Annotated in this window: 100 protein-coding genes and 1 pseudogene (1 of these 101 only partly in view); 53 read left to right on the top strand and 48 right to left on the bottom strand. The window is 44.1% G+C overall.

Translation table 11 applies throughout. From position 1 onward, the window contains the following. Positions 1–6: 6 nt before the first annotated feature. From ACXAGV_RS11530 to gap, 3 genes are all read right to left on the bottom strand, one after another. Positions 7–669: a hypothetical protein gene (locus ACXAGV_RS11530; RefSeq protein WP_474873379.1), complete on the bottom strand. Its 663-nt coding sequence runs from the start codon at positions 667–669 to the stop codon at positions 7–9. Positions 670–1,205: 536 nt separating this feature from the next. Further along, positions 1,206–2,057 (bottom strand): D-hexose-6-phosphate mutarotase, encoded by an 852-nt coding sequence (locus tag ACXAGV_RS11525; RefSeq protein ID WP_474873378.1) that lies wholly within the window; start codon positions 2,055–2,057, stop codon positions 1,206–1,208. A gap of 174 nt (positions 2,058–2,231) precedes the next feature. After that, the gene (gap, locus tag ACXAGV_RS11520) at positions 2,232–3,227 is read right to left on the bottom strand and encodes a type I glyceraldehyde-3-phosphate dehydrogenase (RefSeq protein WP_474873377.1); all 996 of its coding nucleotides are present in this window, start codon (positions 3,225–3,227) and stop codon (positions 2,232–2,234) included. Between the two features lie 237 nt (positions 3,228–3,464). Between gap and malQ the strand changes: the two genes are divergently transcribed. The 5 genes from malQ (at position 3,465) to msrB (ending at position 12,461) form a co-directional block, all read left to right on the top strand. Beyond that, positions 3,465–5,666 (top strand): 4-alpha-glucanotransferase, encoded by a 2,202-nt coding sequence (malQ, locus tag ACXAGV_RS11515; protein ID WP_474873376.1) that lies wholly within the window; start codon positions 3,465–3,467, stop codon positions 5,664–5,666. Positions 5,667–5,820: 154 nt separating this feature from the next. After that, on the top strand, positions 5,821–8,004 hold the full coding sequence (gene glgB / locus ACXAGV_RS11510; protein ID WP_474873375.1) for a 1,4-alpha-glucan branching protein GlgB: 2,184 nt from the start codon (positions 5,821–5,823) through the stop codon (positions 8,002–8,004). A gap of 47 nt (positions 8,005–8,051) precedes the next feature. Next, positions 8,052–10,139 (top strand): glycogen debranching protein GlgX, encoded by a 2,088-nt coding sequence (gene glgX / locus ACXAGV_RS11505; RefSeq protein WP_474873374.1) that lies wholly within the window; start codon positions 8,052–8,054, stop codon positions 10,137–10,139. A gap of 240 nt (positions 10,140–10,379) precedes the next feature. Then, positions 10,380–11,933, top strand: coding sequence for an NADP-dependent phosphogluconate dehydrogenase (gndA, locus tag ACXAGV_RS11500; protein WP_014976813.1), 1,554 nt, complete (start codon positions 10,380–10,382; stop codon positions 11,931–11,933). Positions 11,934–12,032: 99 nt separating this feature from the next. Further along, a complete protein-coding gene (msrB, locus tag ACXAGV_RS11495) occupies positions 12,033–12,461 on the top strand; it encodes a peptide-methionine (R)-S-oxide reductase MsrB (protein ID WP_039216559.1) in 429 nt (142 codons plus the stop codon). 438 nt (positions 12,462–12,899) lie between these two features. On the opposite strand, the gene ACXAGV_RS11490 is transcribed toward msrB, so the two are convergent. Beyond that, the gene (locus ACXAGV_RS11490; protein ID WP_474873373.1) at positions 12,900–13,784 is read right to left on the bottom strand and encodes a DUF2989 domain-containing protein; all 885 of its coding nucleotides are present in this window, start codon (positions 13,782–13,784) and stop codon (positions 12,900–12,902) included. Positions 13,785–13,977: 193 nt separating this feature from the next. On the opposite strand from ACXAGV_RS11490, the gene ACXAGV_RS11485 reads away from it, so the two are divergent. The 7 genes from ACXAGV_RS11485 to ACXAGV_RS11455 all read left to right on the top strand — a co-directional run bounded on the left by ACXAGV_RS11485 (position 13,978) and on the right by ACXAGV_RS11455 (position 22,548). Then, a complete protein-coding gene (locus ACXAGV_RS11485) occupies positions 13,978–15,423 on the top strand; it encodes a glyceraldehyde-3-phosphate dehydrogenase (RefSeq protein ID WP_474873372.1) in 1,446 nt (481 codons plus the stop codon). Positions 15,424–15,591: 168 nt separating this feature from the next. Beyond that, entirely contained in the window at positions 15,592–16,731 is a 1,140-nt protein-coding gene (locus ACXAGV_RS11480; protein WP_474856969.1) for a M14 family metallopeptidase, read from the top strand. 107 nt (positions 16,732–16,838) lie between these two features. Next, entirely contained in the window at positions 16,839–18,497 is a 1,659-nt protein-coding gene (locus ACXAGV_RS11475) for an alanine/glycine:cation symporter family protein (protein WP_474873371.1), read from the top strand. Positions 18,498–18,763: 266 nt separating this feature from the next. After that, positions 18,764–19,090, top strand: coding sequence for a zinc ribbon domain-containing protein (locus tag ACXAGV_RS11470; protein ID WP_014949837.1), 327 nt, complete (start codon positions 18,764–18,766; stop codon positions 19,088–19,090). Continuing rightward, on the top strand, positions 19,091–19,384 hold the full coding sequence (locus tag ACXAGV_RS11465) for a YeaC family protein (RefSeq protein WP_474856967.1): 294 nt from the start codon (positions 19,091–19,093) through the stop codon (positions 19,382–19,384). It begins immediately after the preceding gene. Then, positions 19,374–22,316, top strand: coding sequence for a DUF349 domain-containing protein (locus tag ACXAGV_RS11460; protein ID WP_474873370.1), 2,943 nt, complete (start codon positions 19,374–19,376; stop codon positions 22,314–22,316). Before ACXAGV_RS11465 ends, ACXAGV_RS11460 begins: the two co-directional genes overlap by 11 nt. Positions 22,317–22,329: 13 nt before the next feature. Further along, the gene (locus ACXAGV_RS11455; protein ID WP_014949834.1) at positions 22,330–22,548 is read left to right on the top strand and encodes a hypothetical protein; all 219 of its coding nucleotides are present in this window, start codon (positions 22,330–22,332) and stop codon (positions 22,546–22,548) included. An 83-nt stretch (positions 22,549–22,631) separates the two neighbouring features. On the opposite strand, the gene ACXAGV_RS11450 is transcribed toward ACXAGV_RS11455, so the two are convergent. From ACXAGV_RS11450 to ACXAGV_RS11440, 3 genes are all read right to left on the bottom strand, one after another. Continuing rightward, a complete protein-coding gene (locus tag ACXAGV_RS11450) occupies positions 22,632–22,826 on the bottom strand; it encodes a hypothetical protein (RefSeq protein WP_159489361.1) in 195 nt (64 codons plus the stop codon). A 38-nt stretch (positions 22,827–22,864) separates the two neighbouring features. Then, positions 22,865–23,041, bottom strand: a complete 177-nt coding sequence (locus tag ACXAGV_RS11445; RefSeq protein ID WP_014949832.1) for a DUF1328 domain-containing protein — start codon at positions 23,039–23,041, stop codon at positions 22,865–22,867. 469 nt (positions 23,042–23,510) lie between these two features. After that, positions 23,511–24,155 (bottom strand): phosphoribosyl-AMP cyclohydrolase, encoded by a 645-nt coding sequence (locus ACXAGV_RS11440; protein ID WP_136782840.1) that lies wholly within the window; start codon positions 24,153–24,155, stop codon positions 23,511–23,513. Positions 24,156–24,452: 297 nt separating this feature from the next. Between ACXAGV_RS11440 and ACXAGV_RS11435 the strand changes: the two genes are divergently transcribed. Next, positions 24,453–25,409 carry a GlxA family transcriptional regulator gene (locus ACXAGV_RS11435; RefSeq protein ID WP_474873369.1) on the top strand — a complete coding sequence of 319 codons (957 nt, stop codon included), beginning with the start codon at positions 24,453–24,455 and terminating at the stop codon, positions 25,407–25,409. A 35-nt stretch (positions 25,410–25,444) separates the two neighbouring features. On the opposite strand, the gene ACXAGV_RS11430 is transcribed toward ACXAGV_RS11435, so the two are convergent. The 9 genes from ACXAGV_RS11430 to ACXAGV_RS11390 all read right to left on the bottom strand — a co-directional run bounded on the left by ACXAGV_RS11430 (position 25,445) and on the right by ACXAGV_RS11390 (position 33,036). Beyond that, on the bottom strand, positions 25,445–26,023 hold the full coding sequence (locus tag ACXAGV_RS11430; RefSeq protein ID WP_474873368.1) for a CC0125/CC1285 family lipoprotein: 579 nt from the start codon (positions 26,021–26,023) through the stop codon (positions 25,445–25,447). Positions 26,024–26,047: 24 nt separating this feature from the next. Further along, positions 26,048–26,305, bottom strand: a complete 258-nt coding sequence (locus tag ACXAGV_RS11425; RefSeq protein ID WP_474873367.1) for a hypothetical protein — start codon at positions 26,303–26,305, stop codon at positions 26,048–26,050. 56 nt (positions 26,306–26,361) lie between these two features. Continuing rightward, positions 26,362–26,886, bottom strand: coding sequence for a hypothetical protein (locus tag ACXAGV_RS11420; protein WP_474873366.1), 525 nt, complete (start codon positions 26,884–26,886; stop codon positions 26,362–26,364). Between the two features lie 4 nt (positions 26,887–26,890). After that, the gene (locus tag ACXAGV_RS11415) at positions 26,891–27,220 is read right to left on the bottom strand and encodes a DUF883 domain-containing protein (RefSeq protein ID WP_474873365.1); all 330 of its coding nucleotides are present in this window, start codon (positions 27,218–27,220) and stop codon (positions 26,891–26,893) included. Positions 27,221–27,406: 186 nt separating this feature from the next. Further along, the gene (locus ACXAGV_RS11410) at positions 27,407–29,494 is read right to left on the bottom strand and encodes a response regulator (RefSeq protein ID WP_474873364.1); all 2,088 of its coding nucleotides are present in this window, start codon (positions 29,492–29,494) and stop codon (positions 27,407–27,409) included. A gap of 12 nt (positions 29,495–29,506) precedes the next feature. Continuing rightward, positions 29,507–29,959: a response regulator gene (locus ACXAGV_RS11405; protein ID WP_474873363.1), complete on the bottom strand. Its 453-nt coding sequence runs from the start codon at positions 29,957–29,959 to the stop codon at positions 29,507–29,509. Then, positions 29,956–31,461: a sensor histidine kinase gene (locus ACXAGV_RS11400; RefSeq protein ID WP_474873362.1), complete on the bottom strand. Its 1,506-nt coding sequence runs from the start codon at positions 31,459–31,461 to the stop codon at positions 29,956–29,958. The genes ACXAGV_RS11405 and ACXAGV_RS11400 overlap by 4 nt, the downstream gene beginning before the upstream one ends. A gap of 4 nt (positions 31,462–31,465) precedes the next feature. Continuing rightward, positions 31,466–31,690 carry a hypothetical protein gene (locus ACXAGV_RS11395; RefSeq protein WP_474873361.1) on the bottom strand — a complete coding sequence of 75 codons (225 nt, stop codon included), beginning with the start codon at positions 31,688–31,690 and terminating at the stop codon, positions 31,466–31,468. Between the two features lie 14 nt (positions 31,691–31,704). Then, positions 31,705–33,036, bottom strand: coding sequence for a sigma-54-dependent transcriptional regulator (locus tag ACXAGV_RS11390; RefSeq protein ID WP_474873360.1), 1,332 nt, complete (start codon positions 33,034–33,036; stop codon positions 31,705–31,707). Between the two features lie 466 nt (positions 33,037–33,502). On the opposite strand from ACXAGV_RS11390, the gene ACXAGV_RS11385 reads away from it, so the two are divergent. Continuing rightward, a complete protein-coding gene (locus ACXAGV_RS11385; protein ID WP_474873359.1) occupies positions 33,503–34,108 on the top strand; it encodes an exopolysaccharide biosynthesis protein in 606 nt (201 codons plus the stop codon). A gap of 11 nt (positions 34,109–34,119) precedes the next feature. Here the strand turns inward: ACXAGV_RS11385 and ACXAGV_RS11380 are convergent, their stop codons facing one another. Beyond that, positions 34,120–35,040, bottom strand: a complete 921-nt coding sequence (locus ACXAGV_RS11380) for a LysR family transcriptional regulator (RefSeq protein WP_474873358.1) — start codon at positions 35,038–35,040, stop codon at positions 34,120–34,122. A gap of 55 nt (positions 35,041–35,095) precedes the next feature. Next, on the bottom strand, positions 35,096–35,446 hold the full coding sequence (locus ACXAGV_RS11375) for a rhodanese-like domain-containing protein (protein ID WP_474873357.1): 351 nt from the start codon (positions 35,444–35,446) through the stop codon (positions 35,096–35,098). Between the two features lie 194 nt (positions 35,447–35,640). Here ACXAGV_RS11375 and ACXAGV_RS11370 point away from each other — a divergent pair, with 194 nt between their 5' ends. After that, positions 35,641–35,949, top strand: a complete 309-nt coding sequence (locus tag ACXAGV_RS11370) for an ArsR/SmtB family transcription factor (protein WP_474873356.1) — start codon at positions 35,641–35,643, stop codon at positions 35,947–35,949. 90 nt (positions 35,950–36,039) lie between these two features. Here the strand turns inward: ACXAGV_RS11370 and ACXAGV_RS11365 are convergent, their stop codons facing one another. Together ACXAGV_RS11365 and ACXAGV_RS11360 are read right to left on the bottom strand one after the other, a co-directional pair. Then, a complete protein-coding gene (locus ACXAGV_RS11365) occupies positions 36,040–36,780 on the bottom strand; it encodes a PRC-barrel domain-containing protein (RefSeq protein WP_474873355.1) in 741 nt (246 codons plus the stop codon). 192 nt (positions 36,781–36,972) lie between these two features. Beyond that, positions 36,973–37,329 carry a MaoP family protein gene (locus ACXAGV_RS11360; RefSeq protein WP_474873354.1) on the bottom strand — a complete coding sequence of 119 codons (357 nt, stop codon included), beginning with the start codon at positions 37,327–37,329 and terminating at the stop codon, positions 36,973–36,975. 400 nt (positions 37,330–37,729) lie between these two features. On the opposite strand from ACXAGV_RS11360, the gene ACXAGV_RS11355 reads away from it, so the two are divergent. The 7 genes from ACXAGV_RS11355 (at position 37,730) to ACXAGV_RS11325 (ending at position 47,419) form a co-directional block, all read left to right on the top strand. Next, complete coding sequence (locus ACXAGV_RS11355; RefSeq protein ID WP_168463489.1) at positions 37,730–37,897, top strand: hypothetical protein; 168 nt, start codon at positions 37,730–37,732, stop codon at positions 37,895–37,897. Between the two features lie 126 nt (positions 37,898–38,023). Further along, entirely contained in the window at positions 38,024–38,854 is an 831-nt protein-coding gene (locus ACXAGV_RS11350) for a LysR family transcriptional regulator (RefSeq protein WP_474873353.1), read from the top strand. A 63-nt stretch (positions 38,855–38,917) separates the two neighbouring features. Then, positions 38,918–39,268, top strand: coding sequence for a DUF2750 domain-containing protein (locus ACXAGV_RS11345; protein ID WP_474873352.1), 351 nt, complete (start codon positions 38,918–38,920; stop codon positions 39,266–39,268). A gap of 132 nt (positions 39,269–39,400) precedes the next feature. Next, entirely contained in the window at positions 39,401–39,634 is a 234-nt protein-coding gene (locus ACXAGV_RS11340) for a DUF2789 family protein (protein WP_474873351.1), read from the top strand. Between the two features lie 65 nt (positions 39,635–39,699). After that, positions 39,700–41,088 carry a ribonuclease J gene (locus tag ACXAGV_RS11335; RefSeq protein ID WP_474873350.1) on the top strand — a complete coding sequence of 463 codons (1,389 nt, stop codon included), beginning with the start codon at positions 39,700–39,702 and terminating at the stop codon, positions 41,086–41,088. Positions 41,089–41,355: 267 nt separating this feature from the next. Beyond that, positions 41,356–45,525 (top strand): EAL domain-containing protein, encoded by a 4,170-nt coding sequence (locus ACXAGV_RS11330; protein ID WP_474873568.1) that lies wholly within the window; start codon positions 41,356–41,358, stop codon positions 45,523–45,525. 214 nt (positions 45,526–45,739) lie between these two features. Further along, positions 45,740–47,419: an AMP-binding protein gene (locus ACXAGV_RS11325; protein ID WP_474873349.1), complete on the top strand. Its 1,680-nt coding sequence runs from the start codon at positions 45,740–45,742 to the stop codon at positions 47,417–47,419. 174 nt (positions 47,420–47,593) lie between these two features. On the opposite strand, the gene ACXAGV_RS11320 is transcribed toward ACXAGV_RS11325, so the two are convergent. Next, the gene (locus ACXAGV_RS11320) at positions 47,594–48,247 is read right to left on the bottom strand and encodes a dUTP diphosphatase (RefSeq protein WP_474873348.1); all 654 of its coding nucleotides are present in this window, start codon (positions 48,245–48,247) and stop codon (positions 47,594–47,596) included. A gap of 635 nt (positions 48,248–48,882) precedes the next feature. Here ACXAGV_RS11320 and recC point away from each other — a divergent pair. Genes recC through recD form a run of 3 tightly spaced genes read left to right on the top strand, consistent with a single transcriptional unit; the run spans position 48,883 to position 58,688 of the window. Then, entirely contained in the window at positions 48,883–52,515 is a 3,633-nt protein-coding gene (gene recC, locus ACXAGV_RS11315; RefSeq protein WP_474873347.1) for an exodeoxyribonuclease V subunit gamma, read from the top strand. Next, a complete protein-coding gene (gene recB, locus ACXAGV_RS11310; RefSeq protein WP_474873346.1) occupies positions 52,512–56,429 on the top strand; it encodes an exodeoxyribonuclease V subunit beta in 3,918 nt (1,305 codons plus the stop codon). Before recC ends, recB begins: the two co-directional genes overlap by 4 nt. Positions 56,430–56,462: 33 nt before the next feature. Beyond that, complete coding sequence (gene recD, locus ACXAGV_RS11305; RefSeq protein WP_474873345.1) at positions 56,463–58,688, top strand: exodeoxyribonuclease V subunit alpha; 2,226 nt, start codon at positions 56,463–56,465, stop codon at positions 58,686–58,688. A 55-nt stretch (positions 58,689–58,743) separates the two neighbouring features. On the opposite strand, the gene ACXAGV_RS11300 is transcribed toward recD, so the two are convergent. Next, entirely contained in the window at positions 58,744–59,151 is a 408-nt protein-coding gene (locus tag ACXAGV_RS11300; RefSeq protein WP_474873344.1) for a hypothetical protein, read from the bottom strand. A 281-nt stretch (positions 59,152–59,432) separates the two neighbouring features. On the opposite strand from ACXAGV_RS11300, the gene ACXAGV_RS11295 reads away from it, so the two are divergent. Together ACXAGV_RS11295 and ACXAGV_RS11290 are read left to right on the top strand one after the other, a co-directional pair. After that, positions 59,433–59,813, top strand: coding sequence for a VOC family protein (locus ACXAGV_RS11295; protein ID WP_474873343.1), 381 nt, complete (start codon positions 59,433–59,435; stop codon positions 59,811–59,813). A gap of 83 nt (positions 59,814–59,896) precedes the next feature. Then, positions 59,897–60,232, top strand: a complete 336-nt coding sequence (locus ACXAGV_RS11290; protein ID WP_474873342.1) for a hypothetical protein — start codon at positions 59,897–59,899, stop codon at positions 60,230–60,232. Between the two features lie 44 nt (positions 60,233–60,276). Here ACXAGV_RS11290 and ACXAGV_RS11285 read toward each other — a convergent pair whose 3' ends face one another. The 3 genes from ACXAGV_RS11285 to ACXAGV_RS11275 all read right to left on the bottom strand — a co-directional run bounded on the left by ACXAGV_RS11285 (position 60,277) and on the right by ACXAGV_RS11275 (position 62,139). After that, the gene (locus tag ACXAGV_RS11285; RefSeq protein WP_474873341.1) at positions 60,277–60,897 is read right to left on the bottom strand and encodes a DNA-3-methyladenine glycosylase; all 621 of its coding nucleotides are present in this window, start codon (positions 60,895–60,897) and stop codon (positions 60,277–60,279) included. Between the two features lie 25 nt (positions 60,898–60,922). Continuing rightward, positions 60,923–61,147 (bottom strand): hypervirulence associated TUDOR domain-containing protein, encoded by a 225-nt coding sequence (locus tag ACXAGV_RS11280; RefSeq protein WP_474873340.1) that lies wholly within the window; start codon positions 61,145–61,147, stop codon positions 60,923–60,925. A 107-nt stretch (positions 61,148–61,254) separates the two neighbouring features. Next, positions 61,255–62,139 carry an EamA family transporter gene (locus ACXAGV_RS11275; protein WP_474873339.1) on the bottom strand — a complete coding sequence of 295 codons (885 nt, stop codon included), beginning with the start codon at positions 62,137–62,139 and terminating at the stop codon, positions 61,255–61,257. Positions 62,140–62,320: 181 nt separating this feature from the next. Between ACXAGV_RS11275 and ACXAGV_RS11270 the strand changes: the two genes are divergently transcribed. Then, positions 62,321–62,770, top strand: coding sequence for a GyrI-like domain-containing protein (locus ACXAGV_RS11270; RefSeq protein ID WP_474873338.1), 450 nt, complete (start codon positions 62,321–62,323; stop codon positions 62,768–62,770). 199 nt (positions 62,771–62,969) lie between these two features. Then, entirely contained in the window at positions 62,970–63,812 is an 843-nt protein-coding gene (locus ACXAGV_RS11265) for a hypothetical protein (protein ID WP_474873337.1), read from the top strand. Between the two features lie 102 nt (positions 63,813–63,914). Here the strand turns inward: ACXAGV_RS11265 and ACXAGV_RS11260 are convergent, their stop codons facing one another. The 4 genes from ACXAGV_RS11260 to ACXAGV_RS11245 all read right to left on the bottom strand — a co-directional run bounded on the left by ACXAGV_RS11260 (position 63,915) and on the right by ACXAGV_RS11245 (position 71,581). Beyond that, a complete protein-coding gene (locus tag ACXAGV_RS11260; RefSeq protein WP_474873336.1) occupies positions 63,915–66,755 on the bottom strand; it encodes a TonB-dependent receptor plug domain-containing protein in 2,841 nt (946 codons plus the stop codon). Positions 66,756–67,336: 581 nt separating this feature from the next. Next, positions 67,337–69,097 (bottom strand): GGDEF domain-containing protein, encoded by a 1,761-nt coding sequence (locus tag ACXAGV_RS11255; protein ID WP_474873335.1) that lies wholly within the window; start codon positions 69,095–69,097, stop codon positions 67,337–67,339. Positions 69,098–69,428: 331 nt separating this feature from the next. Then, positions 69,429–70,469, bottom strand: a complete 1,041-nt coding sequence (locus tag ACXAGV_RS11250) for a methionine synthase (RefSeq protein ID WP_474873334.1) — start codon at positions 70,467–70,469, stop codon at positions 69,429–69,431. Between the two features lie 125 nt (positions 70,470–70,594). Continuing rightward, positions 70,595–71,581, bottom strand: coding sequence for a DUF1852 domain-containing protein (locus tag ACXAGV_RS11245; RefSeq protein ID WP_474873333.1), 987 nt, complete (start codon positions 71,579–71,581; stop codon positions 70,595–70,597). Positions 71,582–71,834: 253 nt separating this feature from the next. Between ACXAGV_RS11245 and ACXAGV_RS11240 the strand changes: the two genes are divergently transcribed. Both ACXAGV_RS11240 and ACXAGV_RS11235 read left to right on the top strand, forming a co-directional pair. After that, complete coding sequence (locus ACXAGV_RS11240) at positions 71,835–72,260, top strand: helix-turn-helix transcriptional regulator (protein WP_474873332.1); 426 nt, start codon at positions 71,835–71,837, stop codon at positions 72,258–72,260. 166 nt (positions 72,261–72,426) lie between these two features. Then, positions 72,427–73,302: a sterol desaturase family protein gene (locus ACXAGV_RS11235; RefSeq protein ID WP_474873331.1), complete on the top strand. Its 876-nt coding sequence runs from the start codon at positions 72,427–72,429 to the stop codon at positions 73,300–73,302. A 120-nt stretch (positions 73,303–73,422) separates the two neighbouring features. Here the strand turns inward: ACXAGV_RS11235 and ACXAGV_RS11230 are convergent, their stop codons facing one another. Beyond that, positions 73,423–73,686 carry a Rho termination factor N-terminal domain-containing protein gene (locus ACXAGV_RS11230; protein WP_474873330.1) on the bottom strand — a complete coding sequence of 88 codons (264 nt, stop codon included), beginning with the start codon at positions 73,684–73,686 and terminating at the stop codon, positions 73,423–73,425. A gap of 386 nt (positions 73,687–74,072) precedes the next feature. On the opposite strand from ACXAGV_RS11230, the gene ACXAGV_RS11225 reads away from it, so the two are divergent. Beyond that, complete coding sequence (locus ACXAGV_RS11225; protein ID WP_474873329.1) at positions 74,073–75,254, top strand: pyridoxal phosphate-dependent aminotransferase; 1,182 nt, start codon at positions 74,073–74,075, stop codon at positions 75,252–75,254. Between the two features lie 146 nt (positions 75,255–75,400). Here ACXAGV_RS11225 and ACXAGV_RS11220 read toward each other — a convergent pair whose 3' ends face one another. Further along, positions 75,401–76,576 (bottom strand): saccharopine dehydrogenase family protein, encoded by a 1,176-nt coding sequence (locus ACXAGV_RS11220; RefSeq protein ID WP_474873328.1) that lies wholly within the window; start codon positions 76,574–76,576, stop codon positions 75,401–75,403. A gap of 138 nt (positions 76,577–76,714) precedes the next feature. Beyond that, positions 76,715–77,929, bottom strand: a complete 1,215-nt coding sequence (locus ACXAGV_RS11215; protein ID WP_474873327.1) for an aminotransferase class I/II-fold pyridoxal phosphate-dependent enzyme — start codon at positions 77,927–77,929, stop codon at positions 76,715–76,717. 157 nt (positions 77,930–78,086) lie between these two features. Here ACXAGV_RS11215 and ACXAGV_RS11210 point away from each other — a divergent pair, with 157 nt between their 5' ends. Together ACXAGV_RS11210 and ACXAGV_RS11205 are read left to right on the top strand one after the other, a co-directional pair. Then, positions 78,087–78,314, top strand: a complete 228-nt coding sequence (locus ACXAGV_RS11210) for a type II toxin-antitoxin system CcdA family antitoxin (protein WP_474873326.1) — start codon at positions 78,087–78,089, stop codon at positions 78,312–78,314. Positions 78,315–78,361: 47 nt separating this feature from the next. Next, complete coding sequence (locus ACXAGV_RS11205) at positions 78,362–78,607, top strand: hypothetical protein (RefSeq protein WP_474806312.1); 246 nt, start codon at positions 78,362–78,364, stop codon at positions 78,605–78,607. 71 nt (positions 78,608–78,678) lie between these two features. On the opposite strand, the gene ACXAGV_RS11200 is transcribed toward ACXAGV_RS11205, so the two are convergent. Further along, the gene (locus ACXAGV_RS11200; RefSeq protein ID WP_474873325.1) at positions 78,679–78,921 is read right to left on the bottom strand and encodes an HP1242/YdcH family protein; all 243 of its coding nucleotides are present in this window, start codon (positions 78,919–78,921) and stop codon (positions 78,679–78,681) included. Positions 78,922–79,143: 222 nt separating this feature from the next. Between ACXAGV_RS11200 and ACXAGV_RS11195 the strand changes: the two genes are divergently transcribed. Together ACXAGV_RS11195 and zapE are read left to right on the top strand one after the other, a co-directional pair. Beyond that, positions 79,144–81,591, top strand: a complete 2,448-nt coding sequence (locus tag ACXAGV_RS11195) for a zinc-dependent metalloprotease (RefSeq protein WP_474873324.1) — start codon at positions 79,144–79,146, stop codon at positions 81,589–81,591. Positions 81,592–82,367: 776 nt separating this feature from the next. Then, on the top strand, positions 82,368–83,846 hold the full coding sequence (zapE, locus tag ACXAGV_RS11190) for a cell division protein ZapE (RefSeq protein ID WP_474873323.1): 1,479 nt from the start codon (positions 82,368–82,370) through the stop codon (positions 83,844–83,846). 116 nt (positions 83,847–83,962) lie between these two features. On the opposite strand, the gene ACXAGV_RS11185 is transcribed toward zapE, so the two are convergent. The 4 genes and pseudogenes from ACXAGV_RS11185 to ACXAGV_RS11170 all read right to left on the bottom strand — a co-directional run bounded on the left by ACXAGV_RS11185 (position 83,963) and on the right by ACXAGV_RS11170 (position 87,913). Further along, a complete protein-coding gene (locus ACXAGV_RS11185; protein ID WP_474873567.1) occupies positions 83,963–84,355 on the bottom strand; it encodes a CZB domain-containing protein in 393 nt (130 codons plus the stop codon). 42 nt (positions 84,356–84,397) lie between these two features. Then, positions 84,398–84,733: pseudogene (locus ACXAGV_RS11180) on the bottom strand (methyl-accepting chemotaxis protein); the annotation flags it as partial. Positions 84,734–85,512: 779 nt separating this feature from the next. Further along, the gene (locus tag ACXAGV_RS11175; RefSeq protein ID WP_474873322.1) at positions 85,513–86,631 is read right to left on the bottom strand and encodes a peptidase M14; all 1,119 of its coding nucleotides are present in this window, start codon (positions 86,629–86,631) and stop codon (positions 85,513–85,515) included. 511 nt (positions 86,632–87,142) lie between these two features. Beyond that, on the bottom strand, positions 87,143–87,913 hold the full coding sequence (locus ACXAGV_RS11170; RefSeq protein WP_474873321.1) for a HesA/MoeB/ThiF family protein: 771 nt from the start codon (positions 87,911–87,913) through the stop codon (positions 87,143–87,145). A 124-nt stretch (positions 87,914–88,037) separates the two neighbouring features. Here ACXAGV_RS11170 and moaB point away from each other — a divergent pair, with 124 nt between their 5' ends. Genes moaB through ACXAGV_RS11135 form a run of 7 tightly spaced genes read left to right on the top strand, consistent with a single transcriptional unit; the run spans position 88,038 to position 93,042 of the window. Beyond that, on the top strand, positions 88,038–88,544 hold the full coding sequence (moaB, locus tag ACXAGV_RS11165; protein WP_108721587.1) for a molybdenum cofactor biosynthesis protein B: 507 nt from the start codon (positions 88,038–88,040) through the stop codon (positions 88,542–88,544). After that, positions 88,541–89,020 (top strand): cyclic pyranopterin monophosphate synthase MoaC, encoded by a 480-nt coding sequence (gene moaC / locus ACXAGV_RS11160; protein WP_474873320.1) that lies wholly within the window; start codon positions 88,541–88,543, stop codon positions 89,018–89,020. Before moaB ends, moaC begins: the two co-directional genes overlap by 4 nt. Before the next feature lie 49 nt (positions 89,021–89,069). Continuing rightward, positions 89,070–89,423, top strand: a complete 354-nt coding sequence (locus ACXAGV_RS11155; protein WP_474873319.1) for a MoaD/ThiS family protein — start codon at positions 89,070–89,072, stop codon at positions 89,421–89,423. Positions 89,424–89,425: 2 nt separating this feature from the next. Further along, positions 89,426–89,899 carry a molybdenum cofactor biosynthesis protein MoaE gene (locus tag ACXAGV_RS11150; protein WP_474873318.1) on the top strand — a complete coding sequence of 158 codons (474 nt, stop codon included), beginning with the start codon at positions 89,426–89,428 and terminating at the stop codon, positions 89,897–89,899. Further along, positions 89,881–91,101 (top strand): molybdate ABC transporter substrate-binding protein, encoded by a 1,221-nt coding sequence (modA, locus tag ACXAGV_RS11145; RefSeq protein ID WP_474873317.1) that lies wholly within the window; start codon positions 89,881–89,883, stop codon positions 91,099–91,101. Before ACXAGV_RS11150 ends, modA begins: the two co-directional genes overlap by 19 nt. A 2-nt stretch (positions 91,102–91,103) precedes the next feature. Continuing rightward, positions 91,104–91,799, top strand: coding sequence for a molybdate ABC transporter permease subunit (modB, locus tag ACXAGV_RS11140; protein ID WP_474873316.1), 696 nt, complete (start codon positions 91,104–91,106; stop codon positions 91,797–91,799). A 1-nt stretch (position 91,800) separates the two neighbouring features. Next, positions 91,801–93,042: an ATP-binding cassette domain-containing protein gene (locus tag ACXAGV_RS11135; protein ID WP_474873315.1), complete on the top strand. Its 1,242-nt coding sequence runs from the start codon at positions 91,801–91,803 to the stop codon at positions 93,040–93,042. A gap of 2 nt (positions 93,043–93,044) precedes the next feature. On the opposite strand, the gene hemN is transcribed toward ACXAGV_RS11135, so the two are convergent. After that, entirely contained in the window at positions 93,045–94,418 is a 1,374-nt protein-coding gene (gene hemN, locus ACXAGV_RS11130; RefSeq protein WP_474873314.1) for an oxygen-independent coproporphyrinogen III oxidase, read from the bottom strand. An 83-nt stretch (positions 94,419–94,501) separates the two neighbouring features. On the opposite strand from hemN, the gene ACXAGV_RS11125 reads away from it, so the two are divergent. The 3 genes from ACXAGV_RS11125 (at position 94,502) to ACXAGV_RS11115 (ending at position 97,097) form a co-directional block, all read left to right on the top strand. After that, the gene (locus tag ACXAGV_RS11125; RefSeq protein ID WP_474873313.1) at positions 94,502–95,317 is read left to right on the top strand and encodes an SGNH/GDSL hydrolase family protein; all 816 of its coding nucleotides are present in this window, start codon (positions 94,502–94,504) and stop codon (positions 95,315–95,317) included. An 82-nt stretch (positions 95,318–95,399) separates the two neighbouring features. After that, on the top strand, positions 95,400–96,077 hold the full coding sequence (locus tag ACXAGV_RS11120; protein WP_474873312.1) for a DsbA family oxidoreductase: 678 nt from the start codon (positions 95,400–95,402) through the stop codon (positions 96,075–96,077). Between the two features lie 27 nt (positions 96,078–96,104). Further along, positions 96,105–97,097 carry an XdhC family protein gene (locus ACXAGV_RS11115; RefSeq protein WP_474873311.1) on the top strand — a complete coding sequence of 331 codons (993 nt, stop codon included), beginning with the start codon at positions 96,105–96,107 and terminating at the stop codon, positions 97,095–97,097. On the opposite strand, the gene ACXAGV_RS11110 is transcribed toward ACXAGV_RS11115, so the two are convergent. Further along, positions 97,094–99,724: a TonB-dependent receptor gene (locus ACXAGV_RS11110; protein ID WP_474873310.1), complete on the bottom strand. Its 2,631-nt coding sequence runs from the start codon at positions 99,722–99,724 to the stop codon at positions 97,094–97,096. The genes ACXAGV_RS11115 and ACXAGV_RS11110 overlap by 4 nt on opposite strands. Positions 99,725–100,062: 338 nt before the next feature. On the opposite strand from ACXAGV_RS11110, the gene ACXAGV_RS11105 reads away from it, so the two are divergent. The 4 genes from ACXAGV_RS11105 (at position 100,063) to ACXAGV_RS11090 (ending at position 104,153) form a co-directional block, all read left to right on the top strand. Then, positions 100,063–100,749: a histidine phosphatase family protein gene (locus ACXAGV_RS11105; protein WP_474873309.1), complete on the top strand. Its 687-nt coding sequence runs from the start codon at positions 100,063–100,065 to the stop codon at positions 100,747–100,749. 11 nt (positions 100,750–100,760) lie between these two features. Beyond that, the gene (locus ACXAGV_RS11100) at positions 100,761–101,996 is read left to right on the top strand and encodes an acyl-CoA dehydrogenase family protein (protein ID WP_474873308.1); all 1,236 of its coding nucleotides are present in this window, start codon (positions 100,761–100,763) and stop codon (positions 101,994–101,996) included. Between the two features lie 49 nt (positions 101,997–102,045). After that, positions 102,046–103,104: a phosphotransferase family protein gene (locus ACXAGV_RS11095; protein WP_474873307.1), complete on the top strand. Its 1,059-nt coding sequence runs from the start codon at positions 102,046–102,048 to the stop codon at positions 103,102–103,104. 74 nt (positions 103,105–103,178) lie between these two features. Next, positions 103,179–104,153, top strand: a complete 975-nt coding sequence (locus ACXAGV_RS11090) for an NADPH:quinone oxidoreductase family protein (protein WP_474873306.1) — start codon at positions 103,179–103,181, stop codon at positions 104,151–104,153. A 138-nt stretch (positions 104,154–104,291) separates the two neighbouring features. Here the strand turns inward: ACXAGV_RS11090 and ACXAGV_RS11085 are convergent, their stop codons facing one another. The 3 genes from ACXAGV_RS11085 to ACXAGV_RS11075 form a co-directional block, all read right to left on the bottom strand. Further along, positions 104,292–105,056, bottom strand: coding sequence for a DUF6174 domain-containing protein (locus ACXAGV_RS11085; protein ID WP_474873305.1), 765 nt, complete (start codon positions 105,054–105,056; stop codon positions 104,292–104,294). 316 nt (positions 105,057–105,372) lie between these two features. Next, on the bottom strand, positions 105,373–105,990 hold the full coding sequence (locus tag ACXAGV_RS11080; RefSeq protein ID WP_474873304.1) for a YchJ family protein: 618 nt from the start codon (positions 105,988–105,990) through the stop codon (positions 105,373–105,375). 253 nt (positions 105,991–106,243) lie between these two features. Beyond that, positions 106,244–106,654, bottom strand: a complete 411-nt coding sequence (locus ACXAGV_RS11075; protein ID WP_014979522.1) for a hypothetical protein — start codon at positions 106,652–106,654, stop codon at positions 106,244–106,246. 328 nt (positions 106,655–106,982) lie between these two features. Here ACXAGV_RS11075 and ACXAGV_RS11070 point away from each other — a divergent pair, with 328 nt between their 5' ends. Continuing rightward, the gene (locus tag ACXAGV_RS11070) at positions 106,983–107,381 is read left to right on the top strand and encodes a YqaA family protein (protein WP_039225474.1); all 399 of its coding nucleotides are present in this window, start codon (positions 106,983–106,985) and stop codon (positions 107,379–107,381) included. Positions 107,382–107,403: 22 nt separating this feature from the next. On the opposite strand, the gene ACXAGV_RS11065 is transcribed toward ACXAGV_RS11070, so the two are convergent. The 5 genes from ACXAGV_RS11065 to ACXAGV_RS11045 all read right to left on the bottom strand — a co-directional run bounded on the left by ACXAGV_RS11065 (position 107,404) and on the right by ACXAGV_RS11045 (position 112,563). Next, entirely contained in the window at positions 107,404–108,063 is a 660-nt protein-coding gene (locus ACXAGV_RS11065; RefSeq protein ID WP_474873303.1) for a protein-methionine-sulfoxide reductase heme-binding subunit MsrQ, read from the bottom strand. A 97-nt stretch (positions 108,064–108,160) separates the two neighbouring features. Further along, positions 108,161–109,168, bottom strand: coding sequence for a protein-methionine-sulfoxide reductase catalytic subunit MsrP (gene msrP / locus ACXAGV_RS11060; RefSeq protein ID WP_474873302.1), 1,008 nt, complete (start codon positions 109,166–109,168; stop codon positions 108,161–108,163). Between the two features lie 153 nt (positions 109,169–109,321). Next, complete coding sequence (locus ACXAGV_RS11055) at positions 109,322–110,665, bottom strand: anti-phage deoxyguanosine triphosphatase (RefSeq protein ID WP_474873301.1); 1,344 nt, start codon at positions 110,663–110,665, stop codon at positions 109,322–109,324. Between the two features lie 76 nt (positions 110,666–110,741). After that, positions 110,742–111,341, bottom strand: a complete 600-nt coding sequence (gene yfbR, locus ACXAGV_RS11050; RefSeq protein ID WP_474873300.1) for a 5'-deoxynucleotidase — start codon at positions 111,339–111,341, stop codon at positions 110,742–110,744. A 1-nt stretch (position 111,342) separates the two neighbouring features. Beyond that, a complete protein-coding gene (locus tag ACXAGV_RS11045; RefSeq protein ID WP_474873299.1) occupies positions 111,343–112,563 on the bottom strand; it encodes a pyridoxal phosphate-dependent aminotransferase in 1,221 nt (406 codons plus the stop codon). Positions 112,564–112,835: 272 nt separating this feature from the next. Here ACXAGV_RS11045 and ACXAGV_RS11040 point away from each other — a divergent pair, with 272 nt between their 5' ends. Both ACXAGV_RS11040 and ACXAGV_RS11035 read left to right on the top strand, forming a co-directional pair. After that, positions 112,836–113,630 (top strand): DUF2189 domain-containing protein, encoded by a 795-nt coding sequence (locus ACXAGV_RS11040; RefSeq protein WP_014979516.1) that lies wholly within the window; start codon positions 112,836–112,838, stop codon positions 113,628–113,630. A 416-nt stretch (positions 113,631–114,046) separates the two neighbouring features. After that, positions 114,047–114,376, top strand: coding sequence for a hypothetical protein (locus ACXAGV_RS11035; protein WP_474873298.1), 330 nt, complete (start codon positions 114,047–114,049; stop codon positions 114,374–114,376). A gap of 124 nt (positions 114,377–114,500) precedes the next feature. Here ACXAGV_RS11035 and ACXAGV_RS11030 read toward each other — a convergent pair whose 3' ends face one another. Next, on the bottom strand, positions 114,501–115,343 hold the end of the coding sequence (locus tag ACXAGV_RS11030) for an efflux RND transporter permease subunit (RefSeq protein ID WP_474873297.1). Its footprint extends 2,337 nt past the window's final position; the window shows 843 of its 3,180 coding nt (coding positions 2,338–3,180); its start codon lies beyond the right edge, outside the window; it ends in the stop codon at positions 114,501–114,503.

Raw genomic sequence — 115,343 nt, 5'->3', positions numbered from 1 at the left:
GATGGTTTAGTTTCTGAGTATGTCTAGACAGCTTCTTTCACCGATGTGACATACGCGCCCTGTGGTCGATGCATTTTTAAGCACGTGGCTACCAGTTAAGTTGGACAAAAACATTGCTAGCAAGTCTTCATCCATCAAAGCAGTCATTTCTAAGTGTGATAGGCTGTCAAACTTGTGGTGTACAACATTATTGTTGCTAAGGTTTTCCCAGCCACCATTTAGTGTGATTTTGTCGTCAATAGATGAGTAAATAAAGGTGGTTATCTCACTTTCTTTTACTCTTTGTATAACGTCTATATCATCGGACGCGATGCCAGCATTTTTGTATATAATATTTACTGCTTTCTTAACATCTTCGGTAGATATAAAAGCTGAGTAAAACCTGTCTTTATACAAACTTTCCCATAGTGCTAATGTTGAATGATTAAAATCAGTCATTGGTGCGATTAAGTGTAGTTTTGCAGAGTCGATTTGTGAGGCAACGTATTGTGCGGCGATGCTACCCATCGAAACGCCTACAATATCAACGTTAAGTGGCTCAAGTTTTCTAATTTCATGTAAAACTGGATCTATAGCGTTCAGACCGAAAGTAAACTTTTCAGCACTGTTTGCACTTTCAATTACCGTGACCATTGCCCCTGTTACTAGATGCAGCCATTGTTGGTGCATGGCTACTAGTGCTTTGGGTGTCCCAAACCCTGGAAAAACATATATTAGGTGTCGCTTTTTTTTTACTATCGGGGGGGACTTGCTGCAAAATGCCACGTCTTTGGTTTGTCATTAACTGCAAGCGTGAATTTAAGGTTGCTTATTTCAATGCTGGGCGTTCGCTGGATGTTAACGCAGTTACCGTTAGGCGAACACAATCGAGAAACTTTGAAAATAACAGATGCGTTTCCATCGACGTCCGGCTGGTGTTGCTTGGCAATTTGTGAGGCTATGAAATGCGCGCAGCCAGTTAGGCTAAAGATGGGTAGTATCAATAAAACTGTGAGAATTAATTTTTTACGCATTCTTTAGAGAACATCCACTGTAATCACGCTGTGTGCGCTTAGGCCTTTGATTACTTGAAGTTGTCATAAAGAAGTCCTCTTTATGTCAACGTATTTCAGGACGGGACAGGTTAGTGATTAAAGGGGCAATTACTGGCCCCTTTTTCTTCACGTTATCTAAACGCCCTAGCTCATGAAGCTTACACAATAATACTACGTTGCAACAATCGTTTGCTTTAGCATGTGTTGCTCACCAGGAGCTAACGTTTTGCCTTGCGTTAGCGATGTTTCTACGCACAACATGTGTTTGTAACCAAACGGGTCCATGTCTGAAATAGATGCTGCACCTTGCCAAGGGTTCCAAACAACTAGTGAGTCGTTTCCTTGTGATACAACCTGAGTATATACGCTGCCGTCCACTTCAATTTCGGCCGTTTCAATTGACGCAAGGTGGATGCGGTCCGTTTCACCAGTAATGGTGTAGGGCGAGGGCGTATCTTTTAACGCCCAAGCGTCAAGTTTGTCTTTATATTGGCCTTCAATCCCATTTATTTGAGTATGTTGAATGTGATCGACATGAAAATACGTGTGTAGCGCGCAGTTGAAGTTAAATGAAGCGACGCCAGTGTTTTCAGTTATCAAAGACACGTCCATCGTTTTACCAACGGCGACAACCATGGTAACAGAGCAATCATTTTCAAACCCTTCAGCGCGAGTAAAGCTGGGAGACAGCGTAATGGTCGTTCCGCTGTCAGTATCTTCTGAACTAACCAATTTCCACACTTGGGTTCTTAAAAAGCCGTGAGAGGGCAGGGAACCTTTTTCCCTTCCGTGGTCATCACTAAACCATGGCCAACAAACAGGTATTCCACCGCGAATTGGACGCTCTCCATTTAGATAAGCATGTGGGCTTACCCATAGCCGCTCTTTGTTATCGCTTTTAGGAACAAAAGACAAAATATGGCCGCCAAATAAACTTATACGCGCTTTGGCGAAAGCGTTATCCACATCTAAAAAGGTGAGGCCATTAGTCTCGCTAACGGTAACTGAATTCACAGGTGACATAAGTCCTCCTTGGACTGAATACTAAACTTACTAATAGATGACGGGAAAATAGGTATCGCTGGAAACCGTCTTTATATATGAGACAACAAAAAAGGTGCAAACATAATGTTTGCACCTTTAGATTAACTCAACTTTGAAACAAATAGTTTAACTATTTGTCCTATATTTTGTTTATTACTTAGAAATGTGAGCCACAAGGTCTAGAACCTTGTTTGAGTAGCCCCATTCGTTGTCGTACCAAGATACTAGCTTAACGAATGTGTCTGTAAGCGCGATACCTGCAGTCGCGTCGAATACAGAAGTGCGAGCGTCGCCTAAGAAATCATTTGATACAACCGCATCTTCAGTGTAACCCATGATACCTTTAAGCTCGCCTTCTGAGGCTTCTTTCATTGCTGCGCAAATTTCATCGTAGCTAGCAGCCTTTGCTAGGTTTACCGTAAGATCAACAACTGAAACGTTAGGTGTAGGTACACGGAAAGCCATACCAGTCAACTTGCCGTTAAGCTCAGGGATTACTTTACCTACTGCTTTTGCGGCACCTGTTGACGATGGGATGATGTTTTGACCCGCGCCGCGGCCGCCACGCCAATCTTTCATTGAAGGACCATCTACCGTTTTTTGTGTCGCAGTAGTTGCGTGAACGGTCGTCATTAGGCCGTCAACGATACCAAATTTATCGTTAAGCACTTTGGCAAGTGGAGCAAGACAGTTAGTAGTACAAGACGCGTTTGAAACGATAGTTTCCCCAGCGTAGCTTTCTTGGTTAACACCCATTACGAACATTGGCGTGTCGTCTTTAGACGGTGCAGACATTACAACTTTCTTCGCACCTGCTTCAATGTGCTTCGCCGCAGTTTCTTTAGTTAGGAATAGACCTGTCGATTCAACAACAACGTCAACATCTACTTCATTCCATTTAAGCGCTGCTGGATCTCTTTCAGAAGTAATGCGGATAGTTTTGCCATTTACAACAAGACTGTTGTTATCTACTGTAACTTCACCGTCGAATAGACCGTGTGTAGAGTCGTATTTCAAAAGATAAGCAATGTAGTCTGTGTCTAGCAAGTCGTTAATAGCCACAACTTCAATGTCGTTGCGTTCTGCAGCTGCACGCATTACTAAGCGACCAATACGGCCAAAACCATTGATACCGATGCGAATTGTCATAACGTACCCCGATTGTTCAAATAAAATGAAAATAAATTACGTAAAGTATGGATCAAAATGACATAATTAGCAAAATAAAAAGCTAAAGTGTTGCAAAATTACGAATGAGTACTATTGCAATCGTATTCACATATCGCGAAGCCCTTGTTTCTAGAATAATGTTAAAAATTTGTTTGCAGACGCACCTTTAAACCTCTGGCGAGTGCGTTTTTCACCGAATAACAGGAATGACACACCATGACACAACAACTTCTGCAACAACTGGTTGAAATGCGGGGAATAGAAACCCAATACGTCGACGCATGGGGAAAACCAGCAACCATCGCAGAATCAAGTAAAGCAAAACTGCTCAACACACTTGGCTATGACACCAGCAGTGACGAAAAAATTCAGTCGCAAATTACCCAAGATATAAAGTCGGTATGGTTGTCGCCGTTAAACCCTGTTCAAGTAGTTCGCAATACCCAAGAAATTAACCTAGCAGTTCGTTTACCTATCGAATTAGTAAACGATGACCACATGTTAACGGTTACCTGTGAAAATGGTGACGTGCTCACTCACCAATTTACACCAGTCGATCAAGAAATGACGACAATGGCGCATATCGACGATGTCGAATTTCATGAGTACGTGTTAACCCTACCTTTGGATTTACCTCTTGGGTACCACGATGTTGCTTTAAGCGCTGACAGCGATGAGTTTGCGCGTTCACGCTTAATAGTGGCACCAGAAGCATGCTACACGCCAAACGAAATTAAAGAAGGCAAAAAAATATGGGGCTTAAGCGTTCAACTTTACTGCGTTCGGAGTGAAAAGAACTGGGGTATTGGTGATTTTTCTGATTTAGCACTGCTTATTGAAAAAGCCGCTGGCGTTGGTGCTGACTTTATCGGACTTAATCCTATTCATGCACTTTACCCTGCAAATCCTAACGCGTGCTCGCCTTATGGGCCAAGCTCACGTCGCTGGCTTAATTACCTGTATATCGATGTAACTGCCATTGACGGTTATAACGATGCATCAGTACAAGCGGTAGTGAGCAGTGATGAATTTAAAGCCACGCTTGAACATGCACGTAATGTAGAACATGTAGACTACGAGGCAGTAGCCCATGTGAAATTGGCCGCGCTTAAAGCAGTATTTGATGTTTATGATGCTCAATATCTTCGTAAAAACACCAAGCAAAACAAAGCGTTTAAAGCGTTTGTGGAAGCGGGCGGTGAAAGCTTAGATATGTTGGCAGTGTACGATGCCTTGCAATCGCACCTAAAAGCTGAAGGTAAAGACAGCTGGGGGTGGCCGGTATTCCCACAAGAATATAAAGACTATCACAACCCCGCAGTGGCAAAGTTTAAGCGCGCAAACGAACAAGACGTTAAATTCTACTTGTTCTTACAGTGGATTGCAGCGCAACAGCTTGAGGTTGCCAGCAACAAAGCGACAGGTGCAGGCATGACCATTGGTCTTTATCGCGACCTAGCGGTAGGTGTTAGCGAAGGCAGTGCAGAAATTTGGGGTAATAAAGACCTGTATTGCACGGGTGCAAGTGTTGGCGCGCCGCCGGATATTTTGGGCCCACTAGGACAAAACTGGGGCTTGCCGCCTATGGACCCTCATAAGCTTTATGAACAGGGTTATCAACCTATTATCGACCTGTTTGCGTCTAATATGGCGTCGTCAGGTTCACTGCGTATCGATCACGTCATGGCGTTGCTGCGTTTGTGGTGGGTTGTGAAAGGCGACCACGCAAAAGAAGGTGGTTATGTTTACTATCCAGTCGATGATTTGCTTGGTATCTTAGCGCTGGAAAGCCACCGTAACCAAAGCCTTGTTATTGGTGAAGACTTAGGAACCGTGCCAGAAGAAATCCGCAGTAAGCTTGCTGACAACGGCGTGTACTCATACCGCGTATTTTTCTTCGAACAAGCCGAAGACGGCGGTTTCTTCTCACCTGGCCATTACCCTGTTCAGTCTATGTCAACCTTGACCACCCACGATATGCCAACGCTGATTGGTTACTGGCACTGTTTAGATTTAGAGCTAGGCAAAGAAATAGGGCTTTATCCAACAGAAGAAATCCTTCAAACGCTTTATGCGGATCGTCATGAAAACAAACAGGCAATTCTTGATACGTTGCACGGGCACGGTTCAATTGGCGATCACGTGGGTCACGATGTTAACTATACAGGGATGAATCGTGAATTGAATAACGGTATGCAGGTGCACATGGCAGGTGGTTCAAGTGCTCTGTTAAGCCTGCAATTGGAAGATTGGCTAGAAATGGATAAGCCGGTCAATATTCCGGGCACATTTGACGAATACCCGAACTGGCGAAGAAAGCTAACCGAGAATATCGAGTCGATGTTCGATAGACATGATATAAATGAGTTAGCGTCTAAACTTACTCACGCCAGAAAGCAAGCAAGCCAAGGTGAATAGCGTTATCAAGAAATTGATACCAGACAGTTGCCTAGGCAACTTAAACGAGTAAGATAAAGTACCACGACGGTACTTGATAGAGCTTAAATGTGAACAACGCATTTAAGCTCACAATTCAACCCGCTGCTATGCGGGTTTTTACTAGGAGTAGCGAATGCAATTAGCGCAGCAGTTTGAACAGGTATTATGTTCTCAGCCGTTTTCCCATTTAGGTGTAGTTAAAAACCAGCAGAAGTCGGTACTTCGCGTTTGGCGTCCTAATGTCAGCGAGATAACGATTAAATGGGAGAATGCAGCGCTAAAAAATTTAACCGTTACTTCCAAAAACGGTCTTTTTGAAATGCCACTGCCTAACGAATATCATGGTGAGGTTTATCGCGTTATCGCCGGAGACTTGAATGACGATGAGGGCTATATCGACCCTTATCAATTCTCCGAGCAGGCGTATCATGCGGTGCACTACATTGATAGCAAACCTTCAAACTTGTACGAACAAGCGGGCGCGCAACTTTTAACACTCACTTCGTCACAAGGCGATGCGATAAAAGGTGTTAGGTTCTGCGTTTTCGCGCCGAATGCAAGTACGGTATCGCTCATTGGCGATTTCAATCAGTGGGATGGGCGTACGCATCCTATGGAGAAGACCTCTATGGGATACTGGGTACTGTTTGTGCCAGAACTCTTAGAGGGAGAGCGCTACAAGTTTCACATTAAAGATGCACACGGCCACGACCTACCGCATAAGGCTGACCCACTTGGCTTCAGTGCTGAGCAGTATCCTTCTCATGCTTCGAAAATCTACAACCACAACACCTACGAGTGGAATGATAGTGCATGGATGGAAAAGCGAAAGGGGAACAAATACAACAGCCCAATGAGCATTTATGAAGTGCACCTTGGTTCTTGGAAGCGCCCGGGTATTGAAACTGATGCGCGCTATCTTACTTATAAAGCGCTGGCCGATGACTTAATAAGCTACGTGAGCGATATGGGTTACACTCACGTTGAATTGCTGCCTATTTCCGAGTTTCCTTTTGACGGTTCATGGGGCTATCAGCCCGTGGGAATGTTCGCACCAACCAGCAGATTTGGAAACCCAGATGAATTTAAATACTTTGTTGATAAGGCTCACCAAGCAGGTATTGGCGTAATTATCGACTGGGTACCTGCACATTTTCCAGAAGACGGCCACGGCTTGGCACGTTTTGATGGTTCTTGTGTTTATGAATATGAAGATCCGAGAAAAGGTTGGCATCCGGATTGGAATTCTTGCATTTACGATTTCGGCAAAGACACAGTTCGTCAATTTTTAGTTGCAAACGCATTGTTTTGGCTAGACAAATTTCACGTTGACGGACTTAGGGTTGATGCAGTTGCATCCATGCTTTATCTCGACTATTCACGCAATGACGGAGAGTGGATCCCGAATGTGGATGGTGGAAACGAAAACTACGAAGCCATCAGCTTACTGAAATGGATGAATGAAGAAGTGTACAAGCACTTCCCAGACGCCATGACGATTGCCGAAGAATCAACGTCGTTTCCCAAGGTTTCTCGTCCAGTATTTGATGGTGGTTTGGGCTTTGGCTTTAAGTGGAACATGGGGTGGATGCACGACTCATTACACTACATCGCTAAAGACCCCGCCTATCGCAACTATCACCATGGCGATATTACCTTTAGCATGGTTTACGCGTTTGACGAAAACTTTGTGCTGCCTATCTCGCACGATGAAGTGGTACACGGCAAAGGCAGTATGCTGCACAAAATGCCTGGCGATGAATGGCAGCAAGCCGCTAACCTGCGTTGTTACGCGGGCTTTATGTACGGTCACCCCGGCAAGAAGCTTAACTTTATGGGGAACGAGCTTGCGCAGGCACGAGAATGGAACCATGACAGTAGTTTAGACTGGCACTTGCTCGATTACGAAAAACACAAAGGCATTCAAGCGCTTTATAAGGCGCTCAACCACCTCTATACGTCTACGCCAGCGCTTTACGAGCAAGACCACGAACCAGGAGGCTTCGCTTGGCTGGACCACAATAATGCAGACCAAAGCGTAGTTTCATTTGTTCGCATGTCAAAAGATGCGAAGCAAAAAGTATATGTGGTATCTAATTTTACGCCTGTGCCACGTCAGAACTTTAGAATAGGCGTAGATGATGCATGCACGCTAACGCTGGCACTAAACACTGATGATGGTGCATATTGGGGTAGTGACTACGACGTTGCTTCTACTGTAAATACGCAAACTATACCTTGGAACGAGCGTAGTCACTCTGCAGAAATCACGTTACCGCCGCTAGCCACGGTATTTTATGTTACCAATGTGGATTAATCCGACTAGGGCGGCACGCCCTAGTGAAGAGATAAATTGAGAACGAAGTGAACGAAATTCGAGACACCGCACTAATTGTAGAAAGTGGGATGGGGAAGGCATATCCACTTGGCGCAACAGTTTCACAAGAAGGTTGTAATTTTGCCGTGTATGCGCCTGAAGCGAAGGCCGTCGTGTTGTGTTTTTTCAATAGTGACACAGAAGAGGCGGTGAGTGAGCACCCTTTGCCTGAGAAAACCGGTGATGTCTGGCATGGCTACTTTAGCGGCGTTAGCGCCGGACAATACTATGGTTATCGCGTAGAACGCGGTGAGGGAGGGTTACATGCAGTACCCACCGACAAACTGCTAATCGACCCTTATGCTAAGAAAATCAGTCGCGCAATAAAATGGGACGCAAGACAATACAAACACGACTCTCAGTTTATGATCCCCAAGTGCATAGTAACTGATCAAAATGACTATGCGCCCAGTCATGTCAGCGCGCCTGTTATCCCGAAACACAAGCGAGTAGTTTACGAAGCACATATTAAAGGGCTCACAAAACTCCACCCCGATGTACCTAAAGAGCATCGTGGCAAATTTATCGGTGCTGCCCACCCCAGTGTTATAAAGCATCTTAAAGCACTAGGCATAACCACGGTGCAATTTATGCCGTTGTGCTCATTCATGCCTGAACCATTTATTACAGAGAAAGGCTTAACCAACTATTGGGGATATAACCCGGTTAATTTCTTTGCACCTGAACCACGCTACGGCGTGTCAGACGCGCTTGCTGAACTGAAGTCTATGGTAGATGCTTATCATACAGCCGGACTTGAGGTCATTGTTGATGTGGTATTTAACCATACAGCAGAGGCAGGCAATGGCGGTCCTATTCTTTCTTATAAGGGGTTTTGCCCTTACCAAGCGTACTTATTAGAGCAAACGAAAAACGGAGAATTGGTTTATTCCAACCACTCAGGCTGTGGTAACACGGTAAATACCGCGCAGCCATTTATGATGGGACTTATTTTAGATGCCATGCGCCACTGGGTATCCGTAATCGGCGTTGACGGGTTTCGTTTCGATTTAGCAGTATGCTTGGGAAGAGAGCCACAAGAATATAGTAAAAAATCTGGGCTGCTGAGAGCCATTAGTAGCGACCCTGTTTTAAAAGAGAGAGTATTGCTTGCCGAACCCTGGGATATTGGGCCTGGCGGCTACCAAGTGGGTAACTTTCCTTCTCCATGGTTAGAGGTGAATGATAAATACCGCGATACGGTGCGCGCCTTCTGGCGTGGAGACGATGGCGTTACCGCGGACTTTGCTACCCGTTTAATGGGCTCACGGGATATATTTCACAAAGGCCATCGACATATCAGTACGTCGGTAAATAACGTGACATATCACGATGGGTTCACGCTGCACGATATGGTGACCTACGCCGAACGTCACAATCTCGATAACTTAGAAGAAAATCGAGATGGCCATGGACACAACCTGTCTGCCAATTATGGTATTGAAGGGGAAACGAATGACGAGCAGATACTCGCTATGCGTGAGCGTCAAAAGCGCAACCTATTTGCAACTCTGATCTTCTCGCAAGGTACACCGCATATTCTTGGTGGCGATGAATTAAGTCGCACCCAAAACGGCAATAATAATGCCTATTGTCAGGATAACCCTATTAGCTGGATGAATTGGGAATTAAACAAGCGTAAGCAAGATTTTCTTAGCTTCTGCCAATATGTGATCCGCTTGCGTCAGTCCTCTTCATTGTTAAGTGAACTAAAGCTGCACGATGATACTTTTACGCTCTCGCGAAATGTAAAAGAAATAAATTGGTATAAGCCCGATGGCTCTGACAAAGCGTCGGAAGATTGGAATGCGCACCATAACAAAGCGTTTGGTGTAGAAATAAAAGGTTGCGTAACGGGCGACCAGAAGCCAGAGCACTGGTTCTTGTGTGTTAATGCAAGTGAAAGCGACGTGCGTTTCCACCTACCTTCTGTCATACCCAGGGGAGGGTGGACCATGCACCTGGATACGCGCTACAGTTCTCTTGAAGAACAGCCTTCAATTTGCATTCAGAAGGTATTTTTACAGGCCAGCAAATCGCTAACCTTGTTCAGTTTTTCTCAGTTCTCTGGATAGCGTAGTGGCTCACAACAAACAGACTCTTTACCTTTGTGTGAATTTCATACAGCATGATAGATGGCATACGATAGAAATGCTTTAAGTGTGTCAAAATCACGGTCAAACTAGCGTACTAAACCCATTAATGTTTACCGCTGGTGACAATTGCACCAGTGCGCACTAAATTGTTAGCTCAGACTGTTCTTTATTCTTTCAGGTGGTATCATTCGCAGCCATCTGAAATGTGAGGGTGTTCCTATGCAAAAGAAAGGTGGTAATTCGCACGAAGACAAGTCGTGTGATATTGGTTTTATCGGTTTAGGGGTGATGGGTAGTAACCTAACCATGAACCTAGTGGACCATGGCTATCGTGTAGCGTGTTTCGATTTAGACCAAAATAAAGTTGAGTCTATTCTAGCCAAAGACGCAAGCGAAAGAGCTGAAAATACTGAGCCTCGTGTTGAAGGCTGCAGTTCTTACACCGAGCTTTTAAGCAAGTTAAAAGCCCCGCATCTTATTATTATCTCTGTGCCTGCTGGCGATCCTGTTGACCACGTTTGCAATCATCTTATTGACGCCGGAATTCACGCTGACGATATCGTGGTTGATACTGGCAACAGTTTGTGGACAGACTCTGTAGCACGTGAAGAGCAGTACAAAGGTAAATTTATCTTCTTCTCTACCGCAGTGTCAGGTGGTGAAGTAGGCGCTCGTTTCGGGCCATCTCTTATGCCTTCAGGCAACCCTTATGCATGGACTCGCATTGAGCCTGTTCTTAAAGCTATTGCTGCAAAGGTTGACCCAGAAACAGGTAAACCATTAGAAAGCCATACGCCCGGTCAACCAGTGTTAGAAGGCGAACCATGTGCGACCTACATCGGTCCGGTTGGAGCCGGGCACTATGTAAAAATGGTGCACAACGGTATCGAATACGCCGACATGCAGCTTATCTGCGAAACTTACCATGTTATGCGCGAAGCGCTACATATGGCGCCTGCTGAAATAGCAGAGGTGTTTCGTCGCTGGAACGAAGGCAAGCTGAATAGCTACCTGATGGAAATTAGTGCTGAAGTTCTTGAACAAATGGATCCAGAAACACAGCAGCCGTTAGTTGACGTGATCTTAGACAGAGCAGGTCAAAAAGGTACAGGTCTTTGGACTGCAGTAAGCGCATTACAGGTAGGTAGTCCGGCACAGACCATCACTTCTGCGGTATTCGCGCGCAGTATTTCTAGTTTGAAAGACGAGCGTGTAGCTGCGAGCAAGGTTCTTGCAGGGCCTGATGCGCCATCATTCAGCGATGATGAGAAAATGTCGATCATCAACAAGCTAGAGCAAGCGCTTTATTGCTCTAAAATCTGTGCATACGCACAGGGCTTCCAGTTAATGGCAATGGCTGGCAAAGAACACGGCTGGACACTGGAGTTTGGTGAAATAGCTAAAATATGGCGTGCAGGCTGTATTATTCGCGCCGTATTTCTTCAGTCTATTTCTCAGGCCTACGAGAATAACGAAGACTTAGCCAACTTGCTTATGGACCCATTCTTTGCGGAACAAATTACACAGTACCAATCTGATTGGCGCGAGTCTATCGCCCAAGCGACACTGGCTGGCGTGCCTTGCCCTGCCATGATGTCGGCGCTAAGCTATTACGATTCATATCGCACAGCTGTGTTACCTGCTAATTTGCTGCAAGGCCAGCGCGATTATTTTGGCGCACATACTTATCAGCGTGTAGATAAGCCAGCAGGTAAAAAGTATCACATCGAGTGGAGTGATCCTGCACGTCCGCAAACCGCTATCAAAAAATAGTATGAACTAAATAGTGTTACACGCGCTCATAATTGAGCGTAAACTATCGAAAGGTGTATTTGTTTTCAAATACACCTTTTTTGTTTTAAGAGGTAAGTTATGTCGACAGATGAAAAAGCAAACGCATCAATAGCTAAAAAAGACTGGAAAACTGAGCTCACTGACGAGGAATATTATGTATGCCGCGAAGCGGGTACTGAGCGACCTTTCACTGGAGTATTGCTAGACGAACAGCGAGATGGATTGTATGTGTGTAAGTGCTGCGAAGCACCACTATTCCCTTCAGATACTAAATTTGATGCCGGTTGCGGGTGGCCTTCATTCTACAAGCAGCTTGATGACGGTAATGTAGATTACAGAGAAGACTTGAGTCACGGTATGCGTAGAGTTGAGATTTTTTGTAAGCAGTGTGGCTCGCACTTAGGCCACGTATTCCCAGATGGTCCTGCGCCAACGGGTCAACGGTACTGCGTAAATTCGCTATCTATGACCTTTAAAGGCGAAGACGATACACAAATTAAAGGTTAAAAAGCGACAGGTCGAAGCCTTTGTACCTAGGGCCTGCTGACCTTTGTTGTACATTTTTGCAGCGGTCTGTGTGCCATTTAGACAAGGCGAATGTTTGACGGTTTAGTGGTTCTAAATCGGGAACATTCAACGCAGTATAGATGGCACAAAGGCGCTGCCCGAAGGGGTCGTTATGGAAGCCTTTTACTCTTTGTCACAGTCCTTTAACTTAGCCCGCTAGGCTTGCAGGACTGTTTCGCGATTAAAAGGCTTCCATTTAGACCAAAATTCGTACATCAAAGGTCAACAGGCCCTAAGTGAGCGCTTGATTAAGGTAAACATCTGATTAAATTTTAACCTTGTGTGGAAAGTCGAGAGATCCAATAATAAAAAACCGCCCATAAACGGCGGTTTTTTTAATTATTTACCAATGAAATTGTGTAATTGAGTTTCAAAAAATCAGAGTTTATCCAGTTTCAATGAATCTGCGTTGAAGGTCGCGCTATTCAAATTACTGACTATTTCATCAACAATGTTATCTAGAATGCCTACTGGAAGGGCATAGCGTTGTCCAAGTTGAACACGCTGAGTGTCGTTAATTCTCTCATCGAAGGCTTCAGCCACACCATACCAAACATAGGCAAGGCGATAGTTGTCCATATCTATCCCCATTGAAGCAAGCGAGTAGAAAATACTGACATCAATGTCGTCGCTATCTGTATATAAACTTAGCGCGCGATATAAGGTTTCAATAGTACGCTTTTGGTCTGTTTTAATCTGAACAGAGGCCAGTGCGACCAGTAGCTTTGGATCGCTTACGCGGTTGCTGGCCGCAAAGCGCTCAAAGCGATGAAAAGCCTCTTTGTCGTTATATCGTGTCCAATGATAGTAAGAAAGGTAAGGATCAAGGGAGTCTTTCGTCTCGCGGCTTAGGCGTTTAATTTCACGCTGGGCAGTAATAACGCCTTTTAGCCGTGTCGCTTCCTTGCCTTTGCGTTTAATGTGTTCAATGTGCTGCACTTCTTCAACGCAGGTGAGATATTCTTCGAAGTTCAGAAGGAGCGGGTACTTGTAAGCGTCGTCTTTTGAATCTTGATTGTAGTAACGCAAGCGAATAATCTCAGCTCGCTCGCCGCGACAACGGGCATCCAAACTCAAATCTAAGCAAATCTCGCTGTGAGATTCACAAATTTCACTGATAGTAGGTTCAAAAAGATCGCCACAACCCGTCAGTGTTGTCGCTGCTGCCAGCCACACCGTCGTTACATAATTTTTTGTTGGAAACTTACTAAATAAACTCTCTGTTATACGAGTTTTCATAGAGGTTTTGAAACTTATCAACAATTTGGTCTTCCTTGCTTGTTTATTTAAGATACTGCTCGTCACCGTCAGGCGAAAACTCACCTAGTGTACCCTAAAAATAATAAAAAGCTGACGCGTAATTAGGATTAGTTGTACGTGTTTGTGCCACAAAAAAAATTGGCCGCGCATACAACAATGACAACACCGTTAAATTAATATCGATGAAGGCAGAAGCATGAATCAACAGTTTGAGCAGGAATTACAAAGCAGCTGGCAAGAGCGTCAGGAATACGCAGAAATGATGTTGCCCCTTATTGGTAAATTGTATCGCAATAAGGCAGTTGAAATTTCGGTTTATGGACGCTCGCTACTGAACGCCAGTGCTATTGATGTTATTAAAGCGCACCGCAAAGTGCGTCTGCACGAAGGTATTAAGCTACGCCTACGCGAAAGCTATCCAATCTTAGAAGCCTTGAGCAACATGAAGCTTGCCCCTGCACAAATTGATATTGGTAAATTGGCTTTTGATTTTCACTACGGTTCTGCGGTCGACAACAACGACCTTACGGCCTACCTTAACGAAAAACTAAACGACGTTGCCGACAAAGAGGACGATCAGAAACCTCAGGACGTTGTACTATATGGTTTTGGCCGTATAGGTCGTTTACTTGCTCGCTTGCTTATTGAACGCCAAGGTAAAAACAATAAGCTTCGCTTACGTGCCATTGTGGTTCGTGGCGGGCGCGATGGCGACCTAGAAAAACGCGCAAGCTTACTGCGCCGCGATTCAGTGCATGGGCCATTCAACGGCAGCATCACAGTTGACCACGAGCGTAACGCGCTAAAAGCGAACGGTTCATACATTCAAGTCATTTATGCCAACAGCCCAGATGAAGTGGATTACACTCAATATGGTATCGATAACGCTATCATCGTAGACAACACGGGTATTTGGCGTGACCGCGATGGCCTTGGCCTACACCTTAAAGCCAAGGGTGCAGCGAAAGCTATCCTTACTGCCCCGGGTAAAGGCGATATTAAGAACATCGTACACGGCGTAAATGACGAAGAAGTCACACCAGAAGATACAATTGTATCTGCTGCAAGCTGCACGACTAACGCGATAACGCCGGTACTTAAAGCACTAGACGAAGAATATGGCATTGAAAACGGTCACGTTGAAACCGTTCACTCTTACACCAACGATCAAAACCTTATCGATAACTACCACAAAGGTGATCGTCGAGGGCGTAGTGCGCCACTTAATATGGTTATTACTGAAACGGGCGCTGCGAAAGCAGTTTCCAAAGCGTACCCGAAACTGGCAGGTAAACTTACCGGTAATGCTATCCGCGTACCTACCCCTAATGTGTCGCTAGCGATATTGAATCTAAACCTTAAAACGTCGGTGGATCGCATTGCAGTTAATGAGTTCTTGCGCGATACCGCGTTGTTCTCAAAGCTTCAACATCAAATTGATTACACAGCTAGTAAAGAGATTGTATCTACAGACTTAGTCGGCTCTCGCGCTGCGTCTGTGGTTGACTCTCAGGCAACTATCGCCGCAGACAACCGCCTGACGCTATATGTGTGGTACGACAACGAGTTTGGTTATAGCTGTCAGGTATTGCGCGTAGTTCGTGATATGGCAGGGCTAAGTTTCCCTACGTTGCCGCTGTAAGCAACACGCGTTACAAGAAACTGTATAAAAAACCGACCTAAGTGGTCGGTTTTTTGATGGTGTAAACATTTTGTATACTTTCGATAGTACAAAACCCGCTGTGTGCGTGGAATTTGTGTTTACGTCTATGCTAAATTAGCGCTCAAATAATGAGGAAAACGACAGTCTATGCATATTTCCAGTCAATTCGACAGCGGTAACATTGAAGTTGTTAGCGCACAATCACCAGACGATATCCGTCTAACCATTCCCAACGACAACCAATCTGAATTTGCTCAGTGGTTCCATTTTCGTTTAGTGGGCGAAACTTTTGTAACTCACACAATGACTATTGGTAATCTGGCTAAGTCAGCGTATCCAGAAGGTTGGAAGGGATATAACGTTCTAGCGTCTTACGACCGCCAAACGTGGTTTAGAATTCCTAGCGAATTTGACGGTGACAACCTTACGTTCTCACTTACGCTAGAACAGCCAAGCGTATACTTCGCGTATTTCATTCCGTACAGCTACGAGCGTCACCTTGATCTTGTGCACGACGCGCAAATGTCATTACTGTGCGAGCATAAATTTTTAGGCCTTACTTTGGATGGCCGTGATATGTCTATGCTGGTTATCGGTGAAGAAACGCCAGAAAAGAAAAAAGTATGGATCACGGCACGTCAACACCCTGGCGAAACCATGGCTGAGTGGTGTGCGGAAGGTATTATTTACCGTCTGCTCGACGAGCAGGATGGTTTGGCGCGACAGTTGCTTGATAATGCTGTTTTCTACATTGTGCCAAACATGAATCCAGACGGCAGCGCACGCGGTCATCTGCGTACCAATGCTGTAGGCACCAATTTGAACCGCGAATGGGCAACACCTTCGCAAGAAAAAAGCCCTGAAGTACTTTACGTGCTCAACGCAATGAGCGAAATTGGTGTAGACATGTATCTTGATTTGCACGGTGATGAGGCATTGCCGTACAACTTTGTCGCAGGAAGTGAGGGTAACCCTAGCTACAATGACACTATCAAAATGCTTGAAAATACGTTTAAAGATGCGCTGTTGAACGCTACGCCAGAGTTTCAAGATGAATTTGGTTACGATAAAGATGAGCCAGGCAAGGCTAATTTAACCGTAGCGTCAAATGCGGTGGGCGAGAAATTCAAATGTATGGCATATACGGTGGAAATGCCATTTAAAGACAATGCAGATGTACCGGACGATATCTACGGTTGGTCGGTACAACGTAGCCGTCAATTAGGTGAAGATTTACTTATTGGTGTGAATGCAGTTGTTAAAAAGCTAAAAGCATCAGAGCAATAAAACAAGAATAAGGAAGCGAAAGTTTCCGCAAAAAGGCCTCGACAAAAGAGGCCTTTTAATTATTAAAATAAAACAACAATTAAACATAATAAAAAAGGGGAATAACGTTGGAAGGTTTATATGGTTTTCTAACTATGCTCGATGGGTTCTTAGGGGGCGCGTTCTGGTTTCCTTACGTACTGTTAGGCGTAGGTCTTTTCTTTACGGTTTATCTTAAGTTTCCGCAAATTCGTTTCTTCAAACACGCTTGGCAGGTTGTTACCGGTAAGTTTGATAAAGAAAGCGATCCAGGCGACACCACGCATTTTCGCGCACTAACTACCGCACTGTCTGGTACCGTAGGTACAGGTAACATCTCGGGCGTTGCTTTCGCTATTTTCCTTGGTGGCCCCGCGGCACTATTTTGGATGTGGGTAACCGCCTTTTTAGGTATGACAACAAAATTTGTTGAAGTTACTCTTTCCCACAAATATCGCGTAAAGACAGAAGACGGCACCATGGCCGGTGGCCCTATGTATTACATGGACCGTCGCCTAAACATGAAGTGGTTAGCGGTTGCATTTGCTGTTGCAACGGTAGTTAGTTCGTTTGGTACAGGTAACCTTCCTCAAAGTAATGGTATAGCGCAAAGTATCGAAGCAACGTTTGGCTTTGAGCCTTGGATGGTAGGTAGCGTACTGGGTATTCTTCTAGCCTTGGTAATTCTTGGTGGTATCCAACGCATTGCCGCGTTTACAGCGCGTGTCGTTCCCGTTATGGCGGTTATCTATCTTATTGGTGCCCTTGCCGTTATTTTCGCAAACCTAGAAAACATCGGACCTTCCTTTGCCGCAGTTATTGGTGATGCGTTTACCGGTTCAGCAGCCGCAGGTGGCTTCTTAGGGGCGTCGTTAGCTTATGCGTTTAACCGTGGTGTGAACCGAGGCCTATTTTCGAACGAAGCGGGTCAGGGCTCCGCGCCTATCGCTCACGCAGCAGCAAAAACCAAAGAGCCTGCGTCGGAAGGTATGGTGTCACTGCTTGAACCTTTCATCGACACTATTCTAATTTGTACCGTTACTGGTTTAGTTATTCTGTCGTCGGGCGTGTGGAAAGAAAAACACGAAAACGTCTTCGACCGCTCTGACATGTACTTTGTAGCAGGGCAATACGACGATTCCAACCAAGATGATGTAAACAAGCTATACGGATACCTTAACGATATTGAAGGCAGTGCTGTAGAGGCATACACAGGCTCTATTACCGTTGTTAATGGAACTGCGGTAAGCGATGGTTTTACTCTGCTTAATGCGCGCTCTGTAGCAGAAGACGTGAAATATGCAGTAGGCAGTGAAGACTTGTTCACCGGTACATTAAAGATTGTCGACGGAAAGCCAGTTAAAGAGAACCTTGAAGTAAGTGGTAAGTCGCTGGTTCACTCAGCTGCGCTCACCACCATTGCCTTTACTCGCGGTTTCTTTGGCGATGCGGGGCAGTATATTGTTTCCATTGGCTTAATGTTATTCGCTTTCTCAACCGCTATCGCTTGGTCATATTATGGCGACCGCGCAATGACATATCTATTTGGTCCCCGTTCGGTAATGCCGTATCGCGTTATTTATGTGGCAGGCTTCGTTTGGGCCGCATTCTCTGATACTACATTGGTTTGGGCGCTTTCTGCTGTAGCAATTGTAGTAATGACCTTGCCAAACCTGTTTGGGATCATGCTGCTTTGTAAAGAGATGAAAGAAACGGTTAACGACTACTGGTCTCGACATAAAAAATAAGGTGAGTATTACCTACAGCATTGCCCCTTCTTGAGTTTCACTGAAGGGAAATGCAACTTGGCTATCAGCTAAAAATGCGTAGCGGTGAACTTTGTATAAAAGTTAACACCCTGCGCATTTTTGTTTTATGGCGATGAGGTTAATCCACAGAATCGACTTCATTGTTGTGATGAACTTAAGTATGATACCCGTCCGCGTATAAATGCTCACTCGCTTAAAAGCGTACAGTGCATTTCGAATTCGCACTCAATAAACAGGAGCAACATATGGCATTAGTTGACTGTCCTTCATGCAATAAGAAAACGTCAGATAAAGCGAAGACGTGTCCTCACTGCGATTTTAAAATCGGTGATGCGACCTCAGAAGATATAGAGCGCAAGCAAAGCTTACAAAGATTTAAAAAGTTAGCCAGTATCCAGAACCAGTCTCTTCTTGCTATGCTGATCTTTGTTGCGAGTTTTGGCTTCATGTATTGGGGCGGAACACGCCCAGGTGATTTGCAACACAATTTAGCTATTTTGGGCGCTGTGGTTGGCTTTGTTTGGTACTTAGTAAACCGCGCGCGTATTGTTTACATAAAGCGTTTTTCCTAAATGAATATAGAAGCACTATTAGCCAGCATGACGCCGGAGATATACGAGCGTCTGCGTCAGGCGGTTGAGACAGGCAAGTGGCCTGATGGCACGCCTTTAAATGAAGAGCAAAAAGCAAGCAGCATACAGGCTGTTATGCTGTATCAAGCAAAAATAGAAAAGTCCTCTGAGCATATGACAGTAGGTGAAAGCGGCGAAATTGTTCATAAAAGTAAAGCCGACTTTAAACGCTCGTTACGCGATGAGCAGGATGATAATAATACAATAGCGCGGTTTAAACAGGATGATATTTAGTCGTATATTTGCGCCTTCACACCAAAGCCCAAAGCCTGAGAAACGGATGCAGGCAATAGAGAATCTTTCTCCCGAAAAGGCACAGGAAAAAACAATTCTTCACGAGCTGGCATTTAATGACGAAGATGCAAATGTCAGTTTAGCAGCACTCGAAAAGCTTAATAGCTTCGTGTTGTGGCTTAAGATGTCACAAATTGCCAAGCAGTCTCGCGTTAAAAAAGCCGCCGAAAAAAAGGTAAACGCCGCTTTGCTAGGCGAGGGGGATGTCACACTTTCCCGCCAAGAGATATTCTCTTTTTTAACTGAAACAGCCAATACCGATTTGGTAGTGCAGTTGGTACCGCAAATGTTGAAGAAAGAGCCTATGCTCTTACAAGATGATGCGCTAGCCAACACGCTAATCGAAAAAGTAGCGAAGCCATCTTTCACCCAGTTTGTCTTTTTAGAAGGCGCAAGTCCCCAACTGCAAACTCAACTAGTCAACGCACATTCAGACGTATCAGATTTGCAAAAGCTTGCTAAGAAAGTGTCAGATGATGCGCTTGTTACGCAAATTAATGCGCGAATCAATGCTATCAAAGAGGCTGCGAAGCGCCCAGTGGAGCTTAAAAAGCAGCTTACTTTGGGACTTTCAAAATATCAGGCTTTGCTCGACAAATCAGATGTAGAAACCATTGATGAAAAGCGCAATGACCTTGAGAGCGAATTGACAGGGCTGTTTGCTCAAATTGACTTACTCACTTCAGAAGAACGCGCTGATTATGAAGAAAAGCGCGCGCGTATTGGTGAGCAGCTTGACCGATATTTAAGCCGTATCCGCCCGGCATGGGAAGATAAGCAACAAGCGTCGCAACGTGCCAATACCAAAGCATTGTGCGAACAGCAGCTTACTTATGCCAAGGAGCAGGTAGCTTGGTTGTACAATAACAGGCTTTGTGAAGCTACGCTTGCTGATGTTGCAACGGTTAATGAAAGCGTACGCGGTGTTGAAGCAACGCTCGAACAGCTAGCGCGTCTTGATGATGAATCTGCAACTGATAAGCGAATTTCACAGATTAAGGGCTCTGTCGACGAACTAAACGAGCAGCTTGATCGCTTCTCTATGCAGCAGCAATACGGCCAAAAGCTACTGATAAAACTTCAGTCGCTCGAAGACATTGCCGCTAAGATCGTTTCGGCAAGCGATAGCGAGTCGGATAAAAATACTCGTGATGTGAGCGTTGATGAAGCTAGCACATCGACTGAGGATTTGAGTCAAGTAAATGGTGGCGACGCATTACAAAGTAGTAGTGTAGTAGCTCTTAAAGCGGAGTTTGACGAAGCACGTCAAGCGTATAAAGCGCTTACTCGCGAAATCGATGCTATTCCCAAGGCGTTGTCTAAACGTTTTAACGCCGCGACAAGCAGTGTAAATGCCAAAGAGCGTGCTCAAAAATCCAAAGAAAATGAGCAAATAAAATACGTTAGGAAACACATTAGTGTGATCGATAACTTAATTGCTCAGGGTAAGTTCCGCGTTGCTATTTCAAAATTTGCAAAGCTTCAAGAAAGTTATGCTGCGCTTCCTGGTTCAGCGAAAAAGTATGTAGAGAAGCGTTTTGAAAAGACCGCTGGTGATGTGTCGCGCTTAGAAGGATGGCAGGATTACCTTGCTGCGCCGCGCAAACCGGCTCTTTTAGAAGAAGCAAAAGCGTTAGCCAGTGCTGATGCAGAAAACATTAAGCAAAGAAGTGAGGCCATTAAGTATTTGCGTAAGCAATGGTTATCATTAACACCGTCATCATCAACGAGTGAAGGAAATAGTGATGACGTGTTGTTACAGCAGCAATTCGATGATGCACTTGAAAAGGCCTTCGAGCCTTGTAGAGCGCATTACGCGAACTTAGATGCACAGCGGGCTGCTGCGCGTGAACAGCGTATGTCGATCATCGCTACGGTTAAGGCAATGGACATTAACATGCCGGAAGCCGAGTTAGTGAAAGTTTTCGATAGAGTGTCTAAACAGTGGCACGCTGCAGGTCAGGTTGAACGTGAAATTTATGAACAGCTGAAGCAAGAATGGAAGGCGGTATCATCGCCCATTCGGGCTAAAGTGAATCAATGGCAAAGTGACAACCAAGCCCAAAAGCGTGCGTTAGTCACCCAAGCTTGTCAACTTGCTACGGAAGAAGATGTCGCTGTCGCTGCCGACAAAGCTCAGCAATTGCAAAGTCAGTGGAAGCAAATAGGCCATGCAGGTAAACGTGAAGAAAGTAAGCTGTGGGCAGAATTTAAAGCTGCCAATGACACTGTATTTGAACGTTTAAAAGCCGAGCGGAAAGTACAGAATAATGCGTTTAACGCGTTAGTAGATTCGCTACTCAAGCAAGTTGAAGCTGTTGACATCAACAGCGATGATGCCACGTTCAGTCAATCAATAAGCGACGTTCGCTCTCAGTTAAACGACTTGCCTAAAGCGCAACGTACGAAAGTAGATAAAAAGTTAGATTCACTTGAAAGCCAGCGCGCGGCGCAAGCTAAAAATGCACAATCTCAAGCCAGATTAGCGCGTGCTCAGGCTCTGATTTCTTTACTACAGCTAAGTGTAGGTGAGGGAAGTGGTGACGAGCAATCTCTAGCCGAAACGTTAGGGAAGCGTTGGTCAAGCGTATTGGGTCAGTCTACTGGAAATAAAACAACCCAGCACGATAGACAATGGTTAACGGTAGCATTAGAAGTCGCAACAGGTATGCCTAGCCCAGATGCAGATGCATCTATACGCTCTAGCGTACAGCTACAAATGATGACATCTAAGCTGGAACAAGGCGAAGCGGCAACCGCTCCCGACATTCTTGCAGACTGGTTATCATATGACTCGATAAGCGAAGCAGAAAACTACTTGCTGCAACGGGTTGTTTCAGTTATTGATGCTCACCCTGAAATTGTTGCTTAAATGGAAAGCCCAAATGGAAAACAGTGTTGAGTTTCAATTTGAAACAGAAATGTCTGCTTATCGCTTTTTGAATACCGTAAAGCATATTGACGCAGAAGGGTTAAGAGTGAAGTTCGGACGTACGGATCATCACGTGAGTGTAAAATACCGTTACGGCGTGGGTGAATTTGATTCGACGCTATCTACACTAGACGATCTTGCTCGTGAGTTAGGTGGTGAAGAAGTGTCTTAACTAACCAGTTAGGTAAAACCACGTCGACTGTAAATACAAAAAGGGCCAGACATTTGTCTGGCCCTTTTTTGATAAAAACGTGATTAACAGTCTTTATCTTCAGCGTCTACGCCTTCTTTCACATCTTCACAAGCGTCTTCAACGGCATTACCTGCATCGGTAACCATCTCGTCTAGCTCTTCGCCTGCGTCTTCTGCTTCACCGTCACCGCAAGCTGCTAGTGATAGTGCAAATGCTGATGCTACTAGTACCTTTGATAAATTTTTAAATGAAAACATATCCTTACTCCTTTTTCCTATTGAAATACTTCTAACTTTTAGGCTCTTGGTGCTCTACCACGTAACGCATTTGCGATAAGTGAGATTACGAGCAACGCGATAAACACAAAGAAAAGAAATTGTGCGATACCTGTTGCTGCACCTGCGATGCCTCCAAAACCAAAAACTGCTGCAATAATGGCGATGATAAAAAATGTGATTGCCCAACCTAACATAACTAAATCCTCGTATTGCTTCCGTTACTTTCACTGTAACTAATGCTATCTTTGTGCCTGTTTTTTAAGTTATTGAAATATATCGATATAATTTAACTTTTATTTGATTTTGAGGCCGTATCTGCAGGCAATTAACGTCACGATTACACGTACGAATGCATTTTTTACATGATTGAGTAAGGCCCTTGTCAGCTAAGGGCCTTGGGCTGGGATTATTCTTTGATTCTTACCAGCTTCCGAAAAACATGAGAGAAAAGTTGTGGTTTGTTTTGGTGTCTGAATTGGCGCCTGGCGACGCAATATGATTATGTAAGTATCCCATCTCAAAGCGCCACAATGCGTTTTGCGCACATAGTTTTTCTCGTTAAAAATAAAAAAGAGGCAAAGCGAAAGGGAAGGAGCGCTTTGCCTGCAAAGGGAGAGTGTTTCTCCCCTCACACTTTCTAATAGTGGAGGGGCAATGGCTTATTTAGTTACCGTTTGGGTTGTAAGGTAACGACGATTGGTGGGCAACAATACGCAGGTCGCCGTCACTATCTTTGACATAGGCAAACGTGTATTCCACTTTCGTTTCGCCACCTTTTGTATCGGTAAAGAAGTAGTTACCCATCGCCACCGCCATGCGACAGCTGTTGTTGATAATACCCACATTATCGAATTTCACATTTGTGTAAGGCTTTATGGCAAAGCCTTTGTCCTCTTCGTAAGCGTCATTACCGCCAACAAAGTATGAAAGCGCAGCATCGAAGCTTGAACGGAACTGGTCGTTAGCTGCAAGTGTTGGTTTGAACAGTACGCTGCTCAAATCGTAACCGTACATGGCTTGTATAAAGTCTGCGGCCTCACCAGAGTAATCCCCCTTATTACTAAATACTGCACCAATCCGTACGATGCCATCGCCCCACATCTTTTGTGCCGTCACCACTTCTCGCTCAGTAATACATTCATCTGAATACAGTAATGCGTTATCCAGTGCGTTAGCTTTTAACACTGGCGCATTTGCACTTCGAGAATGATCCATCTGCGGCTTTGCAACTGCACTGCAGCCTGTTACTACCATAATCGAAGCTGCTACAAGTGTTGTTTTTGTCATTAACGAGCTTAGCTTTTTCATCTCCTGACTCCTCAGTCATTTGCAAAATAAATACGTGTTACTACCTGATTAAATTGCTTGGAGCAGAGCCTGTGTCACGCTGTGAATAGCGGTCTACAAATCTGCTCTGCACTTCATGGGTTTAATGATAGCTGGCTTGAATGACGGAGACTTTTGTACAACATTAACAGAAGATTAACGGCTCATTAAAAATGAAGATGTCAAAAAATGTGTCAGTTTTGGGCGTATGAATGTCTTATCTGTCATGCTGGTAAGTGTGTATTATGATCGCATTACTTCATCAATATTACGTGACTTATGCGCAAACTTATTTGTTTACTTGCATACGAAGGAATGGAATTACTCGATTTTGCTGGTCCTCAGTCTGCTTTTTATGAGGCACTTCAGGGAATGGATGATAGCTATGAATTAAAGATAGTGGGCTTTGATCAGAGTATTGTTCAGTGTGAAGCGGGGCTCCAATTTATACCGTCTACCTCTATGGACGATGTTTGTGCGTGCCATACATTGATTATTCCGGGAGGAAAGGGGGCGCGAAGTCTGTCAATCACACCATCTCAGTTAGAAAGCTTAAATCGACTTATGTTGAACTCGGAACGTGTTGCAACTATCTGCACAGGTGCATACTTAATTGCTCGAACTGGCCTACCTGATAATACTACTATTGCAACCCATTGGGCGTTTACCAGCGATTTACAGTCACAGTACCCAGCGCTTAATGTAGAGCGCGAAAAGCTATTTGTTCAACATGGAAAATACTGGTCTTCGGCCGGTGTTACGTCTGGGATAGATTTAACGCTGCGTCTTATAGAAATTGATTACGGTGTTGGCCTCGCGCACCATGTTGCTAAGCATTTAGTGGTTTACTCAAAACGCTCAGGAAATCAAAAGCAGTTTTCCAACGTACTTGACATTCAAAAGTCAAAATCTGATCGGCTTGCTAAAATTATAAGCTGGATTGGAGAGCATATCGATGAAATTATAACCGTTAAACAGTTATCTGATTTGGTCTATTTGAGCGAAAGGCAATGTCATAGACTCTTTTTAAAAGAAACAAATATGACACCGGCACAGTTCGTGGAAAAGTATAAAATGCAGTTAGCTAGCGACCTGTTAGCCACGACGGAAAAAGAAATAAAGACTATTGCACTGGTTGTTGGTTTTAAAACGTATCACGGTTTTGCTCGTGCATTTGAGCGATGCTTTTCGGTAACGCCAACTGCGTACCGAAAAGCATTTCAGTTAAAAAACTGATACTACAGTGTATAGAGAAACAGAATGACGTTCAGCTAGTTGCCATTTTTCGGCTCTAGAGGCTGTGAAAGTACTTCTAATACAGTAAAGGCATTTTTACCCAAACTTGTTTCGTTGTTCGCCATTTTTACATCAATGGTAAAGTAGATATCGTTAATCTGAGTATTGATAACGTCGTTAGAGCTTGGGACAGCCATGGGTTGAGCCACTTCGTCACAGCCAGACATTGTACATTGCCTGTCTGTTTGAAATACTGCAGGCTTTTCTTTTCCTGTCATTATCTCTCTTGCTATCACCGGTTTTTTGTCTACATTGGTTTTCGCTATCGCTAGATAAGTGAAGCCTTGTTTCTGTGCAATTTCGGCCGCCCGGTATAGTGCATACTGTTGAACCTTATCTGCTGGCGTCTTATCCGTTGCCTTAAAGAGAACTTTATATTCATCTTCAGCGATTTTTTCACTTGAGTATCCGTAAGCCGCTTTCGAGTTAGCTGACTTGTATGGCGTAGGCGCAGCCACTGGTGTTGATGAACACCCTACTATTGCAAGGCTTAAAACCGTGCTCAAAGAGGCAAGAAGTATGCGGCTATTCTTAATGTTATTTTTAATGTTCATCTCACATATTCCTTAATACTGTGATCACTGAAACAATGAAAATAGTGCAGTTCTGCCTAACGTCATCAGCGCTTGATTACGCTTTGCGTTAGGTTTTGCGTCAACTGCACCTTTGTATGCGCCTACCGACGCAATGCCTAGAAGGGTTTCTGGTTTGCCCATCATTAACTTACATTGCCTTTTTGCCTGTGTAAGTGCAACGTCGGCATGATGTTTTTGTGAAAAATATGCATGTTCTTTTTGCGCAATGTCGCGCATGTTAGCTTTTAGAAAGATATTCATAACAAATAGCCTCGTTCAGTGCTCATTTCATTTGATGTATAGGTTGGAACTTTGTCTTATTCGAAGACCTTGCGCCAGGTTTGAATAAGCCTGCTAAAGTTCAGGTAATTAAAAGCGTTTTGAGCAAGCTTAAAGAAGCCAAACGCGGCAATGCTGTTTAATACCAACAAAATTAGTGGAACGGCTACATAATGTAGACCTATATTGTGAAGTATAGCGCCAATGGCAATGTTCAGAATTAGCCAGCAGACCGTACCAACAGCGAAAGCGGCTAAACATGCAAAAACGGTGACAAAGAAGCTTTTTTTAATGAGCGTTAACTCACTATTAGTGAGTTCGAGAAACGCTAAACCTTGCGCTTTCCGTTGAGTAAATGCTTCCTTAAACGCAGCGAAAACGTCTTTAAACGATGGGTCTGGGTAACTTTTAGGTGATGCGTGATCATCATTTAACGATGAATTGTCAGTGTTATCGTCTTTTGGGTGTGTGCGAAAAATCGCCTGCGCCGCGGGCGGCGTCAGGCGAAATGGATTTTCATTGCACACGGTAAACTGTGCTGTACGAAAATCTAGTGCTCTCATGCGATTACTTCTTACGTAACAGTGATGTCACCAGCATACCTGCGGCAAACGCGATACCTGCAGTCGCCATCGGGTTTTCAATAGCATATTGACGCACTTTCGATGCTTGCCATTTCTGTTGTGCTAAACGCTTTCTTGCAGACATATTTTCTGCTGACGATGACGCTGTACGTCGAATGTTTTCCTCTGCAACACCTGCACTGTCTGCTAACTTGTCTACTGACGCATGAAGAGAATCTTTCAGTTGATCCGTTACCGGGTGACTCGGCTCAGCCACACCATTAGAACGGTTTGTTTTAACGGTTTGTGTTTTTGCTGAAGCTTGTGTAGCCATAATACTCTCCTTAATATTTAGGGTTCACTTAGAAAGTGCAACGCGCATACCAAGTGTTAATTTCTATAATTATCAATGGGATGTGTTTATGTGGGGGGGAGAGCTGGTAAAAGGTTTGCAAGATAATCACAGTATCTTGTCAAACCCTTGTAATATTTTCTTAGTAAATTATGAGTGACGGTTGGTTTAACCAATAACAGACGCCAAGTCGTCTTTCGACACTGGTTTAAGTAACGCGCTGTCTATTCCAATCGCTTCCATTGTTTTTTTACTTGCTTCATGGCCGCTTACAATCGTGAGAATGGCATTTGGTAATTTTTCTTTAAGCTCTTCAGCCAAGTCATATCCATCGTAATCAGGTAACGTCAAATCCATTAATACATGATCAAACTGGCCGGTCTGAGCTGCTTCAAGGGCGTCAGCACCGCAGAATTCAGTAGTTACATCGTGCCCTAAATGGGTTAAAAACAGTTTTAATAGTTCTGCAGCGTCTTCATCGTCTTCAATTACCAGTATACGTTTATTATTGCACCTTTGTACGCTGTTTTTCTTAACATCACCTGTAGATGCTGGGTTTGAGTTAACTGACGCCTCACTAGCGCTGCAAGAAGACGCTTCTTTTTCTGGCGCGTAAGGTTTGTGCATTGGCATATCAGCTACCTGTGCTTCCACATTGGTAAAAGTGACGTGATCGCCAGGTGGAAGATATTGTGAGAGAAGTTGAGCTAGTGCAAAGCGGTCTATTGGTTTACCTATAACGTCATTAAAACCTTCTCGTATTAGCGACTCTCTTAATCCTTTACGACTGGCTGCGGTAACCGCAATAACGGGAATATCTTTACCGTGGCGCCGTATAGCATGTAGCGCCTCAATGCCATTCATCACAGGCATGTGAATATCCATGAGAACTAAATCAAAAGGTTGGTTGTGTTCATCCGCCTGTAGAACCGCCTCCAGCGCTTTCACTCCATTTTCAGCGTAGCTTATATCTGCTTTAGACTGGCTTACAATGTGACCGGTAAGTCGTCGAATTTCTCTCAAATCATCGACAATCAGCACCCTACCTGTGACATTCAAGTCAATACTGCTCGATTCGACAGGTTGAATCTGGCCAAGCGTTAAATCGACGTTAGGTTGGGAAGAAATGTCACCTGGATTAATATTAAATGTAAACGTGCTGCCTTTCCCCAGTCGAGATGTCACATTAATATCACCATCAAGCTTCGTGACCAGTTCTTTACAGATTGCCAAGCCTAGACCAGCGCCACCGTGGTTGGCGCGCATGATATCTTCAATTTGTTCAAAAGGTTGAAAAATATTAGCCAACTTGTCTGGGGGCATTCCAATGCCAGTATCATCTACCGAAAACTTAAGTATCGGGTATTGTTCGCCAGCTTCTGCACGTTGCTCCAGTGCTATGGAAAGCGTAATACTGCCTTTATCTGTGAATTTTACGGCATTCGAGATGAGGTTGAGTAACACCTGCCGAAGGCGTGTAGGATCCGTCTGGATAAACTCAGGTATTTTAGTCTCAGAGACCACGTTCAAGCTCAAGCCTTTGTCTTTTGCATTGAGCTGCATTAATGAATGAATATCGGTAAGAAAAGCTGATAAATTTACATCTTTAATATTTAACTCGAGCTTTTCTGCCATTATCCGTGACATATCGAGAAGGTCATTTAACAGGCTTAACAAGTGTTTCCCGTTAGAGTGTATGATTGATAACTCTTGCTGAAACGGGCTGTTTCTAGCATCGTCAATCAAAAGCTCCGTATAACCTAAGATAGAGGTGAGGGGAGTGCGTAACTCGTGACCTAAGTGCGCAAGAAATTTGTCTTTCGCCTTATTCTTTTGCTCTACTTTGTTACGTTCAATACGCTCATTCTCAATGTCGCGCCTCACCATGGCGTAGCGAATAGTGCGCATAAAGCGTGGCGATTCAATTTCTGATTTTTGCAAATAATCTGCGGCCCCAGCGCGCATGACCATCTCATCTACGGTAGCGTCTGATTGCCCGGTTAATATCACCACAGGTAGTCTAAATTGATTTGATTTTAGAACACTCAAAACATCAATGGCATTTTCAGCGCCCAGCAAATAGTCAAGTAAGCATAGATCAAAATCTTCAGTCTTGAGCGCTTCCACGGCATCAAGGCTGTTTGTCACCCAAGTTAGCTCGAACTTGGGTGACTCACACTGTTCTAGATAGTCAGAAGTTAAGAAGTAATCATCTTCGTCATCTTCTACCAATAGAATTTTTATAATCTCTGACATCTAGTACCTCTTTTACTCGTGTGGCAGCTCTACAAACTCAATCCAATAACGTCCTAAAGCACGCATTAGTTCAACTAAGCCTTCAAAATTAACCGGTTTAGTGATGTAAGAGGCGCAACCAAGATCATAACCGCGAAGCATGTCTTCTTCTTCCTTAGATGTTGTTAGGATAACAACGGGGATACTTCGAAGTTTGGGGTCATTTTTAAGTTCTTGAAGTGCCTCACGGCCATCTTTTCTTGGCATGTTTAAGTCAAGTAAGATAAGGCTAGGACGAGGGGCTGCAGCAGGGTCGGAGTACTTCCCCTCGTGACGGAGAAATTCCAACAGCTCTACGCCGTCTTCGACACAAAACAAATTGTTTAAAACGCGACTTTCTTGCAGCGCGTCAACGGTTAATAAACGATCATCCTCGTCATCGTCAGCCATCAAAATATTAATTGGTTGTGTTTGTTTACGCGTCATTGTGTTTCTCCATTATTGTTGTTAGAGCCAAACGGGTCGCTCTCTACAGGCATTATTATCGAGAACGTTGCTCCTTGCCCTGGTGAGCTAAGAGCAGTGATTTGCCCATTGTGTCTTTCTACTATCCTACGGCAAACAGCAAGCCCAATACCTGTGCCTTTGTACTCGCTTCTTCCGTGAAGGCGCTGAAAAGGGGCAAAGATTTTCTCAGCAAACGATTGCTCAAAACCAATACCGTTATCTTTAACCGTAATTTTTATCCAGTCGTATTCATCTGACATCAGTATGTCATGAGTGTCTGACTCGGATGCTTTTTCGGCGTTTATGTTGACAGCAGGAGTTACACCTTCACTTTGGAATTTAAGTGCGTTCGATATTAAGTTTAAAAACAATTGCTCGAGCTGTGACTTATCGCCTCGTATAACGGGCATATCGCTTACATTGATTTCTGCTGATGTTTCATCAATGGCGATTTCCAAATCTCCGAGTACGCTTTGCATGGTATTATTTAGGTCTACCTCATCAAACTCTTTACCGCGAGTAGAGACGCGTGAAAATGCGAGAAGGTCTGAAATAAGCATAGACATACGCTCTGCAGCGTTTAGCATACGCGCTAGATAATCTTTGCCTCTTTCGTCTATTACGTCATTGTAACCAGACTCTAAACGGTTTCCGAAAGCCCTTATCTTTCGAAGCGGCTCTTGTAGGTCGTGCGAGGCAACGAACGCAAAATCTTCCAACTCTCGGTTACTGCGTGCCAATTCGTCGGAATAAACACTTAACTCTTGTGTTCTCTCTTCAATTCGAGACTCTAAATCTTCATTCACAGATTCGAGATCTGCCTGATATTTCTCATGTTCTCGAGAATTAATTTTTAAAAGTAGAAAAACAGTTACGATAAGCAGCAACGTAGTAGCTGATGAGATAATCAAGGTGTTTACCGAATCTCTTCTTAAACTCATCAGGTTTGCTAAATGCGTGCCTTGCATATCTCTTTCAGAGCTGTCAATTTCACGAAACAGCGTTTCGAACCGCTTGTATAGCTCTATGCCTCTATCGCTTCTTACTGAGTTAATAGCCTCTCGCTCTCTTCCTTCTCTAACAAGTTCAACAACCTCTATAACTTCATTTACTTTCGCTTTTGTCAGCTCAAGCAACTCCTCGATTCTCGCAGACTGATTGCCAATGTCAGATGAAAAAGAGCTGACTTCTACTTCATCCATTAATTCGCCGATTACCCCGAGTGTTTCGGTATAATCCGTAAGATATTCTTCGTCGTCTGTGAGCATGTAGCCACGTTGACCAGACTCAACTCTCAATATAGCTACATGCAAGCGATTCACTGCATTGATAACGCGATTAGTAGTAAATAGACGCGCTTCCAATGCAGAAAGGTCGTTAAGCGTGCTTACCACATAAAAGGAATTTGCTGTCATGACAACGATGACCAGAACGACCAAAATTATCCAGCTGTATAACGAAGACAGAACTTTAGTAATCATTTACTCATTCCGAAACATTCTCACCCAACTCAGTTGTCATATCAGAAAGGGTGTGACTGCAGTCTTTTGCACTGCTTATTATTTTATCCAATGCCGCCAACGCCTTTTCGGGCGGGACGTCTCCATTTAGTGCCATTTTAACTAGCTCAGCCTGCATAGATATTCTATTCAAAGGTTTTCGAGCGTCGTGTACGAAAACACTTAGTTGAGAAAATTCTTCACCAGTCATGTCGAATACCTCTTTTATTCGTCTTTACTAAGGTCACCATAGGCATGAAGACGGTTGTACAATGTTTTGGTACTTATACCCAACATTTCAGCCGCCGTTGTCTTGTTGCCACTCACTTTTTCCAGGGTGGCGTAAATAAGCTCTTTTTCTACATCTTCAATGGTTCTTCCCGCTTGTAATGCAGGTGTTGTACTTTGCTTTTGCGCAAATGGAGATTCGATAGTTTTAGGGAGCTCAATTTCGCTTTTTTCTGGGTCACTCATAATAGCTGCGCGGTGAACAAAGTGCCTTAATTCACGAACATTGCCCGGCCAATCATAAGCTTGAAGCGTATCTAGCTGGCTTTCTTCCCACTTGAAATTCGCGCCGTTCTCTTTGTTAAATTCGGCAATGAAAGTTTTAGCTAGCAGAGGAATGTCTTCTTTTCTGTCGCGTAGAGGTGGTATTGTTATCGGAAATACAGCAAGCCTAAAGTAAATGTCTTCACGCAGGACTTTGCTTTGTGCAATCTCTTCCATAGTTCTATTTGTGGCTGAAACTACACGGCAGTTAACAGGGATTGTTTTCGTACCACCTACTCGAATAACGACTTTATTCTCTAGGACCCTCAATAGGTTTGGCTGCATATCAATGGGCATTTCTGTAATTTCATCTAAGAAAAGGCTGCCACCCTCTGCTTGCTCAAACACGCCTTCTTTACGACCTACCGCACCAGTAAATGCCCCTTTTTCATGGCCGAATAGTTCACTACCAATTAATTCTTTCGAAAACGCACCACAGTTAGTGGCGATATAAGGCCCTTCACTTTCTGAAGCGCGGTGAATTGCAGCTGCAACAACTTCTTTACCTACGCCACTTTCGCCTAAAAGCATAACGTTAGCGCTAGTTTTGCTGACCCGTGAAATGAGTTTGTACAACTCTTTCATCACGGGAGACTCGCCAATAAGCAAGTCGAAATGCTTTTCAATCTTTTCTTCAGCTGGCGCTTTTTGTTTTGGTTTTTTACTCAGTACCGCCTCGATTTCTTCACGCTGTATTGGCTTGACGAGATAATCGACTGTAGGTCCACATAAGCCTTTTATAACGCTTTTGACTGACGGATGGCCAGTAATTAGTGTTACGCGAGGTCTCTTAGGAAGTGCATCAAGTTCATTGAAAAGATGTGCGCCGCTTCCATCGGGCAACATGAAATCTAGCAATACGTGATCGAAGGTTTCTTTTTCGAGCCAGTCCCGAGCCTCTGCTAACGTAGCGGCAGTAAGAACGTCGTGGCCCAAAAATTCAATAATTGTACAGGCAACTTCAGTAAATTCGGCGTCGTCATCGACTAAGAGTACGGTTAGCACGTGGATGTCCCTCTTTCTCTGTCCATAAAGAATATGGAATAAAATCAATATTATAGTTTTATCATAAATAACAAGGAACAATAACAAAAACGCACGGCATCCGTGAATGTTTCCTTGCTTTAATCGTTAAATTTTAGGTAGCACGCATACGGGAAACGCATCATCGACGTAAATATGGTTAGGCGGTGACTTTTTTAGAGCGTCGACGTTGCCAATCGATGTGAAGATGATTAAGCGTATGGGTTAGTGCAAAGTGTTACTAATTTACATGGTACTGCAAAAAGTATTCCCACACGCTTTTTGCAAGAGCTGCGAAACACCTATGGCATATTTTTCGCACAACCTTTAACAAGTAAAGTTTCGCTAATAAGTGATGTGAACAACGAAGGATTTTAGCGCGTTTCCAGTGTAGAGCGCGCTTTGAAACTACCGAGACAAAACGAAAGTCAAGTCAAAGGAATTGAAAATGTGGGCAAAAACAGCTGGAAGATCAATGACTTTGTCCGAGCTGCTGACAAAGATGCAGCCAAGAGCAAGTCAGAATTTATTCTATTTTGCTGATTTTTGGGAAGTGATGGAAAAGCGCGGTTTCGGCCCTATGTTGGCGCTTCCATCATTTATCGCTTGTACGCCTATAGGCGCAATACCCGGTGTCCCTTCACTGACTGGTGTGACGATTTTACTCATCTCATTGCAAATTTTACTCGGTAGCAGACACCCTTGGCTGCCTCAAAAAGTGATGGATATTCACTGTGAAGCGGATCAATTAAGAAACATCGTTGAAAAGGTTAAACCTCACGCTGCAAAAATAGATCGCTTTCTCATTCCTCGTTGCTTTTTTATGAGGCAGCCCGTGTTTCGTTCTTTGATTGCATTGAACTGTGTAGGTTGTGGCCTTGTTATGATCCCCCTTGAACTCATCCCCTTTATGGGCTTTATACCTGCACTAGCAGTCCTCATAATGGCAGTTGGCATGGCCACCGACGACGGTGCGGTGGCTTTGATAGGCGTGACAATATCGGTATTTGGGTTCGTGCTAGGCTTTGAGCATCTACCGGGAGCGATTAGTTAAATCTACATTTATTAAGAGCCGGAATCTATCATGAAATCTGAGGTGGGTAGGTTCATGGTTTGGTATCTCAATTCCCCTATGAATGTGCGTGCTGCTGGTCCTAATGTGTCCCCATCTTCGAAAGAAAGATATAGTAGGGCTTTTCGTAATGCTGCATTGTTATCTAAAGGAAGGGGTACCAGCGTACCATTTTCCAGTTCTTCTTTTATAATTGCTATAGGTAACCAGGCAAAGCCTAACCCTTGAGCAATGATATCTAACGATGTTCTTACGTGGCTAACCGTCCACCGCTGTTCCGCTCCGAGCCAACCTACATCTGCCTTGCGCTCTGCTGAAGAGTCGCGAACCACAATTTGACGATGGGTTTTAAGGTCTTCTAGTGTTAGCGTTCTGTTTAGTTGGTGCAGAGGATGGTCGGCATGAGCAACAGCGGCAAACTCAATTTCGCATAAATCCTCACTGAACCCATTTGGGAAGACAAAAGGGGAAATGCCCAAGTCCACTTTTCCACTAGCTAGTAATGCATTAGCACCGCTTAGTACAGTTTCCTCTATTTCAATGCGCAATAAAGGAAACTCTGCTGAGACCTTGGCTAAAACGTTATAAAGTAACTCAGAAGGGAAAATAATATCTACAGCAATACGCAGTGTTGTTTCTGTTCCAACTTTTAAACTGCTTGCTACAGCTTCTAGCTTGTGAGCCTCGTTGAGCAAAAATGACGCGCGTCTGTACATCAGTTCACCTTGAGGTGAAAGCTGTACTTTACGGCCTATATTTTCAAACAGCGTTACGCCGATAGCGTTTTCCAGCTTTTGAACCGCGTGGTGAACGCTTGATTGACTTTTATGTACTTCAGCTGCGGCTTGATTAAAACCCCCGGCATCTACCACGGCCTTAAACATACGCCATTGTTCTAGTGTAGATTTAAGCATACATCGCCCTTCATCTTTTAGTTGACCTTCTTATATCATACACATCTTGCGCAAGTCATTTTTCGTAGGCTTGGTTAATGGTTGGTACTGAACAGGTTACGACTGATACTTTGTCATATCCCATGTTCATTAACTGTTCTGCCGCTAACTTCGCACGAACGCCAGACGCACAGTGAACATAGAGTGGTGTTGTGGCATCTTGAAAACGTTCAAGTGCTTGCATCTCTAAAATACCGCGCGGAATATTAAGCGCAGCGGGAACAGGGTGGTCTGTAGCTTCACTATTTTCTCTCACATCGATAAGAGCACCATTATTTTGTTTTAACTCATTTGCTGCCTGTTCAGCAGTCACACAACGCATGTCAAAATTGATGTTTTCAATACGCGTCTTTAAATCAATCAACATAATCCTTCCTTAAAAATAAATTTGCACAAATAAATCAAAATAAGAAAAGGCTAATGTAAGGCTTGTGTATTCAACTAGACAATAAAAATAACTGAAATTCATCGCATAAAATGGCAAGTCGGCAGAATGTCTTATACTTTAGTATAGTTAGTAGATAAATTAGTGCCCAGATACTTTACACATAGGGAGTGCTTATGTCCGAGGATATGGCAATAGGTTCAGAAAATATAGTGGAACACGCTGTGGAAGCTGAAATCTTTCTAAAGCAATTCGCAAACAAAACTCGTTTAATGGTACTTTGTTCACTATTAGACGAGGAAAAGTCGGTAACTGAACTACTAGAAGTAGTCAACGTTTCACAGCCCGTGATTTCCCAGCATCTTGCTTTATTACGAGAGTCTAAAATGGTGGCTACGAGAAGGGAAGGTCAAACAATCTACTACCGCCTTGCGGATGAACGGGTTAAACGTCTTATTGCGTTAATGTATGAATTCTTCTGCTAGCAATACTTTATTCTTTCATTACACAAACACAATGTCCGCGGTCAAACGGACATTGTACGGTCAATATGACTTCTAAAAGCTCTACGTAAACTACTTATCGACTTGCTTGCAAAGCATCGCAATGTAATCGTCTTCTGCAATTCTGTCGCTATCTACTTCTGGCCTATTAATTAGTTCATCATGACTTAGCTTAACTTCAACACTATGTGCGGCCCAATCAATACTTTTTATATCATGTGGCATCAATACTAAATGTTTTCCACCTGGAAGCCAGTTATTCGTATCGACTACTAGCATGACGATTTTCCAATTTCGCGAATCAATTATAAAATTGCTGATGTGACCCACGTTATCGGTGGTAGTAGCAACTTCATAACCACCTACCTCACCAACAGCTCTCAAGTGATTGCTGGTCTTTTTGGGGTGAAGCATTTCTGACTCATCAGTCTGCTGCAACTGAACAAGCTCGTTAGGATGTGCAAATTCACCCCATGCTCCAGGCCCTATCCAGTAGTACCCATACCCAAAGTATTTAAAGAGGTTTTCCTCGTATTCCCGAGAGACGGGTTTATGTTCGTCTATCGAAGGGCTATTTTTTAGTTTTTCAACCGTCATATTTACATCGACGGAGCTTGTCTCACTGTCTAATTTTGTCACGGCGATGGGAGAAATGACCACTTTTCTGCTCAGCGGAAGCCATGTATTGGTATCTGCAACCAAGTAGCGTACGGTAAATGTCTCATCGTCAAAAAGAATATCCCGAATACCGCCTACTTTATCGTCCACGGCATGGATAGAAAAATGAGTAAGCTGATTTGAACTAATGATCATCGTTGCGCCTCCTTTGCTTGGGCTCTTTGTGCAGAGCAACGGTTAACGTAGATAAACGTCGCTCTTTATTACTCTAAGTTTAGACATTCCTTAACCTTTCACCATTTTGTTCTTGGTTAAAGTTGATTGAGATCATTACGGTTTACAAACAAAAAAGCTCGCATTAAGCGAGCTTTAACAGGAGAGTGCTTTCTAGGCGACATCAAACTCATCATCAGAAAAATCATCGTCGTAATCCGACTGGTTGCTAGCACTGCTATGAAGCGTGTAAAAGTGCTTTTTACCCCTAGCTAACCTGACGTACTTTGCCCATGCCTTTTCTAGGTTAGTAGCCGCTTCAACTTTACCATTGATGAATTCGACGAAGTGTTTCTCATCTTCGCTTTCTGGTAATAGTTCACCACTTTCAAGTCCTAACAAGGTCTTTCCGTAATTTGTTAGAAGATCGGCTTCAGTAATGCTGAAGTCACCTGATTTACGGAAACCATACGGAAACTTCTGACGGTCGATATAAGGTTTTGCTGATAGTCGAATAGCTAAACTTTTCATGTTGTACCCAACGTATTGTATTGTTCAGCGCACTTTTAAAATAATTAAAAACGAAGATAAAACAAAAGATTTTTCTCTTATCAATAAAAAATTTTTAAGAGCTTAAAAAGAAAATGAATTTCGGCAATTTTGTTTAGTTAATAAACAGCACTGCCATAAGGTAAGTAGAGTCACGCGATTTTTTTAAAGGTTTGAATTTAAATTAAAAATTAGTCTTTTTAAACTCTAAATGTTTTAGCTTAATGTGATGATACAAGCGTAATAGAAACGCGTGTGCTAGGTCTATTATATTTTATTGAGTACGTAATCAAAAATTCTTGTCGCTACGATGATTAAAATTCGTTTTCCATTTTACTACTTACGATAATAATTGAGGTGTGTTAACAACCCAGAGAAGTCAATGAGTAAAGACTATCGTTACCAGCGTGATGAATGGGACTCGGTAGAAGAGGAAGATTTTCACGCTAAAAAACCAAGCTCCAAACGTCAAAGTACGGTAAAGGAGAAACAGAAGCGTGACTTGCAACGCCGAGATAAACAGCGTCGCCTGCACCAAGAAGAGTATTAATTCAGCGAGTTGGTGAAATTTTATTTAAGCGCACCGCATTAAGCGGTGCGTTTCTGTGCTTTTGTGTTTACTTGCCGTATGATCTGTGTCAATTTACGTCTACTTTGATTCGGTTGTTCAACAAGCATGGATATACGCTTTCTCACCACCTTTATAGAGGTGGCTAAAACACGTCACTTTGGTAAAGCTGCGGAAAACCTTTACCTCACTCAATCTGCCGTTAGTGCACGAATAAAGCTTCTTGAAGAATATTTTCACACCACGCTTTTTATAAGACAGCGCAATAGTATTCAGCTTACACAGTCAGGTGAAAAGTTGCTTCCCTATGCTAAGCAATTATGCGCTACGTTGAATGAAGCGAAGCAAGAACTTCAAATTCAGTCTTCTGAATATGTCGTGTGTGGCGCAACACAGCTTGCCAGTGAATTGCTGTTGCCTAAAATGCTTAGCCATCTTCACAATTCATTTCCTGATTGGTCGATAAAGGCAGAAGTTTTAACGCTTGATACTTTGTCTCGTCAGCTTCATGAAAGGGTCACAGATCTCTCATTTTCCACCGAGCCACTTAAATCTGAAGAGGTGAATAGCGATGTCTTATTAGAGCATGAGCTGGCGCTGTTCCGTATTGGAGAGGGCAAAGAATCTATAGATGCTGCAGATTTTGTAGCAATAGATTGGGGCGCTAAAGCCAGAGACTGGCTTCTTACTACCTATCCGCAACTTCGCGATGCCAAGTTAAGGACGAACTCGTTAAATTTAGCGCTGAATAATCTACAAAGTGAAGGCGGTATAGCTGTACTTCCAATAGACGTTGAAACGCAGTTACCATCTGGCGCCAAAGTGACTAAAATAGAGACGATAGAAAACGTGTCACTTAAAGTTTACGTGCACAGTATGAAGCAAGTACGTCGGGTTGGTCTTGCTGAAATTATAGAAAGCGTATCGACAGCTTGTTAAATGAAACCAGAAAATGTGCCGTTACGTTCGGCACGCAAATGACAGAATTTTAGAGAGAGTCCAATGTCTCAATTACACCCTTTACTAGAAAAAAATGCATTTCAGCGTTTGGAAGCAAGCCTTGAAACAATTAAAGCAGAACAGAAATTGTTTATCCTTAAAGACGAGCACGGCTGTGTGATGCTAACCACCGACGAGGAAGATGGCGTACCTGTTTGGCCAGATGCTGAGCTTGCGCTTTTGTGGGCTACTGAAGACTGGGCACATTGCGAAGCCATGGAGCTGACAACTAAAGAATTTTTATTGAAGTGGGTGCCTGGTATGACACAAGACGAACTTATGGTCATAGTATGCCCCGTTCCCGCAGAAGAGGGTGAGGTAATTACCCCAGAGGAGTTCGCTGAGCATCTTTAACGTGTGATCTCAAGGGCTCATCAGAGGGTAAATATTCAGTAACGAAAAAAAAAGCAATTTGCATGTGCTTATCATGCAGCGCTGATGTCGCTTTAATTTTGCTTTTGTTTATGTGTAACCCTAGGAGGCGTTATGTTTACTGAACAACCTACAATGAATAGCTTATTCAGCCAGCTCGGTTTAGGGAGCTCTGACGAAGAAATAGCTGAATTTTTCGAGGCACATCGAGGACTTAATAAAAGCCAGCACTTACACGAAGCGCCTTATTGGAATGAAAGTCAGTCTGCTTTTTTAAAAGAAGCGATTGTTGAAGATGCTGCATGGGCTGAAATCATTGATCAATTAAATGCAGAGCTTCACGAATAATCAGGTTGTTTTTGTTACCCGTCTTCGCACGCTATATTTAACGTTTTAAAAAGGCAGTTTACGCTTTGTTGCAACCAAACATCGACGATTTGTGGTTTGTTCCCTTAGGAGGGACAGGCGAAATAGGTATGAACCTCAATTTGTACGGACACAATGGTCAATGGTTGATGGTCGATTGCGGTGTATCGTTTGACGAACCTCTAGTGCCAAATTATAAAGCGGCTGGCAAAGGAGGCCGCGCAATTCAATCCAAAGGGCCAACGCACAGAGTGGTCGCTCCTGATCCGACTTTCATCTCAAATCAAAAGGACTCGCTTGCGGGTATTGTTATTACGCACGCACATGAAGATCATGTGGGTGCTATTCCTTATTTATGGGAGCGATTTCAAAAGCCTATTTATACAACGTCGTTCACGGCTGAAGTGTTAAGGCGCAAGCTTGCTCGAACCAAGCTCGCAAACCGAATTGCAATCATTGAAGTTGATGCAGACGAAATGAAGCAAATTGGACCGTTTAGCGTGCATTGGTTAGCCATTACTCATTCTTTGCCCGAACCTTTTGCTCTGAAAATCACCACCCCAGTGGGAACAGTATTACATACTGCAGATTGGAAAATTGATGCCAATCCGATCACCGGTCAACCTTTCGATGTCAACCTATACAAGCGATTGGGTGAAGAAAACATCCTTGCCCTGGTGGGTGATTCCACTAACGCGCCAAAACCTGGTTTTTCGATCTCAGAAAGAAACTGTTACGACGGATTATTGAGTACTATAGCGCCTCTGAAAGGGAGGGTCGTTGTTGGGTGCTTTGGTAGCAATATAGCAAGGCTTATTTCACTGGCAAGAATTGCTAGGAAAACAAAGCGATACATGGGATTGTATGGACGTTCATTAATGAACATGTATGGCATTGCCAAACAACAAGGTATTTGGCCGGATGATTTACCGATTACAGATCCACAACATCTAGGGTATTTGCCACCGCAAGAGGTATTAGCAGTGGCAACAGGTAGTCAAGGTGAGAAGAATACCGCGTTGGCCCGCTTAGCACGAGATAATCATCCCCACCTTAGTCTAGACAAGGGCGACACGGTTCTATTTTCTTCTATCGTTATTCCTGGCAATGAAGACAGTGTAGAGCGTTTGAGCAAAGAATTATCAGCAAAAGGTGTCTCTGTTATTCACAGTGAAGATAGTGTCTTACCTATTCACGCGAGCGGCCATCCTTGCGAGGAAGAACTCAAATTAATGTATCACTGGGTTAAACCCAAAATTGCCATTCCGGTTCATGGCGAACACCAGCATCTAAAAGCCCACGCGGAAATTGCGAAGCTATGTGGTGTGACTAAGCATTATGTGGGTCAAAATGGTGATCTATACAGGCTAGCGCCACAGCCCAGTATTAGGAGACAGGTTGTACCGGTTGGGCGCGTGCCTGTACAGCAGGATTAACGAACTAGTGTGAATACAGTCAGTTTGTAAACAAAACCAAATAGCAGTGCAGCGGATTCATTGGAAAACTTATCGCCAAGAGTTGGTCAAAGGGTGTACTTTTTGCATTACAAAGCTAGCTAGGTGCTTTCAATAAGCCCTTAAATTTCAATGTTATAACGATATCTTTCAAGATTGTAAAATCCTCGGCATGATGCTGCCCATGTTTAAAACATTCTGTTACACTTGGAAATATAATAAAAATGTAAATTATGCGATCCATTCGTGATGAAGTGTTTGACCTACCTTTTTCTTTTGGCTTTTTCTGTTTGTTTAGGTGCAGTGGCATCTCCACGGTTATCTAATCCTGTTTTTCAGTCCCTCTCGACAAAAAATGGCCTGCCTCAAGATGTCGTTAATGACATTGTTATAAGCGAAGATGGATTTGTATGGATTGCCACTGAAGGTGGCTTAGTTCGGTGGGACGGCGTAAGAACTAAACGCGTAACAGGCCCTGATAATACCCTTGCAGATGCATCAGTTCATCGGCTAGCGCTGCAAGGTTCGGAAGCGCTTTGGTTCAGTATCTATGGGCGAGGAAATTTCTATCTTGATTTAACCACACAAAATGTCGTTCAAATAGCGCCCACGAAGTATCATGACATAGAAGGGGTTGTGCAACATGCCGAGACATTTCATTGGTACACGCCAAGTAAACTCGTTATCGCACTAAACGAAGAAGTGCAACTGTTTGATACTGAAGAAAACGAAATAACCCGCATTGCTGAATTACCGGCACCTTTGCTTGAAAATAAACATAGTATTCGTTCAGCCATAACTATCGATGATGTTTTGATAGTGGCAACGACCAAAGGTGTTTATGTCAAAAATATCTTTGATGCTGAACAGCCTTTGGTTAGCTTGGATTACCTAGGTGATATTGAGCAAAATATTGACAATATCAATGCAAAATTTCTGATGTTGGATGAGCAAAACAGAGTCTGGATTACAACGGTACTCGGGGTATTCGTTACAGACAAAGAAGATTTTTTAGCGCAAGTCAGCGGTGTTAAAGAAAATGTATTTACACAAGTAGCATCTGATAGAAATGTGTGGACTTTGGTGCAGTACAAAGAAAATGCGTTCTGGATGGGCACAAATAAAGGCTTGTACCAATTAGTTCAAACAGCTAATGGTTGGGTGCACGAACATATCTTAGAGCCCAATAATGGCTTCACTGAAATCTCAAATAAAAAGATCACCGCAATAGCCAAAGATGAAGCAGATAATTTGTGGATGAGTTCTGTTTACGCTGGTGCGTTGTATTTTGGGGTGAAAAGCGCAGATATCTTTGCTATCCAGAATGAAAGAACAGGTGAAGACAGTACGCTAACCAGTCATGTTGTGTGGACATTTGCTGAAACAGAGCCCAATAAAATATGGATAGGGACTGAAAACGGGCTAAATCATTATGACTTCGCTACGAATATATCCGAAAAGTTTTATTACTTCGATGACGAAGTTTATGGAAAGGGAGCAGTCGATAAGATTATCCCTTTGCAGAGTGGAAAATTGTTCTTAAGTACTTATGAGGGGATACGGTTATTTGACCCGAAAACAGGAGAAGTGTCTCGTCCTGAAGTATCGAGTGGAGGGGAAAATACGGTTTTTGATACTTATGGGCCCGGCATGCTCTTATCCAATGAGGGTATTCTGTATTTCATTGGTTACGAAAGCTTTTTAAAATACGACGTCGCCAAAAAAGAAATTTCGCCATTTAAACTAGACCCTCGAGTGTTCGATATCAATTTTTCTAATGGTTTTATAGGACAGTCAAAATACCACAATGACAGGTTGTTCTTAGCTACAGAGGGAGGATTGTGGTTAATCGATCCGGCAACCTCGCAGCATGAACTGGTATATCGTTTCCCCGAGGTCCATAGAGGTAGCGAACGTTCCATTACATCGTGGGTAATTGACGATATGGGCGTACTTTGGCTTGCTTACAGTGGCGTGGGGCTAATCGGCCTAGATGCGGATACTTTCGAACCTCTTTATAATTTGAATGATAACAATATTTTATTATCAAACATTGTTTATGGGCTTCAGAAGGATGAGTCTGGCAGTATCTGGTTTAGCTCGCATAAAGGTCTTCACAGATACGACCCTTCAACCGGTCAAATTAAGAATTTTATTTACGGTCGAGAATTAAGTGTTTCAGAGTTCAATCAGGGGGCATCGCTAAAACTTAACGATGGAAGGCTGGCCTATGGTTCTACTAGTGGTGCCGTTGTCTTTTCTGCGTCACAACTGGAAAGTTTAGATGCTGGCGGTGGTTTACTCGGCAAGAAAACCGCCATTACTGAAGTTGTACTAGGTAATCGCGAGCTAAATCAGCCCCTAAAAAACTTAAGCGGTCACCATTTTAATTTAAATTATGAGGACTATGGACTAACCATTCACTTTTCCGCACTCGCCATGTCTGGCATAGGAAAAGTGAAGTATTACTACAAACTTTTAAATGGTGACAAAGTGGTTACCGAAGGTATTACTGAAGATGCGAAAGTAACCTTTACTAATATCGAACCTGGCGAATATGTTTTTACCGTCGCGCCCACACCTGGAAGCTTCGACTTTAACGTTCTGCCAGCGGAAGTAAGCCTGTCTATGCCATACGCACCGCTTCGTTCGCCGTTGGCCTATTCGATATATGCCACCTTAGCCTTGGGCCTGTTAGTGGCTTACTTACTTTCTAGGCAGCGTCACTTATTCCGATTACAAAAAGCACAACAGCAAGTGACGTTATTTAGTGATGCTTTTAGGCAAACTCGAGATTGGGTACTAATTTTCGATAAGGACAAGCGTCTCGTCGCGGCTAATCCTTCCTTTGAACAAGTGTTTGGTTTTAATAGTAAAGATCCTCTGCCCAAGCAGCTTGCGCGGCTTTATATGCGCTATCCCAACCTTAATAGGCATCTTTCAGGTAAGCTCCCGGAAATGCAGGGCGGTGATTTTTGGAAAGACGAAGCCGTTATTGACGGTGCCGACGGCAAGCGTTACGACGTGCTGATAGATATTACTGCAGTAAGTGGCGAGACTAACGACGCAGAGCACTACCTTATTGTTATTTCAGATATTACTGAGCAGAAAAACGCAGAACGCAAGTTGCTGAAGATTGCTACGTACGACAGCTTGACGGGGCTGGTAAATAGAACCTTGCTGCTTGATAGACTTGAACATGCCATTGGGCTTGCTCGACATCACGAACATCGTGTAGCAGTAATGTTTGTAGATTTGGACAGGTTTAAAGGTATTAACGATTCTCTCGGCCACGATTATGGCGACAAACTGTTACGTATAGTGGCGAACAGAATGCGAAATCTAGTAGCAGAGTCTGGCACGGTGGCGCGGCTTGGAGGTGATGAATTCGTTATTGTCATCGAAGAGGTAGATGAAAGCGATGACCTAAGTTCTTTCGTCGCACAGATTATCGAATCGGTAGAAACACCAATTTCACTGGCTGAAGAAGTGCTGCGCGTATCCTGTAGTATTGGCGTTGCTTTTTATCCCGAAGATGCGTCCGAGCCCGCAGAGCTTATTAAGCAGGCCGACGTTGCCATGTATAGCGCCAAGAAAGATGCATTAAGTGGTTTTACATACTTTACCAGTGACATGAATGAACGTGCTAAAACACGTTTACAGTTAGAAAATAAAGTTAAGCGCGCGTACTCGGATAACTGTTTCTTTAATCACTATCAACCAATCATCGATGCAAGGACCAATACCACAATAGGCGTTGAGTTACTGCTGAGAAGTAAGCTAGATGGCGAGCCACTATTCCCCGACCAATTCATACCTATTTTAGAAGAACTTAAATATATTATAGAAGTGACACGGCAAGCCATGCGCCGAGCCGCAGAAGACTTGGCATCTTGGTATAGCCAAGGCTTTACTGGGTATGTGTCGATTAACTTATCCGCGCTTCATTTTAAGACAGAATTCGACTTAAGCGGTGTACTGAGTCTGTTAAACGAATTCGATTTACCAAAAGAAGCATTCAGATTTGAGATCACTGAAGGGGTGTTAATGGACGATAGCGATAATGCCTTGAGGCAAATTAATCGCTTTGTTAATGAAGGTTTTGTGCTAGCACTAGATGACTTTGGAACGGGGTATTCATCGCTCAGTTATTTAAAACGTTATCCACTGTCGGTACTTAAAATAGACAAAAGCTTCGTTAACGAAATGGCGCCTGGTAATGCCAACGAAGCGTTGGTTACGACGACGATAGCACTCGCGACTAACCTAAATATGAGTTGTGTTGCAGAAGGGGTTGAAACTAAAGCGCAGGTTGACGAACTTATTGAGAAATCGTGCTTTTTCCACCAAGGATATTTTTACGCGAAGCCATGCGCAGCTGATGAGCTTGCACCTCTGTTGTTTAAAAAGTGGGCATAGGAGCTGTAGCCAGTTTTTATCCGAGAAAGATCATAAAGAGCAAAAAGCTTCATCTATAAAAAAATTAAATTTAGCGCCCAATGTCTTGTTATTCATCGCAAAGAATGTAAACGCTTGTTTAAAAAGCTTGTTTTTCAATAAAAAATAGGGCTTATTAGGAGTCTGTGAAATCATTGTAAAAATGAGCTACATTATAACAACATATGAGTGACTTATGCCGCTAGACATGACAGCAAACGCAAATACCACGGAAGTAATAACATCGCCATTAAGTATGTTGTACCACTGGGAACAAAGCCGTGGAAACGACGTATTTCTTACGCAGCCTATTAACGGTGAATATCACGACTACACATGGAAACAAGTCGCCGAACAAGCCAGAAAAGTGGCAGCACGTTTACGTGAATTCGATTTCCCGCAAGGCAGCCGTATAGGCATCTTTTCAAAAAACTGTGCTGAGTGGTTTATCGCTGATCTGGGCATTATGATGGCAGGTCACGTGTCGGTACCTATTTTCTCAACAGCCGGTCCAGACACTGTCCAGTATGTATTGAAACATGCTGACGTGCAGCTACTGTTCGTTGGAAAACTAGACAACACTGCTGAACAAGTTGCATCTATTCCTTCAGAATATTTAACGGTTGCCTTCCCTTATCCAAACATTGCTACCAAGCAGCAGTGGAAAGAGTTTATGGATATCGCACCCATTACAGATTCACCTGTACCTGATATGGATGATTTGATGACAATCATTTATACATCAGGCAGTACTGGTCAGCCTAAAGGGGTGGTACATAGCTACAATACGGCTTGTTGGGCAGCGCGTCGCTCTCTTGACCAGCTAGGTATCAATCAGAACGATCGCACAATGAGCTATTTACCACTCGCGCACATTACTGAACGTGTATTAGTGGAGCTTTCTAGCTACTACAGCGGTGGAAAAATCCATTTTGTGGAAGACTTAGCGACATTCCAGCGCGATGTCGGTCATTGTCAGCCAACGCTATTTATTTCGGTGCCTCGTCTGTGGACTAAGTTTCAAATGGGCGTACTCGCGAAAATGCCTCAGAAAAAGCTGGATACGCTGCTCAAGATTCCATTTTTGAACAAAATTGTAGCGAAGAAAATTCGCAATGGATTGGGCATTAACAATGCGCGCTTGTGGGCAAGTGGCTCAGCGCCACTTGCGCCGGCTGTCATTGAATGGTTCGCGAAAATCGGTATCTACATTTCTGAGGGATGGGGAATGACCGAGAACAGTGCTTATGGCACCGGCAGTGTGCCTTTCCGTCATGATAAAATCGGCTGTATCGGCAAGCCATACGACGGCGTAGACATCCGTACTTCAGAAGAGGGTGAGATTCAAGTTAAGTCGCCGTGCAATATGCTGGAATACTACTTGGAACCACAAAAAACGGCTGAAGTCTTTACTGAGGATGGTTATCTGCGCACCGGCGATAAAGGGGTAATTGATGCTGATGGCTACGTTAAAATTACTGGTCGTCTAAAAGACATCTTTAAAACTGCGAAGGGCAAATATGTTACGCCAGCGCCGATTGAAGCAAAATTCATGGAAAACCCTATTGTTGAGCAAGTGTGTGTAACGGGGACTAATTTGCCTCAACCTGTGGCTTTGCTAGTGCTTAGTGAAGAAGCGCAGAAAAAAGACAAAGCAGGTATTGAAGCAAGCCTTAAGAAAACATTCGAAGCTATCAACGCAAAACTGGAAAGCCATCAGGTTATGGATCGCGTTGTCATTATGAAAAACGAATGGAGCATCGAAAACGACTTGCTGACTCCGACGCTTAAAGTAAAGCGTCATGTTTTAGAAGACCGCTTTGTTGATATTATCCAAGGTAGCTATAGCGACAAATTAGTTTGGGTTGATGCTTAAATTTCCTGTATAGCCCTTCGCTTTAGAAATAATGAAAAAAGCTCTGTCTATGACAGAGCTTTTTGTTATCAGAACATGAAGCGCGGTTAGCGCTGAAGCCGCTCTGGTTTTTCTGCAATCGCTATTACAAGTAGACCACTTTACTCAATCGCGCGTGCCAAACTCAATGTAAAATTAAGCAGGGTAGCGAGCGCGTAAACCTTCGTAGACTAAGTCGCTAAACTCAGGCTTCGTTAAGTCTAGGGCATCCATTACTTCTACCAAGTGCTCGTTGTCTTCACGACCTTCCCACACTTTCACATAAGTGCCTTCTTTGTAGCCGTTGTCTTGGCGGAAGAAGTTGAGAACATTTTTGCCTACATACTGACGATACAACTCATCAGCCGACATGTCGCATTGGCTTACGATGAACATGAATAGTGGGACGCTAAAGCGTTTGGCGGCGCAAAGTCCTGTCATTAATTCTAAGTTATCAAGAAGCGACTGATTTGACGCGTCATAGTCTTTTCCGTCAAAAGTCACAGAACTGCTGCCACTTGCTAGTTCAGAAGCAATATTTTTCGCAGACTCAGCGATGTCACCTTTATATTCAATAATGCAGGCGCTTAGCGCGAAGTGCCAAATGTCTACTAATTCCATTTGAAGTTGAGGCAAGTCTTTTTGCTGTGCTTTCCACCATTTCCAACCATGATGCTCAATTGCTTCAACTGACTCTACCATTGCTGCACGTAAGTATCCGTAACCAGCATTTAGCCAGTCATGGTTTACTTTGGCGTTCATTTTATCCTGAAGAGAAAGCATAGTGGCGAGTTGTTGCGCGGTTAACATTGTTGCTCCTGACCGTGAAATTACGTTACGTTTTCTAAAGACGAAATTGTACTTGAATGACGATGTAGGAGGAACCGCTAATTGATATTACTGATACAGCAATGATGTATTTCCGGTTTAATGCATGCTCGTGGTGCATTTGCACCATAGTAAAACTGTATGGTTACAACTAAAGTATGGGGTTTTGTTTAAGTTGTTGAATAATAAAGGTTAAAAAGTTGGCATTCAATCTGCAAAATTCAATTTGTTAACAGTGCTGCCCAGTAGCGCTAACGTGAATGAGTGCCAGGCAACGCTCATTCACGTTGTTACTGAGTAGACCGTAAACCTTACCCATACAGATTTTTCGTGTCCTGAGGTCTGTGTGGGTTTTTTTTGCCTAAAAAATAGCAACTTTATTTTTTCGCTTATCCGGCGTGTCAGCTTTTCTTATCATCTTGTTTAAGCACTCACCAGCATTGATTCTTCGCCGTGCCCAAGATTTTGTATTATTACCATAAGACATTTGCTTATCTAAATTTTAGAGAAATCACTTAACTACTGAGCCCAATGCGATACACTAAATTATAAGGTCAACGATACCTGTTCAGTCTTTGCACAGTATCTAAAAGCACGTTCTACAAAGGATTTTTCGATTGCTTGCGCTATATCCCTCTAATAAATTAGAACACTTAAGTTTTCTTCTCACCACGCTTTTACGTCAGCAGCCCATAGGTGTGTTTACGCCAGAAACCATCTTGGTTGAAAGCCCAGGTATGCAGCACTGGGTTAGTATGCAACTAGCCTCTGAGCATGGTGTGGCGATGAATATTGATTATCCTTTACCAGTGCGTTTTATGTGGAATACGGCACGTGCGGTATTGGGGCAAGACTTAGTACCTAAGCAGTCGCCTTATCGCCGTGAAGTGCTGACATGGCGCATTGATAACATTCTCCAAGATTGCTCGCTAATGAGCACAGAAGCCTTTGAGCAAGTTAACCAGTATTGGCAAAATGCTGGTAGCGAACAAGAGCAGGGGCTACAGCGCCTTCAGCTAGCTACCGCTCTTGCTGACGTGTACGAGCAATACTTGCTGTACCGCCCAGACTGGCTATTCAAATGGGAAGCTAACGAACGCGCTGTATTTGATGACATGGAGATATGGCAAAGTGAAATTTGGCGCATATTGGTCAAAGAGCAACCGCTGCATCCTGCACGTTTGCATCAAATGACCTTAGAGGCGTTAGGGGTGTTGGAAGCTGACCACTTACCCAGTGATCCAACGAATAAGTTGCCTTCTCGTGTCATAGTGTTTGCAATTAATACTATGGCCCCGCAGCTGATCGCGTTTTTCGACGCTCTCGCGCAGCACATTGATATTCATATATTTCACTTAAATCCTAGCGTTAATTATTGGGGTGAAGCGAAAAGTAGTAGCGAACAGGCGAAGTTCTTGCGCTTAGAAGGCCTCAAAAAATGGATGGAAGAAGATCAGTCAAACCCGCTGCTTGGCAACTTAGGTAAGCAGGGCAGAGAGCTATTCAACTTACTCACTGAGCTGGATACCTTTGAGATTAGTGCGTTCGATTCACCGGGTTTTGAAGAAACAAACGATAACGCTGACAGCGACAATGATCGTGGTCTACTCGAATATATTCACAACGATATATTGCAAGCCGCTCAACCTAAGCCACTTACTCATGATTTAAGAGAGAAAGACGATAGCGTTACTATCATGTGCACCCATTCTGCGCTTCGCGAAGTTCAAGTGTTACACGACCACTTACTACATTGGTTATCTCAGGATAAAACGCGTACCCCGTCTGATATTTTAGTGATGTGCCCCGCCATCGAAAACTACGCACCATTTGTTGATGCTGTATTTCACAGAGTAGGTACTAAGGCTTTGGCTGGCAGGGGGCAGGTTAGGCTTCCTTGTACCATTGCAGATAGAAGCCCAATGGATGCAGAGCCGTTGATTGCGGCGTTTATGGCGCTGTTACAGCTGCCCGATAGCCGCTTTGGTGTGTCGGACATTATGGATTATCTGCAGCTAGATTCAGTGCAAAAGCGTTTCTCAGTGTCACAAGATGATATAGAGCAAATGGTGGTATGGCTAAAACAAGCTCATATTCATTGGGGTCTTAATAGCGCCCATAAAACGGCCGTTTCAGAGGGCGTTGATCTAGACGACACTTACAGCTGGTGGTGGGGAATACGCCGATTACTTATGGGCATGCTTGCACCAGATAGTGAAGTCATTGTTAGTGACTTACTAACTATTCCCGATGTTGAAGGACAAAGTGCGCTTACGCTAGGCAAGCTTATTGACGTTGTGGCTATGCTCGGTGAGTTTGCCCAAGCATTAACAGCATCAAGGACACCTAAGCAGTGGTCTAAAGCCTTAATAGCACTTAGAGATGCGTGTTTTATGCCGATAAAAGAGCAGCAGCAAAGTTGGGATCTTATTGCCAAAGTTGCTGCCGATCTTGCTGCACGATGCGAGGAGGCAGGTTATGAGCACGAACTCACCCTTCGTCAGGTACGCGACCTGCTACTCAATCGTTTCTCGTCGCCAGATGCCGGAAACCATTTTATGACCGGTCAAGTTACTGTGTGCTCTATGCTGCCAATGCGAAGCATACCATTTAAAAAAGTGTGTATTTTGGGGCTGAACGACAGTGAATTCCCCAGAAAATCAAGCCCGCTAGGCCTCGATTTAATGGCAGGCGCTGGCCGCCAAATCGGTGACCGCTCACGACGTTTGGAGGACAGGTATTTATTCCTAGAAGCCATTATTTCCACCAGAGAGAGCTTATATTTAAGCTACCAAGGAAACGACGTTACTAATAATAGTGAGCGACAACCCAGTCTAGTATTGGCTGAGTTCATGGATATGCTAGAAAACAGCTACGCACTGGAGTTATCAAAGTACAGCGTTAGTGCGCCGCTACACCCGTTCAGTGAAGAAGGCTTTACGGGAACCCTGCCGAGCTACGAAACAGGGTGGCTACGGTTAGCTGACGCGTTACAAAAGACGAAATTAAATACCGACGAAGCAGATAATGAATCTGCCAACGATGCAGATATGGCAACGTTAGCGCCATCACCTGATGCACTATCAACGCAATCGCTTCGTCTATCAGGTATTCAAATTGCGAGAGCTTTCAAAGATCCGCTGGAGTATTTTTCCGTACAACGGCTTGGTGTGAATCTGTCTCAATCGTTTACGCTACTTGAAAATAGCGAGCCGTTTGAAACCAATGCGCTGCTGCGCTACCAGGTGCTCGACGCTATCTTTTCGTCTGCAGAGCGCATTGCGCCAGAGAAAGATGATGTCACCCCGCTTTCTTATAGTGAACAAGTGATCACGTTTGCGTCGCTTAGAGGGGATATTCCCAATAACCCCGTTGCCAGAGATGAAGTTGAAATGTGGAAAGAAGGGGCATTGGCATTAAGTCAGGCAATGGGCCCTCATGACGCGGAACCTAAAAAAGCGCACTTTCAAGGCAAATACATCACCTTTACTTCGTCGGCTTTATTAGGCAGTGACGCGCTAGTTGAGCTTTGTGCAGGCAAGATTGACGCACACCGCGCATTGGGTTTCTTCATCTCCCAATTAGTTTTTTCAAGTACCGTTGAAGAAACCAGTTCAAGCAATTATCCACTGGATATCTATTCGTGTGCCTGGGAAAAGGGCGAAACCATTTTGAAAAAGCAGCGCTTCCCCGCTTACGACCGAGAAACTGCTGTGGGGTTACTTTTGTTTATTGAACAGCTTTACATGGCTGTTTATACAGCGCCGACACCTATTCATTTAAGTTTGTTCGGTACTTTTATGCCCGGCACCAGAAATTCAGACACTAAGCCAGTAGTGGAAAGCATAAAGCCTGAGATGTTTACCGACATTCTGCATGCGCTACTAAATAGTGCCGACGGGACTAGTGAAACCGACAAAGCGATACTTCGCCAAGTTCAACAGGCAGTAGATGAAATGTGTCCGTTCACTGATAAAGACAACGCTGTAGCTAGCGAAACGACAAGTGAAAAACACGAAAAAGCGAAACAGGTAGTGGATCAAGCCGCTGTACTTTTTGACACGATAGAATTACAGCGAGCGTTAACTGACTGGCAGCAAAGTAGCGGGCAATTCAGCGCCGATATGGCAAGCAATCCTTACTTACATTGGTTGTTTCCTCAGGGCGTTAGTTGGAATGATATACCGCATTTAAGTGCTTTTGTGCTGCTCGCCATGGTCAACAATGCGTCTCAGGAGGAAAAGCTATGAGTTACAACCCTACATCCTCTGATAACCCTATAGACGAGCAAGCTCAGCTGCAAACCGACGACCACAGCGGCACTGAAGCGCAATTACTCGATGTCGTCGCTATGCCGTTAAAAGGGCGCCATCTTATTGAGGCCAGCGCTGGCACAGGTAAAACCTTTAATATTACGCGCTTGTACCTGCGTCTATTGCTTGAAAAAAAACTCACAGTAAAAGAAATATTGGTGATGACCTTCACCAAAGCCGCGACCGAAGAAATAAAGGGGCGTATTGCGGCAACACTAAGAGAAGCTCTACTTATTTGGCAGCAAGCCAAAGATAACGGCAATGAAATAGACAGTAGCTGTGACCCTGTTTATCAGGATTTATTTAACAGCTGTGATATTGACGAGAGTCTGGCCCTTTTAAAAGCGGCGCAGCTAGAGCTTGATGAAGCCTCGGTGTTTACTATTCACGGCTTCTGTCAGCATGTTATCACCCAGCTAGCGTTTAACAGCGGCTTTGCTATGTCCCTCAATTTGGGCAATGACACCAGCGACCTATACCTTGAAGCTGCCGAAGATTTCATTCGAAAAATTAGCAAAAGTGAGGACGAGTTTAGGCTACTGGCAGAGTCAGGCTGGCATACACCCGACAAACTGTTGCGTGAATTTAACGCCAGCATTAAAAGTACTCTGACCCCAATATTACTTAGTGAAGAGGATATTGAGGCGGCGTGTAAAAAGCAGCTAGATGAAGCGCCGCACACGTCTTTAGCCTACGTGAAGTCTCTACTTCAAAGCGTAGAAGACAATGAAGGGCTATTGGTAGAACAGCTCATCAAAACACCTGCCCATAAAAAAGAGCGGCCGCAGGAATTGGCTGCGCTTAAAGCTTGGTTGCGTTCTTGCGTAGATGAACAAAGTTATTATCTTCCTCCACCGGAAGCGGAGGCCTTCGTTAAAGGTAACCGATATGCGCGAAACGCATCTGGCGTAAAAGAGGTTTTAACGCCTATAAAAGATTTTGCAGGGGCGCTTAAAAAAGCATTTGGTGAGAAAGACAAAGCGCTTAGTAAAGTGCCCGTATTCAAGCTGGTGGTTGAAGCTATTGCGTTCATCAAATCCCGCGTTGAAAAGCAGAAAAAGCAGCTTGGCGTTATCGACTTCGACGATCTTATTCGCATGCTCGCCGACGAAGTGGTGAAACCAAACAATACTCTTGTGCCTGAGCTTCGTAAGAAGTTTCCTGTAGCGCTAATTGACGAATTTCAAGATACCGATGCAAAGCAGTACGCGATTTTAGACGCAGTTTATCCTAATCTTGCAGAAGCTAAAGAAAGTGCGTTGTTAATGATAGGTGACCCCAAGCAGGCGATTTATCGCTTTCGCGGCGGCGATATTTTTACCTATTTAAAGGCGGGTAGGCAGGCAGATTACCGCTGGGTGATGAATACCAACTGGCGCTCGGTAGAGGGCATGGTTAAAGCCTATAACCGGTTATTTTACGGTGCGCCAGTAGCATCAAACAAACCCACCGATGTGTTTGGCTTTGACATAAAATACAACCCTGTGGAGTTTACGCCTAAAGCGGCCGCGGCAAAAACGCCACTTATCGACCCTGCCGAGCAGGATAGTTTAATGAAAAGTGCTGTAACGAAACGCAGCGCAATGAACTACGTTAGCATGTGTTTGGAAGATAAAGAAAATACCCACATTATGCGTCGCAAAATGGCTCAGTGGATTGCGCAAGAGATTTACCGCTTATTGAACGAAGCGCACTTTCAAACCGCCAATGGTGGCACCGCGCCGGTGAGGCCTCAGGATATCGCTATCTTGGTGAAAGACAGGACCGAAGCTGGCGCTATCAAAAGTGTACTTCAGCAAAAAGGCTTGGCGTGTGTTTATTTAAGCGATCGCAGTAACTTATTTGCCAGTGCCGAAGCCAAAGATGTACTGAGGCTGCTTAACGGTATTTGGCACGCTAACGACACCAGTAAAGTGGCATCGAGCTTGGCGTCACCGCTTTGGGGTTATAGTGCCCAAACACTTATTGAACTGTTGTACCATGAAGATGACGCGCAGTGGGATGCTGCTATCGACAAGGTATTGTCGCTGCGCGATATGTGGTTGCAAAAAGGGTGCATGAGTGTGCTGCTGTATTTAATGCAAGATAGCTATCAACCTCATGCTGACAGCGTGGAACGCGCCCTTACTAACTATCAGCATTTGGCTGAAGTGCTGGAAAAAGCCAGCACTACTCACCAGCGCCCTGAGCAGCTACTCGACTGGTTGAATAAGCAAATTCATAAGCCTGAAAGCGATGAAGAGCTTACTTTGCGCCTAGAAAGTGACAGCCAACTTATTCGACTTATTACTCAACACGGCTCGAAAGGGCTAGAGTACCCCATTGTGTTTGTTCCTTTTGCCACCGGCTACAGAGACGCCGCTAAAAACGGCAACACTACGTCGCAAATATTTACCTATTACGACGAAGAAAAACAAGATTTACAAATGCAGCTTGGGCAGACGCCACAGGCGATAGCTCGCGTTCAAAGCGAGAGCGAAGCGGAAGACATGCGACTGGCCTATGTGGCGGTAACACGAGCTGCCCATCGCTGTTACATGAGTGTTGTACCGCTGACTAACAATGAAAGAAGCGCATTAGCACGAGCACTTGGTGTAGGTGGCGATGGCAGCAACAACGATTGGTCGAGTGTGTTAAACCGTGTTGCTGAAGAAGAAGCGTCTCATGCCAGCCATATCGACGGTGATGAGTTTGAGGAAGTGTATACCGGCTTTGAGCAAGAAGATGAGCTTTCTCAGCTTACCGCGTTGCAATTTACCGGCACGGCAAGCGAAGAATGGCGACTGTATTCATTCTCAGCAATGAGCCGTTTAACCATGGTTGTTACAGGGCAAAGCCCAGAGACCGGCGCATCAACAGAGCCCTTGAGTCAAACCTTTCCTAGTGTGCCCGTACTTCAAACCATTCGAGATGAAGAAGTGTATGCAAGCGACACCCTTATGGGTGAGATGGGCTCGATTGATGCAGACATCAATTCCTCGGCAGGTATTGAAAGTACGGTAAGTAAAAGTGATCTGCGTTTTACCCTAGAGAAAGGTGCGAGCGCAGGTAATTTACTTCACGATATTCTAGAGCACAGTGACTTTAGTGCGCCCGATTGGGAAGAAACTGGCAAGGAACTGGTTAACCGCTTCGGGTTAGATGAGAAGCGAACGCCGCTACTTTATGAATGGTTAGAAGAAGCCCTACAGACGCCTCTGTATCCTAATACGCAGTTTAGCATGAGTGATTTGCCGGTAGCGCAAACCCTGCGCGAAGCCGAATTCTATTTTCCAATGAACGGCACGCAATGGACTCAGCTTCGTGAAGTTCTGGCGACTCATCGAAAAAACGTGGCTGACGTTATTGGTGGCGAAGTGGAAACAGCGCCTCAACTAATCACAGCGAAATTACAGGGAATGATGCACGGGTTTATTGATTTGATTTTTGAGCATGACGGTCAGTTTTATGTGGCAGACTACAAGTCAACCTGGCTTGGCGATACATTAGATAGCTACACGCCAACAGCGCTGTTTCATAACAACCAGCATCACCTTTACGACCTTCAGTACTTAATTTACTGCCTGGCGCTACATCGCTATTTAAAGAATACGCTGCCTAACTACGACCCAGATATGCATTTCGGTGGAGTGTATTACCTGTATCTACGCGGGATGCACCCAGAAAACGAGCGCGGGGAAGGGGTATTTTATACTGATATTCCATCGTCTGTACTCAACCGATTAGACGGGATATTTGCGAGCAAAAATGATGCCTACCAAGGCGATAGTACAAAGCATGCAGGCAGTTCTCGCCAGCCTTTGGAGCAACAGTCTTCTGGTCAGCAGCAGTTTAGTTTCGATGACGAGTAATAAACGTTAAAGAAAGTGAAGCAAAGGAAAATAATGAATAACAATCAAGATTCCGTATCGTCATTTTTTGATAACTTGTTTGGCATCGAGGCGATCGACAAGTTTGTCGCAAAAGAATTTGGCTTTGTTGACGAACTAGAACAAGAAGACAGGCTTATCTGGGCTGGGGTCTTAGCGTATTTGTCGTATATGCAGCGCAATGGCCACAGCTGCATCTATCTTAAAGACATAGCGGGTACAACGCTTTTTAAAGAGGTAGTCGCAGAACAAGAGGTAGTCTTGGCGGCCCAAACAAATGAACATGGCAGTAACGGGGTGGCGGCTGCTTCACTGACACTGGTTGAACAAACCGAGCCGGAAAAAGCGCCCAAAGCAGGTGTTGACGTGCCACAACTAACACCATTACTTAGGATTGTAAAAAGCGCGCTGGATAACGCACAGGTGGCTCAACTATTTGTTTATAGCAACGGCAAGCTGTACAGCCGTCGCTACTATGAATTTGAACAAGAAGTGGCGCGCAATGTTGTAAAACGAGCAGCGCTTACGCCGTTAAGTGATGAGACAAGCGAAAAAGTAAAACATCTTTGGCCCGCTATCTTTCCTACCGAAACAGCCGATCGGCAAGATTGGCAGCAAATAGCGGTGGCGAAAAGCCTGATGCAACGCTTTTGCGTTATAAACGGTGGGCCAGGAACAGGTAAAACCTATACCGTATTGCGTTTATTATTGGCATTACAGGCTTGCGATGAAAACTTAAAAATTGTGCTGGCGGCGCCTACAGGGAAAGCGCAACAGCGTATGACCGAATCTATCATGAACAGCGTAGACGGGCTTCGCGGCAAATTGGACGACACAGTGCTTAACAACGTGCCTACCGATGCTGTGACGCTGCATAGATTATTAGGATTGCGCGAGCACGGCGTATCGACTAAGTTCAATCAGCACAACCAGTTGTCGGCAGATGTACTCATTGTCGATGAGGCAAGTATGGTCGACTTAGCGCTAATGACGCGCATAGTACGAGCGTTACCAGACCATGCGCGGCTCTATTTTATCGGTGATGCCGACCAGCTTCCAGCAGTCGAGCTCGGTAACGTGCTAGAGCAGCTAGTTAGTACCGGGACAGCAAGTTTTGATGACAACGCGAATGTGCCAAATGGCACAAACAGCGCACATAGCTCACTTAGTTTAAACAGTCATGACGACGCGCTTTCTTTAGGTGGCGTGCCATCGTTAATGCGTCAGCACATTGCTACGCTATGTCCGCATTTACCCTTGTTACCGGTTGATGAGCAGGCAAAAAGTTATGTAGCAACTCTTCAAGCACCTCAGCGCTTCAAGGGGCAGGTGGCGAAAGTTGCAACGGCCATACAGCGAGGTGATGCAAGCGGTGCACTTGCCGCTATTTCCGACAAGGCTGGCGACAATAACGAAAGTGCGGGTCTTGGTTCAAATATCGATTCTAACCCTGGTTCAAATACGGCATCACGATTACAATCTGGCGTTCACTTATGGCCAGAGCGCCAGGTTAGCGGCCGTGATTTACACCAGTTGGCCAAAGAAAGCTTCTTGCCTATTTTTGACGCTGGCAGTGCTGAAGAAGCACTTAATCGTTTGAATGTGGTTAGGTGGCTGACCCCGGTTCGCAAGGGCGGAATGGGCGTAGAAGGCCTGAATAATTTGGTGTTCGATGCTATCAAGCACAAAATCAGAAAGCGGGAAGGGTATTTCTATCAAGGTCAGCCCATCATGATTGTAAAGAATCATCACCCACAGCGACTTTCAAACGGTGAGGTTGGCGTAATCTGGCCTGACAACAAGGGAAAACTATATGCGTGGTTTTACCAGGATAACCAAGCTTCAGGTCAAAACGGTTCAAGTCAGAAAGCGTCGGCAAATGCGGCAGACAGTGCTGACAAGACGCTAGAGCAAAAACAAGCGTTGCGCAGCATATCGCTATCAAGAGTACCGCAGTTTGAAACTGTGTACGCCATGACCATACATAAATCTCAGGGCTCTGAGTTTAATCATGTTGTGCTTATTTTACCTAAGCCTGATAGCGAAAAAGCCGCCAACTTATTTCATCGAGGCCTAGTGTACACAGGATTAACCCGAGCTAAAGACGGCTTCTTAATCATCTCTGACACCGCTACATTTAGCCACATGGTTCAACGGGTGGATAAGCGTTATTCCGGGCTTTCTGAGGCCATAAGCCTGCACCTAGAGAGCACATCAAACGCCACCCCAGAGATTGAATAGAAATAAATGTACTCTGACCCCAAAAATTTTGGGGTCAGAGTACATTTCTGGGTCGTTACTTTACTGGCGTAAAAAGGCACAGGCCTCGTCTGTTTATATCAATAGGCGTTTTGCTGATTAGATAAATGCGGGTGGGGGCAGTTACACGCAAAATTCCGCCTTCAGCATTTAGAAATTGTGAAGGCAAAAGTACAGAGGTATCTTCATTTTCTGAATTGTCAGTTTCGGCTTTCACTGCAAAGTGTGACAAGCCGCAGTGATCTAGCCAACCTAATATATTATCTGGCGTTGCCACAAAATTATCGTGCTTCAATACGCTGCTATGTAGCGTAATATTCGCACCGAAGACGGGCTTATTCTCTATCGCCATTTGCGTGTTAGGCTTTAAATGCAGACGGTACAGTCCGTGTGCTTCAGGCACAATGTCATCATTCGCATCTGTACTATTTACCAACGTAAGCATACAAGGTATCACTGGTTAGTTTTGATGGTCTTATTGTGGTGGACTTACGGCTAGGCTGCGTTGATGTGGATCAAGCAGAAGCAACGCTAGTCTAAAGCGTTCAAATCTATGTTTATCTAAAGCTATGAATAAGTGATTATTCAAGAGGCAGCAGACTCAATGAGGCTTTCTAAGGTAAGATGGTTTATATAGCCTTAGTTTGTAAAAACTAAGCGTTAGCTTTCGGATAATAACGAGCAGGCGAGCGCAGTTTAAACATTTTATATAAGGAGTAAGCTCTTATGGAATTGAACCAAGTTACGTTACCCGTTACCAACATGGTCGAAGCGGTGGAGTTTTACCTTACCCTGGGATTCACTCAAATTGTAGATACACCTCATTATGCCAGATTCACGTGTCCTCAAGGCTCGTCTACGTTTTCGTTATCATTAGAGGACGAAAGTGCTCAAAATCAAAGTGTGATTTATTTTGAACACGAGGCGTTGGACGAGCTGTACACCTCTCTTGTGAGAAAAGGGGTTCATTTTGAGCAACCGCCAACTGAACAACGGTACCTTTGGAAAGAGGCCATCTTAAAAGATCCATCGGGCAATAAAATAAAGCTGTACTGGGCAGGGGAAAATAGGGTGAACCCACCTTGGAAAGTGGAAATCAATCAGTAGCCAATTAGAGCCTGTTGACCTTTGCTGTATACCAAAGGTCAACAGGCTTTAAATAAACTTCAACCGAAAAACCGAGATTACCAGTGACAGAACCCCAAATAAGTGTGCACTTTCGCTTAACAACGTTAGATGCCATGCAAGCGTACACGCTAAAACGAGAAATAGAAGGCGCTTATTTTATTAAACGCGATGGGCATGTTGATGACCAAAAGGCTGATGTTTTTGTCGGTATGGTGCCGTTAAAGGAAACCCTGTTTGACCAACTCAATGACTATGTTATCCGCCAGCAAATTCAGTACGATGACTGTGATATTTTTGTAGAAGCCAAAAATGCTAATGGGGATATCGCCGTACCAAGGGTAGTAAACGAACTGCTGAAGTATATAGACTGTAAGCTAACATACGCCTTAACTAATTAGGCTCTAGTGAAGATGTGTAAAGAGCCTTGTAACAACGAACCGTTTCATACACCCTTTTTCAGTGTGAAGCGCCAGGGTAGGGTTGTATCATCCCGTGCGGGACGCGCTTTGCTTTTATCGTATTTTCTTTCTTCTTTAGCGTAATCTATGCCTATGCGAGGTGCGCTGATAATACTCTCAGCGGCATTAAATTCGGCGTTGCTCTCAATCCAGATAGTATTGCTGTTTACCACGGGTTCGCCATTTAGCGCTGGTGTTAACGCTAAAGCTTGCGAAAGTTTCGCTGGGCCAGAACACAAGTTACGCATAGCAATGTTAGACCCTCTTCGTTCCTGCATTATATCTAAGCCCTCGGTAGGAAAGATCGCTCGGATAAGCACAGAATCAGCATAGCCCACGTCGTTAGTGACAATATTGAACATGCTGTGGTAACCATAAACAGTATAGATGTAGGCTATGCCGCCCTTTTGTTTTAGCGTTGTTACAGATGAGGGGCGGCGCAAAAGGTGCTTTTGCATGGCGAGATCCTGTTGACCGCAATAGGCCTCAGTTTCCGTAATCATTCCTCCGGTAATTGCACCACCGACCTTACTAAAAAGAAAATTGCCAACGAGTGACCTCGCTACGTTAACTACATCACTGTCAATGAAAAAAGAAGGCTGCATTTTTCAAAATGGATTTAAAGGCAAGTTACGACGACTTTTTAATTTCGCTGTGAGACTTCAAAACTTTACTGCCGTCGTCTTGCTCAATTAGGTACGCAGGGTCACTGTCGCTCGCTTCACGCTTTACCGATGAACCTTTAATAGTACGTTTAACATCGCTAGTAAACTTCTCTCTTATATTACCTGTGGCACTGCCGTTGCCCCATTCCCATTCAACTTCTGTATTTACCGCGTAGTGTTTCATCATCATTCCCTGTTGCGTTAGTTTTACTATTCACACAGTGTTAAACGGGGAAGGTAGCTGCTTAGTTCATAAAGCAATTCAGCAAAAAGAACTTACAGAAGCAGGTTGAAACACTAAGAAAGCGTTTCGAGCTGTTTTTCTTTGGGTACTTGTTTCTGAGTAGCAGAACTTCCGGCGGTAGCTATGACCACTAAAGCTACTGCAAGCCATTGAGTCAGCGTAAGTGTTTCATCAATTATGAAAAACGCTGCAATAGCTGCAATAGCAGGCTCTACGCTCATCATTATGCTGAAAGTTTGCTTGGGCATGTTACGCATTGCATGCATTTCTAACGTGTAGGGAATGGCGGATGAGAAAATCCCAACGGCGCAGCCAATGAGGAGCGCCTCTGAAGATAGCAGCGTGCCCCCTTGACTCACTATACCAATGGGAACAACACAGATGGCGGCTACTAGCATTCCTAAGGTAACCGTAACACCGCCCGAACCTTCATTGCCTGTTTTGTTACCAAATACAATGTAGCCGGCCCAAAAAGCGCCCGCGGTTAGTGCTAGCATTACGCCGGTAGGATCTAGCCCTTTTGTTGATGCACCAAAAATGTCAGGAAGCAGTAAACAAACGCCTACAACAGCTAAAATGGCCCATGCAAAATCACGTTTTTTTCTTGCACTAAAAAAAGCCACCGCTAATGGACCTGTAAATTCAAGAGCAACGCCTATGCCCAGCGGGATACGCTCAATGGCAAGGTAGAAGATGATATTCATTGCCCCTAAACAAGTGCCATAAATGATGACGTTTCGCCATCCCTTTGCACTTAAGCTTGCTTTCCAAGGTTTGAAAATTACTGTTAATAGCAAGGCGGCGAAGAATGCGCGCAGGGCGCTAGTACCTTCAGGCCCCACGATAGGAAAGAGTTGTTTGGCAAAAGATGCGCCCGATTGGATAGTTATCATGGCCAAAAGAACAGCGACGATAGCAAGTAAAAAACGTCGATTCACAATGTGTTGCAGTTTTAAAGAGTTAAGACAGGATTATATTTGTTCTGAGGGCGAAATGCTCGTTGATGAGCGGGAAATACCGAAAAATTGAGCTTTATAACGTTTTTGCCTCACTTTTACAGTAGTGTAAGATTCACTCTTTAAGACCAATAAGTCACCCCAATTGAGAAGGCATATAAAAATGGAAATTAGACATATCTCTGAACCTATAAATGTTAAAGGCTTTTCGGTGCAAACGAACAACGAAGCAGAGTTTTCTCAAAACGGAAAAATCCCAGGGCTATGGCAGCGCTTTGACAGTAGAATACCTGTAAATTACATGGGCGGGGAGCGTGTGTATGGAGTGTATTATAACTATGAGAGTGATCATACTGGCGATTTTTCCGTGCTGGCAGGCTCTGATGGTGAAAAAGTGCCGGAAAATGTAGAAGTCGAAAACATCACTATTCCAAAAGGAAAGTACCTTGTTTTTACTAAGCAAGGAGAAATGCCGCAAATCGCTATTGATGCATGGACCGATGTTTGGAAATACTTTACCCAAGAAAACGCGGATTATGAAAGGATATTCACGGTAGATTTCGAGCACTATGTAAACGGTAACCACATTGATGTATACATAGCGATAAAGTAATTCTTTTCAGCAAACTTGTACTAATCTGGATGAGTATAAACTTTGAAAGGTAGTTGCTTTCACTAGCATATTCTATACTGGAATGTAGATTGTCGTTTGAGGTCGTCGACATTCACCTAATTTTAATAATTCTGAATACACGAGGCTTGTGTCCAAGAATTAAATAAGCAGTTGCTGTTTCCTCTTTTAAGGAAAGCTAGTGCATACACTTACCCAATTACATATTGACATCGCTCGGAATGCCACGGACGATTTCAACTTATTTCACGACCCTGAGCGTTGGCAACGCATATCAGGTAACCCGTTTCAAGGCACCATAGCGCTGGGGTTTCAACTTGGCCTTTATGTAGAAACCCAGCTAAATCAAAGTGCGTCTTCCATTGAGCAGAGACTATATTCGGTTTACGAGTTTACTTTCGTTAACCCGGCAAAAGTTGGTGACGAACTTAATCTAGTAGTAAAACGTGCCCGTGTTACTCAAACAGAAAAGGGAGAGCAAGAATCGCAACGATTGGTCTTAAAAGCGTCTGGAAAACCCAGTTTAATGGGCTTTCACCGCCAGTCTGACTACCTGTCTGTTACTTCCTCGTTGTTAAAATATAGCAAAGACCAAATTTCGAAGATGGTAGACCGCACGCTGTTAGATGACAGCGTTTTTTTAAAGCGAAAGTGGATGATTGTCGGTAACGTTAAAAATTATCTGTTAAGTGCTTTTGCCGATCAAACTCAGTATATTGATGAGTTTGTGGATAAGGTCTGTTTCCCACATTTTTATCCACTCTCTTTGATGTCATCAGCGATGTTAGAAAGGGCGCAGGCCTTAAATTACGACTTAATCCAAAACCCCATGATCTACGTTTCTCAAAACATGTGCATCGATAACCAGCAGTTAGCACAGCTTAAAAGCAACGACTGTTTAAACATGCTGGTGTCACCTGTTGAAACTGATCCCTGCCATCTTACTTGCGCGGGGTGGGTGAGTAGTGAATCTCCGCTATTCTGTGCAGAAGTAAAGCTTATGCCGTTGTCAGATATGTTTTAAAAAAAGCGGCGTAAAAACTGTAGTGACCCCCAATAATTGGAATGTCCAACTAATGGGGGTCACTTCAAACACCGGTTTTTGAGTGACAAACTAAATCGCAAATTACATCTTGTACGCTACCGTTACATAGCCAAAGCGACCGATATTGTCGTATGCAGCGTCTGTTGAGCCAGTACCGGTTGTACCTGTAGGTAGTGCGCGGTTAAACAGGTTATCAATACCCACAGTTAGGCTGACACCATTTTTAAAGTTGTAGCCTGCAGTTACATCAGTTACTGCGTATGAAGGCAGTTCCATACGATTACTTGGGTTAGGGTTTAGCGCTAGGTCTTGATTGTCATAGATGCTTGCGCGCTCGATATAGCGCGTTTTCCAACTTGCTTCCCAATCACCACGGCTGTAGTTCATCGTGAATACACCTTGCCAGTCAGACTCACCAGCAGTGCCAGCGTTTTGATAGAATAGTTCCGGGTTGTCCTGGAATGGGAATTCTTTACGGTCTTTGAGGTAAGTCGCAATTAGGCTTGTACGGAATGCACCTTCAAGCGCATCAAAGTCGTAACCTAATTCGAAATCTACACCTTTTGCTTCTTGACCTGCGATGTTTAGCGCATAGCTGCGGATTTGGGTAATTTCGCCTGTTTCCGAATCACGGTCGATAAGATCACAATATGGATTGTTGATGCCCGTCTCAGAGTCAACGCAACGGTCCAGAATAGTTTGACCATCTATATTGGTGATTGCGTCAGTTAGTTCAATTTCCCAGTAATCGACTGTCGCAGTAAAGCCTTCAAACCAAGCTGGGGTGTAAACCAAACCTAAGGTTTTAGAGATAGACTGTTCTGCCTGAAGGTCAATGTTACCGCCGTTTACGCCTTCCAAGGTAGCCGCATCGTAGTCAGAGTTAAAGTCTGCCGGAACGCCCAGTGCTTCACAGTTAGCAATGCGCTGATCGGCGTTAGCTAGGTTTTCTAGATTGTTTGTACGGCATGGATCGTCAACGTTAAAGAACGTTTGGCTAGCTTCACCGTAAAGTTCACTAATGTTCGGAGCGCGAAGGGCAGAGGACTTAGTTGCTCTAACACGTAAGTCTTCGAAAACCTGCCAATCTAAACCAAGCTTCCAGCTTTTTGCGTTGCCGATAGATGAATAGTTAGCAATGCGCGCTGCTGTGTCGAACGTAAGCATATCTACGCCTGGTAGACCTTCAAGAAGCGGAATAGTTACTTCAGTAAATACCTCAGAAACGTCGTATTCACCCTTGTCTTCACCTAGCGCGTTGAAGAAGGTACCTGCAGCGTTTTCAGGCTCGTCAATTTCACTTTTCTCTTTGCGGTATTCCACACCTGCTGCGAAACCTACATAGCCCGCTGGTAGCTCATAAATACCTGAATTGGCGATTGTTGCGCCTGCGTTGTACTGCTCAATTTTGCTAGTACCTACAGACGTAGTATTAACGTAGTCGATAGCTTCTTGTGAAGCTTGACCATAACCCATAATATTAAGGGGAACACAGCCATCTTCGCCACCTGATGCACAAACAATGTTGCCATTATCATCTTCGACAGCATCTATTGCGTTGTAGAAGTTTTGTAAAATCAGATTGTTGCGGTTTTCACGCTCTAGCTCTGTTTTACCGTAGTTGACAAACGCTTCGTAGTTCCACTCATCACCGATGTAGCCTTCAATACCAAGTACATAGCGATAGGTTTCACGCTCGTCAGCTTCTGTACGAACACCTAAATCGGTCATCATCCGGTTTAGTACAATACTATCAAGGTTGTTCTCGACCATGTACTCAGTAACACTGTCGTCTAGAAATGCATTGTTGCGCGATATAGTTGTTTCGTCGCTATAGAAAAAGAATGCTGGTTGCGCCATAGAAATCGCACGAGTGCGAGCATATTTAGCTTGCGCGTAAACCCTAGTATCGTCATTAAGCTCGTAGTTACCTTTAACGTTTAGGTTCGTACGGTCAAATTCTGGCTGTAGCTGTGTGAACTGGCGAAGGTTGAAAGAATCACAATTTGCGCAGAAAACGCCATCTACTTGGTCGCCAATATAGATGTCTTTAATTGAACCGTCGGCATTGAAAGTTTTTGTGCCATCGCCAAATACCCCCGCATTGTTTATTACGTAATAACCCGCGTTAGCAGTGTAAATATCATCTGGATAGGCGGTTGAATCTAGCTGATCTTCACTTCGCTCGTAACCCATGATGCTTTCAAAGCTCATATTGCGGTAAGACGTAGCAGTCCAAGGGTTGTCTAACGCATCTAGCGACTCTTGAGAGCTGTATTCAGCGGCAAAAGCAATGTTGCCACGGTCGTTATCGAAGTTAAAACCATAAGACGCCTGGTACTTATCGTTTTTATAACCATTTTCCTGCGCAAAGCCTTGTGTCGCGCTGATGTCGAATCCTTCAACATTCTTTTTAAGAATGAAGTTAACCACACCCGTCACGGCGTCGGCACCGTATACGGCAGATGCACCGCCCGTTACGATTTCTACGCGTTCAATCCATGAAGTAGGGATAGTGTTGGTATCTACTGCAGCGGTTCCCGCTGATGAAGATACGTGCCTTTTACCGTCAACTAAGACAAGCGTGCGGTCTGTGCCCATACCGCGTAGATCTAGAATGTTTAAACCCGCAGTACCGATAAATTGACCTGAGTTACTTAGCGAGAACGTATTTGCAAGAGAAGGCAGTTCGTTAAGCACTTCGCCAATGTTCATTGCTCCTGAATTCAGCAGAGACTCGCCTGAAATAGCGGTAACTGGTGAAGGGGCAATCGCGCCCTGGCGAGAAATACGTGAACCTGTAACCTGAATTTTTTCAACATCAGCGCTTTCAGTCGTTGAATCTTGCGCTATTACGTTGCCAGATGTCAGAGCGACACTTCCAGCCAATGCTAACCGAACAGCAGTTGCAATGTTTTTCATGGATTGTTCCTAATGAATTAGAATTTATATGCTTGTTGTTAAATAAGGCCAAAATTGTAGGCAAGCCTTACAAAGTCGATTTATGTATAAATTTATACTTAAGTCTAAAGGGGCGCGCATTCTAATGAGCAAAGATTAGCTAAATCAATTTTTTGCGGTGAAATAAGTAATGCTATTTCATTAATTAACTATTTTTTGATGTTTATTTAAATAATAGGATTTTGCTATGTTTTGCAGAGGCTGAATTAAAAATAAACAGGTTATGTTGATTTTATGAACGATGGGTCAAAGCGTGAACGAATGGCGTGTTTTATGGCCAAAATATTTTATTAAAAAAGTACTAATTGTTTTAGTTTATTTGATTATAAAGATGAAAATTTCGCTCACCAGAACAAATATTGGTCATATCTATATTGGTTCTGCAATTCGTCGTAATATTTGGCATATTTATCGGTAGCTAGGAATTGTTAACTTAAATGTTTTAATTTGGTTAACGGGGACTTGCTGTTAAAATCTGACCGCCTGAAGTTATCTAATGCCATAGTGCATGGTTCCCTTCAGGCAGCAGTATTTTTGACCTATCAATAATCACCGTTAAGCGAACAGTTAACTTGGTTTTTCCCTGAATGTTTTGACTGGTAAAGGGCACCATCTGCGGCTTCAAATAACACTTCAAAGTCGTAGGCGCATTTGGGGGCACTTGCAACGCCAAAACTGGCGGTGAGCTTGAAGCTTTGTTGGTCAGATTGATTTGTTAGCGCTATTTCTTTTCTACAGCGCTCAGCGACGATGAGAGCTTGTTCAAGGCTACAGTTCGGCAAAATAATTCCAAATTCTTCGCCACCTAGTCGACCAATACAGTCTTGTGGTCTGCAGCCTTTTGAAGCTGCCGACACCGCAGTTTGCAAAGCCTGATCGCCCACTTGATGTCCAAAAGTATCGTTTATTTGTTTAAAGTCGTCTAAGTCAAAAATGATCAAGCTGACCGGCTTTGATTGTTGCTCTGCGATGCTTATCTGCTCAGTCGCCATTGCTGAAAAATAGGTACGGTTTGCTGTGCCTGTAAGGCAATCTCTTTGTGAGATATTTTTTAGTGCAATGTAGTGACTACGCTTTTTGTATAACCAAAACCCGACCACTGAAAACGCCAAAAAAAGCACCAAGTATATAAGTTTACGTATGTTGTCTTCTTCCTTCGCGAGCTGAGCTCGTGCTTTCAGTAGGGAGTTTTCTGCGTCGAGTAAAGTGATTTGGTTTGATTTAATAAGACTATCTTGCTGAGCTTTGTGAATACTTAACATTTTGTTACTCATACTCGATAAGTTCAAAGACCTCGCTTTTGCATAGGCTTTATGTAATTCAAGCGCCTTTTTATAATCCTGCTGTTTTTCTGCAATTTTGTATAACACCTCATAGGCATCGATATCTGAAATCACCGCGTATCCGGTATCTTCATTTTCATTTAAAACTTTATACGCGTATTCTTTGGCAAGCTTATATTCGTCACGTAAAAAATATATCTTACTTAACAGCGCATAATGTTCTTCCAACAATGGAGGGTAATTAGTACTTTCAACGTCGGCCAGATGTTCTTGGAGAACAACGAGAGAGCGATCGATTTCTTTTTCGTTGTATAAATAAGTGGCGAAATGTGTGTATATGGCAATAAGCGCTATTCGCTCGTTCGCTATTTCACAAAAATTCAGAGCTTGAGTAAATCGGTCTTCTGATAGTGAGTCGTTTTGGGTTAAGACAAGAGCAACGATAAGCTGCATATGTAATAGACAAGTGAAACGTGGAGAATGTTGCCCATCAATTAATGAGTTCGCATAGTTTATTACCGTCTCTTTTTCGTCAATTGAACTATAGAAATTAATTATCGCGTTATGCGCTTGTTCTTTCACTAAGGGATCACTGACTCTGTCAATGTTTTCAGTCAAAAAATCCATAGCCGAAAACGCATCGTTCCAATTTTGCGTAGCGGCGTTAAGAGCAGCTAACGCAGCGTACGATTGAAATTGATACTGAAACGAATAATCACCTTTAGCAATTTGCCGATAGGCTTCGGACGCGGCAAGTAAGTCGCCGGCGACTAGCTTAATGTAGGCGGCAGTAAAGTCATAAAGTTGCTTATCATCCTTGCTTAAATTTGCTTTGTCTAAACTATTAAATAGTTCTTTAGATGTTTGAGGGTCAGAACTTCTTATTTCGTACGCTTTCTCTAAAATACTGTTAGCAGCTTCTGCAGCAATAGGAAGAGTGAAAGTACTTATTGAAATGAATAGTAGCTGGATTAAATTTAAAAACTTAACTCGTTTTTTTATTAAAAGTTGTGGAGTCATTGTCGCTTGTATCTTCAGTTTGGATTACTACATGTAATTTGGCTTTTCCTTTTGCGCCAAACTCAATATCTCTTGAACCACTCGCTCTCAAAGAGAGAGGCAGAGTTTACACTGTAGTTTAAACAAACACTAATAAATGGCTGAGGTATGGTAAAATTTTAACGAAAGACTAAAGCAATTATTCAGTCGTGACGGGGAACCATGAGAAACCTATCACGAAAACTAGCGATAATGATGAAGATGGCGCGCCCGCTTGCGCCCGCTTGCGCGGGCTTGGCGCTTGATGATGATTAACAAAAGAAGCTAAAAAGTGAACTAGCACAAAGCCGTGTTACGCAGACTGCTTTTGCGCTAATTCCTGCCTTACTATTTCAGCACCCGCGCAAAGCGCTTCAAGCTTGCCTCGCGCAACCTGTCGAGTAAGAGGAGCCATGCCACAGTTTGTACAAGGGTAGAGTTTGTCGGCATCCACATACTTCAATGCTTCGCGCAATGTAGCGGCTACTTCTTCTGGTGTCTCTATTGTGTCAGTTGCAACATCAATAGCACCTACCATCACTTTTTTGCCTTTAAGAAGTGAAATTAGTTCAATGGGTACATGGGAGTTGTGGCATTCCAATGACACCATATCGATGTTCGACTTCGCTAGCTTAGGGAAGCTTTCTTCATATTGGCGCCATTCTGAGCCTAGCGTTTTCTTCCAGTCGGTATTTGCTTTAATGCCGTAACCGTAGCAAATGTGTACCGCAGTTTCACATTTTAGCCCTTCAATAGCGCGCTCTAGCGCAGCAATTCCCCATTCGTTCACTTCATCAAAGAATACGTTAAACGAGGGTTCGTCGAACTGAATTATATCTACACCCGCTGCCTCAAGTTCTTTCGCTTCTTGGTTTAGAATCTTGGCGAATTCCCACGCGAGCTTTTCGCGGCTTTTATAGTGATCATCATACAGGGTATCAACCATAGTCATTGGACCTGGTAATGCCCACTTAATAGGTTGATCAGTTTGGCTTCGTAAAAACTTGGCATCTTCAACGAATACCGATTTTGGCCGTTTAACTGCTTGCGTAACAACAGGAACGCTTGCGTCGTAACGATTGCGAATACGCACAGTTTTACGATTCTCAAAATCAACACCGTCGAGGTGTTCAATAAAGGTGGTTACAAAGTGTTGTCGGGTTTGCTCACCGTCGCAAACAATATCGATGCCAGATACAGCTTGCTCTTGAAGCGTAACGCGAAGCGCATCTTTTTTACCTTCGTTCAAAGCATTGTCTTCTAGCTTCCATGGCGACCATAACTTTTCAGGCTCAGCAAGCCACGACGGTTTTGGAAGACTGCCTGCAATAGAGGTGGGGAAGAGTTTTTTCATGTAATTCGCTTTCTTTTAATCAATAAATCGTACGTGTGCGTGAAGGGCAAAACGTGCTGCCCTTGTCAAAGTTATACAGTCGCAACGTGTGTGGTTGGAATATCACAAGCATCTAATTGAATTTATTAGGCGTAGCTTGCCGTGAATTGCGCTAACTTGTGTTGATAAGGCTTTATAAAGTTTTCTTCTACAAACTTACCTTGCTCAACAGCTAGGTGAGTTCGCTCTTCGCGGTCATATACAATGCGAGTTACTGAGTGATCGCTATTTTTAAGGTTTGGCTTATAGCTTAAACCTGCTTGCGCGTTAGCGTTGTAAATTTCAGGACGATAGATTTTCTGAAAGGTTTCCATCGTCGCGATTGTGCTTATGAGCTCTAAGTTTGTGTAGCCGTTTAACAAGTCACCGAAAAAATAAAAAGCGAAAGGTGCGGCACTATTCGGCGGCATAAAATAACGAACGTTTAAGCCCATCTTTTTGAAATACAGCTCGGTCAACGAGGATTCGTTCGGTTGATATTCAACACCTAATACAGGGTGTTGATTTTCTGTTCTACGGTAAGTTTTATTGTCAGAAACACTTAAGCAAATGACTGGCAACTTTGAAAAGTGTGTTTTATAGGCTTCTGAATTAACGAAATATTTAAACAGCTTTCCATGCAAATCACCAAAATCATTAGGAACGCTGAATGACGACTGCCCGCGATTGTGATTAGACAGACGAACACTAAAGTCATAATCGCGAACGTAAGACGAGAAGTTATTTCCCGCAATACCTTGGGTACGTTTTCCGGTTTGATTATCGATGATATTGGTTTGCAAGATCTCAATTGTGGGGAAGGTGTTGCCGTTACCCTCTACATCAATTTCTACCGACACAATTTTGAGTTCAACCGCGTAGCGGTCGCCATTTTCATTGTCCCAGCTAGCGAGTGCATTAAAGCGGTTGTTAATCATACTTAATGCATCGCGCAAGTTTTCTTTGCGGCGCTCACCTCGCGCCAAATTAGCAAAATTAGTAGTAATGCGCGTGTTGTCTGACGGGTGATAATCTTCATCAAACTTAACGCTGTTAATAGTAAAAGAGAAATTTGTGTCCACGTTACTGTTCATGAGAATGTGCTTCTATTCAAAAGATTAAACCGAGTGTTGTAACTGCTGTAAAAGCTATAGGTACGTTATACGGGGTTTTATTTATGAATAAAAATGACTTAAATTCATTTTTCAATGAATTTAAGTCATTAATGAGCTTTGAATTAGACAGAATTAATACTTGGCGGTAGTTTGTCGTATCAATGTCGTAGCAATTTCGTGAGCAATTCAGCAAAATCCTCAGTGGTTTTGTTTTTAGTGAAAGGGAGTTTTAATGAAAGAAACTATTAACAGTGAAGCATTGAAGTGTTTTAGACGGGAAAAATCCTGGTCTCAGGAAAAATTGGCTAATGCGGCGGGATTAAGTTTACGCACAATCCAACGGGTAGAAAATACGGGGATAGCCTCGCTAGAAACCAAGCTTGCACTTTCGTCAACACTCAATGTGAGCATTGAACAGCTCTCAAGTTCTGCATTTACCTCTTCATTTTTCAACCCTCGTAAGTATCAAGCGAGATACGGTTATCTCGGAGCTGGGCTAGGCCTTCTTTTCGCTTATAGCGGCATTGTGTCTGGTGTATTTTTGAGTAACGTCAGTTATGGCGATGCTGGCGTATGGTTGGGTGCAGTGGGCGCGTTCATAGGGTTATGTTTTGGCTTTATTGGAGTTTTAGCTAAAAGAGCAACGTCGAATAGTTGAACTGAAAATACTAACAAACTAAGCCCCAAGTTAATTCGACAGACAGTATTTGTTACAAACGGACATAAATCGCTGGTGAAGTTAAGCCTACACTATGGATAGTATAGAAGCCTTTGGGCGCGCTCTGAATTAAAGATAGCTCACAGCTGATAAACAAAGATGAGTTATGATTAATCAAACACACGTTAAAAGCGAATCGTTATTTAAAAGTATCCTGCGCGTAGGAATATTTTGGACACTTCAGCCCACCCTCATTGCAATTTCTTTGTACTTGGCGCATGCAGGCGCCTCAATTGATGCGCATACTTTATTTATTGCTGCTGCATTTTGCATTATTACTTTACTTGAAGTCGTCATTCCAGCGCGGTCTAGCTGGCGAAAAAACATAGGAGAAAACGTAGCGCTTCTCGGGTTTGTGTTTGTAGCAGCAGTCGCCTATGTCGCGGTAGAGACACTTTACGAAGCTTCGCTTTTTCGATGGATGGAAAATTTTAGCCAGGCATGGCAACTGGATGTTTGGCCAACACAATGGCCCGTTATTGTGCAAGTCCTAATAATTTCCGCAGCATTCGAATTTGTCAACTATTGGTATCATAGAGCGTCTCACCGTTGGGGATGGCTTTGGAGGTTGTCAGGCCACGGTGCTCACCATGCGTTTAAAAAATTAAGCAGCTTGAATTCTTTGGCGAATCATCCAATAGAGGCGTTTTTCCTTATCCTCCCAAGGGCTATTGTGGGCTTTCTTCTGGGTGGTGAAGCAGTTGGTGCTGCATTTGTTTCACTAACGGCAATAACTGCATTGCTTGCACACAGTAATTTAAAGTTGAACTCGGCAGTAGTGGGCTGGTTTTTTACCACCAATCGCTATCACGTTCACCATCACTCTCAAATAATAAGTGAAAGTAACACTAACTTTGGATGCGTGTGTATTCTTTGGGATCGAATATTTGGAACGTTTCAGGACGCTGATACTGAAGATACAGGTATTAGTGAGATTCAGCCCAGTTATAGAGCACTTTTTGCGATGCCGTTTAAAAAATAGGATTTTGCTTTACAACTAACATTGATGGCTACAAACGCTTTGTACCTACCCAACTTATGGAAAACCAGTAACTGGTAATTCTCGACAGGAGCAGTCCTGTAAGTGACGGTGTGCTCGTCACTAGTGATTGCGTAGCGCGTCGATCAGCTCGTCTTTGTTCATGTTTGAGCGACCTTCAATACCTACCTCTTTTGCTTTTTGATAAAGCTCATCTTTAGTGCGGTCCTCATACGTTTTGCCTTTTCCGCCATCTTGAGAAGGCGTTTGTTCGCTGTTCGCCTGTGCATTCGCTATACGCGCTGACTTCTCCTTGCTGTAGCCTTCATCGCGAAGCGCTTCGTAAGTATCGTCGTTTTTAATTTGAGTACCGTGATCCTTAGCCATTTTAAAATCCTGTTTTATGGTGATAACAAAGTTTTGTACTCAAGTTGTCGTATTAAAGTTTAAAGAATTATGCGGAGGACATTCTGATAAATACAATTCGTTACATGCTGTATCCATTTGTATCTCAAACGATTACTGCTTTGTTTTTTTTTTTGCTTCGTGATATTTAAAAAATGTCATTCATCGCAAACGCTCAAACCCTCAAAATGCCGCTGCACCGCAATGTAACTGCTTAACACATTAAAACTTCTTGTATTGTCAATTTTAGTGCGTTTTATGCACGCAAAAAGTGCATTTGATTCAATGGTTTACGTTTTTTATTCTATTGCACGTTCAAAATTAAGTCTTTAGTCTAAGGATATTGTAGATGGAAGGCAGAGCGAAATATGAATAAAAATGTACAACAAACCACGGTGAATTCGTCACGTCGCAACTGGTTAAAGTCAGTAGGTTTAGGCGCTGGTGCAGTGGCATTGACGACCAGTGTCGACAGTATTATGGGTGAACTTCACGCAGCAGGTATGCCGACCGAACATTTTCCATCAGCTACTCCTAATGTGAACGACGGCCTTATTCGCTTGTCGTCAAACGAAAATGCCTTTGGACCTTCGAAAAAAGCTGCAAAAGCGATGCAAAGCGAGCTTTTAAATCTAGCACGTTACACTGATGCTACCGTTGAAGTATTAGCGCAAAAAATTGCAGAGCAAGAGGGCGTATCTGCCGACCAAATTGTTATTACCAACGGCTCATCACCTATTCTTTTTGGCTACGCTGACTGGATCACAAAAAATGGCAACAAACTAGTTACCTCTATGGCAACCTATGAAGGGGTGCCGCGAGGCGCCGAGTTTATGGGGGCAGATGTCACTTATGTTCCCCTTGCAGCGGACATGACATTTGACCTTGATGCGATTGAGGAATCTGTAACAGAAGATACTACCGCCGTTTATGTATGTAATCCAAATAACCCCACGGGGAGCATGGTCGATGCTGCCAAGCTCACTGCTTTTGCAAAGCGTGTGTCAAAGAAAGCACAGGTGTTTATAGATGAGGCCTACATTGAAATGTCTGATGCTTATCCAGCTAATGTGCAATCTAAGCTAGTAGCAGAAGGTCACAACGTCGTGATATGCCGCACCTTTTCTAAGATTCACGCAATGGCAGGCCAGCGTTTAGGCTACGCCATTATGCCCACCGAACAAGCTAAAACTATGGGAGGCATGCTACGCATGGGTGGTGTGAACTATTTGGCATTAGTGGCGGGTATGGCAAGTATGGACGACCATGCGAACTTAAACACAATGCGTTCACGCATTAAAACCGAGCGTGAAAAACTAGTGAAAGCGGCCAAGGAGTTGAACCAGCCGTATGCACCAAATCCGCAGGGGAATTTCATTTATATGGATACGGGTATGCCGCACGATGAATTCGCGGAAAAAATGAAAGCCCAAGGGATAAAGGTAGTAGGGCGCACCTGGCCCGGTTACGATTCATGGTCGCGAATAAGTGTAGGTACGCCTTCTGAAACAGATGCGTGCGTTAAAGCATTAAAAGCAGTACTTGCTTAGAGAAAACAATAAGAACACCTAGCGCAGACAGAAAAGGCTGAGCACTAATTGTGTTCAGCCTTTTTAATAGTAGTTGTGCGAAAATGCACGCTATTTTTTATAGGATAAACTAAGTTTAAACTTTACTTTAGTCTTTGCTTTAGCTCTTATTTTTCGATAGCAAACGTTAAGCCTGCTTTTTCTTCTAGGCGACTAATTAACTTATCGCCTAAGGCTGCTGCTGGTGTGAAAAAGCCGCCAGATAGGTTAACGTCTTTACACAAGCAAAGCGCCGATTCTGAAATCATCTTGCTGGTAGAACCATAGCCAGGGTCTTTATCGCCTTTAACCGAAACGGCTAGCATGTCGCCATTGGTGGCTGTACCTACAAACATCACATCGTAAAAACCGTTCTCACGCTCTTCTTTACTTGGGCCTTCTCCAGGTTTAGGGCCATCATCGCTAGCCAGCGACTTATCTTTAGCGACGTGGTTTGCCATGGCTTCACCTTTCTCGCCAGGCCCCGTCATCATCATTTCATCGTACTGAAAGTTCTTACCGTAAGCATAGCCTGCTAGGTAGTTAGAGCGGTGAACGTTCTTGGTATTAATTGCCGCCATAATAAATGGCGCTACCCACGTACCTAATTGCTCGTCGAAATAAGGTTTGTTGCCGTCGGGCTGGGGCTGGTTTGATGCGCCATCGGTTAACGAAAGCGGGTTGATAAGCGCGGCCATTACCGATTTGTCTTTGTGAGCAGCAGCCATGGTTGCTTTAAGGCTAGCAGCCGTGCCACCAGAGAAGGTACCCTGCATCTTGCGAACGCGACCTTTAACATATTCAATAACATCGCCAGTTTGTTTCTTTGCATGCGCTTGTAAGTAGTGAACACCCAAGTCAAATGGCACTGAGTCGAAGCCGCAAGAAAATACAATGTTTGCGCCAGTTTCTTTCGCTTTCGCTTCATACTTATTGATCATTTGGTGCATCCACGCTGGTTCACCACATAAATCTGTATAGCCCGTACCATTATCAACACACGCAGAGAGTAACTTCTCACCGTAAATTTGATAAGGACCCACTGTGGTAAGTACAACCGCAGTTCGCTTAGTCATGTCATCTAGCGCGTCGAGATCATCACCGTCGGCAACAATACTAGCAACGCTATCGCTAATGCCTAGTTCCTGTTTTACGTCGTTAAGTTTAGCTTCGTTGCGACCTGCTACTGCCCATTTAACATTGCTGTCATTGCCATATTGCGCCTGAAAATATTCAGCCACTAGTTTGCCCGTAAAACCAGTGGCACCGAAAATAACTACATCAAATTCCCGTTCGTTACTCATTGTTTTGTCCTGTTTTATATCGTTTCGACACGTGTCATCAATATGTATTACCCAATATACGCACAAGTGCAGATATCTTTCATTTTTTTAGATAATATTTGTCTATTCACGAAATTAAACAGCAGTCGACAAAACGCGCTATCTTAGTGACTCAATAAACTTAGCCAGTCGTGAAAGCCCTTCGCTAAGGCGTTCAATGTTGGTCGCGAAGGACAGCCGTACATAGTGGTCGGCATTGTGCTCACCAAAATCATTACCCGGTGTTAGCGCCACATAATACTGCGAGAGCAGAGCATCACAGAATTCAATAGCACTTAAGCCCGTATGCTTAATGTTGATGTAAGCGTAAAACGCGCCGTCAGGCTTTGCATCCAAACTAAGCCCCATATTTTTAAGCGCATTAAAAACAAGAGATGCACGCTCTATCAGCGTATTGCGGTTTTGCTCACACTGCGCCAACGCTTCAGGGGTAAAGCACGCAAGTGCGGCTTTTTGAGAAATGGTAGAGGGGCAAATAAACAAATTCTGTGCGAGCTTTTCGACTATTGGGGTCATAGACTCAGGCACTACGCACCAACCAAGACGCCAACCCGTCATACCAAAGTATTTTGAAAAGCTGTTTATAACTACCACAGTGTCCTGCAATTCTTCGAATGCAAGCACAGTTTGGAGCTTGTTGTCATTTGATTTAGACGCGGCAGTATCCACTTGAACATCCAATGAAAGCGCTAGGTCTAAATAAATTTCATCAACAATTAAAAAGCCACCCTTGGCTTTGCAGTATTGTCCAATCTTATACAGCTCGTCTATATCTATCGCCGTGCCTGTAGGGTTGGCAGGTGTGGCGATTAGCACGCCTTTCGTGTTGTGCTTCCAGTTATCGGCAACACTTTCGGCGGTTAGCTGAAAACTATCCTCACTGCGTGTTGGTACTAGCGTTACTTCTGCGCCAAACGCGTTTAAAAATCGACGATTGCACGGATAAGACGGGTCGCCCAATATCACGTTATCGCCAGGCTCTACTAAAGCGGCGCTTGCCAAAAGTAGCGCGCCTGAAGCACCAGCGGTAACTACGACTCGTGATGGGCTTACCTGTATGCCGTGTTTAGTTTCATAAAAGCTAGCAATTGATTGACGTAGTTCTGGAATACCCAATGCAGAGGTATAGGGAAAATCAGGAATATCCAAGCTTTCTTTCATTTCCGCGAGTACTGCCGTAGGTGCGCCGAAATCAGGCTCGCCTAAATTAAGCCTAATAACATCTTTACCTTGCTCTTCTAGTACGGTGGCTTTTTCGCCATAGGCCATGGCAAGAAACGGAGAAATAGCGGTAACGCGAGAGGTAAACTTCAAAATTAAACCCTTTTTTTGAGCCGATTAGAACGATAACGCAATTAGGGCTTACTCTAAGCTGTGATTCAAGTAAATCTTTGAAAAAGGAAAGGGGCTGCGTTTGCTATGCGCACAACTTTTGCGCATAATAATTTTAGTAGATTAGCTTGAGGTAGTTATGCGTCAAAAAGTTTCTTGTAATACATCGACAAATAGTGACCTTCTCAATGAGGCAAAGTCTCTCGATATAAAGCTCTCTGAGGTTTTTGACGCCGCTTTAATTAGGGCGGTAAACGAGAAAGAAAAAGTAGAATGGTTCAAGCAGAATGATGGCGCCCTTAAAGCACATAATGACAAAGTAATTAAGAATGGAACGTTTTCGGAGTCAATCGGTCAGCTATCGTGATAAGTTAGTTTTCAGTATGTAGATATTCATCCTCTATAGTTATCGTCTTGACTAACACAGTTTTTAACGAAGTGGAAAGCTTGTTAGTAGCGCCATTAAAGATACTGGATGGACAACCATACGTGAAAGACTTACAAATACCCTGTGAGGTGAATGGCGTCCTTTACTATATCGACTTACTTGATATTGCTACTGTTTCAAAGCGTGGCTTGAAACACCTAGCCGAACAGCCTCTTAAAAATATGAGAAACGAAATTAAAGCTGGCATTGATTTACTTATCGATGGTTTTTAGAGATTGGTTCTAACATGCTCGACTAAACGAATCACCCATTAAACAAGCAGCTTCGCATACTAAATGGATGTCTACTTAACGTTTATCAACACCTGATAAAGCTCATCTTTCAACCCGGCGCGGGCGTGTTTCAACTGGTGCAATGTTTCATCACTAGCGGGCGAGCCAAGCTCTTCAAGGTTTCTAATTTCATCATCTAAATTGTGATAGCGTTTTGCTTTTTCGGCAAAGTCAGGGTTATTCGCATTTAAATGGTTAATCGTATCTTTGTGCTCTGGAAAGTCGCATAGTAGCGAGTGGTTTTCGCCTAACATAATTGTTCTCCCGGTTGTCTTTTTTCATAACAGCCAAGTCAGATTATCACCACTTTCTTCGATATATAATACTCTAAATACTGTAATCAATTTCAACAGATTATTGATAATGGCAGTCAATGTTAGAGTTGAGCAAGGAGTCGCGTTAAAACGACGAACTACCATGGGCAAAACCCACCACATAGGGTAGGCTAGAAATTCACAATAATAAGGACTAACTGCATGCTGCAATTGAACATTTTTCACAAAGCCGCGCGACAGGTGAAAGCATCGGGTAAATCAGCTATTGCGTTTACGGTATTGTTTGTCGTGTCTGCCTCTTCAGCTTGGGCAGCGTTGCCAGGCATTACTGAATTCACAGGCGATATGACCAAAAAAGACGGGTTAATCCCCGTTTACTATGACAATGAAAGCGATAAAGTTTACTTGGCCGTGCCTACAAGCGATGCCGAATATTTGTTCCAAAGCAGTTTGCCTTATGGCGTAGGTTCAAACGATATAGGCCTTGATCGCGGCCAGCTGGGCGATACGCGCTTAGTCAGCTTTGAAAAATTTGGTAACAAGGTTTTATTGAAGCAGCACAACACCAAATATCGTGCGACCCACGGCAGCGCCGCTGAGAAACAAAGCATTGATGAAGCGTTTGCTGATTCGGTTATAGCCGGTTTTACGCTGGTAGCTAAAAGTGATAGTACTAGTCTAATAGATTACACACCGTTCTTATTAAGTGATATTCACGGTATCGGCAACCGTATGGCACGCACCAACCAAGGTAGTTTCAGTGTAGATAAGATGCGAAGCGGCGTGTACTTACCTAAAACCAAAGGCTTTGAAAAGAATACTGAATTAGAGGCTCTAGTCACTTTTGCTGGTAAAAAGCCGGGCGAATACGTGCAGCAAGTTACGCCCGATCCAGAAAGCGTGACGGTGCACTTACATCACTCGTTTGTGGCACTGCCTGACGACAACTACACGCCCAGAGAATACCACCCATATTCTGGCTACTGGAAATTCAGCTACTTTGACTATTCCACACCTATCAGTGAACCTACTGAACAGCGTTTTATTACTCGCCATCGCTTAAACAAGAAAACGCCCCATGCAGCAATGAGCGAAGCAGTGGAGCCAATTGTGTATTACCTAGACCCAGGTATCCCAGAACCCGTAATGACCGCGCTTAAAGAAGGCGCAAGCTGGTGGAACCAAGCCTATGAAGCTGCAGGCTACAAAGACGCGTTTCAGGTAAAAGTACTGCCTGAAGGTGCCGACCCTATGGACGTGCGCTACAACGTTATTAACTGGGTACATCGCGCAACGCGCGGCTGGTCTTATGGTTCGTCGGTTGTCGACCCGCGTACGGGGGAAATTATCAAAGGTCACGTTACTTTAGGTTCGCTGCGAGTAAGACAAGATTATTTAATTGCCCTTGGTCTAACCAGCCCGTTTAAAGAAGGAAACACCAACACTACCGTACAGCAAGAAATGGCGCTAGACCGCATTAGGCAGCTGTCTGCCCACGAAGTAGGGCACACGTTAGGCATAGCACACAATTTTGCAGCAAGTGAAAACAACCGTGCGTCTGTGATGGATTATCCTCACCCCAAAATTAGCATTAAAAATGGCAAAATCAGCTTAGAAGGTGCCTATGACAAAGGTATAGGCGCATGGGATATACACGCCGTAGCGTATGGTTACCAAGACTTTGCCAGTGACGTAGAAGAGGCCGAAGCCTTGGCAAAAATTATCGTAAAAGGTCGCAACGAGGGCTTAAGCTTTAAGTCAGACCCAGATACCCGCAGTAGTCGCCATGCATCGGCAAACGGTCATATGTGGGAAAATGGTAGTAACCCGCTAGATACTTTCGATGAAATTTCACAAGTGCGCGAACTGGCGTTAGCCAATTTAGGTTTAGATACGTTAAGCCCAAACAGCAGCTTGTCGTCACTTGAAAATGCTTTAGTGCCCATTTATTTGTTACATCGCTATCAGCTAGAAGCCGTGGCAAAGCAAGTAGGCGGCTTAGTTTACGAATATGAACGCAAAGGCGATTACACCCAAGCGCAGGGCCAGCAGTTTGTAGCGCCCGCAGTGCAGCAACGCGCAATGCAGCAGTTGATTACTGCGACTACCGCTGATTATCTGACTATACCTGAGTCGGTACTCGCGCTTATTCCACCTACCGCCTACGGTGACGACATTACCCGCGAGCACTTTAAGGGCAAAATGGGCTTAATGTTAGACCCAGTTTCTGCAGCCGCTTCGGCGTCGAACTTTGCTTTTGAGTTGTTATTACACCCAGAGCGCTTAAACCGCTTAGAGTGGCAAGTAAAAAGCAGCAAAGATAGACGCAAAAAAGTGGGCGTTTCCATGCTGGTGAAGCAAATACTTAGCGTACATTGGTATAAAAATAAATCGCAAAGCCCATTAGCTAAACGCTTACAGTTAGTGGCGTTAAATGCGGTGATGAAAGCGGTAACTAACGACAAGCTTGCGCCTGAGGTAAGAATGGAAGCCGAACTTGCCCTGCTTGAATTCAGCGAATGGTTAGATGACAAAGCTGACGACAATCAGTATGAAATACTGAAAGAGCATTTTGATACCTATTGGGCTAGTAAGACATGGCCAAGTAGCTTTGAAGTAGAACCGCTACCGCCAGGTTCGCCTATTTAAGGAAACTTGGAACAATATTAGGAATAACAATGTAGTGCAGCTAAAAAAATCTTGACCAAAAGCTGTTGCCGCAAAACAACGCTGCGGCACAGCTTACGTCTTTATTTGTTGCTATCTCTCTAATACTGATCCCGTTAGCCAAGTGCCTTAATGGCAACGGATTTCGCGGCTTGAATTACCTTTTCCCTAAGTTTATGTCACGGGTCGAGGGTGGGTTAGCCCAACTCAAACTACCAATCCTTTTGTGAAGGCTTGTAACTGCTTTTTACAAAGCACGGTACATTTTTGCTTTGTGTTAGATAAGTGTTGTCACCGTTAAATTACACATTAATTAATGTAACCACCTCTTAAATTAAACGGGCTAAAAACCAATGGGAGCTATCGTCGTTGGAACCAGTTTGACCTTTGACTGAATGCCGCTTTGAACAAATTAAAGACCTTCAAGAGGTGCATATCAGACTATATTGAGCGAAGTATCATCATATGATTAATAAATGAAAATTAGCGGACATTAACTTTCTTAAGAACATTAAATAGATGTCATTATGGAAAAAATGAGGCGTCATGTATTTTAAGTTTATGAAAAATATTGCTTTATTTTGCCTCTATCCTAAAGCTTCTGCGTTGCCCCATTGCACTAAACAGATTGCCGACTCGAATATCGAAAGTGAGAGCAAAACTGTTGTTAAAAATAGAAGAGGGTGTATATGGGTATCCATTGATATTCATGCAGAAATCCAGCGTACTTACTTTCACGTTAGTAAACGCATGAGGCCATGATGAAGACGGTGACGAAGAAAATGACAGCACAACATCGCGTCGCAAAGCGGTGTCTCCAAACAGGCCCCGTGACAGCGGCATATGAACGCAAGGTGAAAGCGGGGGAGGTGCAACGAGATTACGCGCAAGTCGCTCTGGCAGCAAAACTCGATGCCCTGCACGAGTCTCTTGCTGCGCTCCCACCAGTACCCATGTGCACCGGCCATCAAAAAGAGGGCAGCACTACAAGCTGCGGCCCTCGGTTACTGGGGCGTTCTCTGGCATCCGGTCAGTCCTTTCTTCGAAAGAAGCTCCATTTGTGGTCTTTTGGTCCATCACCGCGAGGCATTTACATTCATGGGTCGGTCGGTGTCGGCAAGAGCTTTCTAATGGATCTCTTTTACGCCTTGGTTAATGCTCCTGATGATGATTCTTGCTGTAAAAATACCAGCCACAAACACGCAAAAATTACCAAACGCCGCGTTCACTTTCATGAGTTCATGCTAGACGTCCATCATCGAATATTTGTCTACAAACAGGAACACCCACGAGACGATGCGATCCCCATTGTTGCGCAACAATTGGCACAAGAAGCCCAACTCCTCTGTTTCGATGAATTTCAAGTGACAGACGTTGCCGATGCTATGATTTTGAAACGACTTTTTTTATTCTTATCGTATTGGAATGTCGTGGTGGTGGCCACCTCGAATCGCGCCCCCGATGCCTTGTATGAGGGAGGCATTAACCGCTCTCTCTTTTTGCCATTTATAGATATGTTAAAACACACGTTCGACATTATTTCCATGAAGGACTCCCAGAAGGATTATCGTCTCGAAAGTCGGGCGGATGGCCAATCCTATTTTTGGTTAGTTAGGGATATTCATGGCGATAATAGTATTAACAACAACATACAGGCGCAGTTGGAAGAAATATTTGGTGGCACTGCATCCACAACTGAGGCCGAGAGCATTCCCGTCCTCTTTGGTCGCAGCGTCCAAGTTACCAGATTGAATAACCGGTGCGCCTGGTTTGACTTTTCCGAGTTGTGCTACCAACCGCTCGGGGCGGCCGATTATATTTCCCTTTGCCGTAGATTTCCGGTCATCATCATGGAACACGTCCCTCAACTGGACGCCAATCACCTCAACGAAGCACGACGATTTGTAACCCTTATCGACGCGTGTTATGAATCTCGTACCCGCTTGGTGCTGGCGGCACAAGTCCCGCTCGACGAATTGTTTGTTGATTTTGAAGCGCAAGTCGAAAGCAGTGACGGCGATGGCGAATTGATCGTCAATGACAAGGGAGGAAACTCGAGTTCCTTTGCGACCACTATGATCCGCACCAAAGAAGGGAATTATTATGAGTGGTCGGCGACGGGGCGAGTTGGCGTGTCACTGGCACAATTTTCGTCTGCCAATGATCTCGCCTTTTCCTTTCGACGAGCCGCGTCTCGGTTGGTAGAAATGGGAGGAAAGGGATGGGGACGACAATAACGACTTTAGGTTAGGTGCCCATCAACTAAAAAGTAACTCTTACCAATAACAAAGCCAAGAGTTGCGCTTGCAGCTCTGTTTTTGTTCATTGGTTTACAAGCTTTGCGAAAGTATTTTTAATGCCCCATCTCGCTTTTTACTTTGTTTTCTAATTTATTTAAGAAGTCAAAAACTCGAGCGCTGGCTTCTTCCATTTTGTTTAGGTGTGTGATTAACGTTGCTCCATCCCCGTTTTCATGTGCATTTAGAGCCGCAATGCCTGACTGATGGACTAATGCATGGGGTCCCTCTAAATGTGAATACTCCGCGTAATGACTGTAATGTTTTTTACCATCTCCTTCATAATACCACTTACCCAATCGACACTGGTGATGGTCTGCAAAATCATCTTTTTTCTTTTCACTTTCTCCCCGGATAGTTCGATACACTTCAACCTTCCAAACCAGATGATCTAATTTAACGGTCTGGATAAAAGTACTGACGCTAGAAAGAGAAATAACATTAGCCATGTCTTCAGCAATATGGGCAACGTTATCAAGGGATGCGCTTATTTGCGATGCAGAACTGGCTACTTGCAAGGTTTGTTGTGTACTTTCCTTGATTTGATGATAAGTACTGTCTGTCCTTTCAGAAGCCTTTACCGTTAAATCTGAAATTTTAGACGATGCTTCAGACGAGCGACTAGCAAGCGTTCTAACTTCATCCGCGACTACAGCAAAACCTCGCCCTTGCTCCCCAGCTCTAGCTGCCTCAATCGCTGCGTTTAACGCTAGAAGGTTTGTTTGTTCTGAGATACTTTGTATTTGCCCAATAAATGACTCAATATCTTTACTGGATTGTGCAAGCGACTCAATTGAACTATTGATAGCGTCTGAATTTCCCGTCATTGCATTTAGCACTTCAACACAGTTCGAAAGGGCTGTACTAGTGCCACTAATATCTTCAAGCACATTGTCTAAACGAATTTTTTCTGCGTGCAGTTGAGTCGCAGAATGAGCCACGTCATGCCTCACCAAATCTAATGAATCAAGCGAGTGAAAAAAGTTTTTTACAATGGTTCGTTCGATATTAACTTTTCTGGCGAGTTCTTCAGCTTCTTCATAAGACTGGTGTAAACGAGACTCCATTTGCAAGAGCTGCCCTTGCAGCCTTTCGTTTTCCTTTTTGAGATTCTCCATCTCAATGTTTGAATTCGTCGCTACAGGCTGTTTATTAAACCACATTAGTTTGCGTCCTTGGCTTCGTTTAGGATTCTGTGCATTGTTGTTTAGCTTAGACTAATTAATTTAAAACAGTCAAAAATGAATAAAGTGTTTGTAGCTAAAGAGAAATATCCTTAATTAGATGAAAGTATTCAACGCGAGCTAAATATCGCTTTGTCCACCGCGCCTGCTAATATGTTTCCAAAAAATTCATTTTGGAATGCTTTCAACAGTTCGGCGCTGTTTTTTACTTACTAACACCACCAACTAAGATAATCACTTTTGTTCTGATGCGACAGTCTGTCAGGTTTATAATCGAAGGCTGGTGTTTTTGTATTTTGGCGTTCGTCGCCTCTAAAATTGTGTCTTCGAAACGCGTGTGTAATCTCAACGCGTACTATCAGGTTTTTGTTACCTTTCTAGTTATACACGTTGAGTAAACGTTTTTACTGGCAGAAAAAAACCTACAACTCTTTGTAATTAGTAAACACTTTATATAACTGTGTTCCACTTAATACCGAAGCAGAAGGGAAGTGCAGGATGGGAATTAAATCGCAAGGCGCTTCTAAGGTCCTGCTGCCGTTGTCGGTATCCAGATCGTCAATATTTAAAATTTGCGCCAGTGGTTCGCCTTTTTTTACCGTTTGGCCTGGTTTCGCCATGTACTCCACCATGCCGCCCCAGTTAGTAAATAGGGTTTTGTAGTCTTTCAAAAACACGCCTAAACGCTGCATTTCCTTCGGTTTAATATCGCATTGGTGCAGCACGCCTTTGGCGTTTAGGTAGCTAAGAATGCTAGTGGCATCTATGTTACCTTCGTTAAAGTCGATAACTTCTTGGCTACCCATTTCAAGTGTGAAAGCCTCTACATTAAAGCTAATCTCGCGCTCTAAATTACTTTTTATACTTTCTTGCAGTGTCCACCACGGGCAGAACGTCGCTTCGTCTAGTGCACCTGCAAATACGTTAGGTATAAAAATACAATGGGGAATGTTAAATAGCTTGGCGCTGTCTTTGGCATATTCGGGGATATAAACGTGACGGGTAGACACCGGGCCGTTGTGAAGGTCTAGTACAAAATCGGCGTTTACCGCCATTTGTTGTAGTTTCAGGTTTAGCTGTTGCGCCAAGCCTAAACCCCAGGGTTCGGCCAGTTTGTTGTCGATAGCGTTAGAAAGGTGCGCACGAAAACGTTGTTTTATGCCTTCAATAGACTCTTCGCGGGTGACCGTTTTGGCGAAATGCTCAACTGCTTCTTTATCGAAGAAATAGCCGCGGTTCCAGTTTGTACCGTTCACAGGGTCGAAACGACCTAATGTGTACTCACCGGCTTTAATGTTAGTACCAATGGGATTACAGTTGGGTACTAGGATAATTTCGCCGCAAATATCCATGTCTTTTAAGCGCTGAATAAGATGATAGATAACCACGTTACCTTGCACTTCAGCGCCGTGAATAGAACTTTGGATATACACAGTGGGGCCAGGGCGCGCGCCCTTCATTCGATAAATTGGCACATTCATATTGCGTCCAGACGCGTTTTGCGCCACTACCATGTGTTTTTTTACTACTTGGGTTGTCATTTAAATCAACCTATTTTCTGTCTATTTTTCTAACGAAAACGCGGCAATCATATTGATAGGAGTATTTGCAAGGGCCCAAGCGTTTTCAGATGATTACTCAAAATATATAAATCGTAACATTTTGATGATTGTTCAGTGAAACTATTTCCAAATAGAGCCGTCTCAAAAACTATCTATTTTCAGAATGAAACTGTTATGAAACTAACAAAAATAATTCCCTTAACTATACTGCTGGTTTTGGCTTCTGGGTGTACGTCGAAACAGTTGTATAACGCAGCGCAACAAAACCGGTTACAAAACTGCGGCGAATTGCAGGGGGCGCAACGAGATGAGTGCGAAGCACGGTATCAAAAAGATTATGAAACGTACGAACGTGAACGCCAAGAAGTCTTAAACGATAAAAAGTGAGTTTGTGAATTTTAAAGGGCAGGACTCTTTACCGTAATGGATAGCAACGATTACGTTTAATAGTTACCTGCCACCTTAAATTTTATGGTTTCTTTAATTGCGTTCAGCAAGCACATAGCTCGCAATCTACGCCTTTAGGTAACTTCCAGTTTCGCCACTCGTGCGACAGAGCATCAAACGTCATTAACGTGTTTTTAGGAATATTGTCGAAATCCATCAATACTTGCATAGCTAGCATAGCTTGGTAAGTACCAACAATATTTACTACTGGCGAGAATATACCTGCCTCAACACAGCTTAAATCGGGCGATTCAAATAGCGTCCGCAAGCATGCATAGCAACGGCTCTCACCGGGTATAGCGACGAAAAGCTGGCCTTCAAAGCGAATGGCTGCGCCCGACACCAGTGGAGTATTTAATTTAAAACACAATACGTTTATTAAATCTCGCGAGTCTGTATTGTCGGTGCAATCTAGCACAACGTCAGCACGCTCTATGGCTTGTTTTAATACTGGTGAAAGCTGAGTAGAGCTGGGCGCCGAAAACGGTTCTGCCATTACGGTAATGTCGCAGTCGCTGTTTATTGCAGTAAGCCGCGCTTTAGCCACCTCTACTTTATTTGTGCCTACATCTTGTTCGCTAAACAAGGTTTGCCTTGGCAGGTTGGTGGCCTCAACTGTGTCGTGGTCGATAAGTGTAAGGGAGCCCACGCCACTGGCGCAAAGATTAGTTGCGGCCGCGGTGCCAAGCCCGCCAATACCAATGATACAAATATTGGCGTTTAGCAGCGCTTCTTGACCGTCTAGGTCCACTTTGGGAAGCACAATGTGGCGGTTATAACGCATAGCCTGCTGATGAGTTAGGCTTTTAGACATAGTTTATGCCAACTTAGTTGTTGAATTCATGGCATGCACCCTTATAAAGTGATTACCAAATAGTATTTTGGCTGGTACTTTATCAAAAACCGCCAAAATGTCGCATATCAAATTAGGATTTCATATGTCAGTTGTCAGCCAACCTCTTAATATTGCCGTACTCACTATTTCAGATACGCGCACCCTCGAAAACGACAAGTCGGGAGACTACTTGAAAGAGGCGCTTACCTCGGTTGGCCATAACCTTTACGATCGCGATTTGGTGAAAGACGATATTTATCAGCAGCGCGCCGTGGTGTCGAAATGGATTGCCGATAGAAACATTCACGCTGTATTAATTACCGGTGGTACAGGTTTTACCCACCGTGACTCAACGCCAGAGGCCATCAGTGTATTGTTCGATAAAGAAGTCGACGGCTTTGGCGAGCTATTTCGTCAAATTAGCTATGAAGAGATTGGTACATCAACCATTCAGTCTCGCGCGGTTGCGGGCTTTGCTAATAATACGGTTATTTTCTGCTTACCAGGCTCAACAGGCGCGTGTCGTACGGCGTGGGAAAAAATTATTTCTAGCCAGCTTGATGCCGACTTTAGACCGTGTAATTTCGTAAAGCATCTGGTGGAAGCATGAGTACCTTTAGTCATTTAAACGCTGGCGGCGAAGCCAATATGGTCGACGTTAGCGACAAGGACGTTACCAAGCGAGAAGCTACAGCAGAAGGTTTTTTATACGTAAGCGAAGACGTTATTCGCCAAATCTCTGAAGCAAAAATTGCGAAAGGTGATGTATTCGCAGTTGCCCGTGTAGCGGGTATTCAAGGGGCGAAACGCTGCGCCGATCTTATTCCTCTTTGCCACCCACTGGCACTGTCAAAGGTGGATATTAATTTCGACGTTCAGGCCGACCAAAACCGAATTCAAGCCACCTGCTATTGCAAGCTAAGCGGTAAAACCGGCGTTGAAATGGAAGCGCTCACGGGTGTAAATGTGGCGCTGTTAACCTTGTTTGATATGTGCAAAGCCATCGACCCTGGCATGCATATGGAAGGGGTACGAGTACTGGAGAAAAAAGGCGGTAAGACAGGCCATTGGCAGTCCGGCACCTAGTTTTCACAAAGGCCAGTGAGCTAAAAAATGACGTGCATAAAGCGTACACGTGCTCAAAAAGCAATGCACTTTAGGTTCAATCCATTTCCGAGGCTTAAAAACTATCAAACAGTGCGCACAAAGCGACCTTAACAAAGTAGATAACAGGCAAAGTATGCAGGTAACGGTAAAAACATTCGCACAAACCCGAGAGATTACGGGAGAGGACAATATTGCGCTTAATCTAAGCGAGAACAGCACCATAGAGACCGTGATATCGCAGCTTAAAACGCGTAGTGACAAGTGGGCATTAGCCCTAGAAGGCAGTGTGCTTACTGCCTGTAATCAAGAGCTTTGCGACCTGCAAACAGTACTTAGCGACGGTGATGAGCTGGCGCTATTTCCACCTGTGACAGGGGGCTAGCTATGTTCGCGCTAGTTCAAGTTGAAGATTTCGACCAAGGCGAGCTGTACGGTAGGCTAAAACAGTCGGCAGATGAGAAGGCCTGCGGCAACACCGGTGCGATTGTTACTTTTACTGGGCTAGTGCGAGATTTTAATAACGCTGGCGACATAGACGGCATCGAATTGGAGCATTACCCGGGTATGACTGAAAAAGCGTTAATGCTTCTTGTTAAACAAGCGAGCGAACGCTTTTCACTTAACAGTGCTGGCGCACTGCACAGAGTAGGGCGCATACACAACAACGAACAAATTGTATGGGTAGGTGCCGCCGCTCCCCACCGCCAGGCGGCGTTTGACGCTGCCTGCTACTTAATGGACATGCTTAAACAGTCGGTACCGCTTTGGAAAAAAGAATTTAAGGGCGATAAATCTGAATGGGTTGAGGCGAAAGCATCTGACGATAAAGCGGCACTTAAGTGGATGCGCAAAAAGTAATGCTCTTTTCTTTAGCAATGCGACTTTCAAGCTTTGTTAACTTGGCTATGCTTATTTTGGTAAGTGCAAGTGTAGCCCTAGGCGTTACGGCTTTTTCAAGTTCTGTTGCACAGGCGAGCAGTTTTGAAGCGGCGAATAATACTGTAAATGAAGGGAGCGTTATTAGTGCCGATAAACAAAACCAGTCAGTAAATTTCAAGCGCGACGAAAAAATTAACGTAGCCGTTGCGGCAAACTTTGCAAAACCGCTAAAGAGTATTGCCGAGCAGTTTACTGAGCTAACCGGCATAGAAGTCGCGGTAACGGTGTCTTCTAGCGGTACTTTGTATGCGCAAATTCAACATGGTGCTAGCTTCGACGTTTTTCTATCTGCAGATCGCGCTCGGCCGCAAGCGTTGGTTGATAACAACGTAGTTCACCACGGCAATCTGGTGGATTACGCTAAAGGCAAGCTGGCGTTTGTCTATGCTGGCGATTTATCAAGCGAGGCATCACATGAAACATCCGGAGAAAGAAGCTGCGAGCAATTCGCGCGTTCATCTACGAAAGACACAACTGCACAAATAAACGCTCAGCTTACCGATTGCTTGTCGAGGCAGCTTGTTCAATTAATGGAAAATCCACAAAACAAGGTAGCTATCGCAAATCCTAAACTGGCTCCCTATGGTGATGCTGCGCAACAGACGTTGCAAAACTTATCCTTATGGCAACAGTTTTTATCTCACAGAGTGATGGGTAAAAACGTGCTACAAACCTTGCAGTTTTATACCACCGGCAGCGTGAAAGGGGCGTTCGTTGCGTACTCATTGGCCTTAGATTTGCCCGCTGACTTATCCTCTAATTTGCCTTCTCATTTTAACAGTGTTGTTAATACCAAAAGCGCCGATGCTGTTACGGTTATCGTCCCAGTACCTGAAACCTTGTATAAACCCATCATTCAGTCGTTGGTGGTTAACAGTAAAACGGTAGCTACATTATCTCCGAATCTGTTCGAACCATTTCCAATTAAAAATGCGGCAGCGCCAGTTGATGAGCCTGTTCACAAAGCCGACAATGAGCCAACCAGAGCGTTTCGTTTAAGTGACGCTAATGGAGTGTCATCACCCAGCCTGTTCGTGCAGTATTTAATGTCGCAAGGGGTGCAGCACAGCTTAATTGAATGGGGCTATGAACCTACCATTGCATCGGGCGTCGGTAACTAAGTATGCTCACAGAATTCTTCGGGGCATTGACACTTGAAGCCATATTACTCACCTTAAAACTGGCCTTTATAACCAGTGGTTTGCTGTTGTTAATCGCATTGCCGTTAGCGTGGTTTTTAGCGAAATGGCAGAGCAAAGCTAAGCCTTTGGTGATGTCGATACTCGCGTTGCCTTTGGTGTTACCGCCAACTGTGCTTGGGTTTTATTTGCTTATTGCTTTTTCGCCGCATAGTGCGTTGGGGCAGGGATGGCAAAGCCTAACCGGGAGCAATTTAGCATTTAGCTTTGAAGGTTTGGTGTTGGGGTCTGTCATCTACTCCCTTCCATTTGCTCTACAGCCTTTGTACAGCGGCTTTTCACAATTGGATAACCGTTATTTAGATGTCGCAAAAACGCTGGGGTTTTCGGCCTTTGAAGCGTTTATAAAAATAGTGCTTCCTTTAAGCAAAGCGCCCATCGTGGTGGCATTAGGCTTAAGCTTTGCTCATACCATAGGCGAGTTTGGCGTAGTGCTAATGATAGGTGGCAATATTCCTGGAGAAACTCAGGTGCTGTCTATCGCGCTATATGAACAGGTAGAAGCGTTGGAATATAACAGTGCACACAACCTTGCGTTGACCCTTCTTATTTTTTCATTCGTGATGCTCGCGGCGCTCTATCGCTTTAACGGTATCACACGAAGCGATGAGGCGCGTTAACATGCAAATATCTGCGCGACTTTCTAATCGCATTAACGCACAAATCTCATTGCAGCCGCAAAGCCGATTCATTGGGGTTACCGGTCCATCAGGTGCGGGAAAAAGCAGCTTGTTTCGCGCCCTAGCTGGCGTAGAAAAAAGCGCAAAAGTGCAAACGCCGTGGATCTCTCAAAAGGTCGGCATCGTTTTTCAGCAGCCCATGCTATTTCCCCATACCGATGTGCGGGGTAATTTAGCCTTGGCGCAGCGTCACGCAAGCCCTAATGCAATGTCTATCGACGCCTGCTTGCGCGGCTGTTATTGCGAACATTTAATCGATAAGCCTGTTCAGGCGCTTTCTGGTGGAGAAGCGCAGCGGGTCGCGATTGCGCGTGCGTTGGTCAATGGACCACATGTGTTATTGCTAGATGAATCGTTAAGCGCAATTGATATCTTCACCCGTCGCAAAATTTACCAGTTCTTGAACAATTTGTGTGTGTCGGGGCAGCTCACCTGCCTTGTGATTTCTCACGATTTAGATGACCTTGCCTTGTTCAGCGATGAGTTGGTTTTTATTGACCAAGGCCGCACCGAGCTTTGTGGAAAAACGCGCGATGTGTTGACTCAAGTATTCGCAAAAGAGGGATTTGCGACACCGTCTAGCGTACTTGAGGGATTTAAAGTTATTGCGCAAAGCGAAGCACACGACAGCAACCAGTCACAAAGCGCCGTTGTCAGCTACAAACACGGTAGCCAAACGCAACAAGATCAAATTGTTCTAACCTTACAAGGCAATGAGCAGTGCCAGTCGGAAAAAGGAATTGAGCGCGTTGAGGTCGCGGGGCACGAGATATTCGTCACTGCAGAATCAGTGTCCTATTTGCCTCAGCAAAGCGGTGAGCAAGTTTCTGTTCGTTTTGCAGTTAAAGCTTGTGATGTAAGTATCGATACCAATATTGCTGACTTTGACAATGCCAGCACAATCAGTATTTTAAATGCGCTGCCATGTGTTATATCTAGCATCGAACCCGTGGCGAATTCACTCAGCCCCCTGAACGAGCCAGAAAATAACGCAGACACAAAACTCACAGATACAAAGCTAACCCCTAAAAAGCTAGCGACCGTAAACAGCGCGAAAGTGTTGTTAAAACTTGATGTACTAAACAGTAACCAAACCCTTTATGCCAGCATTAGCTGTATCTCTCTATCGCGTCTTAAGCTTGATATTGGAATGCAAGTGATTGCGCGGTTTAAATTGCCCTAGGTTTAAATGGCTTTGGAGTAGCTACTGAGTATTTCACTTGCGTTCAAATAAGCGTCGAAACGCGCACAAATAGCCCGAATGTAAATGCGAGCAGACTCTGGCACTCGAATATACCGAGATGTCGTTTCGATAAGCCCGTCTTCTTTAAGTTCTTCAAGGTTGTTTAAGGCTGAAGCAAAGTATTCATCAAAAATGATGTGGTGCTTGTCGGCAATTGCTTGCTTGTCTACCGCTAAATTGCACATTAAGCTAGAAATCACGTCTCTGCGAATAAGGTCGTCGACACTTAATGATAGTCCAACTTTCGCATTGGGCAGGTGGTTGTCTAAGCGATGGTAATATTCTTTTAGCTCCTTAGCATTTTGCGCAAAGGCATTACCTACGGTGCTAATGGCTGATACGCCGAACCCTATAAGGTCGGTGTCGCCGCGTAAGGTATACCCCTGAAAGTTACGGTGAAGCCCGCCTTTATTTTTCGCAATAGCCAGTGAGTCTTTGCTTAAGGCAAAATGATCAAGACCAATCATTTCATAACCTATGTTTGTAAAGCTGTTAACGGCAAGCTTGTAAAGCGCCGCTTTTTCTTCACTACTTGGCAGTGTTTCTTCAGCAAATTTACGCTGCGCTGCGAACCTCTCGGGAAGGTGTGCATAGCTAAAAAGCGAAATACGATCTGGCATCATGGCTTTTGTCGCGGCGATGGTTGATGAGAACGTTTCAATTGACTGATTCGGTAAACCATAAATTAGATCTAAGTTGACTGAGTCGAAACCCAGCGACCGAGCCTCGAATACTAAATCGGCAATGTGAGACGTGCTTTGTACGCGATTTATGGTTTTCTGAACATTGTAATCAGTATCTTGTAAACCAAAGCTAATGCGTGTGTAGCCGAGTCGTTTTAAGTTTTGAAGATAGCGTTTATCGATATTTCTGGGATCTAACTCAATTGACAGTTCAGCACCTGCTTCAAAGGTAAAGTGTTTCTTAAGCAGGTACATTAAATAAGTATGCTGAGTCTCGCTCAAAAAACTGGGTGAACCGCCACCCAAGTGCAGAGAAACTGCACGCCTGCCGTCAGTTAAATAACGCTTAGACAGAATTTCTTTTTCTATGTAATCTAAATATTCGTCCGCTTTTTCATTGTGACGTGTCACCATTTTATTGCAGCCACAGTAGTAGCACAGCGTTTTGCAAAATGGAATGTGCACGTAGAGACTTACTGCCGGCGCTTTTGACACTGCAAGTGCTTGTGGAAGTATGTCATCTTGTAGCGGTTCAAATTTAAGTGCAGTAGGGTAAGAGGTATAGCGAGGAGCATTCAACGCATATTTGGTAATGGTTGATACGGGGCGTTGTTGTACGGCAATTATTGTCATATTGGCTCTGCACTTATATGTAGATAACTAGGCGCGAATTGAATTCGATGGTTAAAGCTTAATGGATTGCTTGGGAGGCTGATTTGATCTACTTCAAGGTTTTGGTGTTAAACCTGATAATTGTTTTATTTCTTCCAGTCATTTTGCTTCAAGCATTGTGGGTGAGGAAGAAGACCGCTGTACTGCCAGAGCCCGACGGCGAGCGGGTATTAACCTCTGCCGATAGTAAATTGCTACTCACTCATAACGTTTTGGTTATAGGCGATTCTGCCGCCGCTGGTGTTGGTGCAACGACGCAAATGGGGGCACTCACAGGTCTGCTGTACTCAAACCTTGTTAAGCATGGGCCAACGCGAGTGACGTTGAATGCTAAAACAGGTTTTAAAAGTGAAGATGTGCTCAAGCTTCTTCATGAAATGCCTGCCGAGCACTTTTCGTCAGTGCTCGTCTCTATTGGTGTTAACGACGTGACCAAATTTGTACCGTTGAAACGGTGGCGACAAAACATCGATGCTATGAGTACGCTACTGTCAGATAAATTTGGGTGCGAAACAATATTGTTTACTGCGCTACCGCCAATTCATTGCTTTCCAGCGCTTCCGCAACCTTTGCGTGCACTATTAGGTTACCGCGCGTGGTTACTAAACCAAGCTTTGGCTGATAGCGTAACAGCCCGGGCTAACGCAGACATATTATATGTTAGTGCACTTAATGTGAGCGGAACTATGAAGGATATTCAGCAAAGTGGTTTGATGGCAGAAGATGGTTTTCATCCCTCCACGAAAGGCTATGAAATATGGGCACACTCAGCCCTTGAAAAACTTTCCACGCTTTACAGCACGACAATGGGCACGACAAAAAAAGTCACAGCAGAAACTGATGTAACTGCGACGAAATAATCGCAGTTTGGGGTTGAAGTTTCTTTTTGTAACCTTATCTAAACCCTTATATTTTCATGAATTCAATAAAGCGAGGCCTATCATGGCTGCAAATGATCAAGGTGTAAAGAGTGCGAGCGGTATGCAGAGAGTAACGGTTAATATGGTATCTGACGTAGTATGTCCATGGTGTATTGTTGGGTACCAGCGTTTGCAAGAAGCCATTAAAACCCTTGATAACATTGAAGTAGATATTAAGTTTCACCCGTTCGAGCTAAACCCCAATATGCCAGAAGAAGGGCAAAACCTTCGCGAGCACATAATGGAAAAGTACGGCATTAGTGAACAGCAAAGCGCGCAGAACAGAGCGCGGTTAGTAGAAGCGGGCGAGCAATTGGGCTTTTCGTTTAACTTTACTGACGACTCTCGCATGCAGAACACGTTTAAAGCTCACCAACTTATTCACTTTGCTGCAGAAAACGGCCTTGAAGAAGAAATGAAGCTTAGCTTGTTTAACGCTTACTTCACTGATGGTAAAGACGTGAACGATCTTGGTGTACTAATAGAATTGGCCGAGTCTGTGGGTCTCGACAAAACTGAAGCTGAAGCAGTAATTAAAACTGAAAAATACGCGCAAATAGTTCGCGAGGAAGAAACCCTTTGGATGCAGCGCGGTATCCAAAGTGTCCCTACTTTTGTGATTGGCAATCAGGGCGTAGCCGGGGCACAAGAGCCAGCTACATTGGCAGCATTTATTGCCCAAGCAGCATCGCAGCAATAAGCAGGTTAAAAGGGTTTAGAGGTAGTTATGAGTAATCACGTTAACCATTTGTTGGCCCAGTGGCTTCCACTTAAAAACAAGCACAAATGGGTGCTAGGTTTCATTTTTAAAACAGAAGGCTCATGCTATCGAAAAGCTGGCGCTATGATGTTGTTTAGTGATGCAGGGCATCAGCTAGGTATATTAAGCGGCGGCTGCTTAGAAAGTGACATCGTTAAACAAGCCCAGCGAGTAATGACAGACGGGGTAAGTCGTACCGCGGTTTACGATGACGAAGATGAAGAAGATATTGCGTTTAAGCTAGGTGTTGGATGCGGCGGTGTTGTGCACTTAGCACTCGTACCAGTTAACGAGAGTAACCAGTATTTATCGCTAGATGTGGTTAGCAAAAGCTTATCAAACGGAAAAGCGTGTGAGTGGCGCTGCGCTGTAGACGGCACTTTGGGTGATTGCACGGAATTGGAAGACCATTCTGCTAAACCTAGAAAAGCTGTGTTAGACACCGTTGATGGCAAGCGCATGTTGTCGGTTTTGATGCTGCCGCCTATCCACCTACTTGTTGTTGGAGGTGGGTACGACGCTACCTTTATGACTAAGCTTGCTAGTTTGCAGGGCTATTTAGTCAGTCTTTGGGATCCAAGGCCTGCACAGGCAAGGCTTGAACACTTTCCCGAGGTAAATTACTTGATTGAAGACCCGTCTACTGAAGGCTTACGTCTTCACATGGGCGAACATGACATTCAAGCGGCGGTGCTTATGTCCCATCACCGAGAAATTGATGCAAAGGCGCTGCAGGTGCTAAGCAAGCAATCGTTAACCTATACGGCAATGCTCGGGCCACTGCACCGTAAGCAGGAAATTATGGATTTAGCCGGGCTTGGCGATACCAATTTTACTCAGTATTTCGCAAGCCCCGCTGGTTTCGATATTGGTGGTGAGCTACCAGAGCATATAGCGCTGTCTGTTATTGCTCAGTGCCATGCGGTGTTTCATACCAAACCTACGCATTTAAAGCGTTAGAAAGACTTTCTGAAGGTAACGCCAAAGCTTCTAGGCGCGCCTGGGTAGGCCATGATCTTTCCGGTTTGTACTGGCACATCAAAGCCACTTCGTGCAACGTACTCTTCATCGAAAACGTTGCGCGACCACGCAATAATTTCGCTATCCCATTGTGGGATAGTGAAACTTACGCGAACGTTAAATAATGAAAAGTCGTCAGCGTATTTGTACGGGTCGTTCGCATCATCAAGAAATACGTCGCCCGTGTATTGGTAGTCAATACTGGCGGAGGCAGGATAATTCCCAACTTCGAAATAGTGATTCAGCATAAGAGATAGTGAGTTCTGAGGCTCGAAGCCTACGCGGTCACCGTCTCTTGAACAGAACGGGTCGTTTGGCTCCACACGGCCCGGGTCGTCAATGCCCGTGTGCCACGTGTACGCTACCCAACAGGTACCGCGTTTAAACTCATCAAAATTCGCCAATGTGCGCGACGCAACTGCATGTAATTCGGTGCTTTCTGTCATTAGCCATGTGGCTTCAAGCTCTATGCCTTTTACTATGATATCGCCCGCATTTTGCAGGTTGAACCCCGTTCCGGTAAAGGTCGTCGCCTGAAAGTCGCTAATTTGTGTATAGTGCGCCGCAGCATTTACGCGCACGCCGTATTCTTCAAAATCGTGTTTTATACCTATTTCAGCACTTCGCGATTTTTCAGCATCAAAAAGCGGGCTAAGCGAAGGTAAGATTCTGTCGGTATTCGTACCGCCAGCTTTGTAACCAGTCGCAAAACTAGCGTAGGTTAGCGTGTTGTCATTAGGGTGATAAGCCAGTTTTACCGTGCCGGTTAACTGTGAATCATCAAGTTCTTCGTTTAAGTCAGGGCGCGGCATAACCGCTGCAGATCCCAAGAAAAAATATCCCCAGCCCGCTTGTTGAAATGGTGCTATAGCGTTAAGAGACTGTGCTGTAGGAGCTTGTCCCGCCGTTAACGCAGCAGCGATGTTTTGTAACCCAACTAGAGCACGACCTACATTAGGCCATTGCGCTGGGTCTTGAGTTAGTCCATCAATACCAGGCCCTTGCTCATCGTAAGCTCCGACAATCGATTTTTCTTCGCGGGTATAGCGTAAGCCCGTTGTTAAGGTGAAATCACTGTTTAACAGCCAATCCAGCTGAGAGAATAAAGCAATACTATCTTGCTCTTGATAGGCGCTGTGTGCGAAAGCAGTACCGGACGGCGCTGGTGCTGCAGCAGGCGCAATAAAGCCTGATGTAACTGCAGATAGCTCGTTGATGGCGTTAGCCAAAGGCAGCAGATCGGGCGCGGCGGCATTAAAGAACGCACTAAAATCATCTTGCGTGGTAGTATCAAAGGTTAGATCTAAGTTTTGGCTGTAATAGTAAACACCTATTAAACCCCGCACATCTTCACTGGTGTAATGTAATCTAATTTCTTGAGAAAACGATTGCTGCTTGGCGTCGTTAGTGGCAGTAAGAAGGTCCGCATCAGAAAAGTCGGTATCTACCGTATCTAAGCTGTCAAACGCGCGGTACGCGCTTATGCTCACTAAATCCCATGCTTTGTTTAAAGCCACATCTACTTGAACTGATAGTCCTTTGTCTTCCATTTTTGAAAGGGGAGTTTGCGACAGCGAGGTTTTATAGTCATAAAAGTTATCGCGCCCGTAAATAGTTGCATTAAACGGCGGTTGTAGCAGCAGCGCATCAGTGCCGAATTTACCCGCTATGTCATTAGCCTGAATGTTGTTTTGAAAAGTTAGTGCGCCGCAGCACCGTTCATCTAGCTCGCCGTAATCAGCGATAAGCCGTACGCTAATGTCAGCTGTTGGAGTGTAAAGCAGCTGTGCTTTTATCGCAGAACGGTTACGGTTATTCAGGGTTTGTCCGCTGCGCTCATCGGTAATGAAACCGTCACTGTGAGAACTAAAGCCAGATACTCGCATGGCGAGTACATCGTCGATAAGCGAAAACGACGAGCCAGCGCTTAAACGAACCAAGTTATCATTGCCGATGATGGCTTCTGCAAAGCCGTCGCGCTCGTCGTGTGAAGGTGCGACCGTAGTTAACGTCATTGCGCCAGCGGCGGTATTCTTTCCGAATAGTGTGCCCTGAGGCCCACGCAACACTTCAATAGATTCAATATCGACTAAGTCGTTAATTAACGCGTTTTGTCGTGCACGGTACACACCATCTACGTATAAACCCACCGAAGACTCGAAGCCGAAGTTTTGTGAAGACGTGCCAATACCGCGTATTGAAAACCCTGAATTTGTTACGCTTTGATTTTGAAACGCGCCAAAGGCAGGTACGTAGTTTTGCAGGTCAAACACATCTCGGCTAACTGTTTCAACTAGGTCTTGACCTGAAAGCGCAGTGACCGCAACAGGCACATCTTGCAAGTTTTGACTGGTCTTTTGCGCCTGTACAACAATGTGTTCCAGCGCTTTTTTGTTATGCTGAGTAAATAGAGCATTCTCATCGGCGTGAGCGTGGGGAGCCAAAGCAAGTGTCGACGAGATAATAGAGGCAATAAACGGCGAACTATACAGGCAACGCGTAATGGCGTTTTGTGGTGTAGATATGCTTAAGCTATTACAAGACAAAGGGTGTGTAAGTGACTTCATTTTGGTTCTTTTTATTTTTCAAAAGCGGGGGGCTTTAAACAAAATTAATCACGACAAGGTCGCGTCCAAATGCGTACAGTCCTTTACATTTTAAATACGCCAATTTCCCTATGACGTCGTGTAGTGCTTTTTCACTATACAATCTAATGAACATATATTGCACGCATTTGAAGCTATCATGTCAAATTTTGTTCGCAACGTGCAAAAAGCGAACAGATATTTGGCAGTGAATAGTTTCACATGATGCATACTCATTCAAAATATCAATTAAACTTATATCGCTGTTTTCCTTAGTATGTTGGTTAAAAGTTAACATATTAATAACATCAGGCAGCGGTATGACAGACATCTATTTAGTGCGACATGGTCAAGCGTCTTTTGGCAAAGCGAACTATGACAAACTTAGTGAACTGGGTGAGCAACAGGCCATTTGGCTTGGTGACTATTTCAAGCATCGCAATGTTGAATTTGATGCAGTTTTCTCTGGCGACATGGTAAGGCATCACGAAACCAAAGAAGGTATTGCCTCGGGTGTTGCTACTGAAGACTATACGCTACCTGAAGTTACAGTGAATAGCGCACTGAATGAATTCAATTTTCAGGCAGTGGCTACCGCCTATTTAACACGCTACCCAGAAGCAAAAGTACCTGAAGGTGCTTCGCCTTCTGAATATTACCGATTGCTAAAAAAAGCAATGCTTGCCTGGTCGCAAGACGAATTGGCGCATGAACTCCTTGATGAGACATGGGGTCAGTTCGATGACAGAGTTCACAGTATGCTCACGCACCTTCAAAGTATAGATGCGAAGCGTGTTCTCGTTGTGAGTTCTGGCGGTGCAATTGCCATGATGCTCAAGCACATTCTTGGCTACGATGCGGCCACCGTTGTGAATATGAATTTGCAGATCCGAAATGCCAGTTTTTCTCAATGCTTTGCCAATGCGCGAGGCGTTCACCTTAATAACTTCAACAGCGTACCTCACCTGGATGTGATTGACAGGTTACACGCCATTACCTACAGCTAAATGGGGCAGTTATGAACTTTGAATATAATGAAAAGACCCAAGCACTTTTAGAAAAACTAAAAGCGTTTATGAAAGAAGAAGTATATCCAATTGAAAAGGAATACATTCACGCCGTAGAAAATGGCTCTGCCAACAATGGCGAAGGTCGTTGGAAAACGCCTGAAATGATGCATACATTGAAAAAGCGTGCAAAAGAAGCGGGTCTTTGGAATCTATTTTTACCTGAAGAATATAAGCCATATGGCGCGGGCTTGACTAACGCAGAGTATGCACCACTTTGTGAAGAAATGGGCAGAGTTTTGTTTAGCTCTGAAATCTTCAACTGTAGTGCGCCAGATACCGGCAATATGGAAGTGCTGGCGAAATACGGTAACGAGAGTCAGAAAAAGCAGTGGTTAGAGCCTCTCTTAAACGGGGAAATACGCTCAGCCTTTGCTATGACAGAGCCTGCAGTGGCATCAAGTGACGCGACAAACATCGAAACTTCCATTAAGCGCGATGGTGATGAATACGTTATTAATGGTCGTAAGTGGTATACCAGCGGTGCCATGAACGAAAACTGCAAAATTATGGTGGTGATGGGTAAAACTGATTTCGATGCGCCTCGCCACCAACAGCAGTCTCAAATCTTAGTTCCTATGGACACCAAGGGTGTAACTATTGTTCGCCCAATGGCTGCAATGGGCTATTACGACGAGCCTATTGGTCATGCTGAAGTCTTGTTTGAAGGTGTACGTGTACCGGCAGAAAACTTACTGCTTGGTGAAGGGCGTGGTTTTGAAATTGCACAAGGGCGCTTAGGCCCGGGCCGTATTCACCATTGTATGCGCCTTATTGGCTGTGCACAGCGCGCGCTCGATATGGCGTGTGAACGAGTTGAAAGCCGAGTGGCGTTTGGCAAACCGTTATCGAAACAGCAATCGGTTAGAGAAAGCATTGCGCAGATGCACTGTGATATTGAACAGGCGCGCCTGCTTACGTTAAAAGCGGCAGATAAGATGGATCGCTATGGCAACAAAGTATCGCGCGACCTTATCGCTGCTATCAAGATAGTTGCACCTACTATGGCCTGTAACGTTATCGACCAAGCCATTCAGATGCACGGCGCTGCAGGTACAAGCCAAGATTTCGTATTGTCTGCCATGTACGCTTATGCGCGGACTATCAAGCTGGCAGATGGCCCTGATCAGGTTCACATGATGCAGTTAGGTCGTAATCTTATTGCAGAAAAAGCAGTCGCTGAATAGCTCATTGTTGTAAATAAACAATACAAAAAATTACGGGTAAGGAGTGAACGTGTCTAAAGACAATGCGAAAGCCCCACATGTCATAGATTTAGCAGTGCTGAATTCGTATTTATCTTCTGCGTGCCCGAGTATTGGGCACGTCAAAAGCGCTGAGAAATTTGCAGGTGGGCAATCGAACCCGACGTTTAAGCTTACTACGGATAACGGCGTCTACGTGTTACGCCGTCAACCTCCGGGTAAGTTACTGAAATCGGCCCATGCGGTTGACCGAGAATTTCGCGTTATCAACGCGTTGCAGGGCTCAGAAGTGCCTGTGCCCAAAGCGTACCATTTATGTGAAGATGTCAGCATAATCGGTAGCATGTTTTACATAATGGCCTATGTTGAAGGTGACATTTTCTGGAATAGCGCACTGCCTGAAATAGCATCTACTGCTACTCGTGGTGCCATGTATGATGAAATGAACCGAGCGCTTGCAGCGCTTCACAGTGTAGATATTGAAAGTGCAGGCTTACGCGATTACGGCAAGCCTGGCAGCTACTTTGAACGTCAGCTAAGCAGGTGGACCAAGCAGTATAGAGCGTCTGAACTTGAGCATGTTGAAGAAATTGAAAGTCTTATTCAGTATCTTGAGGCCAACCTGCCAAAAGATGATGGTCAAGTCTCGTTGGTCCATGGCGATTTTCGTTTAGACAATATGATGTTTGATATGTCTGACCCTAAAAACCCACGAGTAGTCGCGGTGCTTGATTGGGAATTATCAACGTTGGGGCATCCGTATGCCGATTTGGCTTACCAATGTATGCAGTTGCGCCTTCCCTCTGACATTGCGCACGCAGCTGGGTTAGGTGGTTTAGACAGAGAGCAGTTAGGCATTCCAAGTGAACAAGAATATATCAAGGCGTATTGCGAGCGAAGAGGTATTGATGGCATTAGCAATTGGACGTTTTACCTCGCATTTAGTTTTTTCCGTTTAGCCGCTATTTTACAAGGCGTGGTAAAACGCGCACACGATGGCAATGCGTCAAGCGAGAAGGCTATGCAATTAGGCGCAATGGTGCGACCTCTGGCGCAAATTGCGAACCAAACCATTCACCAAAGCGAATAAACGCCATATAACGTATTTAATGACATGTCATGCTATCAATAGCATACACGTCGAACATAGCAACTGGAGACAGTATGAAAGCAATTGTATGCGAATCTTTTGGGCCACTTGAAGAACTTCAATTTAAAAACGTTGCAGACCCGCAAGTAAAAAAAGGGCATGTAGTCGTAAATGTTGAAGCCGCAGGGGTGAACTTTCCAGACGGACTATTGGTGCAAGGTCTGTATCAAATGCAGCCAGACTTCCCGTTTATTCCTGGCAATGAAGTGGCAGGCACCATATCTGAAGTAGGTGAGGGCGTAAGCCATTTAAAAGAAGGGCAACGAGTTATTGCGTTGTCTAACTTAGGTGGTTACGCAGAAAAAGCGCTGATCCCTGCCACTCATGTTATGCCGTTACCTGATCCCATCCATGTTAATGAAGGGGCTGCTCTTGTAACTGCGCATGCGACAGCACATCACGCATTAAAGCAGCGCGCAAAACTGCAGCCAGGCGAAACACTGGTTGTAACCGGTGCAGCGGGTGGTACTGGATTAGCAGCAGTGCAAATAGGCAAGATTATGGGCGCTAAAGTTATTGCAGTTTGCTCAACAGAAGAAAAACTGGCGCTTGCTAAAGAGTATGGCGCAGATGTTTTAATTAACTACAAAGAAAAAGATCTCAAAGAAACGCTGAAAGAAGTCACAGGCGGCAAAGGTGTCGATGTAGTTTATGAATGCGTTGGCGGTGACACATTCCACGCTTGCAGCCGCAGTATGGCATGGGAAGGGCGTTTACTTGTGGTTGGCTTTGCTGGCGGTGAGATCCCGAAATTCCCGGTTAATTTAGCGCTGGTAAAAGGCTATTCAGTCATGGGGGTATTTTGGGGCTCGTTTACTCAGCACGATCCAAAAGGCTTTGCTGAAAACATGCAAGAGCTTTTAACTTGGTATGTGCAAGGTAAGGTTAAAGTCGTTGTAGATGAAGCGTTGCCCTTAGAACAAGCAACGAAAGCCATGGCCAAGGTAATGAACCGGGAAGTGAAAGGTAAGATGGTGCTTGTGCCCTGATCCTACAAGCCTGGCAAGAAAGTAAGTTAACGAAAAAGCCTGAGCCTTCTGAAGTGACCCCAGTAACTGGATAGTACAACTAATGGGTGTCACGTCATTCTATGGTTCAGGCTTTTGTCGTGAGTCATTGAATAATGGTTATTCTGGTACTAATTCTACGTTGAATTCTCTGGTCAACACATGACATAAGTCTTTACCAATGCCTATGTTATCTACCTGATAGTCTTGATAACCCTGTTTTTGTACTGTGAGAGTGTAAAAGCCAGGACGTTCTTCCAGCATTGCAATCAAATGGTCTTCTGCACAATCCGTTTCATCAACTATAACAGTTTCAGAATACGCTTCTTCTATTGCAGTAGCAGTAACTCCACATGCGCTTGGCATTTGCGTTGTTTGATCGGTTACTGAAAGCAAGAGGCCATCTTCTACCGTTGCTGTACAGGCCACATCATCTGCGGTAATAAGGTTGCTAATTGTTAGGGTATATTCGTCGTCGGCCGTCTGCTCGTTGATATCGACCTTAATTTCGGTTGGGTAGCCGCGTTCCGGGTCATATTTGACCGATAGCGATTCGGCACGACTTTCTTCTAATGAAATAAGTTGATACAAGCTATCAATGCTTTCTGTATATGCATCATCTAGCGGTAGGGCAATATTACCTTCAATAATAGTTTGAGAGGTGACCTGACTACCTTCTACCAGTACTAAGCGGGGAAGTATGGTTTCTTCGGTGCAAAAACATGAAATTTGATATTCAAACTGATAATTGTCGATATTCGCGGTTTCCCACTTTGCGCGGTTGGCGTTAAGGTCGTCGAGTACATCGTTTGAATCGCTACCACCGCAGCCTAATAATAGCGTAGTAGCAGAAATCGTCGCAGCGATACGTAAAATAGTAGTCATAACATTCCTTGTTTTTTATTTTTCATGATTAGCCACGATAATAGAGTTCGCAGCAATTTTGTGACAATTAGAAATAAAAAAGCGGCTTTGCACTTTACGTAATACAAAACCACTCTGCAGTTTATACTAATACAATTGTTGTTAAAGTAAACAGTGTTACTTGGGAACATTTTGGCGCTGAGTTACTCCATAAGCCACATTCGGGCGCTTCTTCCTGGTACATAGAACTTGTGCCACTGAGTTTTAATATATTGCACATCGTTACTTAATGTATCGCGGTACTCCATTTCCATTATAACTTTACAGGCTCATTGGCTTAGCGGCTCTTAGTTGCGCAGCACTGTTTGAATTTTTTGTTGCTACCGCAAACACAAGGTAGGTTTCTCCCGTATTTAATTTTGCCGCAGTCGTCGTGTAATACGCCGTCGTGATAACGCCACTTACCGTCTTCAACACTAAAATTCGACGTTTCGTGAAGCTGATACATGCTTTTATTTTCAAAATAGTAAGCAGTGAATTCAACAATGGCATTATTGGGCTTGGAGATGGGCTTTAAATTAGGCTTAGAGATTGCCTCGGCGTTGGTTTGCGCCTCGACTTTAGCGTCAGCATGTACAGAACTGTCTATCGAACTCTCTTCAGTACTACTGACCGAGTTACCTACCAAGCTATCTACGGAGCTAGCCGCTAGAGTGGGGTGTACTTTAAGTGCGAACCATGTCGCACCTTGTGCGCTTTGCGCCAAATCCTCTACAGAAAGACCCTGCTGCTTTTCTTTGGTATAGGTTTCAAGAATATATTGATAATGCGCTGTAGCGTAGGCTGAAAACCGAGAGCGCATAAGTTGCTCGGCAGAACTAGGGTGTCTATCACCCTTAATAAAAGGCTCGCAGCATTCGTCGAAGGATTTTGATGAGCAACAGTAACAGCGCATAAGACAACTCGCAGTTTAAGAGTAAAACAAAGCGCTACAGTATAAGTATAAGTTGCGTGAGCCCCAACTTTTTTAAACGTAAATGTTGCCGATATTCAATGAGTCCTTGGCGGTCCATGCTAAAGGGTACATGTCAGAGAGTCCACGGCAAAGAGCTGTATGAAAATAAATATTTAGGTTTTGTTTACGCACCGCTACTCAGGCAAACGTAAGATGGGGCAAACGCAAGATGTAAGCATAAACAGGCTTTGTATTACCAAGGGCCTAATGCTACGTTTTGTTCGTCATTAATGCTGTTAACACGTACATTCACCAGGCTGACAGAGTAAAGCTCACACAGCTTTCTGATCATTTCACTGTCGGTTGGTTGAAGGTCTAAATCAATGTTTTCCACATACAGTGTTTTACACTGGCCACCTGTAATCAGCTTACTGATCCATTCAGGCATTTTTTCTTTTTCAGGTTTTTGAATACGGATAGCGTGATCTACAGTTTTCGAAAACGACACTGTATTTGAAAGCAGATAATTCCAACCTTTGTCATTACTTCCTTTTCCATTACCTTGTTTTTCGCCAGGAAACCCTTCTATCGGCAAAGGTAGTTGAACAACATTTGAAACCGAAGCGCGCAAAGCATTAAATCGTGAAACTGAAGATGTGTTCATAGTAAAACCCTTTATGCATTTGCCCTGAAGTTCATAATTCGAACTAAAGGAATATTGTTATTAATCTGTACTGGTTGCTTATACAGCATGTATGTGCATACAGTATTCATAAAAGAGGGCTTTGGCAAGTATTTAGTTGTACTTTTTTCACACAAATTGGTGCTTTCTCAGTAACTATATAAAAGATAATGGTTTTTTTGTGCTATCGAATTCTCAAGGAAGTATTCATACTTCGATTAAGGTAAGATGCGCGCGAATTTTACATAGAAAACTACTGTATAAAGCTGGAGGGGCGTTGAGCGCATTAATACATTTAGGCTACTTGGGGATGTTCTTATCGGCATTTTTGGCCGCCACTATATTGCCTTTTAGTTCTGAAATTGTGCTTAGTGCTTTATACAGTAGTGGGTTGAACTGGGTGTTGTTGCTTGTTGTTGCTTCGTTAGGAAATGTACTTGGCTCGGTGGTTAATTATGCATTGGGCTTCAAGTTCGGAAAAGAAATTGCGACCGATAAGTTAAAAGTGAGCGAAGCGGCGTTTAACCGTGCAAGCTACACCTTTACAAAGTGGGGGAAGTGGAGCTTGTTTTTATGCTGGGTACCTATTATTGGCGACCCTATTACTTTAGTAGCAGGTGTACTTAGAAGCCCGTTTTGGTTTTTTATTCTCGCGGTAACGCTTAGCAAAACAGCGCGTTATGCTGCGCTGCTTTACGTGCTAGTTTAAAAGGTTTTCGGCTTTAGTTTTCTCACGCCACTGCGTTTTTGTCTCTCGACTTCTTTTGACTTTTCTTCTGATACGTCACATACCACTGCTTCATTCTTGGGCTCATCAATATCAGTCCTACTATCCAATACCAAACGGGTTCTTGCCAAAACGTCTTCTGCGACCAGCTGAAATGAAGTAGTGCAAGGGGCAGTATCAAATAAATGCTGTTATGAAGCTTTTGCCATTTTCTACCCATATTGCGCTGGATGCGCTTAAACGACGTAGCCGTAAGTGCAAAAAGAAGAAGTAGTGCCGCCATGCCAACAATTATGAAAGGCCTGCTTACTATCTCGCTAGCCACTAGTGCCATATCAAGCTGGAGTTCAAACACAATGTAAGTGAGCAGGTGTGCAAAGGCGTACACAAAGGTGTATACGCCAATCATACGTCTGAATTGCATCGGTTCTGGGCTTGGTAGCCATTTAGCAAGTGGGCTAAGAGTAAGCGTTAGTAAAAGAAAGTGAATTGCCCAGGTTCCAGTCTCGTTGATGAGCGTGTTTACAGGGTCTGGACCAAGCTGATCGGTTACCCCTGCAAAAAACAACCAGGCGATATAGCCCAATGCGAAAAGGTGAATAAGACCTTTTAGGCTGCGGCGCTGCCATACAGAGAGTCGAAATGGTTTTTTTCTTAACGGCATTAAATGAACAACTTAATAATAATGTTTAATAGCTTCGGTTATGAGATATTGGTTAGAAGGGCTAGCTATTTGCTCGTAGCCCAATAAAAAGTACCAGCTAGTAATAACGGGATAAGTCCATATCTTTGTATAGCGGCGCGACTTCGCTGTAACCGTTGAACATTTGGGTGTCGATGCGATTTCTGGCGAGTAGCCCACCTGTGGTTATTCTACGCTCGCTGGCTTGGCTCCACCTTGGGTGCGAAACGTTTGGATTCACATTGGCGTAAAAGCCATACTCGTTGGCGGCCAGTCGATTCCATGTGGTAGGTGGCTTCTTGTCGGTAAGGCGAATTCTCACAATAGACTTAATGCTCTTGAAACCATACTTCCACGGTACAACAAGCCTGATAGGCGCACCGTTTTGAGGTGGCAAGGTCTTACCGTAAAGACCAACCGACATAAGCGTTAAAGGGTGCATAGCTTCATCAAGTCGCAGTCCTTCTACATATGGGTAATCAATACCGCCACCGGTAAAGCGGCTTCGCTGGCCAGGCATTTGCTCAGGGTCGTATAGGGTTTCAAATGCCACATATTTGGCTGACATCAACGGATCGGCTTGTTTTAACAACGCCCCTAACTCAAACCCAATCCAAGGTACCACCATCGACCATGCTTCCACGCAGCGCAAGCGGTAAATGCGTTCTTCAAGGGAAAAACGCTTTGTTAAGGCATCGTGATCAAGCTCAATGGGGTTTTTAACCATCCCGTCAACTTTTAACGTCCATGGATTAGTTTGAAATTCAGTCGCATTTTTGGCTGGTGCATCTTTAGAGGTACCAAACTCGTAAAAATTATTGTAGCTGGTTACTTTATCTTCGGGCGTACGGGTTTCCGCTATTTGAAATTTAGGTGGTTGGCTAAACTCAAGCGCTTTCCCTTTAAACGCAGCTTTTTCTTCTTCATCTTCCCAAAACCAACCGGCAGCCCCCGCTGACTTTGCTAACAGTGTGGACGCGCCCACAAAGCCCATAGATTTGAGCAATGAACGGCGATTCATATACACGCTTTCATCAGTCACATGGCTTTCGTTCAACTTCACTGAAGGTTTAAATGGTTTTGGCATTACGTCACCTAAGTTATGATAATACTACGAGAACTGGTCGTTACTTCAACCTATACATTTAGCTACGTTAATGTAACGAGTAAGTTCAACATAATAAAAAAGACCGATAGTACGGTCTTTTCATTTCAATTAATTTTGGGCAAATTAAACAATCTACATATGCAAACTATCTTGAATGCCGCCTTGTTTTGGTGAAAAGATATTGCTGTATAAGCGAGAGGCGAATTCATCCGTCATACCCGATATATAGTCGGCGAGAACGCGCATACCATTGCCGCTCTCACAGGCCTTACGCCAGCGCTCTTGGGTGTTTTCGGGTAGAAGGCGGTCGGGATCTGATGCAAAGGCTTCAAAAAGCTCCATAACCACCAGCTGTCCTTTGTATTCAAGAAGCTGCACATCGGGGCGGCGTATTACTTTGTTAAACACAAAGCGTTTGAAAAGCTCTAGGGCTTGTGCAAATTGTTCTGGCATCACGGCGTTAAACGCAAGTAACGGGTGAGCGAAACCCTCAACGCCTTTTATTTCAATGGCTGTGATAAAGCTATTTACCAGCGCACCTATAGCATTTTTCCTTTCGTGATGTGCAGCGCTAAATAGCTTATTGGTAAGCACTTCTATATTGTCTGACAGCCAGGGTACATCTAGTGCTTTTAGCGGGGTGGTTACATCCTCGACAAAATGATGCTTGTCTACCATATCCATTACAATGGCATCTTCTAAGTCGTGAATGCCATAGGCGATATCGTCAGACAGCTCCATAATTGAGCAGTCGAACGATTTAAATTGCGTTTTACTGTGGGTATTCGTTTTTGCAGTAAACTGCATAAACGCATCTTTATCTTCATTGCTAAATGGCGCAAGTAGCCAGTCGAATAGGGGCTCGTCGCAGCGAAATAACCCCTTCGGAGGGTGCCAGTCATGGGCCTTAACCTGACGAAGTGAAACAGGGCGTTCGGGCGTAGGTCCTTTACTATGAAGGGCATCGATAAAATTCGGATATTTAACCAAGCCTAGCACGCTTCTTCTACATAAATTCATGCCGTGATCGGCGGTATAAGGCTCTAGCTGAGTTATGATCCTAAAGGTTTGTCCGTTTCCTTCAAACCCGCCGTATTGGTGCATCATGTAATTAAGTGCAATTTCACCACCATGGCCGAAGGGTGGGTGCCCGATATCGTGAGCCAAGCAGAGGGTTTCGATTAACGTAGGATCAAGCGCTAATGTCGCGGCAATATCTGGAAATTTCACCCAAAGCTGGGCAGTAATACCGGTGCCAATTTGGGCAGCTTCTAGAGAGTGGGTTAGTCGAGTGCGATAGAAGTCGCTTAGCCCCACTCCGAGCACTTGAGTTTTTGCCTGCAATCTACGAAAGGCAGCGCTGTGAAGAACGCGCGCTTTATCACGTTGATACGGATTGCGATGATCGCCGTCTCTTGTTTCGCTACGGGGTAAACGACGCTCGTGTAATGCTAATTCCCAATCGCTTGTTGCCAAAAAAACCTCGCTGCCTTGCTGTGTATGCTACTTCTATTCGTCAGTGTAGTAATTTAAGCGCTGTTAATCGCCTTGCTCACATATCGTCTTGCGTAATTTCATCAAGACTTAAAGAAAAGCTTGGTACGTAACGCGTTAAGAAGTAATCCACCTCTTCAGAATGATACTCTTTAAGGGTTTTATCTAAACGTTTTTTAGCTAGCTTAAATTCTTGATTGCCAGCGGCTAGTTCTTCAAGCGTTTTAAGGTAAGCGCAAAGTACGTCTGCTGCTTTCACAATAAAAGCTTCTTCTTCACTATGGTAGTGATGATCAATAAGCGCAGCGTAGTCTTCTCGAAATGCTTCAGGTGCCATTTCAATTAGCTTGTTCTCTGCAATTTTTTCAATCTTTTTATATTCTTCTTTAATCGCAGGGTTAAAGTATTTCACTGGGGTAGGGAGATCTCCGGTGAGTACCTCCGATACGTCGTGAAATATTGCCATGGTAGCAATACGATCAGGGTTTAGTGTGCCGCCAAAAAACTTATTTTTTATTAAGGCTAGCGCGTGGGCGACCATGGCCACCTGCAAACTATGCTCCTGCACATTTTCTGTGCGCAAGTTGTGCATTAGCGGCCAGCGATTAATAAGCTTTAAGCGCGCCAGGTGCGCAAAAAAGTGACTTTTATCAGACACATTACGCCCCTTGCTTATAGGTTCTAAAGAAGTTGCCAATACGATGTAGCGCAGGCACCAATACATCGCTGTGCGGTAAAAATACTAATCGAAAGTACGTGCCTTCATTAAGGTTAAACGCGCGACCGTGTACCAGCAGAATTTTTTCAGAGCTTAATAAGTCCAGCACCATTTGTTCATCGTTTTGAATGTTGAATTTCTTCTCATCCACTTTGGCGAAACAATACATGGCGCCTTTAGGCTTAACGCAAGAGATACCGTCGATGCCGTTCAACATATCTGTGGTTACGTCACGCTGAATGCGCAAGCGCCCGTTTTCCTTCACCAAGTCGTCAATACTCTGATAGCCGCCTAATGCAGTTTGTATGGCGCTTTGACAAGGTACGTTCGCACACATACGCATGGAAGATAGAATATTAAGCCCATCAATATAGTCCGACGCCAAGCGCTTATTGCCGCTAACAACAAGCCAACCAGAGCGAAAGCCCGCCACGCGATAGTTTTTGCTTAACCCGCCAAAGGTAACAAAAAATACGTCATCAGCGAGTGACGCAATACTGATGTGCTGGGCTTCATCGTATAAAATTTTGTCGTAAATCTCGTCGCTAAATACCACTAGCCCGTGCTCGCGGGCGACTTCAACCACATCTTGCAAAAGGGCTTTGTCATAAACTGCACCGGTAGGGTTGTTAGGATTTATAAGTACAATTGCGCGAGTTTTGCTGGTGATTTTACTTTTTATATCGTCTATATCGGGGAACCAGCCTGCTTGCTCATCGCAGCGGTAGTGTACCGGTGAGCCCGATGACAAACTTACTGCTGCTGTCCAAAGCGGATAGTCTGGGCTTGGAATTAGCACTTCATCGCCATGATTAAGCAACGCTTGCATCGCCATCATGATTAACTCAGATACGCCATTACCAATATAAACATCGTCTACACGAATGTCTTTAATGTTGCGCTGCTGGTAGTACTGCATCACGGCCACGCGGGCAGCATAAATTCCTGTCGAGTCTGAATATCCTTGAGACGTGGGCAGGTTATGGATTACGTCTTTTACGATGTCATCAGGGGCTTCGAACCCAAACGGGGCAGGGTTACCGATATTTAATTTTAATATGCGGTGTCCTTCGTCTTCCATTTTACGTGCTTGCGCAGCGATTGGGCCTCTAATGTCGTAACAAACGTTATCTAATTTATGTGAGCGAGATACAGTTTTCATGGTCTATCTGGTTGATTTACATACCTTGAGATTATCGCAATACACAGCCTTATGCGATGGCATTTTTGCAGTATTTCTGCTTTAAGCACGACTTTTTTCACCAAGTGGCTATTTATTGACCATATAACGAGATGAATGATCCGCTTGTCACTTAAGCATAAAATTTATGTTAATAGCTTGTGAACTTTTCATTCAGCGCCTATCGTAGTAGTAAGGCGTGTATAAAAAACGCGTTAGTAACAAACAGGCTAACAAGCAGAGGTGATAAGAATATGTCGCACCATTTCAAAGAAACACCAGAGAATGCAATCACGCAAAGTGGTATAGCACGCGTTATTCCCTGTAAAGAGTTAGACGTTGGCGACCCTATAAAATGGTTGTCATTGGCATTACGAGACGCTATGCGCGCACCAGGTCTCACCTTATTTTATGGCGTTCTTTTCGCGGTTATTCCGTGGTTCATTATGTACTTGGTTGAAATGACAGGTTGGCACTTAGTTATTTTACCCGCCATTGTTTGCTTTATGTTGGTAGGTCCATTTCTAGCTGCTGGTCTTTATGATGTAAGCTGGGAAATGGAGAAAGGCCATAAGCCCACGTTACGCCATTCTTTGCGTGCAATGCGCAGAAATGCGTTTAACGAGTGGGGCTTTGCCATTTTACTTATGGTGATGATGATATTCTGGTTGCGTGTTGCATCGCTAATCCATGCACTTTATCCGCCTTATATCGAAAACGATTTAGAAAGCTTATTACCATTTTTAGCGCTAGGCACAATTGTTGGTGCGGGTTTTACATTGGCTATGCTTTTCGTTACGGCGTTTACCCAACCAATTTTGATGGAACGCAAAGTAGACCTTGCCACCGCTGTATTAACCAGTGTTAACGCAGTGTGGCTTAATAAGGTCCCCATGCTTATTTGGGGGGCGATCATCTTTACCACCGTTGCGATTGGTTACGTAACCGGGTTTATTGGTTTTATCGTGTTAATGCCTATTATCGGCTACGCGTCATGGCATGCTTATATTGATGCCATTGAAACTAAGCGCGAACGTAAATATGAGTAATTTACTTCGTTTTGTGTAATTAAATTACGAAAAATTGTATTTTTCAGCGCACTAAATACGCTAATTTATCATTTATTTTGTTAAAATTACAGTTTTAAGGCCCCAAATGGGGCCTTTTTATACTTAAGTCTTATATTTCTTTCTTCCTATAAATGTAGTGGCTAGATATATTAGTAATATACAATTTATATTATTCTAAGTAATTCAAGGGGTTAGTGCCGTAACAAGAGCGTAACAACTTGATTTACCAAGCATTTACCCAGGTTACACAATCATTCAACAGAAAATTTTTTATTCTTGATGCATAAATAAAGGGCGTTGAGCGAATTGTTGCTTCATTCAACTTTGTTCAACTCAACTTAAGAGTTTGCCACAAACTTGCATAGCACCTTTAACCACACATTGAGGATTTTAAAATGAAATTATCTAACTTACTTAAAGTTTTTGCAGCTACTGCTACTGTCGCTTTTAGTATCAACGCAAATGCAGCCGCAGAGTCAAAAGACATTCGCTTCGTAGGCGAAACCCAGTTTGCAGGGTTTTGTAAAGCGATTATCAACGATGACGTAAGAGTACTTCGCTCAAGCCTTTCACGTAACGTAGGTCGTATTGGCGCTAGCCAACGTGAAGTATTGCGCACGGTAACGTCTGAGGAAGGCCTAACATGTAATGGAAGTAGCCTAATTAAGTTTTCTGAAGAGCGTCACGCTGATGCGGTACATGAATATCTAACATCGCGAAGCTAAGGCGTGGTAGCGGTTACGATTGATCCAGAAAAAGCGGGCTAGCTTACACTCATCGTCAATCCCGTTGACGTAAATGGTGAAAACTAGACCCGCTTTTTGTCTTATTTTTGCTTTAACATGCGCCTCAATTGGCGATTTTAATATACGTGGCTACACGCGCTTTACTGGTTTTAAACAATCGCTGCGTTTTAAACCTAAGTTTTAGTAGCAACACGTAAGCAAGTGGTACCAAGAACAAGCTGGTTAGTGTTGAGAACACCAGCCCACCAATGATTGCAATGGCCATAGGTGAGTAGGGAGGACCGTCGCCGCCAATTCGAGTACTCCCCATCGCAAGTGGAATAAGCCCTAAAACCGTTGTGGCTACTGTCATAAGAATAGGCCTGATACGTGTCATACACCCTTCAATTACTGCGTCATACAGCGACAAGCCTTCATTAATTAGCTGATTAATTCTGTCTACCAATACGATGCCATTGTTAACCACAATGCCCATCAATATCAGCATGCCAATCATCCCCATGATAGACATTGAAGTGCCTGTCACCATAAATGCCCAAAACACACCGGTGAACGAAAATAACAGCGAAGTGATCACAGACGTTGGAAGTATCAGCGATTCAAACAATGCAGCCATTACAACGTATATCATGCAAAGTGCCAGCAGCATGTTCATTTGCATTACAGCATTGGCTTCATCCTGACGGGAAAAGCTACCATCTAGTGTCCACTTATAACCTGTAGGCAGCTCGATATTGACCAATGCTTTCTCTATGCGTTCACGAGCTTGCTCGGTAGTGGTTTCACCCACTAGGTTTGCGCCAATAGCTAGCGCGGTTTGACGGTAATTGCGATTAATTTGCGATAGCTGCGGTACCACAGAGAAGTCTGCAATCATGCTCAGTGTTACCGATTGACCCTGAGTAAAACCAATATTGATGTTCTTAAGTTCACTTAGCGAGGATTG

Source organism: Alteromonas sp. ABH4_453 (assembly GCF_056160665.1).
Note: the sequence above shows the minus strand (reverse complement) of the source record. Positions and strands in the feature narration are given on the sequence as shown.

Bases quoted from the DNA above. Each gene is read 5' to 3' on its own strand.
- ACXAGV_RS11530 (WP_474873379.1), bottom strand. From the start codon at position 669: ATGCACCAACAATGGCTGCATCTAGTAACAGGGGCAATGGTCACGGTA.
- ACXAGV_RS11525 (WP_474873378.1), bottom strand. From the start codon at position 2,057: ATGTCACCTGTGAATTCAGTTACCGTTAGCGAGACTAATGGCCTCACC.
- gap (WP_474873377.1), bottom strand. From the start codon at position 3,227: ATGACAATTCGCATCGGTATCAATGGTTTTGGCCGTATTGGTCGCTTA.
- malQ (WP_474873376.1), top strand. From the start codon at position 3,465: ATGACACAACAACTTCTGCAACAACTGGTTGAAATGCGGGGAATAGAA.
- glgB (WP_474873375.1), top strand. From the start codon at position 5,821: ATGCAATTAGCGCAGCAGTTTGAACAGGTATTATGTTCTCAGCCGTTT.
- gndA (WP_014976813.1), top strand. From the start codon at position 10,380: ATGCAAAAGAAAGGTGGTAATTCGCACGAAGACAAGTCGTGTGATATT.
- msrB (WP_039216559.1), top strand. From the start codon at position 12,033: ATGTCGACAGATGAAAAAGCAAACGCATCAATAGCTAAAAAAGACTGG.
- ACXAGV_RS11485 (WP_474873372.1), top strand. From the start codon at position 13,978: ATGAATCAACAGTTTGAGCAGGAATTACAAAGCAGCTGGCAAGAGCGT.
- ACXAGV_RS11480 (WP_474856969.1), top strand. From the start codon at position 15,592: ATGCATATTTCCAGTCAATTCGACAGCGGTAACATTGAAGTTGTTAGC.
- ACXAGV_RS11470 (WP_014949837.1), top strand. From the start codon at position 18,764: ATGGCATTAGTTGACTGTCCTTCATGCAATAAGAAAACGTCAGATAAA.
- ACXAGV_RS11465 (WP_474856967.1), top strand. From the start codon at position 19,091: ATGAATATAGAAGCACTATTAGCCAGCATGACGCCGGAGATATACGAG.
- ACXAGV_RS11460 (WP_474873370.1), top strand. From the start codon at position 19,374: ATGATATTTAGTCGTATATTTGCGCCTTCACACCAAAGCCCAAAGCCT.
- ACXAGV_RS11455 (WP_014949834.1), top strand. From the start codon at position 22,330: ATGGAAAACAGTGTTGAGTTTCAATTTGAAACAGAAATGTCTGCTTAT.
- ACXAGV_RS11450 (WP_159489361.1), bottom strand. From the start codon at position 22,826: ATGTTTTCATTTAAAAATTTATCAAAGGTACTAGTAGCATCAGCATTT.
- ACXAGV_RS11445 (WP_014949832.1), bottom strand. From the start codon at position 23,041: ATGTTAGGTTGGGCAATCACATTTTTTATCATCGCCATTATTGCAGCA.
- ACXAGV_RS11440 (WP_136782840.1), bottom strand. From the start codon at position 24,155: ATGAAAAAGCTAAGCTCGTTAATGACAAAAACAACACTTGTAGCAGCT.
- ACXAGV_RS11435 (WP_474873369.1), top strand. From the start codon at position 24,453: ATGCGCAAACTTATTTGTTTACTTGCATACGAAGGAATGGAATTACTC.
- ACXAGV_RS11430 (WP_474873368.1), bottom strand. From the start codon at position 26,023: ATGAACATTAAAAATAACATTAAGAATAGCCGCATACTTCTTGCCTCT.
- ACXAGV_RS11425 (WP_474873367.1), bottom strand. From the start codon at position 26,305: ATGAATATCTTTCTAAAAGCTAACATGCGCGACATTGCGCAAAAAGAA.
- ACXAGV_RS11420 (WP_474873366.1), bottom strand. From the start codon at position 26,886: ATGAGAGCACTAGATTTTCGTACAGCACAGTTTACCGTGTGCAATGAA.
- ACXAGV_RS11415 (WP_474873365.1), bottom strand. From the start codon at position 27,220: ATGGCTACACAAGCTTCAGCAAAAACACAAACCGTTAAAACAAACCGT.
- ACXAGV_RS11410 (WP_474873364.1), bottom strand. From the start codon at position 29,494: ATGTCAGAGATTATAAAAATTCTATTGGTAGAAGATGACGAAGATGAT.
- ACXAGV_RS11405 (WP_474873363.1), bottom strand. From the start codon at position 29,959: ATGACGCGTAAACAAACACAACCAATTAATATTTTGATGGCTGACGAT.
- ACXAGV_RS11400 (WP_474873362.1), bottom strand. From the start codon at position 31,461: ATGATTACTAAAGTTCTGTCTTCGTTATACAGCTGGATAATTTTGGTC.
- ACXAGV_RS11395 (WP_474873361.1), bottom strand. From the start codon at position 31,690: ATGACTGGTGAAGAATTTTCTCAACTAAGTGTTTTCGTACACGACGCT.
- ACXAGV_RS11385 (WP_474873359.1), top strand. From the start codon at position 33,503: ATGTGGGCAAAAACAGCTGGAAGATCAATGACTTTGTCCGAGCTGCTG.
- ACXAGV_RS11380 (WP_474873358.1), bottom strand. From the start codon at position 35,040: ATGCTTAAATCTACACTAGAACAATGGCGTATGTTTAAGGCCGTGGTA.
- ACXAGV_RS11375 (WP_474873357.1), bottom strand. From the start codon at position 35,446: ATGTTGATTGATTTAAAGACGCGTATTGAAAACATCAATTTTGACATG.
- ACXAGV_RS11370 (WP_474873356.1), top strand. From the start codon at position 35,641: ATGTCCGAGGATATGGCAATAGGTTCAGAAAATATAGTGGAACACGCT.
- ACXAGV_RS11365 (WP_474873355.1), bottom strand. From the start codon at position 36,780: ATGATCATTAGTTCAAATCAGCTTACTCATTTTTCTATCCATGCCGTG.
- ACXAGV_RS11360 (WP_474873354.1), bottom strand. From the start codon at position 37,329: ATGAAAAGTTTAGCTATTCGACTATCAGCAAAACCTTATATCGACCGT.
- ACXAGV_RS11355 (WP_168463489.1), top strand. From the start codon at position 37,730: ATGAGTAAAGACTATCGTTACCAGCGTGATGAATGGGACTCGGTAGAA.
- ACXAGV_RS11350 (WP_474873353.1), top strand. From the start codon at position 38,024: ATGGATATACGCTTTCTCACCACCTTTATAGAGGTGGCTAAAACACGT.
- ACXAGV_RS11345 (WP_474873352.1), top strand. From the start codon at position 38,918: ATGTCTCAATTACACCCTTTACTAGAAAAAAATGCATTTCAGCGTTTG.
- ACXAGV_RS11340 (WP_474873351.1), top strand. From the start codon at position 39,401: ATGTTTACTGAACAACCTACAATGAATAGCTTATTCAGCCAGCTCGGT.
- ACXAGV_RS11330 (WP_474873568.1), top strand. From the start codon at position 41,356: ATGAAGTGTTTGACCTACCTTTTTCTTTTGGCTTTTTCTGTTTGTTTA.
- ACXAGV_RS11325 (WP_474873349.1), top strand. From the start codon at position 45,740: ATGCCGCTAGACATGACAGCAAACGCAAATACCACGGAAGTAATAACA.
- ACXAGV_RS11320 (WP_474873348.1), bottom strand. From the start codon at position 48,247: ATGTTAACCGCGCAACAACTCGCCACTATGCTTTCTCTTCAGGATAAA.
- recB (WP_474873346.1), top strand. From the start codon at position 52,512: ATGAGTTACAACCCTACATCCTCTGATAACCCTATAGACGAGCAAGCT.
- recD (WP_474873345.1), top strand. From the start codon at position 56,463: ATGAATAACAATCAAGATTCCGTATCGTCATTTTTTGATAACTTGTTT.
- ACXAGV_RS11300 (WP_474873344.1), bottom strand. From the start codon at position 59,151: ATGCTTACGTTGGTAAATAGTACAGATGCGAATGATGACATTGTGCCT.
- ACXAGV_RS11295 (WP_474873343.1), top strand. From the start codon at position 59,433: ATGGAATTGAACCAAGTTACGTTACCCGTTACCAACATGGTCGAAGCG.
- ACXAGV_RS11285 (WP_474873341.1), bottom strand. From the start codon at position 60,897: ATGCAGCCTTCTTTTTTCATTGACAGTGATGTAGTTAACGTAGCGAGG.
- ACXAGV_RS11280 (WP_474873340.1), bottom strand. From the start codon at position 61,147: ATGATGATGAAACACTACGCGGTAAATACAGAAGTTGAATGGGAATGG.
- ACXAGV_RS11270 (WP_474873338.1), top strand. From the start codon at position 62,321: ATGGAAATTAGACATATCTCTGAACCTATAAATGTTAAAGGCTTTTCG.
- ACXAGV_RS11260 (WP_474873336.1), bottom strand. From the start codon at position 66,755: ATGAAAAACATTGCAACTGCTGTTCGGTTAGCATTGGCTGGAAGTGTC.
- ACXAGV_RS11255 (WP_474873335.1), bottom strand. From the start codon at position 69,097: ATGACTCCACAACTTTTAATAAAAAAACGAGTTAAGTTTTTAAATTTA.
- ACXAGV_RS11250 (WP_474873334.1), bottom strand. From the start codon at position 70,469: ATGAAAAAACTCTTCCCCACCTCTATTGCAGGCAGTCTTCCAAAACCG.
- ACXAGV_RS11245 (WP_474873333.1), bottom strand. From the start codon at position 71,581: ATGAACAGTAACGTGGACACAAATTTCTCTTTTACTATTAACAGCGTT.
- ACXAGV_RS11240 (WP_474873332.1), top strand. From the start codon at position 71,835: ATGAAAGAAACTATTAACAGTGAAGCATTGAAGTGTTTTAGACGGGAA.
- ACXAGV_RS11235 (WP_474873331.1), top strand. From the start codon at position 72,427: ATGATTAATCAAACACACGTTAAAAGCGAATCGTTATTTAAAAGTATC.
- ACXAGV_RS11230 (WP_474873330.1), bottom strand. From the start codon at position 73,686: ATGGCTAAGGATCACGGTACTCAAATTAAAAACGACGATACTTACGAA.
- ACXAGV_RS11225 (WP_474873329.1), top strand. From the start codon at position 74,073: ATGAATAAAAATGTACAACAAACCACGGTGAATTCGTCACGTCGCAAC.
- ACXAGV_RS11220 (WP_474873328.1), bottom strand. From the start codon at position 76,576: ATGAGTAACGAACGGGAATTTGATGTAGTTATTTTCGGTGCCACTGGT.
- ACXAGV_RS11210 (WP_474873326.1), top strand. From the start codon at position 78,087: ATGCGTCAAAAAGTTTCTTGTAATACATCGACAAATAGTGACCTTCTC.
- ACXAGV_RS11200 (WP_474873325.1), bottom strand. From the start codon at position 78,921: ATGTTAGGCGAAAACCACTCGCTACTATGCGACTTTCCAGAGCACAAA.
- ACXAGV_RS11195 (WP_474873324.1), top strand. From the start codon at position 79,144: ATGCTGCAATTGAACATTTTTCACAAAGCCGCGCGACAGGTGAAAGCA.
- zapE (WP_474873323.1), top strand. From the start codon at position 82,368: ATGATGAAGACGGTGACGAAGAAAATGACAGCACAACATCGCGTCGCA.
- ACXAGV_RS11185 (WP_474873567.1), bottom strand. From the start codon at position 84,355: ATGGCTAATGTTATTTCTCTTTCTAGCGTCAGTACTTTTATCCAGACC.
- ACXAGV_RS11175 (WP_474873322.1), bottom strand. From the start codon at position 86,631: ATGACAACCCAAGTAGTAAAAAAACACATGGTAGTGGCGCAAAACGCG.
- ACXAGV_RS11170 (WP_474873321.1), bottom strand. From the start codon at position 87,913: ATGTCTAAAAGCCTAACTCATCAGCAGGCTATGCGTTATAACCGCCAC.
- moaB (WP_108721587.1), top strand. From the start codon at position 88,038: ATGTCAGTTGTCAGCCAACCTCTTAATATTGCCGTACTCACTATTTCA.
- moaC (WP_474873320.1), top strand. From the start codon at position 88,541: ATGAGTACCTTTAGTCATTTAAACGCTGGCGGCGAAGCCAATATGGTC.
- ACXAGV_RS11150 (WP_474873318.1), top strand. From the start codon at position 89,426: ATGTTCGCGCTAGTTCAAGTTGAAGATTTCGACCAAGGCGAGCTGTAC.
- modB (WP_474873316.1), top strand. From the start codon at position 91,104: ATGCTCACAGAATTCTTCGGGGCATTGACACTTGAAGCCATATTACTC.
- ACXAGV_RS11135 (WP_474873315.1), top strand. From the start codon at position 91,801: ATGCAAATATCTGCGCGACTTTCTAATCGCATTAACGCACAAATCTCA.
- hemN (WP_474873314.1), bottom strand. From the start codon at position 94,418: ATGACAATAATTGCCGTACAACAACGCCCCGTATCAACCATTACCAAA.
- ACXAGV_RS11120 (WP_474873312.1), top strand. From the start codon at position 95,400: ATGGCTGCAAATGATCAAGGTGTAAAGAGTGCGAGCGGTATGCAGAGA.
- ACXAGV_RS11115 (WP_474873311.1), top strand. From the start codon at position 96,105: ATGAGTAATCACGTTAACCATTTGTTGGCCCAGTGGCTTCCACTTAAA.
- ACXAGV_RS11110 (WP_474873310.1), bottom strand. From the start codon at position 99,724: ATGAAGTCACTTACACACCCTTTGTCTTGTAATAGCTTAAGCATATCT.
- ACXAGV_RS11105 (WP_474873309.1), top strand. From the start codon at position 100,063: ATGACAGACATCTATTTAGTGCGACATGGTCAAGCGTCTTTTGGCAAA.
- ACXAGV_RS11100 (WP_474873308.1), top strand. From the start codon at position 100,761: ATGAACTTTGAATATAATGAAAAGACCCAAGCACTTTTAGAAAAACTA.
- ACXAGV_RS11090 (WP_474873306.1), top strand. From the start codon at position 103,179: ATGAAAGCAATTGTATGCGAATCTTTTGGGCCACTTGAAGAACTTCAA.
- ACXAGV_RS11085 (WP_474873305.1), bottom strand. From the start codon at position 105,056: ATGACTACTATTTTACGTATCGCTGCGACGATTTCTGCTACTACGCTA.
- ACXAGV_RS11080 (WP_474873304.1), bottom strand. From the start codon at position 105,990: ATGCGCTGTTACTGTTGCTCATCAAAATCCTTCGACGAATGCTGCGAG.
- ACXAGV_RS11075 (WP_014979522.1), bottom strand. From the start codon at position 106,654: ATGAACACATCTTCAGTTTCACGATTTAATGCTTTGCGCGCTTCGGTT.
- ACXAGV_RS11070 (WP_039225474.1), top strand. From the start codon at position 106,983: ATGTTCTTATCGGCATTTTTGGCCGCCACTATATTGCCTTTTAGTTCT.
- ACXAGV_RS11065 (WP_474873303.1), bottom strand. From the start codon at position 108,063: ATGCCGTTAAGAAAAAAACCATTTCGACTCTCTGTATGGCAGCGCCGC.
- msrP (WP_474873302.1), bottom strand. From the start codon at position 109,168: ATGCCAAAACCATTTAAACCTTCAGTGAAGTTGAACGAAAGCCATGTG.
- ACXAGV_RS11045 (WP_474873299.1), bottom strand. From the start codon at position 112,563: ATGAAAACTGTATCTCGCTCACATAAATTAGATAACGTTTGTTACGAC.
- ACXAGV_RS11040 (WP_014979516.1), top strand. From the start codon at position 112,836: ATGTCGCACCATTTCAAAGAAACACCAGAGAATGCAATCACGCAAAGT.
- ACXAGV_RS11035 (WP_474873298.1), top strand. From the start codon at position 114,047: ATGAAATTATCTAACTTACTTAAAGTTTTTGCAGCTACTGCTACTGTC.